This is a genomic window from Daejeonella oryzae DSM 19973 (genome assembly GCF_000422945.1).
Taxonomy (GTDB): domain Bacteria; phylum Bacteroidota; class Bacteroidia; order Sphingobacteriales; family Sphingobacteriaceae; genus Daejeonella; species Daejeonella oryzae.
Map to the genome: position 1 here is coordinate 115,343 of NZ_AUHA01000006.1, position 115,343 is coordinate 230,685.

The window sequence follows — 115,343 nt, forward strand, 5'->3', positions numbered from 1 at the left end:
TCCAAAACAACTACATCTAACTCTTCACCAACTTTAGTGAATTCGTTTGGATGATTGATTTTTTTAGACCATGATAAATCAGAAATGTGGATTAAACCATCAATTCCTTCTTCGATTTCAACAAATACACCGAAGTTAGTCATGTTCTTAACTACTGCTTTGTGCTTGCTTCCAACAGGATAACGTTCAGCAATGTTTTTCCAAGGATCTGGAGTTAATTGCTTAACACCTAAGCTCATTTTACGCTCGTTGCGATCAAGAGTTAAAACCTGAGCTTCAACTTCGTCACCAACTTTCAGGAATTCCTGTGGGTTACGTAAATTTTGAGACCAAGACATCTCAGAAACGTGAATTAAACCTTCAACACCCGGAGTGATTTCTAAGAAAGCACCATAATCTGCTACGGTAACAATCTTACCTTTTACTTTCGACCCAATTTCTAAGGTTGTATCTAAAGCTTCCCAAGGATGCGGAGTTAACTGTTTTAAACCTAAAGCGATACGTTTTTTCTCGTCATCAAAGTCAAGAACTACTACGTTGATCTTCTGGTCTAAGTTTAACACTTCACGTGGATGCTCTATGCGGCCCCATGAAATATCAGTAATGTGCAATAAACCGTCAACACCACCTAAATCGATGAATACACCAAAATCAGTAATGTTTTTAACCGTTCCTTCTAATACCTGACCTTTTTCAAGTTTAGCAACGATTTCAGTTTTTTGGTTTTCTAAATCGTCTTCAATCAGCACTTTGTGTGATACCACAACGTTTTTAAACTCGTGGTTGATCTTAACAACTTTGAACTCCATAGTCTTACCAACATAAATGTCGTAATCACGGATTGGCTTAATGTCAATCTGAGATCCTGGTAAGAAGGCTTCTACGCCCATAATATCTACAATCAGACCACCTTTAGTACGGCTTTTTACAAAACCTGTAATAATTTTGTCCTGATCTAATGCCTCATTAATAGTTTCCCATGAGCGTTGAGTTTTTGCACGTTTACGAGATAATACCAACTGTCCGTTAGCATCTTCCTGTGATTCTACAAATACGTCAACCGAATCACCAACCTTTAGGTCAGGTGTATCACGGAATTCTGATAAGGATACTAAACCGTCAGACTTAAATCCGATGTTCAATACCACATCTTTGTTGTTGATAGAAACAACAACACCAGAGATGATCTCTCCTTTGTTAATAGAATTGAAAGTTCCGGCATACATTTCTTCGAACTTTTCGCGGTCCGCGTCACTGTAATTTCCAAAACCTTTGTCATCTGCATCCCAGTCAAAATCACCGGAAGGGGTAATCAAAGTTTTAGATTTGATTTCTTCGATAAACGATGAATCAGCTTCTGATTCAATGTTTTCCTTTTGTTTAACCGTAGTGGTTTCTTCGCTTTGAAGTTCTGCTTGTTTAGCGGATAACTCCTTTTCAGCTTCTAGTTTTTTGGCCATTAATTAATTTATCTCCTTTTTCCGATTTAAATCGGACTGCAAAGGTAGAAAAATACCTTTTTAATCAAAAAGAATTTTAACAGTTTATTTGCTGATTATTAAGAAGTTCTAAAAAACCTTAATTATTTCAGGCTGTTGCTTCTATAAATCACTATATCATGTCTGAGCACACAAATAAGAAAACTAATCCTTTACAGAAAGATAAGGAAACCGGCGCTAGCTTAAATACTCCTCAAAGTGATGAGTATCAGGTTGATGCCATAAAAACCGGGAGTAAGAAAAAGAGAAGTACACAAGATCAGCCGGCAGACGAGCAGATGTACAATTCATTTGATGAACTTCGTGAACAGGGGACAGGCGATAAAAAGGAAGATTAATTAGTACGATCTTCAATTTTATTGCGGAATTTTGGATGGCTTATTTTGCTAAATCCAAAAATGGTTTAACTCTTTCCAGTGCAAATTCAAGCTGCTCTTTTTCGTTAAGAGTTGTATTATCTAATACGATAGCATCTTTTGCCCGTGTAAGCGGACTTTCCTTTCTGGTGGTATCTAAATAATCTCTGTGAGCAAGGTTTTCGAATATCTCTTCAAGAGTAATTTCCTGACCCTTGGCTTTTAATTCTTTATAACGCCTTTCTGCCCTGATTTTTGGATCTGCAGTCATAAAAATTTTTACCTGAGCCAGCGGAAAAACAGTTGTGCAGATATCACGTCCGTCCATAATTATATTTTTCGATTTGCCCATGCGCTGTTGCTGTTTTACCATCTCTTTTCGAACAGCTTTTACAGCACTGATTTCGCTAACAATTTCAGAAACATGCATTTGCCTAATCTCTTCAGATACTTCCTCGCCATTGAGTGTGATATGGGTCTGGTAATCACGGGAATGAAATTCAAGATGGATATCTTTCAACGCCTGTTCAACGGCAAGAGCATCATTGCGGTCGATATTATTTCGAAGAAAATATAAAGTAACAGCCCTGTACATAGCTCCGCTGTCAATATATATGAAATGCAGCTTTTTAGCTAAAGCTTTGGCAAGGGTGCTTTTCCCGCAAGAAGAATAGCCGTCAATAGCTACCACAATATTTTTGCTCATCGGGAAACAAAGGTAGTATTTGAATGAAAATTTGCAGAGTGAATCAGATAAATTCTTCTTCTTTTGTAAAAAATCAAGTTGCCGGCCAGTTTATTATTTTAGCGATGGAAATATCTAAAACAGATTTACTAAAAGAAGTAAAATTCAGAACTTCCAGAAGCGGTGGGAAAGGAGGGCAAAATGTGAATAAGGCCTCTAGTAAAGTTGAACTTATATGGGATGTTGCGGCTTCAAATTTATTTGATACGGAGCAAAAGCAACAAATTTTAAGAAAGTTACCGAATCGCATCAATGCATTTGGCTTGTTGCAGGTAATAACAGAAGAAGAGCGAAGTCAGTATTTAAATAAGGAGCGGAGTTTAGAGAAACTGATAATTTTAATTCAGAACGCATTACATAATCCTAAAATAAGAAAGGCCAGTAAACCTAAAAGGTCTTCTATAGAAAAACGATTGAAAAGCAAGCAGCTTCAATCCCTGAAAAAAATCAATCGCCGAAGTTCCGGACAGTTTGATTAATTATTAATCCTCACTGTTGAATTTATAATATAAAGCTATAGAACCGTATTGGTGAGCTTTGGCCTCGCTTTTAATTTCCCGGGATTTAAAAATAAGTGAAAAATCTGCTGTAAAGCGATTTTTAGAAAACATGTAACCCAGCTGCTGACTAAAAACCAGAGGTTTAACATCAAAGGTTATCGGTCCCTTGTCATCAGTAAATAAACCTCCTTCTGTAGTGGCATCGTAAGCAACGTATTGTAAAACAGGTTTTGCATAAAAGAATGATTCCTTTTCCTCAGCCACTTTTGAAGCCGAATTGTTTGAAAGTCGACTATTGCTGATTGCAGAATTGTAAAAAGGATTTATAATTCCGGCTCTGAATAGGATACCGGTTCCAATTCCGGAAAAGGTATTTCCGATATTGGCAAATGTATTAACTGAAAAATCAACAGTATTTGATTTTGAGCGATGTAAAAACTTATCAAACTGTATTTTAGCATTTAAACCAAATTCATCCTTCACCTGCGTCTCCCAACCTTCGATTGTATAAAAACCTGCTATATCATGCAATAAAGTTTGAGCATCCTGACCCAATGCTGAAGGGCCAATAGTGCCGGCTTGCAGGCTTACTTTAAGAGCATTTTCTGAATTGTAATGCCAGTTTAAACTACCGCCAGCGTATAGGTAAGCGGCAAAAGGACGGTCAACAAATTTTACATCCGGAATATAACCTGATTGTGGATTATACATTTTTTGACCAGCTTCTGCTTCCCAGATTAATTTATTGACAGTTTTATTCAATTTCCTCTGATCTGTTGCATGCCGGAAAGTGATGAAAAGTCCGTTAGTATAATAACGGTCCTGACCGTAAGCCAGATATGCATCATTATCACTGCGAAATCCAAATTCACTTTTGTATGTTGAGGATTGCCCTATAGCATACTCGGTGAGAAGGCTAAGAACAAATGTTAAGATGACTAATAAGGAGTTTTTCATAAATACAACAAAATTAAAAAACCTTCAGAATATAATTTTGAAGGTTTTTTAATTGGAAAATAAATTTTTAGAAAGTATATCCTAAACTTAAACCGCCGTAATATGGCAAAAAGAAATCACCGTTAAAAATTGGAGTCAGACCTGCTCTGAAAGAAAATCCGCCATCAACAGGCTGAAGTCTGTAAGAAAAACTCATGGTGCCGATTACATTACTATTATTATCGTCGAAAAGAAAAGAATCTTCATCCCCGCCGGTAGCAAGAACTGTGGCTCCTAATCCAATCTCAAAAAAATGCTTGCCTTTACCAAGTAAATAGTTTAATGAAACTGGAATAGTTGTGGCATTATCTCCATCTGCAGAAATATAACCAATACCAACGCGACCACCTAATCCATCACGGCGATTTCCAAATCGGCTGTCATAGTTGGCTGTAAATAATAAACCCTGACCACCAACTTCCACGAAAACATTTTGAGCTCTGCTACCATCTCCGGATGGAAGTTTCATTCGTAAATCGGAGGTGCTTTGTGAAGCAAATTGTTGTGCTGTGGCTAAGCCTGATATGAAGAGGCAGGCAGCAGTTAAAAAAGAAATGTAAATTTTTTTCATATTCATCATTTGATTAAGGGATGAAGATATAAAATACTTGAGTATTTTAAATGAACCATAAAAATTAAGCCTCCCGAAGGAGGCTTAATTTAATTTAAAACTGATTTAATAGGTTCGGTGACAATTATATTCATCGGATTTTTAACTTTATCTTTAGAAAGAGCAATGTCAATTACTTCTTTCATTTCCTTAACATAGTGAAAGTTCAGATCCTTGATATAGCTTTCCTTAATTTCCAGAATATCTTTCTGATTTGATTTACATAAGATGATATCCTTAATATTTGCACGCTTGGCTGCAAGTATTTTTTCCTTAATTCCTCCAACTGGCAAAACTTTCCCTCTTAAAGTGATCTCACCGGTCATGGCCAGATGCGGTTTTACCTGGCGCTGAGTAAAGGCAGAAGTTAAAGCAGTGAGCATGGTAACTCCGGCAGAAGGACCATCTTTAGGAGTAGCGCCGGCAGGAACATGGACATGCACATCCCACTGGTCAAATAGGCGATAATCAATTCCGAACTCCGAAGCATGAGCTCTTAAATAAGCCATGGCAATAGTTGCAGATTCTTTCATGACATCTCCTAAATTTCCTGTTAAAGAGAGTTTTCCTTTCCCCGGACTTAAACTGGCTTCTATAAAAAGAATATCACCACCCACCTGGGTCCAGGCTAATCCGGTAACTACGCCTGCAACTTCGTTTCCTTCATATAAATCTTTATCATAAATAGGAGCGCCCAGAATTTTTTCAACATCATCTTTGGTTATTGCTGGAGAATATTCTTCCTCCATAGCAATTTTGGTGGCTATTCCCCGAACCAGTGAACCCACTTTTTTCTCCAATCCTCTGACGCCAGATTCACGTGTATAATCTTCTATGACTTTTTCAAGAACCGTAGATTTTATAGAGATGTCCTTGTTTGATAAACCATGCTGCTCCCGTTGTTTGGGTAATAAATGCTGCTTGGCAATTTCAATTTTCTCCTCAATGGTATATCCGTTTACTTCAATAATTTCCATACGATCTAACAAAGCAGGCTGTATGGTACTTAAAGAATTTGCAGTTGCTATAAACATTACGTTCGAAAGGTCGTAATCAACTTCCACGTAGTGATCATAAAAGGCATTGTTTTGCTCAGGATCTAAAACCTCCAGCAAAGCTGATGAAGGATCTCCTCGAAAATCATTTCCTACTTTATCTATTTCATCCAGTACAAAAACCGGATTCGAAGTTCCTGATTTTTTGATCGATTGAATAATCCGGCCGGGCATCGCACCTATATAGGTTTTTCGGTGACCACGAATTTCTGCCTCATCACGAATTCCTCCCAAAGCCATCCGTACATATTTTCTGCCCAAAGCTTTTGCTATTGATTTACCCAATGAAGTTTTTCCAACTCCCGGAGGCCCAACAAGGCATAAAATCGGAGCTTTCATATTGTGCTTTAATTTAAGCACAGCCAAATACTCAATAATACGTTTTTTAACTTTATCCAGGCCGTAGTGATCTTTTTCCAGAATTCGCTGGGCCCTTTTCAGGTCAAAATTATCTTTGGTAAAATCGTTCCACGGCAGTTCAAGAAGTAATTCAAGGTAATTTATCTGAACCGAATAATCTGCTGCCGCAGGATTCATTCTTCCGGCTTTATCTAATTCTTTCGTAAAATGTTCACCAACTTCTTTAGCCCATTTTTTCTTTGCAGCACGCCCTTTTAAATTTTCAATTTCAAGATCGGGTGAATTTCCGCCTAACTCTTCCTGGATAGTTTTCAATTGTTGATTAAGAAAATAATCACGCTGTTGCTTATCCAGATCAACCCGAACTTTAGACTGAATTTGGTTTTTCAGCTCCTGCATTTGCAGTTCAACTGTTAAATGCTCCATTACCATATTGGCACGGTCACGCAGGTTGGCTACTTCCAGCATTTGCTGTTTTGCCGGAACATCTGCGTTCATGTTTGAGGAAATGAAATTGATCAGAAATGAAGGGCTTTCTATGTTTTTTATAGCAATTCCGGCTTCGCTTGGAATATTGGGCGATAGCTGGATAATTTGCATGGCCATTTCTTTTATGGAAGCCATGATCGCTTTAAATTCTTTATCAGTTTTTGGTCTTACTTCTTCAAATTTTTGAATAGTTGCTTTTATGTATGGGTCAGACTGAACTTCTTCGTCTAACCGGAAACGTTGTTTTCCCTGGATGATCACGGTTGTGTTTCCATCAGGCATCTGAAGCATTTTGATGATTAATGCGATAGTTCCTACCTGATTTAACTGATCAAAAGAAGGATCTTCCACAGCAACATCACGCTGCGAAACTACTCCGATCATGCGGTCTCCGCGATAAGCATCTTTAATTAATTTAATTGATTTATCTCTTCCCACAGTAATTGGTATAACTACTCCCGGAAATAAAACAGTATTTCGCAAAGGTAATATGGAAAGTATTTCAGGAGTTTCTTCTTTGTTCATTTCCTCCTCATCCTCCTGAGACATCAGGGGAAAGAATTCTGTATCTTCATTAATTAAAGGTAATGCCCGGTTGAAATCAAAAGTGTCGTAATTACTCATGTATTTTGGAAAAACGTCAATATGACAGTGAATTTTAAAAATTGCTATAATTTACAGCAAGATTGAGAAAGTGCAAGCTGTGTGCCAATAAAAGAATTAGATTTAAACCTGACTGATTAACCAGTTTAACCTTTTGAAATAAGCCAAATCTGCTTTATTTTGCTAAAACGATCTCTTTTGAAGCGGAATCATTGGCCTTGAACATTAGTGATGTTTTTGATTTTCCATCTTTAATATTTACAATATTATTCTGATCATCTGATATTTCCATAAGCGATTGTTGTTTCAATCGCATGTTATTCAATCCTTTAGAAGTTTTAACCTCCAGGTATAAACTAAGCATATCCCGCTTTAATTCTATCCCCACATAGTGGTTTTTTAACACTTGATTTTTACTGTCAGTGATCTGGAATTTCTTATCCAAATACTGGTAGCAATACTTGTTAAAATCAGCATCTGTAGATTTAATTTTACGATTAAACTGCCGTGATAAAGCTGTCTCCATGTCATCCGTAAATAAATTGATTATAACTTCTGCCGATTTGTTTTGAGGATTATACTCTATCTGAGTTAATGAGGTATAAAACTTATGAGCCTGAACAATGACCGTTGAGAAAGTTAAAAAAAGAATGAAGAAGAAGGTTCTTTTTATCATGTGGTAAAGTTAATTGGAATTTTTGGAGATTACTTGCAAAATAAAAAGCTCCCTGAGGAGCTTTTTATTAGGTTATAATTTTCCGTCTCTTTGCTGCTGCATCAAATTGGGTTGTTTGGTTTGCTGTTTTTCTTTAAAAAGCTGGAATTTAGATTCCATGGTTTTAGCTGGGAAAAAGTTATTGCTCAGATCTATATCTGCGGTTTCCTGTAAAGGGTCTAATGAAAACTGTTTAACCGGCTTTTTGCTAACAATTAACTTCGAAACCTTTTTATTATCCCGGCGCCAGATCTCAGCAGGAATGCGAACCATTTCCTTTGTTCCATCTTCGTATTCCATTTCTAAGACAATCGGCATTACCAGTCCGCCTACGTTTTCAAAATCAAGGATGTAATAATTGATTCCTGATTTTATAGCATCCTTTTGCTTTTGATCCAGAGCCTCATAATATTCTTTGTATTGTTTACGGTCGTAATCTGTAATTTCTAAAGCATCGTATTTTGTATAAAAATCCGAGAGTTCAGGAAAAGTCTCGATACGGTATTTTGGAATCGACGTTTTATTTCTTTGCTCAGAAATAGAAAGTGCTTCTTTTTCACGTTTGCTTTTTAAACGGGTTTTCTCAATTTCCGGATTTTTAGAATCAATACTGTACCAGCTTACATTATTTAAAGCGATGTCAACCGGCTTAATTCCATAAAACCAGCCTCTCCAAAACCAGTCAAGGTCTACTGCAGATGCATCTTCCATGCTTCTGAAAAAATCTGCAGGTTCCGGATGCTTAAAAGCCCATCTTTCTGCATACTGTTTAAAGGCGAAATCGAAAAGTTGACGACCCATTACCGTTTCCCTTAAAATATTTAAAGCGGTGGCAGGTTTTGCGTATGCATTAGGTCCTAACTGAATTACTGATTCAGAATTACTCATGATCGGATCAAGCAATGATTTATCAGAAGACATATAATTTACAATGTCTCGTGGCTCGCCACGGCGTGAAGGATATTTTTCTTCCCATTCCTGCTCTGTTAAATATTGGCAAAAGGTATTCAAACCTTCGTCCATCCAGGTCCACTGACGTTCATCAGAATTAATGATCATGGGAAAAAAGTTGTGGCCAACTTCATGAATAACAACTCCTACTAAACCATATTTAGTTTGTGCAGTGTAGGTTCCGTCAGTTTCCGGTCTTGGGCCGTTAAAACAGATCATTGGGTATTCCATTCCACCAACAGGGCCGTTAATTGACCATGCAACAGGGTACGGATAGTTAACCGTGTATCTTGAATAAACTTCTAATGTATGAGCAATAGCTTGAGTAGAAAATTTTTCCCATAATGGATTACCTTCTTTGGGATAAAGAGACATTGCCAGAACATCCTTGTTTCCAACTTTCACATTCATGGCATCCCATATGAATTTACGGGAAGAAGCCCATGCAAAATCACGAACATTTTCTGCTTCGTAAACCCACGTTTTAGTTGATTTGGACTTGCTTTTCTCATTGGCAATAGCTTCATCCTGGGTTATAATTATGGTAGGGCTGGCGCTGTTTTTTACTTTGCTTAATCTATCTAACCAGGTTTTTTTCATAACCTGATTTGGATTTTGCAGGGTTCCGGTTGCCGCCACCACGTGATCTGAAGGAACAGTAATACTTACCTTGTAGTCTCCAAACTCCAGAGCAAACTCTCCGGAACCCAGAAATTGCTTATTCTGCCATCCTGCCGCATCGTTATAAACCGCTAGTCTCGGAAAGAACTGCGCCATTTCATACAGGTAATTTTTATCGGCTTCAAAATATTCGTAGCCGCTTCTGCCACCGTGAGTTTTACAGTTATTAATATTGTAAGACCAGTCTACAGAGAAAACAAATTTTTCTTTAGATTTTAAGGGGCGGGGGAGGTCAACACGCATCATCGTTTTATTGATGCTGTATTTTAAACCATTTCCACTTGCATCTTTAATGCTCTTAATTTTATAGCCACCCTGAAACTGTTCTCGGTTAAAAACTTCCAGAGCTTTAAAATCCATAGCTGCACCAATAGTTCTGTTATTGGCAGTTTCTGTTAAATAGGTGTCAGATCCGGGACTAAATAAATTTTGATCAACCTGCAGCCAGAGGTAGGGTAAGGCATCAGGCGAATTATTGATATAAGTTATTGTTTCAGAACCTGATAAACTTTGGTTCTCATCATCAAGAACAACACTAATATTGTAGTTTACTTTTTGCTGCCAATACTCATGGCCCGGCGCCCCTGACGCGGTACGGTAGTTGTTAGGTGTAGGAAGTACTTCTCCTAATTGCTGAAATTGATTCTGACCGTAATCGGTTTGAGCCAATGCCGCAGTTGAGAAAAATACTGCTGAGGTAATTAATAGTATTCTTTTCATGTATTGAGTTTAGTTGAATGGCTAAAAGTACTACATTCAGAAATAATACTAACTTCACGCCGTTTATAAATACGATATTAATTTTGTTACACCTTTTTTCAAATGAAAATTATTTTTAGTTTTTTCTGCCTGTTAACCTTAACCGGAATCGCCAGTGCCCAAAGTTCTTATCAAAAAGTAGGACAAAAAGCATTAATTGACGGTGATTTCAAAATGGCTGTCGCTAACCTTGAAAAGGCTATTGCAACAGATTCTAATGATGTAAATACACTTTACATGTTGGGATATTCCTATTATCATTCATCAAATTATCCAAAAGCCGTAAGTACGTTTAACAGATTAATTTCATTGCGTCCGAATGAAAATAGTGCATACTATTACAGAGGGAAGGCCAGAAATATAATGGCTAAAGAATCAAAGAATATTTCTAATTCTGATCGTGAGAAATTGTTGCTTGGCTCTATAAGAGATTTTTCAAAGGCAATTCAGTTAGACGAAAATGATATTAAGCTTTACCAGAATCGTGCACTTGCTTATCGCGATTACGGAGTGCTTAAAGCGCAGAAAATTCCCGGCTTTTATGATAAGGGCAAAGCTATGCAGGCATTTAAAAGCTGTATAGTTGATTTCCAAAAAGTTTTAGATATAAACCCCGGCAGAAAAGATATCAGCTCTCAGCTGGAAGATGCCCGGAGTTATCTTGAAAATATCAAATAAAAAAAACCGGATTAATAATCCGGTTTTTTTGTTAATTCTAATGCTATTTTAAATTTCCCTGTATAAAATAGCGGTTATTTCCAATAATCAGCACATTTTGTGTTTTATGTATCTGATACAAAGAATCTGGAAAATAAATTAGTTTTTCGGTTGACTGGTATAATCTGTTGATCGTTTTATTTTGAATTTCGACCTGTTTTATAAATCCATCTTTATCTTTCCTGATCCGTAATTCACGCGTACGTAAGCTGGTGTCAGTTGCTGTATACAAAGTATTCAACCCATCAACTCTTATTTTATAGCTGTCATTCCAGGCAGGCTTATTAATATCTGACTCAATAAAAAGGCTTAATTCATTTTCCCAGTTTATGTCACGTATATCTTTGGTCTGACTGACGTTGTTTCTTGAAACGATTTTTGTTACTACCGGATTTGATTTCTGTAATCGTTTCACTTCTTTTTCAAAAAACTCTTTTACCTCAAAGTAAGAACCGGTTTTTTTGGTAGTCTGTTTATTTTGTGAACAGGAGAAAAGAGATGCGGCGCATAAGAAAACAATAAAATATCTCATTACGAAACTAAAACGTTACCGGTCATGGTTACAGGTACAGGAATATTCATCAGTGTAAGAATAGTAGGAGCAACATCTCCCAGCTTTCCATCTTTTATATGATGATAATCTTTGTCTATTAGGATGCAGGGAACCAGATTCGTGGTATGAGCTGTGTTTGGAGATCCATCGCTGTTAATCATATAATCTGCATTGCCATGATCGGCAAGAATAATGAATGAATACCCATTAGCTATTCCACATTCTACAACTGATCTCAAGCATCCGTCAACGGTTTCAACTGCTTTTACAACTGCTTCGAAAACACCGGTATGTCCAACCATATCAGGATTAGCAAAATTCAGACATACAAAATCAGGCCATCCATTTATCAGTTCGGGGCAGATGGCATCTCTGATTCCTTCGGCGCTCATCTCAGGCTTTAGATCATAAGTGGCTACTTTGGGAGAGGGAATCATGATTCGCCTCTCCTGAATAAATTCTTTCTCCCGTCCTCCGGAAAAGAAAAATGTTACATGCGGGTATTTTTCAGTTTCTGCAATGCGAATTTGGTTTTTATGATTCTGTTCCAGGATTTCGCCAAGAGTATTGTTCAGATCGTCCTTATCAAAAATTACATGAACATTTTTAAATGTATCATCATAATTGCTCATGGTAATGTACTCCAGAGCTAAAGGCTTCATATTATATTCCGGAAATTCTTTCTGAGATAATGCAGTCGTAATTTCGCGGCCCCGATCTGTTCTGAAATTAAATGAGATCACCACATCGCCTTCTTCAATTTTAGCTACAGGCTCGCCGTTTAAATCAGTTTTAACTATCGGCAGGATAAATTCATCTGTTACATCCTCATCATAAGATTTTTGAATGGAGGTAGCAATGTCAAACGTTTTCTCACCCTGACCATTTACTAATAAGTCATACGCTTTTTTGATACGTTCCCATCGGTTATCCCTATCCATGGCATAATATCGGCCAATGGCGGAAGCTAATATTCCGGCAGAATGATTAAGATGGGATTGCAGTTCATTGATAAAAGTTAATCCCGAATTCGGATCCGTATCACGCCCGTCTAAAAAAGCATGGATAAAAACATTTTCTGCGTGGTTTGCCTGTGCGGCATCACAAAGTCCTTTTAAATGATTGATATGGGAATGAACTCCGCCATCAGAAACCAGACCGATAAAATGAATTTTTTTATTATTCTTTTTAGCGTAAGAAAATGCCTGAGTTAATACGGGATGAGTATAAAATTCTTTATCAATAACCGCCTTGTTAATGCGCCCAAGTTCCTGGTAAACAATTCGACCAGCACCCAGGTTCATATGTCCTACTTCAGAATTTCCCATTTGGCCTGCAGGTAATCCAACCGCTTCACCGGATGCCTGGAGAGTGGAATTTGGGTAATTTGCGATTAAATAATCGAAGAATGGTGTATTTGCAACCGAGATTGCATCAGATCGGTCGTGTTTACCGTAACCCCAACCATCTAAAATAAGTAATATTGCTTTTTTGTCCATTAAATGCAAATATACACTGCATGTTTCATATTGTTTATTTTTTCAGATAACATGGCATAATTTTCGCTTTCTTTTATAAGTTATGAAATTAAAATTTTTTTACCTTCTTTTATTTAGTTTCTGCTTAATATCTACAGTTAAAGCACAGGATGCTGATGTAACGGTTAAAGAAGTAACAGGTTATTTAAAGTCATCCAATACCGCTGAACTTGCTAAGAATTTCGCTTCTACCATAGAGCTGATCATCTTATCAGAAGAGGATGTATATTCTAAAATACAGGCAGAAATTATCTTAAAAGATTTTTTTTCCAAACACCAGCCTATATCCGCCAAAGTTATCCATTTGCTGGATTCCAATCCCAATTACCGCTTTGCGGTTGTTTCCCTCAAAACTGAAAATGGAAATTTTCGCATCAGCTATTCTTTAAAAGATACAGGTGGTCAGTATTTAATTACCGATATGCGTATTGAATTAGAGAAAGAATAAATGATGTTTCAGAAGTATTATTACTTTTGAAATCGAAGCATATTATGGATTTAAACACCTTTTCAATTCAATCATTTGTCAGTCAGGCCTTAAAGGAAGATGTGGGAAATGGTGATCATACCTCTCTTTCAACCATTCCTGCCGGAAAGCAGGGAAAAGCGAAACTCCTTATAAAAGAAGACGGAATTATAGCGGGAGTTGACGTAGCTCTGGAAATTTTCAAAATAGTTGATTCTGCTTTAGTAGTCGATGTTTTAATTGCTGATGGTTCTGCAGTTAAAAATACTGATATTGCTTTTTACGTAACCGGCAGTGTACATTCTATTTTAATTGCCGAGCGATTGGTTTTAAATACCATGCAGCGTATGAGCGGTATCGCCACTGTAACCCATCAAATTGTTGATAAATTAAAAGATACCGATACTAAAGTTTTAGATACACGTAAAACCACCCCTAACTTACGTTTCCTCGAAAAATTAGCTGTAAAAATTGGCGGTGGAGTAAATCATCGTTTTGGTTTATATGATATGATCCTGATTAAGGACAATCATGTAGATTATGCCGGAGGAATCAGGAAAGCTATTGAGGCATCACGTAAATATCTTGAACAAAATAATTTAAATATTCCCGTAGAAATTGAGGTGCGAAATCTGACCGAACTGAATGAAGTTTTAGAGACAGGGCAGGTTGATCGGATTATGCTTGATAATTTTTCTTTTTCAAATCTGAAAGAGGCCGTTAAAATAATTAATAATAGATTTAAGACTGAGGCTTCCGGAGGAATTACTGCAGATAATGTACTGGAATATGCATTGTGCGGAGTAGACTTTGTATCCATGGGTGCATTAACTCATTCTGTTAAGAGTCTGGACATGAGCTTAAAAGCCGTGAAAGAATAATTATAAATAATTCTAGTCTGTTCGGCTCGTGGTTTTTAGTAATATTGTACCCCGATGATTTCAATATACTCGATTTCAGCATTAATAGCAGCATACCTTTTCGGCTCCATTCCAACAGCCGTTTGGATTGGCCAGGCTTTTTATGGAATTGATGTAAGAGAATACGGAAGCGGGAATGCCGGCGCAACCAATACTTTTAGGGTTTTGGGTAAAAAGTCGGGAATGGCTGTAATGATTCTGGATATCTTAAAAGGATATACAGCTACTAATCTGGCTTATTTGATTGGACTTTCGGTCACTGGTCCCCACAATTCTATACAGTTTGCAAATTATCAGCTTGCATTAGGCATTACCGCTGTTATGGGGCATCTGTTCCCCATATTTGCTGGTTTTAGGGGTGGTAAAGGGATAGCCACATTATTTGGAATGATATTGGCAGTACACTTTCCGGCAGCGATGCTTTGTGTTCTTGTATTTATTTTAGTGTTTTTGACTTCCAAATATGTATCCTTAAGTTCAATCCTTGCCGGATTCACTTTCCCCTTAAGTATCATATTTGTTTTTCAATCTCCAATTCGTTCTGTGGTATTATATGGTATGTGTATATGCGTTCTAATACTTGTAACTCATCAAAAAAATATTGAGCGATTAATTAAAGGCAAAGAATCCAAAGTAGATCTGTTCAAAAAGAAAGTAGGTTAATCAAAACTTAGTCAAAACAGATTTATGAAAGCATTTAAATTTTTAGCAGTATTTGCAGTTTCGGCAGTACTAGTATCATGTTCCCAGGTTCCTCTAACAGGCAGAAGTCAATTAAGTCTGGTAAATGATGAAGCATTACAACAGGAAGCTGTTTCTGCTTATCGCGATTTTTTAAGAGATCCAAAAACTAAGGTAATAACTAATTCCGCAGATGCCCAGCGGGTTAAGAATGTTGGTTCCAAAATAGCCAGTGCCATTAACCGCTACATGCAGTCTAATGGATATGGCGACAAATACAATTATAAGTACGAATTCAATTTAATTGAAAGCAAAGATATCAACGCATGGTGTATGCCAGGGGGGAAAGTTGCGGTTTATACCGGAATTTTACCTGTAACCCGCGACGATGCCGGACTAGCAACTGTTATGGGCCATGAAATTGCTCATGCAATTGCTCAGCACGCAGCAGAAAGATATTCTCAAATGACTGCAGCACAATTTGGCGGAGGTGTTATAGGTGCCGCAGCAGGCGGTCGTTCTGAAGGAACACAGCAGGTTTTAGGTCAGTTGTACGGAATTGGTGGTCAATTGGCTATTTTAAATTATTCCCGTAAACAGGAAACCGAAGCAGATCGTTTAGGTTTGGTATTTATGGCGATGGCAGGTTACAATCCGGATAATGCGGTATTGTTCTGGCAAAGGATGGCTGCTGCCAAACAAGGTGGTGGTGCTCCTCCGGAGTTTTTAAGTACGCACCCGAGTGATGCAACCCGCATTGCTCAGATTAAAAAAAATCTTCCGGAAGCCCGTCAGTATTATAAGAAATAAGAATAAACTATTATTGAAATTATCCTGAATGAGAATCTTTAACCGGAGAATCGTTCAGGATTTTTTTATGGGTCATTATTTACTATTCAGCTTTTAAAACGCTGAAAATAGCTTCGGCTTTCAACAGACATTCCTGATATTCTTTTCCTGCATCAGAATCAATTGTGATGGCACTCCCGGCCTGAAAAGAGAGATATCCGGATTCCGAATTATATAAAATGGTTCTGATTACAACGTTAAAGTCAAAATCTCCATTCTCGTTAAAGTATCCGGCGGCACCCGAATAAATTCCTCTTTTAGTTTCCTCGTATTTTTCAATCAGCTCCATAGCTCTGATTTTGGGAGCTCCTGTCATTGATCCCATAGGGAATGTATTACGGATGATATGTGCATTTGACAGACCTTCCGCTGCTTCACAAACAACCGTAGAGATCATTTGATGAACCTGCTTAAAACTGTATATCCCAAATAACTCCTCTACTTTAACAGAACCGGATTTTGCACTTTTTGTAAGATCATTTCTAACCAGATCAACAATCATTACATTTTCAGAAAGTTCTTTTTCATTTGACAGCAATTCTTTTATTGCCAGTAAATCATTTTCTGTATTTGAATGACGTTTTGCAGTTCCTTTTATCGGTTGAGATATCAATTTATTTTTCTTTCTGCTAAGAAAGCGTTCAGGAGTAGCAGAAATTATGTACTGTTCACCAATTTTAAAGAAGCTGGAAAATGGAGTAGGAGATATGCTGTTTAATTTAATGAAACTGTTAACAGGATTTAAAGTCTTGCTTTCAGCGTAAAATTCCTGGCAAAAATTGAGCTCATAAATATCTCCTTTTTGAATATGGCCCTTAATCATTTCCACCTTATTCAGATACTTCTCCTTGCTGATCCGGTATTTGACCTGACTGTTAAAGTTTGTTTTAAGGGAAGTTGGAATTTCTGTTCTATGAATGTGATCCCAAACTGCTTTGGGGTCTGAAGAAATAATTGTTACTTTGTTTGCTTTAATTAAAATCCTGCATTTTGGTACAAAGAAGTACATTTCCGGAAAATGTAGGAAATCGGGGTTTTCTGATTTTAAATTTTCAATTTCATTTTTCAGATCGTAAGAAAAGAAACCCGGCACAAAACCTTGATTTTCCTGTAGAAATAATTGAAGTTTATCAAAACCGGCACCTTTAGAAATTTTTAATTCTGTTTGAGCTCCCGCTGCGATACAAACATCAAAAGCTGAGTATGGATCTGTAAAATTATTGGAATCGAAATAACAGCAACTGTCAGAATGGGCTGCCCATAACAGGGCCTGTGTTTTAAACTTATCCAGATCAGTTATTTGAAATACTTGCGTATGCAAAATTTAAGATTTTAATTACATGAGGTTTCCCATAATTTTAAATTATGGGAAACCTATGATTTTAGCAGAGTGTCAGGGTTTGAACTCTGTCTGGTCCGACAGATAAATATTTCACCGGAACTTCTAGGTGCTTTTCAAGATAGTTTATATAATCCTGTAATTTTGCTGGAATTTCTTCTATTGTTCTGATGCCGGTCAGATCTTCGGCCCAACCCGGAATTGCTTCTAAAACCGGCTCGGCCTTCATCGCATTAATGTCATAGGGCATATAATCAATTTTGCTCCCGTTGTATTGGTAATGAGTACATGCATAAATGGTTTCGAATCCACTCAGCACGTCTGCTTTTGTCATAACCAGTTCTGTTACTCCGTTTAGCATGATTGCATATTTTAATGCCGGAAGATCAATCCATCCGCATCTGCGGGGACGACCGGTTGTTGCGCCAAATTCATGTCCTATTTTGCGAAGTTCTTCACCGGTTTCATCCTCTAATTCGGTAGGGAATGGTCCGCTTCCAACTCTGGTGCAATAAGCTTTGAAAATTCCGATTACCTGGCCAATATTTTTTGGAGCCACACCTAAACCTGTGCAGGCCCCTGCAGAAGTAGTATTTGAAGAAGTAACAAAAGGATATGATCCGAAATCAATATCCAGCATGGTTCCCTGAGCTCCTTCTGCAAGAACAGTTTTTCCTTCTTTTAAATATTGATTAACAAAATGCTCGCTGTCTACCTGAGGAATGGTTTTTAATAATTCAATAGCCTCGAAAAATGCAGTTTCTTTTTCAGAAAAATCAGGAATTTCACCGTAATGAGATAGAATTGATTTGTGCTTGTTCACCAAACGGTCGTACCGCTCACGGAAATCAGGTAGCATGCTGTCACCAACACGCAAACCATTACGCCCGGTTTTATCCATATACGTTGGTCCGATACCTTTTAAAGTAGATCCAATTTTATCCACTCCCATTTTGGTTTCTGATGCAGCATCCAGCAACTGGTGTGTAGGAAGAATTAAATGAGCCTTGCGTGCAATAGCTAATTTCTTTTTAGCAACCGGATCAAAACCATTTTTTTTAAGATTATCCAGTTCGCGTTTTAACGTAATAGGATCTATGACTACACCATTGCCGATCAGGTTCATGGCTTTATCATTAAAAATCCCGGAAGGAATGGTATTTAAAACATATTTCTGATTATCAAACTCAAGAGTATGACCCGCATTTGGTCCACCCTGAAAGCGGGCAATCAGATCGTATTCCGGACTTAAAACATCCACTATTTTACCTTTTCCTTCATCGCCCCATTGAAGGCCTAATAAAACGTCAACAGCCATTATTATTTATTTAATTTGAAATTTGTTTTAAAACGCAGAGATCTTGTTTTTCTCAGTTCCTGCAAAAGTATCATCCTGCTTATATCTTTCACGATATTATTTTGATTTTGGCCGGATATTTAAATTACTCTTTATAAGAAATGGTAAATGTAATTCCGGACATACTTAAACTTTTTTTATCTGAAAATATAAATTGACAAATAGTTTTAGATTTTACTCACGTAAGAATCACAATGGCCTGCTTTAAGCCGGGTGCAATTGCCATATAAATTCAGCGAGTGATGTTTAATATCAAACTTTAGCAAATCACCCATCATGCTTTGAATTTGCTGAATCCGCGGATCGCAAAACTCGACAACTTTACCGCAATCGATACAAATTATATGATCATGCTGTTTATACCCGTATGATTTTTCGAATTGTGCCATGTTTTTACCAAACTGATGTTTGGTAACCAAATCACAGGATAATAAAAGTTCCAGGGTATTGTAAACCGTTGCACGGCTTACCCTGTATTTTTTATTTTTCATGTGAATGTAAAGCGATTCGACATCAAAATGATCATTACGCGAATAAATCTCTTCCAGAATGGCAAAGCGCTCGGGTGTTTTGCGGAGGTTTTTATTTTCGAGATAGGCTTCGAAAATTTTTTTAACCATAACAATGGTTTCTTCTACAGGCATATTTTGGGTTACTGACGGTCAAATTTATCCAAAAAAATAAGAAATCCCCGGGATTTTATCATGAAGCTTTATCAATTATGTCGGCTTCTGAATCAAAGCGGTTTACAGAGGTAACTCCTTTAACTTCTTTCAGCCTTTTGATAAGGCTGTCTAAATGTTGGGTATCATTCACATAAACCATAATAGAACCATCAAATATACCTTCGTAACTGTCTACAGTAATGGAACGCATATTAACTTTAAAATCACTTGAAATTACTTTTGTGATATTGTTGATCAAGCCAACATCATCAATTCCTTTGATGCGTAACCCGGTTAAAAAAGCAAGTTCTTTTTGCGAATCCCATTTTGCCTTTACAATGCGATAACCATAATTTGATAGTAATTTAGCTGCATTAGGGCAATTGGTACGATGGATTTTAATCCCTTCGGATACGGTAACAAAGCCAAATACATCGTCTCCGGGAATTGGATTGCAGCATGCAGATAGCTTGTAATCTATTTTTTGTAAATCTTCCCCGATGAGTAATATATCGCTGTCTTTCCCTTTATTCTTTTTTAACAAACCATCAAATGGAACAGTTTCAGGTCTTTCGGGACGAGTTTCAATGATTTTTTCTGAGGCTACAAACTCTTTCAGTTGCTTAAGGTCTATTAAGCCTTTTGCAACATTGTAAAATAAGTCCTGGGTAGAAGGCAATTTAAAATAATAGGTAAGCTTGTATAAATTATCGGTATTGTAAGTAATCTTCAATGATTTTAATTTACGTTCCAAAATTTCTTTACCATCTTCAGCAACTTTTCTTTTTTCTTCTTTTAGAGCTGATTTGATTTTAGATTTCGCCTTGGCAGTTACTACAAAACTTAACCAGTCTTCTTTAGGAACCTGCTTGCTTGACGTTATGATCTCTACCTGATCGCCATTTTGAAGCTTATGAGCCAAAGGCACCAATTTGTGGTTGACCTTAGCGCCAATACAACTCGATCCAATATCAGTATGAATTTCAAAAGCGAAATCTAAAGCGGTTGCATTAATCGGAAGTTGAATTAGGGCACCTTTTGGAGTGAAAATGAATATCTCATCAGAGAATAAATTCATCTTAAAATCGTCCAGAAAATCCAAAGCGTTGGCTTCCGGATTGTTTAAAAGTTCTCTGATTTTATGAATCCACTGATCTAATCCACCGTCGGCAGATGATTCTTTATATTTCCAGTGTGCCGCAAATCCCTTTTCGGCAATTTCATTCATACGTTTGGTGCGAATCTGAACTTCGACCCATTGCCCTTTCGGACCCATAACCGTGGTATGCAATGATTCATATCCATTTGCTTTAGGCGATGAAATCCAGTCGCGTAAGCGATCAGGATTTGGTCGGTACAAATCAGTTACTATAGAATAAGCTTTCCAGCAATCCGATTTTTCATTTTCAGGCTTGCTGTTTAAAATAATACGGATGGCAAAAAGATCGTATACTTCTTCGAATGGAATATTTTTCTTACGGATTTTGTTCCAGATAGAATTTATGGATTTTGGGCGGCCATACATTTCGGCTTCTAATCCTTGTTCTTTCAGAATTTCATCAATTGGTTCAATAAAATCTTTAACAAAATTTTCGCGTTCAGTTTTCTTTTCATTCAGTTGGCTCGCTATCAACTTGTAAGTTTCCGGCTCCATGTATTTCATCGCCAGATCCTCCAACTCAGATTTCATGGTATATAATCCAAGCCGGTGTGCCAGAGGAGCATATAAATAGACCGTTTCTGAAGATATTTTCAGTTGTTTATCCCTTGGCATGAAATCCATGGTTCGCATATTATGCAAACGATCGGCAAGTTTTATAAGGATAACTCTCACATCATCTGCCAGAGTTAAAAGCATTTTTCTGAAATTCTCGGCCTGCAACGAGCTGTTATAATCAAATACACCTGAGATTTTTGTCAGGCCGTCGATTATTTTGGCAGTCTTTTTTCCGAACTCACGTTCAATGTCATCTAATGTAATATCCGTATCCTCTACCACATCGTGCAATAGTGCGCACACGATAGATGTGGTTCCTAAACCAATTTCCTGAGCGGCAATTTGAGCTACCGCGATGGGATGATAAATATACGGCTCTCCGGACTTGCGGCGCATATTCTGATGACTTTCAAGAGCCATATCAAAGGCACGCCTGATCATCCGTTTATCACCTTTTTGCATGGTGGGCTTACATGCTCTTAATAATGCCCGATATCTTTTAAGGATCTCTTTTTTCTCAGCTTCCAGATCAATCACTAATTCATTCATATTCAAAACACAATAGCTGGCTTATAAAAAAGCTTTTGAATTATATTGGGTTACAACTAACATTTTCCCGTATATATAGTATAAGATTTTAGCAGTAACTTTACGAAGCATAAATTTATGAAATTTTTCAGGCTTACGTTTATTTTTTGCATGGTTATCATGTCGGCCGGATCATTTGCCCAGATTAAAAACGACCCATACGTTAAAGGCAAAAATGATACCATCCGGGTTGCTATTACCAATATTGACGATGAGCTGATTCCATGGTTTCCTTTACAGGATGTATATATCCTTTCTACCCGAATCTTTAAATCTCCGGCAGAAAGGGCCAAATTTAACAGGTTAAGATATAATGTTCTTAAAGTGCTGCCATACGCTATGTTTGCACGCAACCGCTATGCCCGTTTGCAACAGAATATGGCTTCTAACTTAACCCGAAGAGAAAAGAAAAAACTGGTTAAGGAATTTGAAAAAGAAGTTAAGGACATGTTTAATCGCGAAATTAAAAACCTGACAATTACGCAGGGCGGCATATTAATCAAACTTATAGATCGTGAAACCGGAAATAGTAGTTATGAGTTGCTTAAAGACATGAAAGGTGGTTTTACGGCTTTCTTTTATCAATCTGTGGCACGGATTTTCGGTAATAACCTGAAAAATAAATACGATCCTCAGGAGGATCGGGATATTGAAGCAATCATTCAATCATCGGGTTATTACATGTACAACTAATATGGAGAAAAAATCGGTGCACCAATTCTCAGTTCAAAAACCGAATGGTGAAGAGGTGAGTCTCAAAAATTTTGATAATAAAGTTCTTCTAATAGTAAACACCGCTTCTGATTGTGGCTTTACTTCGCAGCTTAAAGAGCTGGAACAATTACGCAATCAATTTCCTCGTCAGGATTTTGAAATCTTAGCCTTTCCTTCTAATGATTTTGGTGGGCAGGAACCCCTGGAAGGTGCCGAAATTGGCAAATTTTGCGAAATTAATTACGATACACATTTTCCTATTTTTGATAAAATCCGCGTCCGCGGAACCTATGCCCATCCTTTATTCCAGTTTTTAGCTGATAAGAAGCAAAACGGAAGTGTTGGTGCTCCTCCAAGGTGGAATTTTCATAAATATCTGGTTAACCAGAAAGGAGAAGTTATTGATTTCTTTTACCCTTTCACCAAACCAAATTCTACCAAGATAAAAAAGAGAATTAATAAATTATTACAAGTTAAAGAAGTATGAAATTAGATATCCTCGTAATTGCCGTTCATCCGGATGATGCCGAGTTAAGTTGTTCAGGAACCATATTAAAACATTTGCAGGAAGGAAAAAAAGTTGGAATTGTTGATCTCACCAGAGGAGAGTTAGGTACCCGCGGATCTGCAGAAATACGAGATGAAGAAGCGGCAAATTCAGCCAAAATTTTGGGATTATCCGTACGGGAAAATCTAAGAATGCGTGACGGATTTTTTAAAAATGATGAAGAACATCAGCTTGAGATTATTAGAATAATAAGAAAATATACCCCCGAAATAATTCTTTCAAATGCTTTGGAAGATCGTCATCCTGACCACGGAAAAGCCGGCGATCTGGTAAATGATGCTGCATTTTTATCAGGATTATCGAAGATAAAAACTACAGATGAGGGAGATTTGCAGCAAGCATGGCGTCCACGTTTAATACTGCAGTATATTCAGGATAAATATATTAAACCGGATATTTTAATCGATGTTTCAGATTTCTGGGACCAGAAGATGGAAAGTATTGCAGCGTTTAAAACTCAGTTTTTTAATCCGGATGGGGATAGTGACGAAACGTATATTTCATCACCGGGGTTTTTAAAAGTGATTGAGGCCCGCAGTCGTGATTTTGGGAAATATATCAATGCAACACATGCAGAAGGATTTACAAGCCGTAAATTACTTGGAGTAGATAATTTATTTAATTTGAAATAGGTTATCTGGCAAAGGCGTTATCTTTAAAAATGCCTGCAATAACTTTTCCGCTCTGCAAACGGAGAGAACCTTTGCCATTGCATTTGCCGTTTATCCAGTTACCCTCGTAAACGCTGCCATTTTCATAAATCATTTTACCATAACCATTGCGCAGGTCATTTTTGAATTCACCCTCATAAAATGATCTTGCGCTATACTGATAAGTACCCTTGCCGGAGCGCTTCCCATTAAGCCAGGTTCCTGAATACATACTTTTATCAGGGAAAATATAAACCCCGAAGCCATTAAAATTATCATTCAAATAATCTCCTTTGTAAATTGCTCCCGATTTAAAGCGATAGGTACAATTTCCTTTGCGGAGATTATTTTCAAAATCGCCTTCATAAATATTCCCGTTAGGGAAATTCATAATTCCTTTTCCATCAAACAAATCATTTTTAAAGCTGCCTGAGTATTTCAACCCATTAAACTTAAAGAGAGATCCCTGTCCGTTTGCTTTTCCATTTTCATAGTTGCCTTCATAAATATCTTTGTTTTTGAAAAGCATACGACCTTTTCCGCTAGCCTGAAAATTTTCTATCTGGCCAACGTACTTATCTCCATTTTTAAAATAGTAAGAACCTTTTTTAGGATTTCCCCGAAGCCAATTGCCTTCATAAACATCGCCGTTTTTGAAAACCATTTTTCCGAAACCTTCGAAAATTCCATTTTTAAACTGACCTTCATATAAATCATTGCTATCTGTACGATAGCTTCCTTTCCCGTTTTCACAATCGCCGGATAAGCAGTATTTAATTTGCCCCGAAACGGTGGTAGCACACAGAAATATAAAGAAAAGGAAGGCTGTTGATTTGAATGACATATCACTTATACGACGAATGCCCGGCATTAGTGCCGGGCATTCTGGATTTTAACAGAAATAGATTTTATAGTGATGGTAATATTTTTTCCAGAACCTCCATGCCCTGATCAATATGTTTTTCTTCAATAATCAGTGCAGGACGGAAGCGAATCGTATTATTTCCGCATCCGAGGAACATAATATGATGATCCAATCCTTTTTGAATGAACGTATCACGCATTTCTTTTGAAGGGAAATCAAAAGCTGTAAGTAAACCACGGCCGCGAACATTAGACACTTTGCTGTTGCTCAAAGAGATTTTCTTTAATTTTTCCTGAAGATAATTTCCAACCACGGTAGCATTCTGCAACAGATTGTCTTCTTCAAGAATTTCAAGATATTTGGATGACCGAACCATATCTACCAGATTACCGCCCCAGGTAGAATTAATACGAGAGGGAATGTTAAAAACATTGGTTTCTATTTCATCTACTTTTTTTCCAACCAATATACCGCAAACCTGCATTTTTTTACCAAAGGCAAGAATATCGGGGCGGGCATTTTCTCCGAAATGCTCATGACACCAGAATTTACCTGTTAAACCAACGCCTGTTTGCACTTCATCATAAATCAAAAAGCATTCATTTTCATCACATAACTGCCGAAGCTGCTCCAGATATTCTTTGCGTACATGGTTGTCTCCGCCTTCGGATTGGATAGGTTCAATTATAATTGCGCAAATATCATCCTTGTTATCTGCAAATGCCTGTCTGATTTGCGCCAGTGAAAGTTCTTCCCGGCTTTTTAATTCATCATAACCCTCGTCAGAATATGGGAATTTAATAGATGGAAAAGATACTCTCGGCCAGTCGAATTTTGCAAACCATTTAGTTTTATCAGGCAAAGTATTCGTTAAACTTAAGGTATAACCTGAGCGGCCATGAAAGGCTTTTTCAAAGTGGATTACTTTCATCCCGCGTTCGCGGAGATGTCCTTTCTGGAAATTTTTCTGAACTTTCCAGTCCATAGCTACTTTAAGCGCATTTTCAATGGCTAATGAACCGCCTGCAATAAAAAATGCGTGTGGCAAATATTCGGGTATACCTACTCTTGAAAAAGTTTCAACAAACTGGGCATATTGCGTGGTATATATATCTGAATTTGATGGATTGGTAAGAGCTGCAAGCATTAAATTTTTCTTGAATTCTTCATCATTAATCATTTTGGGGTGATTATAACCCAAAGGAACTGATGCAAAACATGTAAAGAAATCTAATAATGTACGATCATATTTAGAATCATAAATATGCACGCCTTTACTTTTTTCCATGTCGAAAGTTAAGTCAAAGCCATCTGCCAAAATGTGTTTGCTTAAGGTTTTTTGAACCTGATCTGCTGATACTGATAATTTGTACATAAGGGGTAAGGTTAGACTCAAAAATATCAAAAACGCCTCAATTGGGCAAATTTTGAGGTTTTTTGAATATTATTATAAAAAACAGGTTTAAACTGTTTAAACCTGTTTTTATAAGTTTTTTATTTTTATTTTAATTGATTCAGATTTTTATTCTTTGACTTAAGGGATAAAATTCTGCTTAAAAACGCTTAAATAAGCTCATTGAATTTTTTAGCCATTCCTAAAATTCCGAACAATCCGCCGGTATGTATGGCCAGTATTTTGCTCCCCTTTTCGAAATGATCCTTGCTGATCAGATCATATAATGCGAAGAATGATTTACCGGTATAAACAGGGTCCAGAAGTATCCCGGTTGATGCCGAGAAGGTGTGAATGAAGTTGATTAATTCAGGGGTGGATTTAGCATATCCTCTGAAATGGTACTCGGTATGCAACGTAAATTCCGAAAGGTTTTCGTTGTACTTTTGAATTTCATCCCTAATAAATTCCCCATTTTTTAATACCGGAACAGCATGGACCTGCATATTCAGGTGATTTTGAGAAATTCCCTGTAAAATACCTGCTGCTGTAGTTCCTGTACCACAGGCGCAAAATAAATGATTATAGGAATTTTCTAATTCGCTAATTAATTCAGTGCATCCTTCTACTGCAAGCAACCCGGCTCCGCCTTCATCAATGAAATAGGAATTGTGATCATCCCGAAAGTGATCATCAAACAATTTCTGTTTATCCTTATAAATGCCGCGTTCTGTAAATATCAGCTTCATTCCAAATAAACGACAAAGCATTAACAGATCATTTTCTACAGTTTCGCCGCGAACAAAGCCCGTACTACTAAATCCAAATTTTGCCGCTGCAGCCGCTGTTGCCAATAAATGGTTAGAATATGCACCACCGAAGGTAACCAGGTGGTTTTTGTTAGTCTCCCTGGCATTACGCAGAGAATATTTTAATTTTCTCCATTTATTACCTGAAATAAAAGGATGAATAAGGTCATCTCGTTTTACGAAGACCTTTACTTCTTTCTGATTAAAAAGCGGGTTTAAAATTTCCTCTTCGGGACTGTAATAATTGAGGTCGATCATAATAGTATCTCTCTGATAAGATCGATTAAATATCTGCTATTTTAAACTTACTTGCCAAGTCCAACTCCTAATCCAAAGTTAAATGCATTGTAATCTCCAACTGTATAGGAAGAGTAAATTCTTAAAACCGCAATATTAAGCTGAAATCCTATATTCCCTCTGAAACCGCTTACATCATTTTGGTTAATATCAACAGGGTTGGTAAAAGTGGTGTAAGTCCTCTGACCAACAAATCCGGTTGCGCCGGTTACGATGGGATAATTGCCTTTTAGTTTTGCATTAGTCTGAGAAGTGTTATAACCCGCACTTATAAAAGGAGTGAAAAATAAAAGCTTTTTAGATAATATAAGCTCTGCGTTAATTCCTGAAAATTTTGCATCAATCATTTGATTGTTGAAGTCCTGATTTTGCTCTGCATCTTTTGGAACCGAACCTTCAGGTGCCCGCACATCTAAAGGTAACTGGTAATTTAATTGTGAAAATCCAACAGCAACTGCAATGTCTACCGGACTAATTTTATCTAGGGTTTTGCCAATAATCAAGGGGAGAATCTCAAGTTTAATGCCTGCACCCAGCATGCTGAGTGATCCGAAATCATTACCCAAACTAACTTTAGGAACTGCTCTTAAGGTAATATCAATGCCATTAGGTAATCCAACTGTACCCTGTAACTGGGGAGCCGGTATGAGGGGAAGATTTTGACCTTGAGGGAGCGTAAATGATTCAATTTTTTGATTGTTATCATCAAACACATCAAGTTGTGGTGCTGAGGTTTTGTTCCCGGCCATGGTGGGCGCCAGGGGGGATGAATTATTAGCAGGCCTGATATGGTTGGATAATCCGATTTTTGTTACATCGAAAAATTTATCCTCTTGTGGTATCAGGGCTCCGGTTAAGCCAAACCGGAATTCAAAGCGGGCTGTATTTTTGGATTCTGCCGTATTATTCCAGCCCGAATTAAGTCCGATTCCTAAGCCTTTAAATAAAGGGTTAAGGTAAGCCTGAGTTAATTTAGTTGCATCCCCGGGTCCAGCTTTAATAAGACCTGATACTTTGCCTTGTGAGAAAACCGAATTGGAAGAGAATAAAAATAAAATGAATATACTGGATCGGAACAATTGTTTTCCCATAAATTATTAAAGAATCAATGCCGAAAATATATTTTTTTAATTAAAAAGGGGAAGAAATTAAATAAGATAATCGCGTTTTTAGTAAAATTTTTCATGTTTTCTAGATGTTAGGTATTCCCTTTAACAAACAAATGACCAAAGTTGTTTAATCCGCAATTAATTAGATTAAACATTTAAATTTGCAGCATGATTGAGGTAAATGACATCCAGGAGGCAGAGGAACAGGATTTTTATGAACATTTAAATGTTGTAGTAGATAAAGGGCAGTCGTTGGTTAGAATAGACAAATTTCTAACACAGCGTATAGAAAATACGTCACGCAACCGTATTCAAAACGCTATAGATGCCGGAAGCGTCCTTGTGAATGGGAATCCTGTTAAGGGAAGCTACAAGGTAAAACCTTTTGATGTGATTTCTATTGTTCTTCCTCATCCGCCACGAGATACGGAAGTGTATCCTGAAGATTTGCCCATTGATATTATCTACGAAGATGATGATGTGATCATGGTTAACAAAGCGGCCGGCATGGTTGTGCATCCTGGATTTAATAATTATAACGGAACTCTTGTAAATGCGCTGGTATATCATTTTCAGCAATTGCCTCAATTGCCTGGTAATGAGGGCCGGCCTGGACTGGTTCATCGTATTGATAAAGATACCTCGGGATTATTACTGATCAGCAAAAATGAAAAGGCAATAACTTACCTCGCAAAGCAGTTTTATGATCATACCATCACCCGCAAATATATTGCACTGGTATGGGGAGATCTGGCAGAAGATGGAACTGTAACGGGATATATTGGCAGAAGTGCAAAAGACAGGAAAGTAATGGCCATTTATGATGAAGAAGATAAGGGAAAATGGTCTGTTACGCACTACAAAGTTTTGGAGAGACTTGGATATGTGACCTTAATTGAATGTGAACTTGAAACCGGGCGAACTCATCAGATCCGAGCTCATATGAAGCATTTGGGCCATCCTTTATTTAATGATTCTTCTTACGGAGGTAACAGAATTATAAAAGGAACCGTATTCAGTAAGTATAAATCTTTTGTTGAAAATTGTTTTGAATTGATTCCAAGGCAGGCGTTACATGCTAAATCATTAGGATTTTTACATCCTTCAACAAAAAAGTTTGTTCATTTCGATTCTGATGTTCCCCATGATTTTCAACAGGTGCTTGAGAAGTGGAGAAATTACGTTAAAGTTGAACATTAAATCATTTCATGAGCAAGCAGTTTATCAATTTTAACGGGGAACTCTTTCCTTCGGATCATCCGGTGATGACAATTTCTAACCGCAGCTTTAAATATGGCGACGGACTTTTTGAATCAATGCGCTATGTAAAGGGTGAACTTAAATTTGTTGAACTTCATGCCGACCGCTTGCGCAAGGGCATGAAAATATTAAAACTGGATGGCTATTCTCAGGTGGATAGCTATTTTATTAATGAAAAAGTTGAGGAGCTTATCCGCAGGAATAAAATTGGTCCCAATGCACGTGTCAGATTTACCGTTTTCAGAAACGCGGATGGTTTTTATAATCCTACCGCGAATAAAATGGGCTACACTTTGGAAGTTAGCAAACTGCCCGAACCGGCCTATGCCGCAAATTCCAAAGGACTAATTATTGACGTTTTCGACGAGGTTCCAAAACCCGTTAATATATTATCCAATCTTAAAACCAATAATTCTTTGGTTTATGTATTGGCAGGGGTTTTTAAAAATCAGCATCAGCTTGATGAAGTACTTATCTTAAATCAGAATGGTTTTCTTTGCGAATCCATGAGCAGTAATGTATTCGTGGTTTACGAGAAACATTTGTACACTCCCTCTTTAAGCGAAGGTTGTATTGCCGGCGTAATGCGTAAAGTAGTTATGCGTCTGGCTAAAGAAAATAATTTGAAAATTACAGAAGCTCAAATAAACCCTGAAATATTAAACCAGGCCGAAGAGGTATTTTTAACGAACGCCAGCTCCGGAATTCAATGGGTGATGGGCTACAACAAGAAAAGATATTTCAATGAAACTTCCAGGTTTTTGCTTAACAAATTAAATGAACTTTAGTAATTGCTATAATTTAGTTGCGGTACTACTTTGAATTGTAAATGCATAGGAAGCCCCTTTAAAATCTAACACCTCTTAAAAAATCCTCTATTTTCATTCTCTTTTTTCCTTCAAGTTGTAAATCCTGCAAAGAAATTAAACCATCCGGACAGGCAAACTTTAAAAATGTTTTTCCGTCAGTTTGAAATGTTCCCGGATTCAGATCGTGTTCTGCAATTTCTAAATCAGCTTTAAAAATTTTCAAAGTTTTGCCCAAAATGTGCGTGTAAGCAGTTGGATAGGGGCTTAATCCGCGAATGCGGTTGTATACATTTAAAGCAGGCAGATTCCAATCTATCAGACAATCTTCTTTAAATAATTTGGGCGCATGCTTTAAATTTTCTTTCGGGAAGTTGTCCTGTGGGATTTCGGTATAGTTAGCGCTTTCTATTGCTTTAACTGTTTTAACCAGAAGTTCGGCGCCTGTATTCATTAGTTTATCATGCAAATCGCCGGCGGTTTCATCTTCAGCTATTGCAACTTTTTCTGAGAAAAGGATATCACCGGTGTCTATTTCATGTTTTAGAAAAAACGTTGTTACTCCTGTATATTTTTCTCCGTTAATTAGAGCCCAGTTAATTGGTGCAGCTCCCCGATATTGCGGAAGCAGCGAAGCATGCAGGTTAATAGTACCTTTTGCAGGCATATTCCAAACAATTTCCGGAAGCATACGAAATGCTACCACCACCTGTAAATCGGCATTTAAAGATTTTAGTTCTGAAATAAACTCCGGATCTTTTAATTTTTGAGGCTGCAGTACTCTGAGTTGATTTTGTACTGCATACTGTTTTACGGCTGATTCGTTTACTTTTTGGCCTCTTCCCGAAGGTTTGTCGGGTGCCGTTATTACAGCAACAATATTAAAGCCCTCTTTTACTAATGCATCTAAAGATGAAACAGCAAAATCGGGAGTACCCATAAAAATGATTCTCATAGAAATGACAAAGATTAAGGAAAATTAAGATAAAAAACTATGAGACACAGTAGCCGGCTGCTGTGTCTCATGGTTACTTCAATTTGTATTCCTTATTGATATAAAAGATAGTTTTTACGCATGATCTTATACTGAGAAAGTCCGGGTTCCCAGCTTTGACGAATTTCTTCTTCAGATTTACCGGCAATAATCTGCTTACGCAGATCTTCAGTTCCTGCAAGTTTATCAAAATTGCCCATTTGGTTACTTTGTTTGTAATCAAAAAACTTTTCCTTGTGAGGATAAGCTTTGTATAGCTCCATTAACCAGCTTAAATTGATTTTGCCTGTGTTCCGTATCTTATTAATATTATATTTTCTCAGATCAATTCCATAGCAATTTTTATCCTGATGAAGCGGGGTTTCACTCATTCCCTTGATGCCTTTTGGGGTGAAAAAGAATTTGTATTTATCCTTCAGATCCGGATTCCCTAAAACTGTAAAAGGGAAATAAGTTCCTCGTCCCTGACTGATAATTGTACCCTCAAACAAACAAAGCGAAGGGTATAACATAATCGATTGCTGCGTATTTAAGTTTGGAGATGGCTTAACCGGTAGTGTATAAGGCAACGAATGGTTGTAGTTAGCAATTTTTACAATATTGAGCTTGCACTTTGCTTTATTTTCCAGCCAGCCTTCGCCATTTAGCATTTGAGCATATTCTGCAACCGTTAAGCCGTGCACAATGGGAATGGGATTAATGCCAATACCCGATTTTAATTTCGGATCCAGAATGGGTCCGTCAACATAAAAACCATTTGGATTCGGCCGGTCTAGAATCATCAGCTCTTTTCCGTTTTCGGCACAGGCTTCCATTACATGCTGAAGCGTATTGATATAAGTGTAAAAACGAACACCCACATCCTGAATGTCAAAGATCATTATATCAATACCTTCCATATCTTTAGCGCTAGGCTTATGATGTTTCCCATAAAGAGAAATTGCGGGTATGCCTGTTTTCTGATCGATGCTGTCATCCACTTTTGCTCCTGCACTGGCATCTCCTCTAAAGCCATGCTCCGGACCAAATATTTTAACAATATTAATTCCTAAACTTTTTAAACTGTCTACAATGGTAGTGTTCCCAATTATGGAAGTGGGATTTACCACCATTGCTACTTTCTTACCTTCTAAATAGGGCAGGTATTTTTCAGTTTGCTCAGCCCCTGTAATAATTTTTCCGCGAGGCTTGCTATCTGTATTAACAGTTATTTGATTTGGGTTTGGAACCGATGAATTAATGGGTTGCATTTGTTGTCCGCACGATGTGCAGGCTGTTAAGAGTACAATGGGAAGGATGGACGGTAAGAAATATTTCATATGTAATTATAAAATTTAAAGTATCTGGTTTAAAAGGCAATTCATCATATAGATGCATGTTATTAAAAAATTGCATCTTTGCTAAGGTACAAAAAAATACATTTCAGGCTTGAATTTACCCTTTTTCATTGCACAACGCATAACGTTTAACTCCAAACGCACTTTCTCTAAACTGATTGTGCGTATTGCGATTCTGGGTATTATGCTTGGATTGGCAGTTATGATTCTCGCTGTTGCCATTGTAAAAGGCTTTAAATCCGAGATTCGCGAAAAGGTAAGAGGTTTTGCCGGAGATATTCAGGTTGTTAAATATGATCTTAATACATCGTATGAGAATTCTCCTTTCAGTATCAACCCTGCTACTTTAAAATCCATTAAAAGTTATCCCGAAATTTCTTACAGCCAGGCTTTTGCTACTAAACCCGGTATTATAAACACCAATGAGGAAGTGGAAGGCGTAGTTTTAAAAGGCGTTGATAAGACCTACAACTGGGATTATTTTAAAAATATCCTTGTTTCGGGAAAGGTTATTGATTTTGCCGACAGCGTAGAATCACAGCGTCAGATACTAATTTCGCAATATACCGCACAGCGTTTAAATCTTAAAGTTGGGGATGATTTTCTGATGTATTTTGTTCAGCAGCCTCTGCGTAAGCGCAAATTTGAAATTGTAGGGATCTATAATTTGGGTGTTGAAGAAGTCGATAAAACGTATGTGATTGGTGATATTGCTTTAATACGCAGGCTCAATAACTGGACAAACGATCAGGTTGGCGGTTATGAATTACGGTTAAAGGATTTTAATCTGCTCGACACTGCCGCAAACAAAGTTTACGAAAATCTGGATATTGATTTGAAATCTTTCACAGTTAAAGAGAGTTATCCCACCATTTTTGAATGGCTTTCTTTATTGGATATTAATACGCAGGTTATTTTAGTGTTAATGCTTGCCGTAGCTGTTATTAATATGATTTCTGCGCTGCTGATTATGATATTGGAGCGTACCAACATGATCGGAATATTGAAGGCTCTGGGTAGTGATAACTGGAGCATTCGTAAAATATTCCTTTATAATGCGGGATACTTAATAGGTTTAGGTCTTTTGCTAGGAAATATACTGGGCATTGGACTCGGGCTTTTTCAATATAACACTCATTTTTTTGAGCTTGATCAGGCTTCATATTTTATAAGCTTTGTGCCAGTAGAGTTAAGCGTTGCAGATATTCTTATGCTTAATGGCGGAACTCTGTTAATATGTATTCTGGTGATGATTATCCCCTCATTACTGGTTACTAAAATTTCTCCCGTTAAGGCAATCACTTTTAAGTAATCAATTCCTGCTGATTGTAAAAACTATCTTTTTCTCTTTTGAACCTTCTTTCTTTGGATACGGAGTTACATCTTTTAACAGGAGTGTATAGTTGTTGCTATTTATTGTGAAGTTAATTTTATCAGTCGTTTTGAAGCTTAAATCGCACTTGCCGATACATAAATCTATTAATTGATCTGCCTGATTCAGAGATGAAGTTTTAAACTGAACCGAGGCGTTTCCTGCCCAAATGCATTGTACATCAGCAGGACAGCGGCTATCGTTAATTTTAATAACTTCAATTACAAACTCCTTATTGACCAGCGATTTTTCATTTAAATCTAACTGAACCACTGTGTTTAATTCGTCATTTCTTACTCCTTCTAAACTACCTTTTTCACATGATGAGCCGCAAAATAGTAAGAATGCAAATGATAAGAATAGTTTTAGAAGTGGAGATAATCTTTTCATCATGGAATGAATGTGTATAGGAAATAATTCTTGCGAAAACTTTTTATGGTTTAATATTTATAATGAATTAGGTTCGAGCCACCTCAATTGCTTTTTTGATTTCTAAAGCAACCTGTTTAATATATTCCGGCAATTGATCCGTATTGGTGTCAATCCTGAAAATTTTGGGTTTCTGCCCTTTACGAATAATTTCTAAATAATATCCTCCCTGGTCGGCACAATCCGGGCAACCGAAAGTTTCTTCATCTTTTGGGTTGTTAATTAATTCTGAAGGAAGCGAAGACGATATGCTCTTCAATCCTTCAAATTTTTCATTACTTAACTTTTCAGTAAATGAATTTTGATTTCCGGTTTTCAGATAGTCTTTAGACTTGTATAGTCCGTCACTTTTTAATAAATAAGTTATAGAACAATCGCCCACGCACATTCCATACGAAGACCCAAAAATGATGTAATCGGTTTCGCCTTTCAAAGAAAATCCTTCTTTTTGACACGATGAATAGGACATCAGCACAATGCTTGCCAAGATCAGGCTGAATTTTTTAATTAGATTCTTCATTTCATTAAGAATAGGTAAAAATAATTTGGTTTAAGCTTTTCGAAAAGTATGAAAATTACTAATAAGGATTTTAAATATTTATCGCTTTGCAAGTTCCGGTTAAAGTCCTTTTGCTTCGTTCCAAAACAAATCCATTTCTGCAAGTGTCATATCTTTCAGGTTTTTGCCTAAACCTTTGGCTTTACTTTCAAGGTATTGAAAACGTTTTATAAATTTTTTATTTGTTTTTTCCAGTGCGTCTTCCGGATTGATGTCTATGAACCGGGCATAATTAATCAAAGAAAACAGCAGGTCTCCAAACTCAGCTTCTGCCTTTTCTTTATCAATAACCGAATTATCGGCGGCATTAAATTCATCACGGAACTCACGCATTTCTTCTTCAACTTTATCCCAAACCTGCGTTTTTTCTTCCCAGTCAAATCCAACTCCACGGGCTTTTTCCTGTATTCGCGATGCTTTGATCAATGCCGGAAGAGAGCCGGGAACACCTTCCAGGACTGAATTGTTCCCTTCTTTGAGTTTCAATTTTTCCCAGTTCTGTTTTACATCAAGTTCATTGTTTACCACAACATCCCCATAAATATGCGGGTGACGATGAATCAGCTTGTCGCAGATTCCGTTTAGAACTTCTACTATTGTAAAATCATTTGTTTCTGAGGCGATACGTGAATAAAAAACAAGGTGAAGCATAAGGTCACCAATTTCTTTCATGATTTCCTTTTTATCTCCCTCCAGAATAGCGTCAGAAAGCTCATAGGTTTCTTCAATGGTGAGATGTCTGAGCGTTTCCATTGTTTGTTTTTTATCCCAGGGACATTGTTCACGTAAAGTATTCATCACCGTTAACAAACGTTCGAAAGCAGAAGAGGGATTCTGACCGTAAAGAGGAGCTATATTGGCAGCCATATAATTGTTTTCTGCAAAAATAGTATTTTAACCGGGATGTATTTGCGCTACCGTACGATCTTATTTCTAATACCATCCCCCGATTTTTTAAGCTTTTACCCTTTAAATCAGGGGTTTTATCATATTAAAATAAAGTTATCATAAAGTTAATTTGATATTAATAATTCAGATATCTTTGCGGCGGTTTTTTGAGCGACTATTATTAATATGAAATATAGAATTAAACAAGGAAGCACATTACTTTTAAACAGGTGGGAAGATGCCTGGAATGAGCCAATGTTTAAACAGAAATTTCTCCTGGGCATGACTACCTTCATTGCTCTGCTTTCTTTCTTTCCAATATTTTACCAGTATATAGAAACCAGGAATGGTCATGTAAATAATGATGTATTTCTTCAGTTGATACCGGCATACGATGTTTCTATTCCGATTTTCATTGTAACCTGGTTTATGGCTATTCTAATAATTATGAAGGCCATTCAAAATCCTGCGGTTTTTATGACCTTTATGTACGGATTTATCATTTTAAATATTGCCCGCATTATTTCCATTTCATTAATTCCTTTTAATCCGCCTACAGATCTGATTCCTATTACAGATCCCATTGCAAATATTTTTTATGGAAATAAGTTTATTACCAAGGACTTGTTTTTTTCGGGACATACAGCTACCCAGTTTTTGTGTTTTTTATGTCTTCAGAAGCGATTTGATCGCATTTTGGGATTAATAGCGACTGTAGTAATGGGATTTTTGGTTTTAATTCAGCACGTACATTTTACTATAGATGTGCTTAGTGCACCTATTTTTGCATATTTCTGCTATGTTCTTTCAACAAAAATTTATGCGTCTGAAATTAGCAGGGAAACTGAAATAAGCAGTTAATGTAATTCGCCTTTGATTAATTTTTTCGGATGCTGTACTTTTAAGGGATCAGTTTTATAGCCCGCAGCATTTCTCTTTTTCCTGCAGCCCCTGGGGCTTTTTCTATTGAGAATCCCAAAGACTTCATATTCCTTTTCAAATCTCCGGTTATAGCATAGGTAACAAAAACTCCGCCTTCTTTTAAGAAGGCACAGGCATGGGATAAGGAGTTTAAAGTCCACATTTCTGGCTGATAGGCGGCGGCAAAAGCATCAAAATAAATAACGTCAAATTGATTTTTGCTGCTGAAATCCATAAGTTTTGAATGACTTATTTCGAGTTTGCAGTTGTTACTAATTTCAACTGACTTTCCTGCTGCATCTTTATAATTTGCAATGAATTGCTGCCATATAGAGGGAGGAACGTACTGATGATAGGAGGTTTGGGAAATTATTTCGGATTCAAGAGGAAAAGCTTCAATACCGGTATAAGAAAGTTTTATACTATTTGATTCACAGTAATCAGCACTTAATAAAAAATTTAAACCGGTCCCAAAACCTACTTCCAGTATACTGATTGTTTTTTTTTGATCTTTTTGGATTATAAAATCCAGTCCGGATTTTACAAAAACATGCTGACTCTCCTGTAAAGCGCCATTTTGAGAATGATAGTGTTCTCCAACTTCACTGTTAAACAAGGTTTTAGATCCATCGGATGTGAAGGAAAAAGAGAGGTGATTCATCTTTAATAAACCTTAGTACCTTTTGTTACCCAGCGACTCCAATCCTCATTAAACGTATGAATTTCTGAAGTCTGAACCCCGCTTGATTTATATACCGGATTGCCCTCGTTTACCCATTCGAAGATACTTCCGTAAAGATTATAGACTTTTTTGAATCCATAACTTAAAAGTTTTTCTCCAATTTTTTCACTTCGATAGCCAACAGAACAATATAAAACTACCGTAGCATCTTTAGGAATATCAAAAATACGACGCATATCGAACCAAAAGTAGCCCACATGTCTGGCCTGCTTCAGGTGACTTACATTAAATTCCTTACTCTCCCGGGTATCTAAAATGTATAAATTCTCCTGATCTAATTTTTTAAATTCCTCTACCGATATCAATGGAACCGTATGCTGATATAAGCTATCAAGCATGTTTTTAAAATCCGGATTTTGGATCTGAGCATAGGAGCTGAAAGAAATAAGGCTCAGTATAAGAAGACAAAAAATGCGCATTTAATCTTAATTATAAGTATTGTATTGTTTGCTTGGAATGGCGTCAATATGTAGAACATCAATTCTGCAGGTTTGTTGTTGATGATAAATAAACCTGAACCTCACACTCACGAAAAAATAAGTTTCCATTAAGTCCGTAAAGATACAAGCGGATCACATTTCAGGTATTATATTCTTTTGAAATTTTTAGTCTGCATATCTGTAAATTAAAAAGCCGGCAATTCGTTCTCAATTTAGAGTACGAATTGCCGGCTGATATATTCCTTTATGCTTTAAGAAATGCCATATTTTACCAGATCTTAATCCGGTCTTCAGGTTTTTTATACAGTTTATCGCCTGGCTTAACATTAAAAGCCTCATACCATGCGTCCATATTAACCGGAGCGCCAATGGTGCGGTATTGTCCCGGAGAATGCGAATCCGTTACAATTAACTGAGCCGCTGTTTCTGCAAGGGTGTTTCCTTTCCAAACCTGGGCCCATGACAGAAAAAAGCGCTGATCAGGAGTAAAGCCATCAATTTTTTCATTTGATTGACCTTGCTTGGTCATTTTAAACGCTTCATAAGCTGCATTTAAACCTCCCAGATCGCCAATGTTTTCGCCCATAGTTAACTGTCCATTTACATGGATGGTATCTAATACGGTGTAATTATCATACTGAATTTTTAACGCCGCGGTTTTCTCTTTAAATTTTGCTTTGTCTTCTTCAGTCCACCAGTTACGTAACGTTCCGTCTTTATCATACTGACTTCCGGAATCATCAAATCCGTGAGAAATTTCATGGCCAATTACTGCGCCAATGCCACCATAATTTACCGCATCATCGGCATTTGGATCAAAGAACGGAAACTGAAGAATTCCGGCAGGAAATACAATTTCGTTCATTACAGGATTGTAATAAGCATTAACAGTAGGCGGTGTCATGCCCCAACGGGTACGATCAACCGGTTTTCCCAACTGATCAATCATTTCATCATACTTCCAGGTTCCGGTATTTTTTAAATTCTGAAAGAAAGAATTACGGTTAATGGCCAGGCCATCGTAGGTTTTCCAGTTATCCGGATAACCTATCTTTGGTTTAAAAGCATATAATTTATCCAGAGCTTTTTGCTTGGTTACAGGACTCATCCAATCCAGATTTTTGATCCTGATTTCATATGCTTTAACCAGATTAGAAACCAGCTCCTGCATACGGGCTTTCGCCTCAGGTTTAAAATGCTTCTTTACATATAATTGTCCTAGCAATTCGCCAATAGAGCCATCAGTTAATGACGACATTCTTTGCCAGCGTGGAGTTTGTACTTTTTGACCGCTTAAAGCTTTTGTAAATTCGAAATTAGCATTCACAAAAGGAGTACTCAGATACGGAGCTGATGTTTTAAGCACATTCCATTTAAGGTACGTTTGCCAGTTTTTTACCGGAACCGAAGAAATCAGTTTATCCAGATCAACAAAAAATTTAGGAGAGGAAACCAGAACAGTATCCTGTCCAATAACTTTCATTGTTGAAAGCAGTGATTTCCAATCCATGTTTGGAGTGGTTTTACTTAAATCTGCTACCGCGAGTTTATTATAGGTTTTATACGGATCCCGCATTTCTACACGACTCATTTGCGCCTCAGCCAAAGATTTCTCAATAGTGAAAATAACCTCTGCATTAGCTTTGGCCTCCGCTTCTGCAACTCCGCTTAACGTAAATAATTTTACAATGTAATTTTTATAAGCATCCTGAATTTTGATACTTCGGGCATCATTCTTAAGATAATAATCTCTGTCCGGCAAAGTAGTTCCGCCTTGAAAAAGCTGAGGAACCATATTTTCTACATTTTTGCGATCCTGACCCACACCAAATCCAAACATCGGAGATCCCATTCCTGCAGTTCTCATCCATGCCGAATGATTAAGCACGCCTTTCACATCTTTAATAGAATTGATTTTTTCCAGATCTGCTTTAATCGGCGTAAATCCTAATTTATCGATTGTGCTACTGTCCATTCCTGCAGCATAAAAATCTCCCACACGTTTCTCTAAAGATCCGGTAGCAGCATTTTTATCTGATGAAGCTTCGATTAATAATGATTTAACCGCATTAATATTAAAATCCCGCAGTTGCTGAAAGCTTCCCCAGCGGGTTTCTTTAGCCGGAACAGGATTTTTTTTGATCCAGGTTCCACTGGCATATTCATAAAAATCATCGCCGGGCTTAACATTTACATTCATGTCAGCCTTATTAATGAATTCTCTTTTTCCTTTTGGTAATTCAGGAGAATCATGTTGTGCACTGGCTTCCAGAGTAATGAAAGCAGCAATTCCGCATAAAATAAATTTTGTGTTCTTTCTATCCATAATTAGGTTTTAAAGTAAATAAATCAATTAGCCGATGTATACTATCAGAAGGGTTTGTAAAATCGAAACGTTTAATAATAGGTGAATTTATTTAGAAGAGCGGAGGATTTCCATAAATAATAGAAATATTACTTGTTAAACCAGTAAATAATCCTTCCGATTTTTAAATGATCGAAGAGAAAAGGTAAAATTTTTAAGTGAAATAAATTTTTCATTCTTTCAAATTTTATAGCCGTATCCATTTTCAGGATCAGGAGGTTCTCATTACGAATTCGTATGTAAATTAAATAACTGATAATCAGTTAAAATATTGCTTTTGCTTATAAGGTTTACTTGGAAAACCTTTGAAATATGCTTGTTAGAGGGGCAAAGTTTCGCAGAAATGCGAAATGTCCCTTATAAAAAGAACAATTTCCTTTTGGAGGCTTCCCGGTTTCCCTCTCAAAAATGTATTTTTGCCCATTAAGTACAGGCCATAAAATGAGTATTTCTAAAACATATAATCCCCGATCAACAGAAGATAAATGGTATTCCTATTGGATGGAAAAGAAATTTTTCCGTTCAGTGCCGGATGAGCGTGAGCCTTATACCATTGTAATTCCACCGCCAAACGTAACCGGGGTTTTGCATATGGGCCATATGTTAAACAATACTATCCAGGATGTATTAATTCGCCGTGCCCGGATGCAGGGGAAAAATGCATGCTGGGTTCCGGGTACAGATCATGCCAGTATTGCAACCGAGGCTAAGGTGGTAGCCATGCTGAAGGAACAGGGAATTGATAAAAAAGATCTTAGCCGGGAGCAGTTTTTAAATTATGCCTATGAGTGGAAAGAGAAATACGGCGGAATTATTCTTAAGCAACTTGAAAAGTTAGGTGCTTCCTGCGATTGGGATCGCACCCGTTTTACCATGGAAAAGGATCTTTCGGAAGCCGTGATAGATACCTTTATTCATCTATATAAAAAAGGCCTTATTTATCGCGGAGTGCGAATGGTAAACTGGGATCCACAAGGGAAAACGGCGGTATCAGATGAGGAAGTAATCCGTAAAGAAGTAAATCAAAAATTATATTATATCCGCTATCACATAGCCGGAACTAAATTTGACCAAACCAGAAAAGAGTCTTTTTTAACTATTGCAACCACACGTCCTGAAACTATAATGGCCGATACAGCTATCTGTATCAACCCAAATGATGAGCGCTTTATTCATCTGAAAGGCAAAAAAGTATTTGTTCCATTAATAAACCGCGAAATACCGGTTATAGAAGATGAATATGTTGATATAGAATTTGGTACCGGTTGTCTTAAAGTGACGCCGGCGCATGATTTAAATGACTACTCACTGGGAGTTAAACATAATCTGCCGGTAATTGATATTTTAAATAATGATGGAGCTTTAAATGAACTGGCGGTTATTCTGGTAGGAGAGGACCGGTTTATTGCCCGTAAAAAAGTTTCTCAAATGCTGGAAGCCGAAGGGCACCTGGAAAAGGTTGAAGATTATAAATCACAGATCGGTTTTTCTGAGCGAACGGATGCAGTAATAGAACCCAAATTATCATTGCAATGGTTTTGTAAAATGGATGAAATGGCCAAGCCTGCGCTCGATTATGTGCTGGATGGTGAAGTTAACCTGATTCCCGAAAAATTTAAAAACACCTACCGTCACTGGATGGAAAATGTGAAGGACTGGTGTATAAGTCGCCAGCTATGGTGGGGACAGCAAATTCCGGCCTGGTATTTTCAGCATGAGGCGCCTGTAATTGCCAAAACCAGGGAGGAAGCTCTTGAAGAACTGATAAACCGTGATCCGGCAAGATGTAAAATGTCTGAGGATGAAAAAGCGGGATTTAGAAAGCAGGCGTCCGAATTTCTGAAGCAGGATGAAGACGTGGTAGATACCTGGTTTTCTTCATGGCTGTGGCCGATTTCTGTGTTCGATGGATTTAAAGATCCGGATAACGAAGATATCAATTACTATTACCCAACCAACGATCTGGTTACGGCTCCCGAAATATTGTTTTTCTGGGTTGCCCGGATGATTATGGCAGGTCATGAGTTCCGTGGAAAAGCACCTTTTAAAAATGTTTACCTCACCGGAATTGTTCGCGATAAATTGGGACGTAAAATGTCCAAATCATTGGGAAATTCTCCCGACCCCATTGACCTTATTGAAAAATACGGCGCAGACGGTGTCAGAGTTGGAATGCTTTTATGTTCTCCGGCAGGCAATGATCTGATGTTTGACGAAAGTTATTGTGAGCAGGGACGCAATTTTGCCAATAAAATATGGAACGCGTTTCGTCTTGTTAATGGCTGGGAAGTTGATGAAAATTTAGATAACCCCAACTTGCAGGCTATCGAATGGTTCGATTCGGCATTTAGTCAGGCATTGATAGAGATCGAAGATAATTACAAGCAATACCGTTTATCTGAGGCTTTAATGGGCATTTATAAATTGGTTTGGGATGATTTCTGTGCGTGGTATCTGGAAATGATAAAACCCGGTTATCAGTTACCGATAGATGCGGCAACCTATAAAGCTACTCTCGATTTCTTTGAAAGAATATTGAAATTAATACATCCCTTTATGCCATTTCTTTCTGAAGAATTATGGCATGAGGATGTTTTCGCTGAACGTTCAGAAATGGATTGCTGTATTGTTGCTCCTTATCCTGTAGCCTCCGTGATAAATTCAAAGCTTTTAAAAGATGTGGAGATTATAAAACAGGTTGTTTCAGAAATTAGAAATGTCAGGAACACGAAGCAAATTTCTCCTAAAGAAGCTTTGCCATTAAATATTAAAGTGAATTCATCAATACATTATGATGAGTATTTGAATATCGTATCCAAGCTTGCCAATATTAGTGATATTGAATTTGTAGATGATCAGGTTGCAGGCGCTGCAAAATTTATGGCCGGGAAAGACGAATTCTTTGTTTCTCTTGCTGATAATATTGATATAGATGCCGAAAAAGAGCGTATAGGAAAAGAATTGGAATACCTGCATGGGTTTTTAAAATCCGTTGACGCAAAGCTTTCTAATGAACGGTTTGTTCAGAATGCAAAGGCGGAAGTGGTGGATAATGAACGCCGGAAGAAAGAGGATGCGGAATCGAAAATTAAAATTTTAGAAGAGAGTCTTCAATCCTTGGAATCGTAAAAGTTCTGCAGGATATTAATCATATGAATCATGAAAACGGGATCAAAATTCAAAAAAAATTAAAATTGCGTTGCTCAGATTCAGTTGATCTAAGGGGTAAATTTATTAAAGCCGCATTTTTAGGAATGTGGTTTTTAAGCTTACCTGTATTAACGGCCTGCAGGCAAAATTCCGGCAAATTTGTAAACCGATCCAATACAAATGATTCGTTGATTATTCAGCCTGATTTAAACAAAAAGGTTAATAATGCATCTGATTCTGGTACTAACCTGATAAACTGCCAGGGAGTTGCTCAGGTAAAATTTTCTGATAATCTGAATGGTCTCATAGATAAGTTCGGTAAGGACAATATTACCATCGACTCGCTGATGCTGGAAGGAACATATGAAGAAACTTTCAGCACCATTCATAAATCTAAAATCGACGAAATTAAAGTCTTTTGGAAAGAGAAACAGCCTCCCTTTGAAACCATGAAGGCAATTGAGATTTCTAATCCTAAATCTCCTTTTCGATTCTCAAATTCCATTGGCATCGGATCAAGTATTCAGGAAATTGAAAAATTAAATGAAGGCGTATTTCAATTTTATGGTTTCGGCTGGGATTATGGCGGCACATTAATAAGTTTTAATAACGGTAAACTGGAAAAAGATTTCCCCTGCTTCAAAGCAGTGTTCCAAATGCAACAACAGAAAAATACACCATCGTCAGATCCGTCAGTAATGGGAGATCATCCTGTTCAATCTGATCATCCTAATCTCAAAAATTACCGGGTTGTTATTAAGAAGATTCGGATTGTCAAAACTTGAATGACAATTTTTTGCTTAAACAATCTGCTATTCCAGCCGCATAATAACTTTTAAATAAGTTTTTATAAAAAACCTAAACATTCCGGTCGGTAATCACCTTTAACTATTAACTAAAAGCTTAACTGAAAAAAAGTGAGGCGGAATGTTTACTTAAAAAAACAGGATCATGTCGGTATTAAAGGTTATTGAAATTTTAGCTAATTCTCCCCAGAGTTGGGAGGATGCTACACAGCAGGGTATTACTGAAGCAAGTAAAAATATTAAAAATATCAGGTCTGCTTATGTGAAAGATCAGAGCGCAAAGGTAACCGACGGAAAAATTACCAATTACCGTGTCAACTTAAAAATTACCTTCGAAATCACTCATTAAATTGAACCCAAATCAAAATCTCATGAAATTAAAATCATTTAAGAACTCAATTGCTGTTATGATGATGATGGGTTTAACACTCTTATATTCCTGTAAACAAAGTGATTCTCAGATTCAGGCAGATAGCCAGGCAAAAGTTGCTGTTGTTGATTCTGATGTAAGTGTGGCGGTTAGCGGGGGTGTTGTTACTCTGACGGGTGAAGTAAAAGATGATCAAACTAAATCTGCGGTTGGCGATGCTGTAAAAGATGTAAAGGGTGTTAAATCAGTTGTCAATAATACCACGGTAAGTTCTCCGGAAATTGTAATTGATTCTGATACTGAACTGAAATCAACTTTGGAAAGAACTTTTACCCAAAAAGGAATTAATGGGGTAAGTTTTTCTGTAAATAATGGCGAAGTAACACTGAACGGTGAAATAGACCGGGCCGATCTGGTTAAAGTTATGCAGGCTGCTAATGAAGCTAACCCTAAAAAAGTAATAAACCAGTTAACAATAAAGAATTAAAATATGGCACTACAGGAAAAATACAGCGAGGTCATCAGCCTTGCGAAATCAAACGGAATAAATGACCTGAAAGTTAACGAGCAGAATAATATTTTATATGTCTCCGGAACTGCAGGATCTGAAGAGGTTAAAAGAAAAATTTGGGATTCCTATCAACGTCTTGATCCGGATATGAGATCAGGCGATATGGTTTTAGATATTGCAGTAATTCCTCAATTTGGTCAGCAAACCTATACGGTTAAATCTGGCGATAGTTTGAGTAAAATAGCTTCAAACTATGACAAACTCTCCTGGCAGGAAATTTTTGAAGCAAATAAGGATACCATCAGCAATCCTGATCTGATTCATCCTGGCCAGGTTTTAAAAATTCCTTCCAAATAACCAGGTATAAAAAAAGGATTGAGCTAATAACTCAATCCTTCATTATGTAAACACGGGTTGTATTAATTTTCTAAAGGAAGTCCGCCATCTGTACGAGCCATCTCTCTGATCATTTCTTTGATTTCCCACCGGGTTTTCTCATTTCTTATCAGACCCAGATTTAATGAATGTACGCTTTCTTCTGTATGTACTTTTAACTCACAAAAGCGGGTGCTTATATGCGTAATATCCTTAGCAGAAACTGAAATCATTTCACCTTCGCGGGGATTAAAGTATTTTAAAGTTCCACCGGCAATTTGCACAAATGGGACTTTAATTCTTTTACTGATCAGCTTGATCATCACGGCAAGAAAAACCAATCCGAGTATAACATTTAACAGACTCAGAGCCGGAAAATTGAAGTAAAAAGCTACTCCCAATGTATTTAAAAACAATAATGACAAAAATATCTTAGCGAACATCCATAAACGTGCATCATTATTTGAAGAGCGATAATGCGAAATGTCAAGTTGATAAGTCATACGGTTATAATTAAGTTTGAGACAAGGTATACGGAGGATTTTATAAAAAGTTATACTCGCTTAATAAAATTAACAATAACGTAATATATTAACTTTCACTGTACGCAGGCAGCTCATTTACAAATTTATAGCTTGCTTCATTAAGATCTATCCGGCAACAAAAATGTTGTAATCCATTGCTTACCATGAGCCATTTTACCTTATGAACTAAATTATACCGGGCAACCTGATCAAAAGTTTCCTGAGTAATTGAAATCTGCGGAGCTTTACATTCCACCAATAGTATTTTTTCGCCTGCCGAATTATAAAATAAAATATCTGTCCGTTTTTGAAGAGTATTCAATCTCAATCCGCCTTCCAGTTTAATAAGAGAACGCGGATATTTTTTTTCGGAGATGAGATACTGAACTACATGCTGTCTCACCCATTCTTCCGGTGTTAATAAGAGGTATTTTTTGCGGATTTCATCAAAAATGAAATAGTTGCCAGATTCCTCTTTGATTCGGAAAGGAAAGGAAGGTAAATTTAAGGGTACAGGTTCAAACATGCTGATTGCAGAAAGGCTGAATTTATGTAAAATCTAAGATTTTTAATCTCACAATTTTTGCTGACCCATTATTTTGTAATTTGCGGCCAGAATATGAATATCCATGACCTTGTAAAAGATCTCAAAAGCCGAAAGTTTAAGCCGGTATATCTTCTCCACGGAGAAGAATCTTATTATATAGATAAGATCAGCGATTATATTGAAGATAACGTGCTTTCAGATGCAGAAAAGGGCTTCAACCAAACCATTCTATACGGCAAAGACACCGATATAATGACGATTCTGAATTCTGCAAAACGTTTTCCAATGATGAGCGAATTTCAGGTTGTACTTGTAAAAGAGGCTCAGGAATTAAAATGGGGAAAAGATAGCGAGGACGACAAAAAAGCTGTTGATCCTTTGTTGAATTATCTGGAACATCCCCTGCAAAGTACTATTCTGGTGTTTTGTTATAAACACGGGAAATTTGATAAGCGAAAAAAAACCTACAAAGCAATTGATAAAAAAGGGCTGGTTTTTGAATCTGCACAGGTTTATGAAAATAAAATTGCATCATGGATAGAGGATTTTGTTCGTGAAAAGAATTATCGGATAAATGCACGTGCGGCGGCACTAATGGCCGAATATCTGGGTAATGATCTTTCTAAAATTGCCAATGAGCTTGAAAAGCTAATGTTAAACTGTGTTCCCGGAACTGAAATTAATGCCGAAGATGTACAGGATAATATTGGCATCAGTAAAGAATATAATGTATTTGAGCTTCAAAATGCATTGGTGAGGAGAGATGTTTTCAAAGTAAATCAAATCATTCAATATTTTGCTTCCAACCCAAAAGCTAATCCAATGCCTTTGGTTTTAGGTGCTTTGAATACGTATTTCAGCAAGGTTTTAAAATTCCATTATGCAAAAGACCGCTCGCAGCAGGGATTAGCCAAAGAGTTGGGAGTAAGCCCCTATTTTGTTAAAGATTATGAAATTGCCGGGAGGAACTTTGATAAGATTAAAACTTTTCAGGTAATAAGTTATTTGCGTGACTGCGATTTGCGTTCTAAAGGAGTTGATGCTACAGGTAATACAAGTGACGGCGAATTGCTGAAAGAACTGGTGTTTAAGATTATCCATTAATCCGGCATATCCCCATTCAGCAAAATTAGATTTGTCTTATAAACAGATTGATTTTATAATATAGGTATTGATGTTAGAGAAACGGGAGAAATGTTTGAAACCATAAAAATCAGAATTCCAACAATTGCAGAAACCCAAATAATAGTAAGCAATGTTTCTTGTTTTCGGCGAGTGTAATTTACAGCATTATCTTTCCAGCTGATAACAGAATCATTTCGGAAATTTACCAGAACGTATTTATTGAACTGCTGAATAGATTAACTTCTATGCGGTATTCTAAATTATAATGATAAAATTTGCCGCCCCTAAGTTGATCACGTAATATGAAAATTGTCATCGCCGAAAAACCTTCTGTCGCCCGTGAATTAGCCAAAGTTTTTGGTGCTACTTCTAAAAAGGATGGGTATATAGAAGGAAAGGGATATTCATTCACCTGGGCTTTTGGCCATTTACTGCAGCTGGCTCCGCCTCAGGATTACGGTTATTACGGATGGAGGGTTCAGCACCTGCCTATGCTTCCCCAAAAGTTCAAGTTAGCTATTCGTAAAATAAAAACTAAGGACGGGGTTGTAGAAGATCCCGGTGTAAGAAAACAGCTGAATACCATTAAAATGCTGTTTGATGAAGCTACCGAAATTATAGTTGCTACTGATGCCGGGAGGGAAGGCGAGCTCATCTTCAGATATATCTATTATTTTTTAAAATGCAAAAAGCCATTTAAACGATTGTGGATTTCATCACAAACAGACGAAGCCATAAAAGAAGGATTTCGCAATTTAAAACCGGGAACAGATTACGACACTTTATTTAATTCAGCTCATTGCAGATCAGAGTCAGATTGGCTGGTTGGGATGAACGCAACTCAGGCTTTAAGTATTTCTGCAGGCAACAGATCTGTGTTGTCTCTCGGTCGGGTGCAAACGCCCACATTAGCTATGATCTGCTCGAGGTTTCTGGAATCAAAAAACTTTGTTCCGCAGATTTTTTACCATGTAAGTATTCAGTTATCTAAAGATGGTGCTTTATTTAAAGCAATCTCATTTGAGAATTTTAAAACCAGAGAGCTGGCGCAGGTGGTTTTTGATAGCGTAAAAAATGTATCAGGCGGTCATGCTGCCGGAGGATTTTTAAAAAATGTAGAATCAAAACCCAGAAAAGAACCGCCTCCGCTTTTGCATGATCTAAGTAGTTTACAGCAGGAAGCCAATAAGAAAAAAGGATATACTGCTGATCAGACATTAACCATTTTGCAAAGTTTGTATGAAGGCAAATTAGTATCCTATCCGCGTACCGGCAGCCGCTATATTGGTGATGATGTTTTTGCCGGTGTTCCTCAACTGATTGATAAATTAACCGCTCATGCTGATTTTGGAAAGCAGGCTTCATTTCTGTTAACTATCCCGTTAAATAAACGGAGTGTGAATGCCAAAAAGGTAACGGATCACCATGCTATTTTGCCTACCGGGATAGCCCCCGGAAATTTAAGTGAAGACCGGCAAGCTGTTTATGATATGGTTGCCGGGCGTATGCTCGAATCTTTCCATAAAGAATGTATCAAAGAAATCACTAAAATCACTATAGAATCGGGGTCTGATTTTATTGCAAATGGAACAGTTATTCAATCAGCTGGCTGGAGATCTGTTTATAACGAGCCCGATGAGGAAAAGAAAGAGGAAGAAAACAATACACTCCCCAAAGTGAAAACAGGTGAATACCTGCCGGTTGAAAATAAAGTAATTCTTGAAAAACAAACTAAACCCAAACCTTTATATAATGAAGCCAGCCTGTTGAAGGCTCTGGAAACATCGGGCAAAGAAATTGACGACGAGGAATTACGATATGCTATGAAAGATAGCGGACTTGGAACTCCTGCTACCCGTGCCTCAATTATAGAAACTTTAATAAAACGGGAATATATAACCCGGGAGAAAAAAAATCTGGTGCCTACGGGCAGAGGACTTGCCGTATATGAAGTTGTTAAGGATAAAAAAATAGCCCAGGCAGAATTAACCGGAACATGGGAAAAACGCCTGGAGGAAATCAGATCCGGCGCATCAGTAACTGAGTTTAAAGAAGAAATAAAAGAATATACCCGTTCTATAACTCAGGAACTTTTACAAGCAGGACCAGGTCTTGCAAAATCTATCAGCCAGGCAGTAGTTCAGTAATTTAACTGAAGCCGGATGAAATCAACAATCTATATTTAAGTCATATTGAGCCGGTAAATTCTCACCAACGTAGTCAGTATAATTCCGTTGCCGGGATAAGTTTTATTATTGCTCATAATAAACCTTTATACGCTTCGATTTTTGTCTTGTTTTGAGCCAATCCTCAATTTTAGATCTTTCACTATTGTTCAAACTATTTTTAAGGGTGAATACCACAATTGACTGCTTTTCAGGAACAGGTAAAGAATCACGAAACACATACGAATCGGAAAATGAGCATTTAATAATCTGCGGATATAAAATCCGGATTTCATTTAAAACCTGCCTGCCCCGAAAACTTCTTGCCTGCAAACTGTCAATATAATTTTCCTTCCCCTGCACTTGCAAATTTAGCCGATTCATTTCTGCCTTTAAATTATCCAGCTCGCTTGTTTTCTTGGTCAATTGATCAAAAGAAAGGCCTTGGAGGAAATCTACCTTCACTTTGTTTAGAGAGTAATCTTTTGCTTTTTCTCTTATTCTCTGTTTTTGAGGATCAGTTAATGTGGCACCGCCGTAAACTAATCTTATTGAATTCCTGTCGGGATTAATTTCATTCTTCAATAAATAGTTACCTTCTATAACGCTGATACTTTTCACATAATCTGTAGCGTTCTTTACAAATTTTTCTTTTTGAACCAGGTTATAGCCAAAATAAATACTCGGGATTAGAACTAGAGAAATTACGATGGTAATCCATCTGTTTACTCTCTTTTTTTGAGCGTCATCAACTATAGTTCTTATCGGGAATTTCAGAATTTGTGAAATAACCACAGACGAAATAGCGATAAAGACAGTGTTAATTGTAAACAAATAGAAAGCTCCGAAAAAATAATCAAATTTGCCGGATGCCAATCCATAACCTGCGGTACACAGCGGAGGCATTAATGCTGTAGCAATTGCCACACCCGGAATAACATTCCCTTTGTGCTTACTGCTTATTGCTACAATGCCTGCCAAGCCGCCAAATAATGCAATCAATACATCATAAATGGTTGGACTTGTTCGGGCTAATAATTCAGAATGTGCAGTAGAGATCGGGCTCATTGCGAAATAGGCGGTTGAAGCCAGCAGACTGGCGCTAACTGCAAAGGCAAAATGTTTTAGAGCTTTTCGAAAGAGCGGGAAATTATAGGTTGCAATACTATAACCCATGCCATTTATGGGGCCCATTAATGGAGATATAAGCATTGCTCCTATAATAACTGCTGTGGAATTCATATTTAATCCAACCGAAGCTATTAGTATTGCAAATACCAGAATCCAAAGATTTGTGCCCTTAAAAATAATATCCTTCAAAATGGATTGATGGATCTTATCATAACTATCCACATCACTTTCCAGATCAATTGAACCTAGAATTTTCCTAATTAACACAAACTGCTTCATTGATGAAATTAATTAACCGCTGTACAAGCCCAAAATATACGAAGTTTAAATTTTTATATTTCAGGTTAGGTCTCCTAATTATTAAAACGAGTCAAATGAGAACTCCAGGTTTCATACTGCTTTTATTGATAGTTTTAATTTTAAAACGAGGATATCCTGCAGAAGAGTCTTTGGTTTTTCCTGAAAATGGGTTTTAAAACCGGCTTTATTTAATCGGAAAATTTTTAAAAATGAGATTGAGCACCTTTCAAAAATGATGAAATTGTAACAAGATTTGATTGTAAGCGTTCAATCTGAAATTAAACCAAAACTAATTATATGAAATTTAGCAGATCAAAACTTAGCATCCTTATTTTAGCATTTTCAACTTCTGCAGTATTATTCGGATCCTGTAAAGCCAAAAAGATTGCTGCAATTCCTCCTGCTGTGCAAGTAACAGAAGAGGTTAAACCAGCTCCAACTCCAGCGCCGGTAGAAAGGGAAGTGGAAACAGCTCCGGCTCCGGCACCAGAAAAAATGCCTGATTTTAATTACAGCAATATTCAGTTCGAATTCAATTCCGCTGTTTTAAAGACATCCTCATATTCTGTTCTGGATCAGATTGCCGCGGAGATGAAAAAATACCCGGCCGTTAAATTTAATATTAAAGGGCATTCTTCTTTAGAAGGCACAGAACAAAGAAATATGACTTTGTCAATTGACCGGGCAAATGCGGTAAAAGCTTTTATTGTAAATGTAGGAGTGGAGGGAAGTAATCTGACCAGCATTGGGTTGGGTGAATCAAAGCCTATTGCTTCCAACGACACAGAGCAAGGACGGGTGCTTAATCGACGTGTAGAGATCGAGAAAATTAATTAAGCTTCTGAAATTGTCTAAGAGTTTTTACAAAGATTCAATGGTAATTTTTCTTTTCAATTTCTCATAAAAAAACCGGTCTGAATTATATTTCAGACCGGTCTTTTTTTTAACATTCTAATTTATTTATCCCACCACATCCGGGTATTTAAATCATCAGCTCCCTGACGGGCAACTGCTTCTTTGTAACTTGCACCATTTATAGATCCCTCATTTGTTGGGTAACCCATTCTGCGGGGTATATTTGGCTGATTTCCATTGGGTGCTGCTGCCAGTACCGGAAAACCTGTTCTTCTCCAATCTGTCCATGACTCATATCCGTTCAAATATAAATGAACCCATTTTTGAGTCATGATTCTTTCTAATCCGTTTGCCGGATTGTAAACTACACTCGCCTGGGCCATATAAGTTGCATATGTGGCTGCATCATATACGCCGTATGTTTCGAATGATGCTTTTATAGCATCTGCATAATGCGTAGCAGCAACGCCGTCGCCTCCGGCAATCCAGCCTTGTTTAGCTGCTTCGGCCATAGTAAATAAGACCTGGGCATAAGAATAAATCAAAGCTGGTGAACCGGCTCCGCGGAATTTATCACCAATACGGCTAAAAGATCCGGGGATATTTGTTGCCGTGTTAGATCCATATGTTAAACCAACAACCTGTCCGGCTAATACTTCTCCATAAACCCGTAAACGCGGATCATTTTTAGGAGCCATATAATCCGTCATCGTTTTGCTGATAGCATAATCATTACGTAAGCTAACTGTGTAGTTATCATACCATGGATTAAAGTTGTTTGGATCATTTGATAAGAAACGGTAGTACATGTTTTCAGCATTGCTGCTGATCACTCCACTTGCCAATGCATCAGCCATTTCGGCCCGGCCTTTGGCATTATCATTTTTCATCAAACGTAATGACATAAACAAACGGGTAGTGTTTGCAAACATTTTCCATTTTGCCATATCGCCGTCGAATAACTGGTCGCCTTTTACACCAGTTTCTGCAGTTTTAATCTGGGCTGCTGCTTCTTTCAATTCTTTAAAAAGATCCGTATAAATACTTTGCTGAGTATCATACTTCGGACTGAAATTGCCATCTCCTTTAAGTGCTTCTGAATATGGAATATCGCCATAACGATCTGTTAACCACCAAAAATAATATGCTTTTAAGATACGGGCAACGGCAATCTGATTGTCTTTTGAACCGTTAACACCTGCTTCTGCAAGTGCGTTTCCCTCTGTAGCATTATCAATAATAGTTTTCAGGTTGTACAATGGTCCGGTGTAATGCAGGGCCCAATCGAAGTTTCGGAATGAATAAAGGGATGCACCCGGATAAGGACCCTCTGAAATATGCTGAACATACATATCTGCAGAATGGCGATTCCCGGCTGTTCCAGGAAAAGCTGTTCCCGGTAATGTTTGTAATGAATTGGTAAGCAGCGCTTTATTTGGAACACTGCTAACCGCCGTCGGATTGATGTTGGTATCTCCGAAATCACTCGGATCACATGCTGATAGCAGCATGACTGATCCTATTAATAAACCTAATATCTTCTTCATTTTATTTATCTCCTTAATTAAAGTCCAACTTTTAAATTCAAACCAAATGTTCTTGTTGAACTTAACTGACCACCTTCTCTTCCAAATTCTTCCAGTTCTGATGGATCAAAACCAAATTCTTTTGCAGGAGCAGCAATTAACCATGCGTTATTAACTATAGCGCTTATTTTTACGTTTTTAAGCGGAACATTTCCAAATACGCTTTTAGGAACATTAAAGCCTAAACTTACTTCACGGAGTTTTAAATATGAAGAGCTTAAAATGTAATTTCTGGTATCACGCTGATTGTTTGTATAGAAATGTCTTCTGGCCGCGATATATGTATCCAGGGGTGCACCTGCTGATGTCACGCCGGTAATGTGAACGCCACCACCCAGAGACGGGAACATACGAACGCTGTTTCCCTTGTCATTTAATCCTACTGTTGCTTCAGTTAAGCCTGTTCCGTCTCCATACATTTTACTCAATGAATAAAATTGACCGCCTTTCTGAAAATCTACTGAAAATGACAGATCTACACCTTTGTACTTAAGGTTGTTAAAAAATCCACCTGTAAAATCAGGCATTACAGATCCGAGGTTGTTATTAATGGTATAATCAACCGTACCGGCCGCACTGGTATAAACTGTATTTCCCTGGGCATCAGTCTTATACATACGACCCACCATTTGTCCCCATGGTTTACCAACCTGGTTTTCTATACGAAAATCGTTTCTTTGGGAATTGTATAAGTACGTATCCAGGCCTTCTGCCAGTTCTTTAACTATTGATTCTGCTTTTGCAAAGTTTAAAGATGTGTTCCAGCTAAAGTTTTTCTTACTTACCGGAGAACCGCTAATGCTTAATTCCCAGCCTTTACGCTGAATATTTCCTGCGTTAATCTGTGCTGTTGTAAATCCTGAAGCCGGAGCAATATCCAGTCCAAGGATCTGATCTGTAATGTTATCTACGTAATAAGCTAAATCAAATCCGATTTTGTTATTGAAAAAACGCATTTCAGTACCAACTTCATAAGACTTTGTTAAAGAAGGTAATACAGCGCCTGTACGAAATTGATTTCCAATTTCTGCTGAAGGATTATTTCCGTAAATAGACCCGTTGTTAATAGCAATATCTACTCTGTACGGATCCAGATCAGATCCAACCTGTGCGAATGCAGCTCTGAATTTACCAAATGATAAAATATCTTTAATGGCAGAATTGCTAATCAATTCGCTGAAAACTAAACTGGTAGAAAGTGAAGGATACAGGTATGAATTATTTTCAACAGGCAAGGCAGATGACCAGTCATTACGTAAAGTAGCATCTACATAGAAAAAGGTTTTGTATCCAAATGATGCTTTACCATAAATACTTCTTACTTCTTTGTTTGAAAATGTGCTGTTAGTAATTGGTCTTGTTACAGATCCTGCTATATCAAAGTAGTTTGGAAATGTAAGTCCTCCAGTAGTTTGATTTCTTAATTGATCAGCTTTATTGGTACGAATATTACCTCCTACAAATCCATCTATAGTAATGTCTCCAAAACCTTTTTTGAAATTCAAATTGGCTTCATAATTCATCTCATTATTTAACAGCTGGTAAGTTGAATAACCCGGCTCCTGTAAACCTCCCGAAGCTACTTTGAAATTCCCTTTTCCATTGTTATAATCCATCCGTACGAATGAGGACACATTGAAAATATCGTTGATTTTGAATTTAAAACCCATATTTCCTACAATTCTGTTGCGGATATCTGTGCCGTAATTTTCCTGAACAACAAAATAAGGGCTATCCCAATATTGTGGTTGTAAATATAAGTCCGGATCACCTGTTGAATTTGGATCACCAATATTCCATGAGTTTAAAGATCCGTCATCATTGCGGTAATTCTTTAAACGATTAACATCTAACTGGCGCTGAAACCACTGATTGAAGTTCATGGCTACGTTTAATCCGTTCAAAAGATATCCTTCCTGCGGCTGACCTTTTGTATTACGGGTCGTGTAAGCAATATCCGTCATTACAGTCAGCTTTTTGCTGATATCAAAAGAAGTATTTAAGCCAATCTGATGCTGGTTGCGTTTTGCGCCCGGCTGCGTTAGTGATCGGCTTAAGTTATTGTAAGATAAGCGGTAAACCATTGCATCTGTTCCGCCTGAAAAAGCGATACTATTGTTCAATGTTCTGCCTGTATCAAAAAAATCTTTTACATTATTAGGCTGTGCGGTTAAAGGTGATAACTGACCAAATTCAGATCCCGGATACCAGGAATAATACGGACGGTAATCCTGACCATTAATCAGCGGACCCCAGCTTTCGTCGGCTCCGTATTCAATAATACGCTGGTTGTCAAATGATGCCCAGCTTGCCGGATGAACCGCAGGTTTGTACTTGAATAAGTAAAAACCTTCATTGTCAAAAGTAGTTCCCGGAGATACTGAGTTTGAAGAATATCCGCCTGCATAAGAGTTCTGATATTTAGGCATAATGTATAAGTTCTCCATAGAGGTGCTTAGATTTACATCAATAGATGGAGTTCCGCTACGGGAGCCTTTTTTAGATGTAATGATGACCACACCTGCCCCGGCTCTGTTTCCATAAAGAGCTGTTGCAGCAGCACCTTTTAAAACCGAAATAGATTCCACATTGTCCATGATCACATTTTCCTGAGCAGTAACTGTACCGTCAACAACATATAATGGATTTGCGTTAGATAAGTCTAATCCGCTGATTCCTCTGATAATGATATTGGCATTATCAAAAGAGGAACTTGGAGATCCCTGTAACTGAACACCGGCTATTTTACCTGCTAAAGAAGAACTCACATCCACGGATTTTGCAACAGTAAGGTTTTCACCTTTAACTTCCTGCACTGAATAACCCAATGATTTCTTTTCACGACTTTCACCCAAAGCTGTAACAATAACCTCAGATAGTTGAGCGGCATCACTTTCTAAAGCAATATTTAAAACGTTTGATGAAGGAATGGATACTTCAGTAGCTTTAAATCCTAAAAAAGAAAAAACTAAAGTTGAGGCATTTGCCGGAACCTTTACATTAAATTTTCCATCTGAGTTTGTAGATGTGGCCAGCTGAGTGCCTTTAATTTTTATAGTTACACCGGGAAGCGGTAAACCATCCTCCCTTGCAGTAACTGTTCCGGTAACGATACGTTCCTGTGCCAATGCCTGAAAGGCAATAAATAGCAGCAAAAACGAACTTTGTAGAAGTTTTTTCATACTGATTCGTTGATTTAGTGAAAGATTAGTGTTTCTTTAAAAATGAGCAACAATTTTGTTACTTCAAAATATAAAATTCTCTTCCAAGTAAATTAATCGTTAATCAGTTGATTATCAACTGATTTAAATTTTACATAAATTTTACAATTACTTTATGGTTTATGAATCTAGAAATCTTTTGAGATTAGGGATATATTGAAATAAATCATTCTTATAAACCAAAAATCAGTTACTTATCCTGTTTTCTTTTAAACCAGAAGTACATTGGAATTCCGGTGAGCATTAGAACTACACCAATTGCTGCTTCACGGGGCCGGGTGTAAAAAGTATTCAGGAACAGAGCCACACAAAACAATATAAAAATTGCCGGAACTATAGGATAGCCCCAAACTTTATAAGGTCTGTCGGCATCAGGCATTTTATATCTCAAAATGAAAACTCCTGCCGCCGTAGCTCCATAATAGACAAAGACTGCAAAAATAACCATATCGGTAAGCTGGTCAAAACTTCCTGAAAGTACCAGTACGCATGCCCAAACACATTGATATGTAAGTGAATTAACCGGCGTTTGCTTGTCATTCAATCGGGCAACGGGAGCAAAAAACATTCCTTCTCTGGCCATAGCATAATATGGACGGGCACCGGTTAAAATAGAAGCGTTGGTACAGCCCAGTGTGGTAATCAAAATAAGAACAGAAATAAAAAGGGCTCCCTGGTTTCCCCAGAAACTTCTTACAGCTTCTACAGCTGCAATTTGGTTTCCCGATTGGTAAATTTCATTTAATGCCGGGATTGATAAGAGTGAGAGATAGGTTGCGTTAACCAAAAGATAGATACCTATCACAATAAATACACCAATCACAACTCCTTTGGGTAATGTTCGTTTTGCATCCTTTATTTCACCTCCAATAAATCCGATGCTATACCAACCCTGATAAGCCCAAAACGCTGCAAGCATTGCCGTAAACAAAGCACTCACAGTTACGGGTGAATTACTCAGCGGATTGAATTGTATGCTTTGTGAAATTTCGGCCGACTTACTGCTCATGCCGAAAAAAATAATCAATGCGATACCGGTAAAAACCATAAGTAAAATAGCATTGCTCAGTCCCGCACCGGTTTTTATTCCTCTTGTATTTACCCAGCTTAAAATAATAATCAGGAGAATGGCTGCAAGTTTTACTGAAAATCCGGCAAAGGGATAAAAAATCCCACCAATACTCATTTCTGCCAGTTCTGGAAAAAGCTGAGGTAAATTAACAATGCTGTCCAAGGATTGCGCAAATACATAGGCAATTGATGAAATAGCTGCTGTTTGAATGACTGTAAATAAAGACCAGCCAAACATAAACGCGAAAAACTTATTGTAGATTTTTTTGTAATAGGCATATTCGCCCCCTGTGTCGGCCAGAAGTCCTGCAATTTCTGCATTGCATAATGCACCCATTAAGGTTATTAAGCCAGCCACCGCCCAGGCAATTAATACCCATGCGGATGAATCCAACTCGGCGGCCATGGGTGCCACCTTTTTATAAACTCCGGAACCTATGATGTTGGCTATGACCACTACAATTACGTAGCGTAAACCTAATGATTGCTTGAGTTTGGAAACTGAATTCATAATCCTGAAATTTTTAACCTAAGCTAAAAAAAATGACAGGATACGAGGCTATATTTAAATGTCAGCACATTTTTAATACACTGTATTATACAAGGTTCCTTCCGGCATTAACAATACCATAAACGGTCCGGATAATAAGCTTATCATAAATATCTGACAGGCCATTTTCCCTGTCTTCCTCATTTAGGTTTTTAAGTTGTTGTAATGCATAATGCTGAATAATTACCAGCGGCATGACAATTTTCTCACGCAATGCGATTGATTTACGTTCTACCGGATATTGCTCCATCAATACTGTAGTATCTGAAACTTCCAGAAGTAATCTGCGGGTAAGTTCAAATTCTTCTTTAATCATTTTCCAGAATTTGCCGAATTTTTGATCCTCCTGCAGATATGCTGTGATACGAAAATCAGATTTAGACATAGACATCATGCAGTTATCTATCATTGTTTTAAACTGTCCGGAATCATTATAAAATTTCTTTATATCCTCAAAGGAGCCTTCATCTTTAGCTTTTTTTAATGCCGTACCTACTCCATAATATCCGGGAATATTTTGTTTTAGCTGACTCCATGCAGTTACAAAGCTGATGGCTCGCAAATCTTCAAGCCTTAACTCTGAATCTGCATTACGTTTTACCGGCCTGCTGCTGATATTAATCTGCGACAATAGTTTGAGGGGACTGAATTCTTCAAGATATTTTAAAAACAGGGGATGTTCCCTCAAAGCCAAAAAAGTTGCATAGCTGCTTCTCGCAAGGTTATCTATTAATTTTGTCTGGTCAGTGGTGAGCGTATCTTTATTATTCTGATCCAGAGAAGAAATTATTCCCGCATTAATCAACTGCTCCATATTATAATGTGCACTATCTACAGAGCCATACTGGCTGCTGATTGTTTGACCTTGAATAGTTAGCTGGATATGATCATTGGCCACATCTTTACCCATGGAAGCATAAAAGCGGTGCGTTTTTCCACCTCCTCTGGCAGGCGGGCCGCCTCTTCCATCGAAAAATGCCAGATCTATACCGTTTTTTCGGGCAACGGCAGTTAATGAAACTTTTGCTTTTAAAATCGACCAATTGGCCATTAAATACCCACCGTCTTTGGAACTGTCTGAGAAGCCGAGCATGATGGTTTGCTTATTCTTCCGGCGTTTCAAATGCTCCTTATAAAATGGATGAGTATACAGCCTTTCCATTATTTTATCTGCCTGCGATAAATCATCAATTGTTTCGAAAAGAGGTACAAAATCTATAAAAAGATGATCTTTCTTCCATCCGCTCCAGAGAAATAATTCCATTAATTGTAAAATATCCGAAGCTTGCTGACAATTGCTGATGATAAAACGGTGGCAGGATTTTTCTCCGCCGGCATTTTGGATCTGCCTGATCAGACGGATTGTGTCCAGGGCATCTTTAATCAGGAAGTCTTCGGTATCTGAGCAGTGTATGTCAGCTTCGTCAAAACGGAGTTGTTGAATTTTTTCCAGCTCTGATAAATCATTAATTATTTCTATTCCTTTTTCATGTAAGCAGCACTGATGCACATTCCGAAGGATCCGGCTGTCCTGCCGGATATCCAGGGAGGCAAAATAGCATCCAAATAATTTTACTTTTCCCAGCAGATCTTCAACTTTATCAACAAATAGTCCGTCATGAAATTCATTCAAAACCTGTATAATAATTTCCAAATTGTTTATGATCTCAGATTGCTGATCGCGGGGATCTGATACCACATTGAAACTATTTTCATAAAACAAATCTTGCAAAGCTGCCATATGATCTTCCAGCCCTCTAAAAGTCAGACGCCTTTTTAACATTCGGAAATCGCGATAATAACAACGGAAGAGTACTTTTCTGAGTAACTCTGATACAGTCTTTGTGCTTTCAACCGTCACATTTGGATTTCCATCCCGATCTCCTCCTGGCCAGAAACCAAGTTCAATGAGCGGTTTTGAATTGGATACAGGAAATTCAAACTCGTTGTTAATTTGTGACTGGATGCTGGCCGTGGCATGGTAAAACACATTTTCAAGGAACCAGGCCAGACTTACAGCCTCATCCACCGGACTCGGTTTGTTTTTATTGAAAAACGGGGTTTTACCCAATTGCTTTAACAGCAGATGGATTGCATTTATATCATTTTGCTTTAACTCTTCAATCAGGTCGGTAATAATTGCCAGCACCGGTCCAGGATAGAATTGTGTAGGATGAGCTGTTAAAACTAATCGTAATGATAAATCCTTAAATTTTTTTTTGATTTTTTTAGAGATTATTGGATTACCGGCAGCCTGCTGAAATAAAGATTGTAATGATCCGGTATCTTCTCCACGACCAGTTTTATTGAATGAAGCATCCTCTACAGCATCAAACAGGACGACCTGTCTTTCTATATACTGGATAAAACGAAACAATAAATCAAAACGGTCGGCAGTCTGAACATACTGCTCATACTGTCCAAAGAAGCTTTCAATAATATCTGAAGGCGCTAACTGGTTTTTTACACCTTCTTCGCAATGCGAAGTGAAAAAGGGCAGCAGGCTTCCGGTGTGCTTGATCTGGTAAAATGGAAGTGTAAGGAACAGACTATTGTAAAGTTCGAACCGGGTTACAACCTCGTTGGTGAATGTGGTTTCTTTCTGACTTAGTTTCATTGGAGGTAAATCTTGCAGGTCTAAAAAAAATACCCGTTAGCTAACAAAATTAAGATGTTTATAATAAGCGACAAGTTTTATAATAAATATGTTAAAGAAATGGTGTTTTATTTTAAAGATTGTAATTGGTTAAAAACCTGTTTGAAGACAGATTAACACTTGTAGCACTTTTTAATTCATCTTCTTTACATTTTTTATAACCTTTTTTATACGATTATGTTATTGCAAAATGGAAAATGAAATATTTTTAGTGGCGAAGGATCCCGAGAATGAATGCCGTGATTTAATCTTCCACCGGGACGGTACTTTACGAATTAAGGTTGTTTGTTTAAACGAAAATCAATATGTTCTTAAACCGGATGAAATTCAGTTTTATGCCCTTAATAATGGAGAGGAATTGCTGTTTGAGACTATAAATTATAATTATGAAGAGCCGGGTTTAATTATCGAAGCTATCAGATGGTACGCCAAATATATTGGTAATCCTGAAATGGAAATAGAATCCGAGTTACATTAAATATGAAAATACTTGTGCCTTCGTCTATAATTCCGCAATATTGCGCCTTAATTGTTTTTAAGCATTATGAATTATTGGCTGGTAAAAAGTGAACCTCATAAATACAGTTGGGATAAGTTTAATGAAGATGGCCGTACCTTTTGGGATGGTGTACGAAATTATCAGGCCAGGAATAATCTTAAATTGATGAAAGAAGGCGATTTACTTCTATTTTATCATAGTAATGAAGGAAAAGAAGTTGTGGGAATTGCTAAAGTAGTTAAAGAGTTTTACCAGGATCCGACTACTGAAGATAAAAATTGGGTGGTAGTAGATCTTATTCCCGTTCAAAAATTGAAAAAACCGGTAACATTAGAACAGGTTAAAGCTGACGAATTTTTAAAAGATATTGGTCTTGTTCGGCAGGGCCGCTTATCTGTTATGTCACTAAAGCCAGAAGAGTTTGACAGGATTATTGAGCTTGGCAGCTAATCGATTTAGATAATTAAGTTGTGAGTTTAAATCGCCTTTTATCTGCAGTCGTTCAGTAGCTTTTTAAAAGTTAAAAGTTGAAATCTTTAAATTCTCAAAAGAAGTAGCCCTTTTGGGCCTTTAAAACTGGCTTCACGTAAAAACCAGCTTTAAAACCTTCTTTGCAATAAAATTCCCGTTAATACGCTGTATTAAAGCATTGCCAAAATTTCAGGATAAAATTCTATTTGTATTACATTGAAAATCCTGCAACTGGATATTCCTGCTAATTAATTATTTAAAGAATAAAGCCTTTAATTCTGTTGCGTCATCCGGATGCATTTTACCGCCTAAAATTAACCGCAACTGCCTGCGGCGAAGAGCTCCGTCAAATAGCACTTGTTCTTCGTCTGTTTCCGGGGATAACTCAGGCACCGGAATGGTGCGACCGCTCTGATCTACCGCCACGAAAGTATAATACGCATCATTAGATTTCACACGAGCTCCGGAAGGAATATTCTCTGCCCAAACGTCCAGCCTTACTTCTAAAGAAGTGTTAAATGCCCTGCTAACCTGCGCTTCTATGGTTACTACGTCTCCAAGTTTAATTGGATGATGAAATGAAACATTATCTACAGAAGCTGTTACTACAATCCGGTTGCAATGTTTTTGAGCAGAAATGCCTGCTGCAATATCCATCCAGTGTAAAAGCCGACCACCCATCAAATTATTCAGAGTATTGGTATCATTGGGGAGAACTAGCTCATTCATAATTGTAAATGAGTCTTTTGGTTTTTTCTTAATTAATGCCATAACGCCGCAAAGGTAAGTTTTGAAAGATGAAACGCGGAATAAAAGAGCAAAGATTAATATGAGCTATCTATCGGCGAACGGAGTTGAGCTGTGTAAATCCAAGCAGTTCTTCCCATCTCGAACCCGGTTTACGGTAATAGAAAAATATTTGATAATTGTTTTCAGTTTCAAAGTGAGAACCGTTAAATACCTGATCATCTCTGGTTTCTGAATTTTCTTCGGCCCATACATACTGATAATCATATACGCCTTGCTTCAAATACTGTTTTCCATAAAACCGTTTTCGGGTATCGTCATACACTAATTTATTGTCTTCAGTTAAGCGATAATTGTTGAACGCCCCCACAACGTAAGCATTTCCCGTATTGGAAGGCCTTTTAGCAGCCAGAGAAAAATGAATCCATGCATAATCGGCATCGGTGCGGCTATCCCTGCCTTCCTGATTTCGAATAAAAAACGCACCGTTCTCATCAAAGAAAAAACTATAGCTGGTCCGGTTCATCTCCCCGTCAGCAAGTAAATAAATGGTGTTTAATGTATCCTTATTAATTTTTGAGATCCGATCAGACTGAAATCTTAAGCTGCGGGTATCAAATCTTCTGAACTCATTGCCTCCATAAAAATCAAAACTCCTTACATCATTATAAACCAGCTGATTTGGACGTACAAACGTAGGTCGTGCAGTAGTTTGTGAATTATCAAACCTTCCGTTTTGAAGAACCAGTACTTTAACATCCAGGTATGGATTTGAAATATTAACCTGAGGATGATTTACTGAAAAATTAATTTTCTGCTTTTCATCCCGCTCAGATACCGTTGCCGACCGAGTTAATTCGGCACCGATGCTTACCTGGGAGTTCACAACAAAAAATCTTCGTGTAATGAGCAATTTTCGCGGATCATTATCCTCATAAACCTTCAGTAAATAATTACCCGAAATTTTAGGTTTGATACTCAGATTAGGAATATTCATTTCATAATGGGTGTATTTTTGAAGCGTATTAAAAGATAAACGGTAGTCATTGATTCGATCTTCTGAAAAGCTTTCCAGATAATCAATAGGAGAGAGGCGGCTGCTTTTCCATTCCGAATCAAAATGCTCAATAGAATAAGATATATTCCGGCTTCCGGCCCGTAAATCGTCAAAGCCTAAAACCAGATCTTCGCTGCTCCCTAAATTGTAAACAGGAATGGATTGTTCTTTAACCCGGTTGTAAAATTCAACAGTCTTGATTTGAGGAATATAAGTATAATCCTCAAAACGGATAATCTGATCAGGGGTGCTATTGACTTCCTGATTTTTGCGGAGTTTTTTCTGCGCTGAACATGAAATAAAGCTAATCACCAATATAAACGACAAAATATTTTTCATACGCAGGCTTAATAAACAGCTCAATTACAAACAGCTAGATAAAATGAAAGCACAATCTACTGATTGTGCTTTAAAATAATTTTAAAAGATAAATTTAACGGTTTCTCCAAGAGATTATTTCTCTTCCAGTTCCATAATTTCTTCCGCCAGTCGTTCCCATTCGGCTTGAGCTTTCAATAAACGCGGACTTAATTGCTGATACCGGCGATTAGCTTCAGAAAGTTTTTCAGCATCGCTGTAAATTTCTTCTTTAGCCAGTTCGGCTTCTGCAGCTTTTACCTCTTTCTCCTGTTCAGCAATTTCCTCTTCAAGTTTTTGAAGTGTTTGATTTAACTTTTTCAGCTCTTTATTTTTATCCTCGGTAACAACTTTTGGTTTTACCTCAGCCTTTTTCTCTTCTTTTTTAGGAGTTTCTTCTATTTTTTTAGGAACATATACCCGTTTAGAGTTCCAAACTTCATATTCAGCATAGGTTCCCGGATATTCTTTAATCTCCTGATCTTCAATAAACCAGATCTTATTTGCCACATTATCCAGCATATACCTATCGTGAGATACAATAATGCATGTTCCTTCATATTGCTGAATAGATTGGATCAGGATGTTTACTGAAGCAATATCCAGGTGATTTGTAGGCTCATCCAGAACCAGGAAGTTGGCATCGGATGTTAATGCTTTTGCCAGGGCAACACGCGACTTTTCTCCTCCGGATAAAACTTTGATCTTTTTAAATACATCATCTCCGGTAAATAAAAAGCAACCTAAAATTGAGCGGAGTTCAGTTTCTGAATGCTTTGGGGCAAAAGCCTGCAATTCACGGATGATTTCGTTATCCATGTGAAGTGCTTCCAGCTGATGCTGGGCAAAGAATGTTTGTGTAACGTTATGACCGGTCTCACACATTCCCTCAAAATTAGTATCAGCACCGGCAATAATTCTCAATAAAGTAGATTTACCGCGACCATTGGCACCAATTAAAGCAATCTTATCGCCTTTTTCTATTGTGGCAGTTGCATTTTTAAGAATAGGAACGCCAGGGTAAAATTTGGTTAGATCTTCAATACGAATCACATGACGGCCGGATGGCTTGCTGAATTTAAAACTGAAGTTTACTTCCGGATTATCATTGTCAACATCCTCCACTCGCTCCATTTTATCTAAAGCCTTAATCCGCGACTGGGCCATTTTAGCTTTACTCGCTTTTGCCCTGAAACGTTCAATTAATTTCTCTTCCTGTTTTATTTTGGCCTGCTGGTTTTTAAACTGTCCGCTTTGGATTTCGCTTCTTAATCCTTTTTCTTCTACATAAAATGTATAGTTACCGGCATATGGTATTAGTTTTCCTTTACGGGATTCTACAATCTTTTTAACTACCCGATCCAGGAAATATCTATCGTGAGAAACAATGATAATGGCACCTTCAAAAGCCTGCAAATAAGTTTCGAGCCATTTAATAGAAGGTAAATCAAGGTGGTTGGTAGGCTCATCCAGCAAAAGAATGTCCGGATTTTGAAGTAAGATACGGGCAAGCATTACACGCATCCGCCATCCTCCCGAAAATTCTGATAAAGTACGGTGGGTATCCGCTTCGCTGAATCCCAGACCTGCCATAATCTCATGCGCCCGGTATTCAATACTATAGCCATCTAAAGCTTCAAATTCATGCTGCTTGTCACTAAGCTTGTTAATTAGTTCGTCAGAATATTCTGTTTCTAATTTTTTAAGGATGGCTTCAATTTCGGTATGCAGCTGATTCTGGCGCTCGAAAGCTTCCATGGCCACATGCAAAATACTTTTATCAGACTGGTACGAAAGCAAATCCTGGTTCAGGTAACCCATTTTAAGGTCCTTAGCCATAGAAATTGTTCCGCGGGTTGGAGCATAATCTCCAACAATAATTTTTAAAAGTGTGGTTTTACCGGTTCCGTTAGCGCCTATAAGGCCAATTTTTTCTCCGGGTTTTATGTGCCAGTTCGCTTCGTCGTATAATGCCCTTGCACCAATCTCGAACGTGAGGTTATTTATCGCAATCATTTGGCCGCAAAAGTACGGATTTTGAATTACGTTTTCTGATTTAAGATTTTCGAATTTTTGCCGCGTTTTTTATAAAGCAGAATCGTATTTAGAATTTTTAATTTTCTAATCTATCAGTTTTATTATCCGCATATGATCAAGCATAGCCTGATTCACTTCCAGATTCATGTTTTCATTTGCGGGTTCAAAATTAAGCCGCAGTGTATGTTTGCCTTTTTTCAGGCGGACTTTAACAGAATTGCTGTATCCCCAATTACTCCATTCCTCATTTCCCCGTTGAGGAAATACAATTGTTCCAAGAAATCTGTCTTTATCTATTAATGTCCTGATGGCACATTTATTATTGGTGTTAATTGGTCCGTTGCCATTGGCATACTGGAAATCGATGGCATATAAGCCCGTCTGGCTGATGGTTATCGGGAAATTTATCGCGGTATTTTTACTCTTACTGATCTCAGTAAAACCTAATCCCGAGAATCCTTTGTAAGGTTTATCAGCTTTTGCTGAAAAACCTTCGGCTTCGTAAATACTGATGAGATTTTTATTGGCTACCAATATAGGTTCGCTTGCAAACGACTGAACACCGTTTTTATCTACCGCGATTATCTGATATTCGGAATGCTCCTTTTCAGAAACTTTAAAAGATGTTTTAGTGGTACTGTCTGTAAATATTCCGTTTTTTAATACCAGATATCTATCAGCGTTTTCAACAGCGTTCCACCAGAATGTTCCGGCAGAATAATTTGATTGAGGAGCAGCAGGGGAAACATAATTTGCTACTTTATTTATTTCTCCTTCCGGAAGTAAATTATTTTCTAAAACTATTTTTATAGAATGCCTCCCTTTCAGGTTTGTGCTGATGAATGCCCGTTCCTGATTTTTTCCGTCCAGTGAAAATGATTTTATTTTGTTTCCTGATCCTTCCATCTCAATATCCAGCACTGCATTACGGTATTTAAAATTTGTTAAACTGCGTTCGCCTTTTAAAAGGTCGGGTACAAAAGGTTTAAATTCCAAACCATCCGGATTAAAATGAATTCCGAAAATGAGTTTATGAATCAGGCCTAAACTTCCCGAAAGGCTCCAAAGCATATTGCTTGAGTTAATCTGCGTGCCTGCAAAATCTCCGTTATCAGCAACAAAATTTTCTTTATTGGTTAAAAATAAGGCTGCAGGACGGTAAACAGCGCTAATTGATTCCATTACACTTTTTTGGTTATTGGCTTTAGCCGACGCCAAAGCCCAATATGATTGCACAAAGGGCCATACTCCGTTATTATGGTAGGGAGGAATATTGGGTATCTGCGGAAAAATGCAGGAAATACCAAAAGCAGTTACTGGAGTTTTTTCAATGATTAAATTCTGTTTAAGCGAATCGGCGATATCAAATAATAAAGTAAGAGCTTCTCCCAATGCTTCTGAACGTGGAGATATGATGGCTGCATGACGGCCATAAAGGAACTGGGCATAATAACCTTTATCACTCATCCATAATTTCTGGTTAATACCCAATTGAATCCGTTCTGCTATTTTGCGATGTTTAATAGATACTTCCTGCTGTTTTAGTATGAAAGCCATTTCTGAAAGTACTTTATTGGCCTGAAAATGCACTGCATTAGTTCCCAGGTTTTCACTTTGAAAAATGTCAGCTGGTTGCATCCATTTGGGATATGTTTGTTCACGCCAGTCTAGAAATGAGGATTCTCCCCGCACCATTCCTGTTTCTGGATTGTATGCATTTAACAGATCATCTTCAATTGAATTTCTGATGATTCTGTATGCGTTTTGAAGCCAGTTCTGATCACCTGTAACTTTGTAGATTTCCCATGCTGCTACTGCCCAGATCATGCGGTCTGTAGAAACAGGATATGCTCCGCCGGTACCTGTATCCTGTATAATCCGCAGATTGCTGTTAACTTTTCGCATGAGGCTTTTCATGGCCACTTTGGGTTGTAAATGCGCCATCGACAGAATAATGCTGTAACTAATATCCCGTGTCCACACTCCAGCCCATTCTTTACCGGTACGGAAGGTGCTATCCGGTTCAATGGCTTTCACCATTTCTTCGAGACTCATATTATAAATGGCGTCAGCCAGTAAAAAGTCTGATTTATATTGAGGAAAGGCAGAAGTATTTAAATGTTTTTTCCATGAATTGCCGGTATGTTTCTGATCTTTCTGCGCATTAAAAGTTAAGGTGATTTCATAAATTCCATCCGCATTGTTATCATTTAATTCCAGCTCATGATGCTGACCCAGATTGTCGAAATCCCAGGTAAGAGGGGCAGTTCCGCCTGCAATAAATACACCTTTAAAATCTTCCTTAAAAATTTTATTTCCGTTTATCGTCGTGTAAAACCCCGTGCTTTTAAAGGAATTATTTACTTCAGACATATCCAGCCTGATTTTTAACTTACTGTCGGGTTTCAGAAAAGCGCTGTTTTCGTTTGATTTTTTAACTTTCAGCTGCTGACCGAATTTAATAACCGGTGTTTGTGTAATGCCCGGTGTGATGATAAATTCATGATCTGTTCCCGAGGCCATTTCATTATCATACCCATTGATGCTGAATTTAAAAGTGATTTTATTGCTTTGAAATTCATTCGCCGGACTTTGATAATTGGAAACAAGTTCAGTTGCAGAAAGTGCTTTTCCAACAAATTTATTTTGTACGATACGGCCTTTAAATACCGAATATTCTGAAGTTTGCCAGATGGGTTTTTCCATTTGCTGTGCTTTGCAAAAATTTACTGAAAATAATCCTGCAAGGATTAAAAGAGATATAGCAAAAGGATATTTCATTTAAAAGGTCTTACAATACGTTAATTTACAATTTTCTGCAACGATTTTGGTGCTGATCAGTTAATGATTTACTATGCGTCCGTCATCCATTTCAATAATACGGTCGGTTCTGGATGCAAAATCATGATCATGAGTAACTATTAAAAGAGATTGACCTGTTTCTTCCGCCAACTGGTGGAATATATCAAAAACGATGTCGGAATTTTTATGATCTAAATTCCCGGTAGGTTCATCTCCCATTATTATTAGGGGATTGTTTATCAGTGCACGGGCGATGGCTACCCGCTGCTTTTCACCACCCGAAATCTGACTTGCCCGTTTGGCAGCCAGATGATCTATTCCAAGGCTTTTTAAACGGTCTATTGCATTTGATTCTACTTCCTGAGCAGAATGCTTTGCCAATTTTAAGCCGGGCATCATCACGTTTTGCAATACACTAAACTCGGGGAGCAGATAATGAAACTGGAATACAAAGCCAATTTTTTCATTTCGTACCCTGGATAATTCCTCATCGGATTTTCCCTGCATAGATACACCATCTAAAATTAGGTCACCCTCATATTCGGTATCCATGGTTGACAGAATATACAAAAGGGTTGATTTGCCACAGCCTGATTTTCCAACAACGGAAACAAATTCACGCTGTTTCATGGAGAAGCTAACCTCCTTTAAAACCTGGTTGGTTACCGGATCATGGAAATACTTATTGATTTTATTGGTTTCGAGTATCAGCTTTTCCATTTATTTCCCTCTTATTATTTCTACCGGATCAACCTGGCTTGCTTTTTTAGCGGGGAAAAACCCTGCTACATAGGTAGTAATGAGGGCAAATACAATCCCAATTAAATAATAAAAGACATTAAAATTTATCGGAAATGTTTTAACCGTTGGTAAAGCCGCCGTTTCGAAGGGAATTTGATTGATAATGGAAGAAAAGATGTATCCGAAAATAAGACCGAATGTGCCTCCGCTTATTCCAATAATGAGTGAAATACTGATGAAGATCCATTTAACATCTTTACCGGAAAAACCAGTTGCTTTTAAAATAGCTATAGAATCCATTTTTTCATAAATCATCATATTCAGAATATTGTAAATGCCAAAACCCGCAACAATAAGCAAGGTGATGCTTACTGCATAGGTAATGATATTTCTGATAGAAGTACCTGTTTCAAACTGTGCATTAAAGGTTTGAAGATCAATGGCATCGGTTCCGTAAAGCTTTTTATATTCCGGAGCCATGGCCGGAGCCAGATCCAGATTTTTAAGTTTAATATGTATATCGGTGATGTAGTTATTCGATTCTCCAAGCAATTTCTGGGTAGTTTGAATGGAAGCATAACTTTGCACATTGTCCACATCAGCAATCCCCAGTTGAAAAATTCCTACTACTTTTAAAGAAAGACGTTCACCCCGGGCTGTTGTAACCTGTATCACATCGCCAATATCAACCAGCATTTTTTCGGCGGCGCCTTTGCCCAGTATAATACTGTTATTTACAGTTTGCAAATCACGCAGATTGCCCTTAGTTACGTAATCACCAAAGTAGAATAACTGATCTTCGACCAGCACATCTATTCCGTTAATAATTCCGTTGAGATCTATTGCGCCAACATTAAAAAATACCTGTGCTGTAATTTTGGGCGCAACACCTAAAACACGGTCATCTTCTTTTAAACTGCGCATAATGGCCTGGCTATTATAAATTTCCAGAGGCCGTTCTTTCGGTTTTACCGAACGGATCATATTGATATGATCTGCGTAATCAAGGGATAAATTGACCGGCTGATTTTCTGAAGGCTTTATTTCATTGTAAAGCCTGATATGAGGAGTACGATTCAGGATCAAGCCATCGAGTAATTTATTTAAACCCGTCATAAAACTAACAAGCGTAATAAACATGGTTATCCCGAAGGTAACGCCTACTGCCGCAATTACAGATTGGCGCAGCCTTGCCAAAAGAAGAGTTTTTGAGATATTAAAAATCAAATGCCACTGCATATTTTAGGGCTTATACACATATTGATTGCTGTCTAATCCGCTTTGTATCTCTACATATTTATAATCCATAAGGCCGGTTTTAACCTTCGACTTTATTTTTTTATCCTCGTCTGTAAATACAAACTGATCGTCTATCAGGTATTCCCGCGGTATAACTAAAGCATTTTGTTTGGTTTGAATAATGATGTTAGCCTCCAAAGTTAAATTTGGATATAATTCTGCCGGCTGATCTGTAAATATGGCCTCTACCGTAAACGTGCGTGAACGCTCATTCATAATCGGGTATATTTTACTGATTTCGGCATTGAAAATTTTGCCTTTATAGCTATCCATTGATACCAGCACTTTTTGTTTGATGCGTGTTTTTACAATATCATATTCATCTACCTGAAGCTCCAGAATAAAATTCTCTGATTTACCTAAAACGGCTATTGGACCTTGCGTGGTAATTAATTCTCCCTGTTCTTTTAATATATCATACACCAGGCCATCCGTTTCACTGCGTATAATATAATTACTCTCAATATCCTTACTGATTTTCAAATTATTTTTAGCCTGCTGATATTCCGTATTTAATTGACTTTTAGCCTGCCGGTATCGGCTTAAAGCCGAAATATAATTTGTTCCGGATGATCTGTATGCTAATTGTCGCTGTTCCAAATCTACTTTGGTTCCAACATTCTGGCTCCATAAAGTTTTTTGCCTGAAATACATAATAGAATCATTTTGTAATTTCTCTTTTGCAAGGCTTACGGCTACTTCCAGTTCTCTAAGGCGGTTTGAATTTGATTTTGCGTTTTGTGCCGATAGTTCAAGTGCAAGACGGGCGTTATCAGTATTTAATGAAGTGCTTTGATTTTCAATTAAAAAAAGAGGATCGCCCTTTTTTACCCGGTCTCCTTCTGTTACATAAATTTCTCTGAGAATACCGTTTACGGTTGCAAAAACATTGTATTGTTTCTGGGCTTTTACTATGCCTGATGCATAAACAGATTCAGTAATTGAACTGATTCTGGCTTTACTTCGTGGCTGATTGTTTTTACATCCCATCCACATAAAGGTTAGGGAAATAATGATTATCCAGTTTTTCATCTAAACAAAAGTAACAAATAAGCCTGTTGCAATTAATGAGGCAGATCACATTTATCCGGAGAGTAGCGGAAGAGATAAATGCATAATCCTGTTAAAATTTAATTTAAATATTTTCTAATCTCAAGGCAGGACTTTATCATTAATACGTAAATCCTATCAGCTAATCGTGTTATATTTGCCGAATGTATCAGCTCATAAAACCCATATTATTTCAGTACGATCCGGAAAATATACATCATTTTGTTACCGGCGGGTTACGGGCAGCAAACCGGATCTGGGGCGTAAAATCCCTGTTGAAAAATACTTTTCAGGTACAAGATTCACGCTTAGAAAGGGAAGTTTTGGGACTGAAATTTAAAAACCCTGTTGGCTTGGCGGCAGGTTTTGATAAAAATGCGGATCTGGTTGAAGAGCTTGCCGAATTTGGCTTTGGCTTTATAGAGATTGGAACCGTTACACCTTTACCTCAGCCCGGTAATGAAAAACCAAGAATGTTTCGCCTTCCGGCGGATGAAGCACTTATTAACCGCATGGGTTTTAATAATCAGGGCGTTGATGTGGTTGCTGACCGTTTAAGCCGACTGAACCGAAAGGGATTGATCATCGGTGGAAACATCGGAAAAAACAAGAATACACCTAACGAGGATGCTGTAAGCGATTATATTAAATGTTTCGACCGCTTGTTTGATGTTGTAGATTATTTTGTAGTAAATGTAAGTTCGCCAAATACGCCGGGCCTTCGGGAGCTTCAGGAAAAAGAACCATTGAAAAATATTCTAAACACGCTTCAGCAGAGAAATAAAAAGAATGATGTTTCACGTCCCATCCTGTTAAAAATTGCACCAGATTTAACGAATTCGCAGCTGGATGATATTGTCGAAATAGTGCAGGAAACGAAAATTGCGGGTGTAATTGCTACCAATACCACCATTTCCAGAGAGAATTTAAAATCTTCTGATTCTTTAAAATCACAAACCGGTGGATTGAGCGGAAAGCCTTTAACACAAAGATCCACGGAGGTGATTCGTTATCTGTCAGAAAAATCTAAAAAGTCTTTTGTTATTATAGGAGTGGGAGGAATTCACTCTCCCAAAGATGCCCTCGAAAAACTCGAAGCCGGAGCATCTTTGATTCAATTATATACAGGTTTTATATACGAAGGACCGGGATTAGTCAAGCGGATTAATCAGCATTTGCTGAAAATAAACAGGTAATTGCCAATTGATATTTGTGAATTGATTTTCCCCTTAAAACAAAAAATCCCGGCCATAAATGGTCGGGATTAATATTTTATAAAAAACCGAATTAGTTTTTAGCAGCTAATTCTAATTTAGCAAGTACAGCATTGTTTAAGCTAACCTGGCTTTTTGGAGACTGTAAAGAACGGCTTCCTGTTTCTACGTTACGGGCTAATTTTAACCACTGAACTTCTAAGCGGGAAGTAGTTTTATTTTTTCTGTCTTTTCTTTTTAATCGTGTAACACCCATGATCTTAATTTCTAAATTTTTTATGAGAGGTCAGGAGCGGATTCGAACCGCTGTAAAAGGTTTTGCAGACCTCTGCCTAGCCACTCGGCCACCCGACCATTTTTTAATGTCTGCAAAAATAGCAAATTATTATTGCCACCCAATTTTATTTTAAGAAATTTCTTTTAATCTCAGAGCAAAATATTGCCGCTGAAATAGCAACGTTCAATGACTCGGCTTTGCCAAATAATGGAATTGTAACAGGCATCTGAATTAAATCTATATTTTCAGTTCGTATGCCTTTGCCTTCATTCCCTAAAACAACAATTCCTTCTGTTCCAAAATTTGTATTGTATATAGATTTTCCATCAAGCAAGGCACCATAAACGGGAACTAAACACTTTTTTAAAATACTGTTTAAATCGCCATATACTACATTTATCCGCGGAAGCGAACCCATGCTTGCCTGTACAACTTTGGGATTATAAATCTCTACAGTGTCAACAGAACAAATAATATTTTTTATTCCAAACCAATCGGCAGTACGAATAATAGTACCCAGATTCCCCGGATCCTGAATTCCGTCTAATGCGAGGGAAAAATTTCCGGCTAATTGCTGTAGATTAAAACTATTGATCTGAGGTATTTTTACCAGCGCTAAAACTTGTTGCGGGGTAGTCAAGGCGCTAATCCTGTCCAAATCTGCAGATGAAATTTGCTGCATCTTAATTTTTTGTGATAAATTGCCCAACTTTGGCATCACAATTTCATTGTAATAAATAGTATCTATAATATAATCAGAATGGAGAAATTCCTGTACGGACTTTAATCCTTCTACAATGAACAGAGAATGCTCTGTTCTGAATTTTTTTTGATGTAATGATTTAACAAAACTTATCTGAGACTTTGAAAGCATACCTGAAAACCCGTCATTTTTCCAATGCAAGTATACTGCTTTTGCTGTTGATTTTGAGTAGCTGTAATGCCAGCCGGTTTCTGCCGGATGATCAGGCATTGGTTAAAAAGGTAAACATTAAAGGAATTGATAAGCAGTTTTCTGAACAGGCTTTTTTATATGTTCAAAAAGAAGCAAGGCCAAATTCGCGTTTAAACCTTGCTCTTTACAATACTTTTAACACAAAAAAAGGAGCATATCGCACAGATCGCATTAGAAAAATAGGTGAGGCCCCCCATATTTTAGACAGTTCGCTTGTGGAAATTTCAAGAACGCAAATAGAGCGCTTTCTGGAAAGCAAGGGCTTTTTTAATGCGGAAGTAAAAAGTGATATTTCTATTAAGAATAAAAAAGCCAGCATCTTATTTACCGCTAATCCGGGACCGGAATTTAAAATCCGTTCGATAGATTATTTGATTTCTGATTCTGCCGTTGCTGCAATTTATGCAGCAAATCGTGAAAAATTTACACATATCCATTCGGGAGCCCGTTACGATTCTGATTCATTAAATTATGAGCGGGAACAGATTTTTTTAATGATGAAACGGAATGGCTATTATGACTACGTTCGTCAGTATGTTCGTTTTGATGTAGATTCTAACCTGTATTCCAGCCAGGCAGATTTAAAATTATTTCTTGCTAACCCTAAAGAAAGAGACTTTCACCCGGTTTACACCATTAATCAAAGTACTGTTTCAATTAAAAACAGCAATGGGGAAATCTCAGCAAAGGCGGATACAGCAATAATAGATTCTCAGTACAGGTTTGTAGATCATTCAGGAAAATTTAACCCCGGCCTGGTTAACCGCTTTCTTTTTATTAAGCAGGGTGATAAATATGATATTTCAAAAGAGGAACTTACTTATGATCGCTTGTACGATCTCAATGTTTTCAAAAATATTAAAATTGAATACAGTAAAACCGGTGATAGTACTTTAAGATTAAACCCCCGGATTGAGATTATTCCTCTTAAAAAAATGAGTAACCGAATTGAAGGAGAATACACTTTCAACTCCGGGAGAAATGGCTTTAATATTGGCGATACCTATACCAACCGCAATTTATTTGGCGGAGCAGAATTGCTGGAAGTTAAGGTGAAATATGGAATTTTATTCGATGCCACAGTTAAGCAGAGTTTAGTGGATAGAATATTCAGCAGGGATTTTCAAATAGGCGCAAATTTTACTGTACCTAAATTATTATCACCAATCCGCGTTCCCCAATTTGGTAAAAATGGTATTCCTCACACCACTATTTCCAGTAGTTTTCAGTTGTTTGACCAGAAAAATGCATTTTCCAACCGGGTTTTTATTAACTCAATAACTTATGACTGGGTAGAAACCAAATATAAATTCCATTCATTAACCCCTATAAATATTGAATTGAGAAAAGGCAGACTTGATCCCGGCTTTCGTGATTCACTGCTTGACCGAGGCTTTCTGCTTTACGTACGCACAAACGACCGTCAATTTTTTAACTTAAGCAGTCAATACGCTTATACGTATAATACACCGCGATTAAATACATATGGAAATTTCCTTTATTTCCGCGGAAATATAGATCTGGGCGGCAATACCATGGGTTTAATTGCCAAGGTTTTAAAGTTTGAAGAAGATCAGGACGGCTACAAAACGATATTTAACTTACCATTTCAGCAATATGTGAAGCTGGAAACAGATGTTCGTATGTATCGCTTTTTTGGAGGAGAGAAGCAATTTGTGGCCAGATTAAATCCGGGAATTGGAATTCCTTACGGGAACAGTTCTGCTCTAACCTTTGAGAAAAACTTTTTTGCCGGCGGTTCCAGCGGAATCAGAGCGTGGCAGGCCAGAACCTTAGGTCCCGGGAATTATAACAGGGCAGTTCTGTCGAGTGATGAGCTCAGAACCAATCTGCGTAACCTCGATCAGTTGGGAGAACTCAAGCTGGAAGGAAATCTGGAATACCGTTTCCGGATTTTAAACAGCTTTTTAGGTTCTAAAGTAAAAGGCGCAACATTTACTGATTTTGGAAATATCTGGCGTTTGCGTGAAACTGTTGAAAATCCGGGAGGGGAATTTAAATTCAATAAATTCTTAAATCAGATTGCAATTGGTACAGGCGCCGGTTTACGTTTCGATCTGAACTATTTTGTTTTAAGGCTAGATGCTGGTTTAAAAGTAAAAGATCCGCAATTTACCGGATCAGATCAGTGGGTTATTAAGTATCTTTTTAACTACAAGGATTTTAAAGACCGGTATGAAAAAATTACCAACACCCCGGATAAATACAGGTTGGTTCAGTACAATTTTGGTATAGGAATGCCTTTTTAATGATTAAAACTTAACCTGCAGGCCTGCATAAAAGTTGCGGCCCGGAGCAGCATTGTAAAACCTTCCTCCAAAAGCATTCAGGTCACTTCCGGGACTGTACCTCTCATTCAGAAGATTATCAGCTCCGGCATAAATTTGCAATTGGGAACCGGATTTAAGATTGATTTTATATCCTGTTTTAATTTGCACCAGATTATATTTTTCAGAATAAAACGTGTTGGCATCATTTAGTGGGATGCGGCCGTTGTAAGTATGCTGGGCAAATACATTAAAATCAGAAGGCATATCTATACTTAATGAGGTATAATGGATGTATCCGGGTACACCCGTTAAGCTGTTTCCCGAATAAGTATCGCTCCCGACGCTGTAATTATAAAGCCGGTATTTATTTAAAGTTATACTGCTTGTTACCTGCAAGCTTCTGATTAATTTGGTTTGGTTATGTTTTATAAGCCAGCCTTGAATTTCTAACTCTAATCCATATTGATTGGTTCCTCCCGCATTAACAAAATAATCATCATCCGAGTCATCAACTCTTCTCACAATTGCATTTTCAAGCCTGTAATAATAAGCCGAGAGATCTAAACGAAAACGATCATCCGTAGATTTCAGGCGCAGACCGCTTTCGTAATTCCACCCGCTTTCTGCCTCCAGATTAGAATTAATCACCTGATTTGAAGATCTGATTTCTGCCAGGGCAGGAGGAGAGAAGCCTTTGCTTAATGAACTTCTGAGCGTTAAATTCGCATTCGCGAGATAGGATATTGCAATTCTGGGCATTAACTGAGGGTCAAACTTTCGGTTCAAAAGATCAGTTGATTGCTGGCCTGCATTAAAATTGTATTTGAAATAGTTTAAACTAAGCGCAGCTTCGAAAATGAATCGGTTTGAAATTTCGGCTGAAAATCTCGAAAAATAAAAATGCTGAAAAGCTTTTAGCCGATCAGCAGATTGGAGTGTATCTTTAATCCCACCCCGGTTACCGTAATTTGCAATGTCAGAATTACTCTGCTGCACTTCCAATCCCAGATGCAATTTGGGTTTAATTAGCCCTGATCTGTTTGAAGCAAGTTCCAAATAAGATCGAAAGCCAAGATTATTTTCATCTCTGATTTCATAATTACTTATAAACGGATTTTTGAAATCTGTAAAGGAACCGAAAACTGCGGCCACATGTCTTAAGCTATTAGAAATTTTAGTTTCGTGAAGCAGGCCTCCAAAAAGTGTTTTATTATGGATTCCGGCTTTCTGATCGGCAGCACCGGGTAAGAATGCAGTTGCCGGCCTTGCCGACCTCGGATTATCCTGATATTGTGTTGCAGTTAATCCGCCAGGCGTTAAATAATTCAGATCTGAATAAAAGATCACTGAGCGAAATTCCATTCCCGGCTGATAAGACCAACGCTGTGATGCCTGAATATATTTTCGATCCAGAGAACTGTGATCACGGTATCCATTGGATTTCTGCCATGCCTCATTAAGTTTCAACTGATATTTTTCTGATTGCTTTAAAACCTCCGCATTTTGGCGAATCAAGCCGAATGATCCACCCTGTAATCCGGCGGAGACCGAGAGACTGTCAGTGCTTTTATTCATCGTTTTTAAAAGAACTACGCCACCCGAATTCGCCCCGAAAAGACTCCCGTCCGGGCCTTTTAAAATTTCAATTTCGGAAACTGAGTTGATATCTATCAGGTTCAGATAGGTATTTCCTCCCGCATCAGTTAAAGGATACTGATCCATGTAAACTTTTAAATTTCTGATTCCGAAAGGAGAGCGCAGCAAGGTTCCGCGGATAGAGAGGCGATAACTTCCGGGTGAACGCTCTTCCATACGTACACCCGGAATAGTGTTAAGTACCGGGATAAATGAATTTCCGGCCTGTTTTTTTATCTGAATCTGGTCAATAACTGCCGCGGCCGAGGGAGTTTTTAACAGGTTTTGATCTGAAAGATAACCCTGTATTAATACTTCAGATAATGGCTTTATACTGTCAGCTGTCTGGGCTCTTAGAGGAAGCTGAAGAAACACCCATCCGGCAAGAATAAATAATAGAGTCCGAATCATATTACTTTTGCGAACTCACCCGCCAGATAATATTACTTGCATCGTCTGCCACAAGCAGTGATCCATCCGGTAAAACCGTAATTCCTACGGGGCGACCATAAACTTCTTCGTTCTGTTTGTCAGAGATAAATCCGGTTAAAAAATCTTCGGGTTTGCCGGTGGGTTTTCCATTGCTAAAGGGAACAAATACAACTTTATAGCCGGAAATTTCTGATCGGTTCCATGATCCATGCTGCCCTATAAAAGCGCCTCCGCGGTATTTTTGGGGGAAAGCATTATTATCATAAAAAGCCAGTCCTAATGAAGCGGTATGAGAACCCAATGCTATATCAGGTACAATTGATTTTTTTACAAGGTCGGGTCTTTTTGGCTCGGGGCGTGGATCAACATACTGACCGAAATAGGAGTATGGCCAGCCATAAAACCCTCCCTTTTTTACACTTGTAAAATAATCAGGAACCAGATCATCTCCCAATTCGTCACGTTCATTAACTGAAGTCCATAGCGTAGAAGTTCCCGGCGCAAAGCCCATACCCACGGGATTACGAATTCCTGCCGCATATATAATTTCGCCGCTTCCGTCTAAATTTATTTCCAGAATGCAGGCTCTTCTAACCTCATTTTCCATTCCATTTTCGCCAACATTACTCCCTGATCCTACAGAAATGTAAATTTTTGAGCTGTCGGCATTGGTAATAATGTTTCGGGTCCAGTGGTTGTTGTATCCGCCGGCAGGCAATGAAAGAATTTTTGTGCCTGGCCGGGTAATTTCTGTCTGGCCATTTTCATAAGGATACTTCCATAATCCGTCTGTATTGGCTACATACAATGACTTATTGATAATCAACATCCCGAAAGGCTGATTTAAACCCGAAAGAAAAATTTTCTTCAGGTCTGCTTTTCCATCGCCATTAGAATCCCGCAAAAGGGTAATGCGGTTAGCGCTTTTATCAAACCGCTGTGATTTTGTAATTCCCAGAATTTTTGCGCCCATTTTTTTAAAGCCGCCAAGTTCTGTGTTGGCTTCGGCTACTAAAACATCACCGTTGGGGCAAACATACATCCAACGCGGACTGATAAAATCCTCGGCATACCGGTTCACCATAAATCCCGAAGGAGCGATTGGAGTTTTACCTAAGGGCCAGCCGATAACTTTACTGAAATTTCTAACTGATTTGGTATGATAGGCTGGAGGGAAATCCAGGGAATCTGAAAGTGATTTTAATACCTGATCATTATTTTGTACCGGCGTTTTTGGAGCGCAGAATTGAATACAAAACGTAATTGAAAGGATAATGGAGTAACTGAATAACTTTTTCATAATTTCTTTATATGGATTTTTTATAAACAGTATTCATCTATCCTCAATTAAAATACCGATTTAAGTCCATCAAAAACAGTCTGGAAAAATGTTGGAATGTTTAATCCATTACTCGTATTGAAAAAATACAGAAGAATTAAAAGTACCACCGCTATTAATATGAATTTGCGGAACATAGTTGCAAGAAAGATGATTATTAACGGTACAAATACCAGTATCAGCCAGTTAATTTTAAAAAGTCGGAGATCACTTTCTTTTTTTAGCACATAATACAATTTGCTGTGTGTACCGGATTCATTTTCATGACGCAGATAAATAAAGGTTGATTTATCTATTTGCTGAGGTGAAATGGCCACACCGTCATTAAATTTCAGAACCTGCTTAAATCCATTGATGCTGAACTGGAAAATTCCGCTGATATTTTCAAGAGGTCTTTCGCTTTCATCACAAGCTATAATTGCGATTTTATCATTTTTCAAAAGATTCTCTTTAACGATAAAATTGTTGATGGCAATAGATCCTGCTTTAACCGGATCACTTTGAGAAAAGGAAGTGAATGAAAAAACGGACAGGAAAAAAACAGTTAAAAAAGGGAAGAATTTCATTCAAATGATCGTTTATTGTATAATAAAAATCCGGTGTGAAACATTAGGCCATAGCGCTTTTGCTCATCATCATAATAGTTAAAACTCAAATTTACCGGTCCGGCAATGCTATGATAAACCAGCCCGGCAGTTGCAGCATAATGGCGGTCAGAAAAATATTTTCCGTATTGAGTGGATTGACCGCTAAGTAACTGAAACTCTTGAAAAGGTAAATATGCATAACCTTCCAGTCTTAAATCCAGATTTTTATAAATAGTTATAATATTTTTTAACCCGGCAGCTGCATAAGAGTTTGCTCTGAAGTTTTGCAGGTACAATGTTTTTGAGTCCTGGAAAGGATTGAAGGCAGGCGTGCTTAATGTATTTGATTTGAATGAACTTAATAATGGTTTATTACTCACTACACCCTCCAGCAGATAACCCATCGTATATTTTCTGCTTTTAAGAAAATATTCTTCGTTTATAAACTTAAAACGGAGCCAGTTTAAATTCTGATTGGTGTTTTTAATATCATTAAAAAAAGGCTCGTTACGGAATATATTGCCCGGGATATATTTTTCATTTCCATTGTAATAACTCAAACCTATTTCCCATAAAGAGCCCATACTCGCATATTGTCTTCGGTTTAATGAATTTTTATCAAAAATTAAGGAAGCCAGAATTCCATTGAATTTCTGGTTGTCTAAAATATCACCAAATGTAAATCTGTTATTTGGACTAAACTGATTGCTGAAATTTATAAAGCCGGCTTCAGCTTTAATTTTTCCATTTTTAAATGCGGGAATTCCGGCTTTAAGTGTGATTCGCCTATCTGCCTGTTCAATGTAATTTGGTTTGGAATTTTCTACAAATATCTGGCTGGTGTTTAAATAATTCCAGTGATTATAGGTGAATTCTGTTTCAAGGAAAATAGGCACATGCGTGGGAATATCCATGCGTGATGTAATTTGTGCGGATTCATAAAAACTGCCTGAATAAAAATTTGCTGTAAACGTATATGAATTTGAATGCAGAAAATTATATTGAAGTCCCATATAAGCATTGCTCAATGGCCTTGTTGAGACTACTCCGCCAAGATCAACATTGAAATTTTTTTGCGGCTGTACCTGTAACTCAAAATCATAAGCATCCTTTTGCGGCTGATAACTTATGCGTGGATATACGGTTTCAAAATTATCATCTGCTACCAATTTATAGTAGCCTTTTTTTACACTTTCGAGGCTAAGGTCTTTTGAATTGCTGTTAAAAACACGTTCTACATAATTTTTTTGTGATGAATTTACGCCCGTGGCTTTTACACTGCTAAAAGTTAAAGGAGGATTGCGGTTCACGAATTTTGAACGCCTGGCTTTTAATTCTGCATCAGAAATTCTTCTCTGCACAGCTTTTAAAATATTGGGCATATCAGCCATGGTTGCATCGTAACCTTCTTTAATTAATTGTTCAACCGGTTTAAAGTTTGTAGAAGTAAAATTTCTCATATCCGGTTGGATATAAGCACCGTTTTTTCCTATTGAAGTAGAATCCGTATTAGACAGAAAAAGATAAATCAGAAATCGGTTCATCAATTTTTCATCACTATCTTTTGGATATTCATTGTAAATTTTTGAGGATACATTGGTCCCGATGATGTAATCCGGTTTAAATTCCTCTTTCATTACATTTACAGGGAAATTGTTATAAAGTCCTCCGTCAAACACGTACTGATTTTCCACTTTTACCGGCCTGTAAATTAAAGGAACTGTAAAAGTTCCGCGAATAGCTTCTACAAGGCTGCCACGCTTTACAGCAATAGATTTCTGAGAAAATACATCGGCCACCATGCACCTGAATGGAACAAACAAACTGTCAAAATCATCACGAGCATTCGCTGATGATTGAGCCAATAATTCGAGCAGCGCAAAATTGAGCGGAATATCATTAATCAGGTTAGAGCGGATACGGGCATTAAAACCAGTGTCTATCTGAAGTTTTGCAGTAATTAATGATGGGTTGTCTGGTTTTTTCTTAAAAAAATAGCCGTAATCACTTTTATAACGTCCGTTAACCCATTCCTGAAAATCTGTACTTAAAGCAACATATTCTATTTCGGATGGGGAATATCCTGCGGCATACATGGCGCCTACAATTCCTCCCATAGAGGTTCCTACAATATAATCAATAGGGATCTGATTTTCTTCTAATGCTTTCAGAACACCAATATGAGCCAATCCTTTTGCTCCGCCCCCGCTAAATACCAGTCCTACTTTTTGAGCGGATACAGAACGAAAGCAAAATATTAAAAAGATGAAAAGTATTGGTTTTCTCATAATTAACTAACTCTCCTAAATTTAATGTTTTTAGAGAAGAAGTTAAGCCCTATTTACCTAATAAAGCTTTAATCTTTACAGGCAGCAGGCTTTAAAATGATAGCTCCAAATTTTAATGAATCGATTTCTTTAAAAACCATTTGTCCATTTTTTTCCTCCACCTCTGTAAATCCTTCCAGCAAATCAGTTCCTTTTTTAAGAAAAGCTACCTGTCTTACAGATTCGGTTCCTTCTGACATAAATGTATAATCGGCAATCAGTGTATCGCCTCTCATTTTACCTTTTATAATTCCGGTATTTTTGTCTTTTTCGTAAATATTATAATTCAAATTTCCGATAACGAAACCGGCAGAATCGTTCATCTGAATATTTATAAGATCTTTTTTATTATCATAAGAATAGCAGATTGAACTTTTGATTGAGTCTGCATTCTCCTCAGCATATTTAACAGTTGTTGAATTGCAAGCATTCAGGGTAACAGTCAAACCAGTCAGGATTAAAAATAATGGCTTCATATTAATTTAGTTAGGATCAGATTTAAATATCTGCAAAAATCGTTCAATTTTCTTACTGACTCAGAATCATGGCAATTCCAAAAGCAAAAATCGATACTACAAGTCCGTACATAAACACATTATACGAAATTCTTAAAAGCTTGTATTTTTTGCCAAGCACAATACCCTGCTGATGCAGATTTTTAATCAGGCTGTTGTATAAAAAATCACGGTCCTCCATTAACAAAGCCATCCCGTCAGAATACTCATTAAGTCCCATTTTATAAAAATTTCCAAAAAACAACAGATTTACATTTTTACTTTTTATTTCTTCTTTGGAGAAAATACCCGATGGGATATTTGGCCGCGTAGCCAATATTGAAAATACAATTGTAATTACATTTACAATTAACAATACGGCTACCGCTATTGTTAAATAATAATCTTTACCTAAGTTTCTAAACAAAACGGAGAGTAATACGGAGATGATAATCGAGTTGACAGTTATCATAATATGAGCTTTACTGTCTGCCATCTGACTCAATGCCTGATGGTTATTCGAACTGATCCGAAACATGGTTTCAATACCACGACCTGGTCTTTTATTGTTTTTCCCTGTGTGAGTTGATCCAGCTGGTTTCTCACCCGGAATACCCGCTGTAGACACGGTTTCTGAATTGATCACATTTTCGTTCATCAGAATTTCCAGGTTTTTTTTCTGTTCATCAGCCAGCAATTGCTGCGCATAATCTGTTTTAAAACGGTGATTTTGTAAAAGTTGCAGATTCTGCTGCTTCCAAATTTCTTTTGAAATTTTCTTTCCGCTCATCAGAGCTAATTCCTTTCGGAGTAATTTACTTTTAACCAAAAAATCTTCTTGTCCCAGATAAAACATTAGTGCATCACAAACTATTCTTTCGTTTAAATTTTTAGGTTGCTGCGGAATCCGGGTTGCCAAAATTGCGCTCTTTATATTTTTTATGCAATCTTCATCAACGGCTATTTCGCTAAGAAATTTACCGGCTAACTGAGCTGCTTTCTTTTCCTGAGGTTCACGGCTATCCAAATGAGCAATAACCTGGAACCAGGCTGCCGCCTCTATTATAAATTTGCTTTTAAGATCAAGTTTATAATGATTTGCTATTTGAAGAGCCGAATCCACAATATTTTCGGCATACTGCAGATTGTGATAAATCCGCTTTGGATTCAGGTGATCTGCAAAATAATTCCTGATAAATTCCTTAACCTGGGTTATTGCTTTTTGATAAATCATACCTGATCAGTAGAATATGTGTTACATGTTTTTACTTGAAATCATTTTCGGGTATCTATAAATATCGAACTTTTAAAATTAAATAATGAAACGATTTAATTGGCTTGTAACCTTGATGTTAACCTCATGAATTTTTATATTTAAACAGAAATAAGAATTCTTTTTAAGGCTTTTACCTTTAAATTATTTTGTCATGAAAATATTAAAAAGGTTAGTAAACAATACTATTTATTGTTTACCAAATACAAAATGGATTTTAATTTTAATTATTTATGCCTGTTTACTGTTTAGCGGTTTTAGTTGCAATGACGATAACAGTTTTGCTCCTGTGCAGGCAAATAATGAAGAGGCGAATCCAAATTTTTCTGATGGAGATGGCCAGCCTAAATCAGAATCCGTTTTAAGAATAATGTACCTCACAAATTTCAATGATCCTGATAAAAACCAGCTGGCGCAGCTTCTATGTAATGAAAATTATAAAAAGCTAGTTTTCCAGTTTTTTAAGAACAGAGAGGAGAAACTTACTTTGGCTGCCTTTGCAGGAAAATTAAACGATAAAGGGTATAACCCGAATTTCCAGATATTAAATGTAGTGGATGATATTATTGTGGAAGACATTCAGGGAAAAGAAGTTTTTCTTGGCGAGCTTGAAATGGAGAATAATTCTGCTTTTAAACTGCTTAAAGAATCTTTAAACAAAGGTGCAAAAAATGATACCACAAAGAATTATATACTGTTTACCCCTACACTCAGACCCTATTCAGCCCGGCGTTATACTGTAGAATTTACCATCAGGTTTACAAATTCACTCCGGGGTCTGGATTCTCAGCTTCTTCCCGGATCTTTTAAATTAAATCCTTCTCCTCCTTACAGCCGAACTCAATAAATTCAATTTGATTTTAATGTAAGCATTAAGCAAATCCCAGGATTTTAAATAAAAAATATTAGCGACAGTGCTGAATCATAAATTGAATTGGCCAAAAGCTTATGTTCTTCACTTCCTAGACCTGTAGGTTGGACTTTATTTGTGCAAAAAAATGTTACTGATACACAGATTATTTCAATAATTTGAAAAAGCAGGGCTTTATATTAAATTTAATAAAGAATGATTTCATAAACATATTAAACAAAAATATATGTTACTCATACTCTCATTTCTTCAGTTGTTTTTTCAATTGAATGCACCCATTGATAAAACGATACCAACTTACTATCTCACCAGAATTGAGCTTATTCAGCTTCTGGGACCTAATTCACCTTCGGGTCAAAGAAGTAAAACAACTGCTTTCAAATTTTACCAGGAAGGTGATTTATTAAAATTGCATGCATTTGCCGGGAGGAATATTAATAATGACTTTACTACCAAAATAGAATTAGGAATTCATCCTGGATTACGACATGAAACCCTTTCCGGCGATTTTTATGTGGGAGATGTTGAGTTTAGTGTGCGTAATAGGGGGAATGGAAACCGGAATGATATGGATGATTTGAGAGCATTATTGAATAATGATAGTAACATCAGGTTTGTTCTTTTGCGCCCCTTAATTAAAACTTTTACAATAAACGGAATCCCCCATCCTACATTAACTTTTGAAATTTATCCGGCAACAGACTTAAGTACTACTTCATATGAAGCTTTAATAGCAGTTCCTCCAAGTATAAGCAGTCCAAATCCATCTCCACCGTATGGCCGGTCCCAATGAGGAATTACTTTATATACATATTTAATTGGTCTGAGGTATGGGCACTGCTCATACCTTTGTTTGTCTTACTAATCCGCAGAAAACAGCCTAAATACTTACAGCCGGTAATATTTTATTTATGGATTGCACTTTTGATTAATCTCACAGCAGATATTATTGGTGATTTTAAAGTCTATTTTCCTTATTGGCTTCAAAGTAACAACGTATTATATAACCTTCATTCTATTATCCGCTTTACCTGTTTTAGCTATTTTTTTATTCTTCTTCCACAGTCGTCATTTACCCGGATTAAGAAAATTCTTCCATCCATATTTATTCTTTTTATAACTGTTAACTTTAGTATAGCAGAATATTTTTTTTATGAGGATCATCTGAGCGGCAACTTACTTGCTGCAGAAGCCTATCTTCTGCTGATTTATTGTATGATTTATTACCTGTCGCAGTTAAGGGAAGATATAGAAATATTAACACGGGGAAAAGATTTTTGGATAGTTACGGGTCTGAGTATTTACGTGGTATCTAATTTTTTTGTATTCCTTTTTTATGTGCCCATGATAACTGAAAACATGAATCTGGCCGCCAATATGTGGAATGTTCATAATGCCTCCTATATCCTGCTTTGTTTATTCATAGCCCGGTCATTCTATGTTTCTGCTTGAACTGAATATCGAAACCAGAGTAATTATTGGCATATCAGCCATGGTATTGCTATTTTTTAGTTTCCTGATTTTGTTTATCAGCAGTCAGCGCAAAAAGCTTCAGTATCATAAAAAGCTTCAGTCAATGCATAATAAACAACAGCAAATTCTTTCAGAACAAAATGTTTTATTGGAAAAAAGGGTAAGAGAAAGAACCATGGAACTTTCCAAGCAAAAAGAGGCTCTTCAAAATACACTTACAGATTTAAAGGCAACCCAATTGCATTTGGTGCAAAGAGAAAAAATGGCTTCACTCGGAGAGTTAACAGCCGGCATTGCTCATGAAATCCAGAATCCATTAAATTTTGTGAACAACTTTGCTGAAGTATCTGCCGAGCTGCTACAGGAATTGCATAATACTATTTTTCTAAAGCTACCAAAAGAAGATCAGCAAGAAGCAAATGAAATTTATGCTCATGTAATTCAAAATCTCGGGAAAATAAGTCACCATGGCAAGCGTGCCGATTCTATTGTTAAAGGAATGCTGCAGCATTCCCGGGTAAGTTCCGGACAGAAAGAGTTTACAGATATAAATGAGCTTGCTGATGAATATTTGCGTCTGAGTTATCACGGTATCAGAGCGAAAGATAAAAGCTTTAATGCTACTATGCATACAGATTTTGCACCTGATATTCCTAAGCTCTCTATTATCCCGCAGGAGATTGGCCGGGTATTGCTCAATTTATATAACAATGCTTTTTATTCGGTAACAGAAAAATTTAAACGGCATCCCCAAATTAATTATGAGCCGGCTATTTTTGTCAGCACAGAAAGTGCTGACCGTCGCGTGATTATTCGAATAAAGGATAACGGTCTGGGAATACCGGAGAATGTATTGCAAAAGATCTTCCAACCGTTTTTTACCACAAAGCCTACCGGTCAGGGAACCGGTCTGGGTTTATCTTTAAGCTACGACATAATTAAAGCCCATGGCGGAGAATTGAAAGTAGATACAATAGATGGCCAGGGAGCAGAATTTATAATTTATCTCCCGGTTTAAATTAGTTTTGTTTATTGAGCTTAGGGGAGGTTAATTAGTTGAAAATCTAATAATTAAGATGTAAATTAATTAAATAAAAGCATGGCGAATTTATACTGAGATATATCCTGAATTATATGTCATTTGAATTGTATTCTGCACCTCTTCTGGTATTTTTACTGATCCGTTATCTGCGGCGGACATTGCGTGCTGATCATTTATTGCCCCAATGGGATCATCTGTTTAAAAAATCACTCTATATAGTGGTTCTCTTGTTTATCCTCGAACTCATTTTCCCAATTAAATTCATAACTGCCTGGGTATGGAGTGCAGCCCTTTTATTTATGATCTGGTTAACGTTTACACGTCAGGAATTTCAATTAACCCGAACGGTGATGGTTGCCGTGCTGCCCCTCATTCTTATTTCTTTTTTCGAAGATTTTGTAAAGATTTTTGGTGAAAAATTCCAGGATCGTGTTTCTAATTATTCCTCATCCTACCTTTATCCTTTTGCAGTTATTTGGCTTATTGCCATGCTTATTGTATCACATAAACAGAAAAAAGCTTTAGATAAAGAACGAAAAAGGAGGGCAGAAGAAGCGGAACGCAGCCGGATGATGGCTCAGAAAAAAGCCGAGCTGGAACAAATGGTTGAAGAAAGAACTGCCGAATTAACCCAGCAGAAAAAAGAACTGCAGCAAACAATTGATGAACTTCATACCACACAGACACAGCTTATCCAATCAGAGAAAATGGCTTCTCTGGGTGAATTAACGGCAGGCATTGCTCATGAAATTCAAAATCCGCTGAATTTTGTAAATAATTTTTCTGAAGTAAGTGTAGAGCTGATTGATGAAATGCAAAAAGATCTTCAGAACGGGCAGGCGGAAGATGCGCAGAGCGTTGCAGAAGATATCAGGCAAAATCTCATTAAAATAAGTCACCATGGCAAACGTGCCGATGCCATTGTTAAAGGGATGCTGCAACATTCCAGAAGTCATTCTGGCCAAAAAGAGCCCACCGATATAAATGCTTTGGCCGATGAATATTTGCGTTTAAGTTACCATGGTTTGCGGGCAAAAGACAAATCATTTAATGCATCAATGGTTACAGATTTTGACCATGAATTAGGTAAGGTGAATGTTATCCCGCAAGACATGGGAAGAGTTATTCTTAATTTATTTACCAATGCTTTTTATTCTGTTAAAATGAAACAAAATCAACAGAAAGAGGGCTATTCACCATTGGTTTCTGTAAGTACGAAAAGGGTAAATGTACCATCTAAAACAGGTTTAAATGGTACCAAGCATCTGGTTGAGATCAGGGTAAAAGATAATGGGGTAGGTATACCAAAAAAGGTTCTGGATAAAATTTATCAGCCATTTTTTACTACCAAACCAACCGGCGAAGGAACGGGTTTGGGGCTGTCATTGAGTTATGAAATAATTAAGGCACACCAGGGAGAATTAAAGGTTAATACTAAAGAAGGAGAATTTGCTGAATTTATTATTCTGCTGCCGGCTTAACCAGGTTATTTAAGGTTTAATCATGAAAAGTACATATGAAAATTTTGGCCGTTGATGACGAAAAAGATATGCAATCCTTGTTTGAACAGCGTTTCAGAAAAGAGATTCGCAGCAAAATGGTTGAGTTTGCATTTGCCTCGTCGGGCGAAGAAGCGCTCGAATATTTGAACGTACATACACATGAGGCTGTATTGATTCTGTCGGACATTAATATGCCGGGCATGAGCGGTTTAGAGCTCTTAAAATTTATAAAACAAAAATATCATACACCACCTCCAATCGTCATGATGATTACAGCCTATGGAGACGCTGATAATTACAATCAGGCTATAGAGCTTGGAGCAGATGATTTTTTAACAAAACCTATTGACTTCGACCTGTTGAAAAAGAAATTAAAACTTGCAAATTATGCCTAAAATATTAGTTGCTGATGACGAAGCCGATCTGGAAGTGCTTATCAAACAGAAATTCCGCCGGCAGATAAGGGATAAAAAATATGAGTTTTATTTTGCTCTTAATGGCATGGAAGCATTAACCATATTGGAAAATAATCCCGATATCACTATTTTATTGAGTGATATAAATATGCCCGAACTGGATGGCCTCAGCCTGCTCAGTAAACTCAGCGAATCCAGCTCGCTTGTAAAAACGGTCATGGTTTCTGCTTACGGCGATATGGAAAATATACGCACCGCTATGAATCGCGGAGCGTTTGATTTTGTGTGCAAGCCCGTTAATTTCGAAGACCTCGAGTTAACCATCGAAAAAACTATTCAGCATGTAAACCAGATTAAAAATACCCTGCAGGCAATTAAAGAAAATAATATTCTGCGCATGTACGTGGATGAAACTGTGCTCAATTTTATGAGTCGTCAGGATGTTGAAACCACCCTGTTAGCAAATGAAACGGTAGAAGCTACCGTAGTTTTTTTGGATATTTGCAGTTTTACTTCATTTGCAGAGAAAGAGCCGGCCGACAAAGTTGTGAAGCTTCTGAACAGGTATTTTGAAGTGATGGTGAAAGAAATAATTGCCCAAAACGGGCATGTTGATAAATTTATGGGCGATGCGATTATGGCTGTATTCCGGGATGATTTTCACCTTGACCGGGCCGTAGAGGCAAGTCTTGCAGTTCGAAAAGAAATAGATGAATTGCCCAGCACTTCAGATGATCAGAATTTTAGCCCGAAAGTAGCTATTGGAATAAAAAGCGGCGAGGTAATTTCCGGAAATATCGGTTCGGCAAGTTTGCGGCGGCTGGATTATACTGTTATTGGAGATGTTGTAAATACAGCTCAAAGACTGCAAACCCGGGCTAAAGCAAGCCAGATTCTGATTGATGATCATGCTTACGAGCAAATACGGCAATCTTTTAACTGTAAAATTGTAGGAGAAGCAGCGCTTAAGAACAAGAAGACACCTATTCTCATCTACGAGGTTTTAAGCTGATAATACTATATTGATCAAAAAATCCACTCCCCAAATTATAGCCCGAAATTTGTATGTTTAAGTTTTTGATACCCTAAAGGGTGATTTAAAACTGTATGAGATTAATTTTTGGATGTTTCCTGTTGCTTTTCCCCCTTTTATTTAGTTCCTGCGACTACTCCGGTCAAAAATATTTAAAACCCAAACCTTCTTTTGAAAAAGTTAAAGGCATTGGTTATACAGAAGTCAGGCGAAGTTTTAATTCTGGCTTAGCTTTCAGTCCTGCCGGATTTTATTTAGAACCATCCTGGAAAATGAAGTTCATTCTAAAAGATTCCGTCAGGCTCTTTAATCCGCTCGACAACCGCAGCTATAATTTCCATGTACATTTTGATCATGATTCGGTTATTTATATGGCCAGGGTATGGATGCGGGTAAAAAAAGTGAGTTCTGATAGCCTGGTATTCCGGATATTAAGCGTAAAAGACAGAAGTATCACAGAAACTGGTCCGAATATGACTTTTTATGCAGATAAATATATCCGCAATAAATTAAAAACCTGGCCGGAGATTTTACAAATGCCGGCTAAAAAAGATTCATTGTTTGTTAAATCGCGAATACGCGATTTAAATCAGCATGCAGATAGTATATTTCTACCTCAAATTCCTGTCAGAATAGAAAGTTTAGATGCCAAAATTCAGGTTAAGAAAAAGGAGAATTCGGTGGGAAGCAAAAAAAATATCTTTGCTTCAGAAGATCCTTATCAGCCTGAATATTCTATTGTGATCAATAAAGCCTACCGCGATTTTAACTATTCATTTCTGGGAATTGTTGATTATAAAGGCAACATTAACTTTAAATCATCAACTGTATATATCATGCCCGAATTTCAGGAAACGCGTCTACGTACCATTAAGGGAATTATTGATGTATATCTGAAACCTTCACTGAAAGTTGAAGCAGCAAGAACACTTGGCATACAGCATAACAGTATGATTTTGATCAATGTAAAAGGAATAAAATAAAATTCATTTTTATGCTTCAGTATTATTACTTATAGATTTGGTAGTTCTCAATGCATAATTTTTAATCTTATCCAGATAGTTTATATGAGGTTTCTTACTTTATTCATTTTTGCCAGCATTTCGGTTTTTACGGCGCAGGCTCAACATATTTTTAAAACTGTAGTAAAAGATTTCAGTTCAGGTAAACCGATTATTGGGGCAAGTGTTACGTTTCCTGATCTTGACAAATCTGCAATGACAGATAAAAACGGCGGGGTTATTTTTCAGGATATCCCGAATGGAAAACATAGAATTGATTTTCGTTATAGCGGATATCAATTCAAATCAGACAGTATTTCGTTTCCGCTATCAGACTCGACTTTCAGTGTAGTGCTGCTCAAAAAAGAAGAAGGCGAAGGCGAGGAGCTGGAAGAAGTCGTGATTTCTTCAACACGCAGCAGTCGTACCATTTCAACAATTGCTACCCGTATAGAAGTGATAGCAGGCGAGGAGTTGGATGAAAAGGGAAACATGAAACCCGGCGATATTCGGATGCTTTTAAATGAAAGTACAGGTATTCAAACTCAGCAAACATCGGCAACCAGTGCCAATGCTTCTATCCGTATACAAGGTCTTGATGGGAGGTATACTCAGATTCTGAAAGATGGCTTTCCTTTATTTGCGGGTGCCGCAAGCGGATTGGGATTATTGCAAACTCCTCCCTTAGATTTGAAACAGGTAGAAGTTATTAAGGGATCGGCCTCTACTTTATATGGAGGCGGAGCGATTGCCGGCCTCGTGAACTTAATCAGTAAAACTCCTGCTGAAGAACGCGATCTTAACTTTCATTTTAATGGAACCTCGGCCAAAGGCCTCGACATGAATGGATATTTCGGACAGCGATTTGATAAGTTCGGCATTACTTTATTTGCTTCGGCAAACAGCAACGGCGCTTATGCTCCGGCCAACCTCCAGCTTACAGCCATCCCTAAATTCGAACGCTACACTTTAAATCCCAGATTATTTCTTTATTTCAATGACAAAACCCGGTTAAACTTTGGTATAAACAGTAGTTTTGAAAACAGGATTGGCGGGGATATCAGGTATATAAATAATGAGGATGCTAATCCCGGCAGTTTTTTCGAACGCAATAAAACCGATCGCCTTTCTACCCAATTTTCTCTGTCCCATCAATCGAGTGAAACCGGCAGCATCACCCTCAAAAATAGTTTGACTTACTTTAACCGTGAAATTACTATTCCGGGATATTCATTTGAAGGCCGTCAGAACGGAACTTTTACTGAGTTAACATACGCCCTTACGCGGCCAAATACCGAGTGGATTGGAGGCTTAAACTTGTGGACGGATCAGTTTAAGGAAAATCAGAAAACAACGTTTTCTTTACGGAATTATACGCAAATCACGCCGGGTGCTTTTATTCAGAATAACATCCGGGCAACAAACTGGCTCGAGCTGGAAAGTGGCTTGCGGGGCGATTATGTTCCCGATTATGGTTTTGCCTTGTTGCCACGAATCTCGGCTCTGTTTAAAATTAGTCCGAAATTTACTTCACGCCTGGGCGGAGGTTTGGGCTACAAAATCCCTAATATTTTTACCGAAGAAAGTGAACGCATTCATTACCGGGGAGTTCTGCCCGTATCTCAGGAAATCAATAAGCTGGAAAGAAGTTACGGAAGCAACCTGGATTTTAATTACCAAACTCCATTGTTCAATAACCAGCTTTCCTTTAGCATCAATCACTTGTTTTTCTACACCTATCTCAATCATCCCATAATCATGTCAGATCAAAATACAGGTGTGTATCGATTTGAGAATCTTCCGGGGTATATAGATACCCGGGGTATGGAAACCAATGTTAAATTTACCTATCAGGATTTTAAACTGTTTGTGGGATATAGTTTAACCGATACTAAAATTCATAATAATGGCCTCTCCAGTCAGAATCCCTTAACAGCAAAACATCGTTTAAATAATGTACTGATGTATGAAGTGGAGGATAAATGGAAATTAGGAGCCGAAGCGTATTATTACAGCAGCCAAAAACTTACAGATGGCCGTACGGGTAAACCTTACTGGATTTTGGGATTTATGGCCGAAAAGTTATGGGAAAACTTTTCGCTCTATATCAATTTTGAAAATTACACCGATACACGCCAAACCCGTTTCGAAACCATTTATAATGGAAGTATTTCAAATCCTGTTTTCAAAGATATTTATGCGCCGCTGGATGGTTTTGTGGTAAATGGTGGAATCAAGTTTAGATTATAAAGCCGATCAGTTTTCAATCGGGTTTATTCGCCTTACTAATCATTACTACTGAAAAAATATTTCACAAAAAATAGAACAATCAAAAAGATATTCGGAATTTTAAGAGAACCTACTATTTGAAATTGCTGAAATAAATGGAAGAACCCGAAAATCTCCCTGCAAGTTTAGTTTTGAAACAGCCTGACTCTAAAACTTCTGTGTGGCAGGAGCTCAAAAATGCCATCCGGGGAACCGAAGCCGATTATACCAAAATCGGAATGAAAAAAGCCATTTTCCTGCTGGCCGTTCCCATGATTTTGGAACTGGTGATGGAATCTACATTTGCCGTAGTTGATATTTATTTTGTCAGTAAATTAGGTCCTTCTGCTGTGGCCACGGTTGGACTTACCGAAACCTATTTATTTCTCCTGTATTCCATTGGCATGGGATTGGCCATGGCCGTTACCGCAATCATTGCCCGCAGAATAGGCGAAAAGAACAGCAAAGATGCTGGAGTTTCAGCTATTCAATCTATATTTCTGGCAATTCTTGCTTCCCTGCCTTTTGCCATTGCCGGAATATTTTTTTCAAAAGAACTGTTAATACTGATGGGTGCCGACACATGGTCGATAGAAAATGGCTACCGTTATACCCAATGGATGCTGGGCGGAAATGTTGTCATCATGCTGCTGTTTGTTATCAATGCCATTTTTCGGGGAGCCGGAGATGCGGCTATTGCCATGCGCATCCTCTGGATTGCCAATGCAATTAATATCATACTTGATCCCATCCTCATTTTTGGCTGGGGACCGTTTCCGGCTTTAGGTATAGAGGGTGCCGCCATTGCCACCACCTTTGGCCGCGGAGTGGGTGTACTGACGCAGCTGTGGATACTCTTTAAGGGAGGTAAACACATCCGGGTAAAACTCTCGCAGCTCGGCTGGGATGCAAAACATATGATCCACATTCTTCGAACTTCGGTAGGAGGTATCGGGCAAATGATAGTGGCCATGACTTCCTGGATTTTTTTGATGCGAATTTTGGCCGAAATCGGTAGCGAGGCGGTTGCCGGCTCCACCATTGCCATCCGGATTATGATGTTTACCATGATGCCAGCCTGGGGCTTGTCAAATGCAGCTGCCACTTTGGTTGGGCAAAATCTGGGTGCAGGCAATCCCGACCGTGCCGAATCGGCCGTATGGAAAACGGGAACCTATAATATGGTTTTCCTGATGATTGTTTCGATAATCTATTTTTTCTTTAATGATTCCCTGATGCGCATTTTTACAGACGATACGAAAGTAATTGCCGTGGGCGCAGAATGGCTCCGCATACTTTCTTATTCCTATTTTGTATATGGCTGGTGGATGGTTTCTACTCAGGCATTTAACGGGGCCGGGGATACGCAAACCCCAACCAAAATCAACCTGGTATTTTTCTGGCTCATTCAGATTCCCTTATCTTATTTCCTGGCAATTACACTTGGCTGGCAGCAATCCGGCGTATTCTGGGCGGTGTTTATTTCAGAAACCTCGGTGGGCTTATTTACGCTCTGGCTGTTTAACAGGGGAGGATGGAAAACGGTGAAAGTGTGATTGTAGGAAATGTTTTGGACGTTGGATTTGATGCCTTCCATTTTTCTGTTTTCTGTAATTATAATCGGGTGTTGAATTATGTTTTACAAGGATGCAGCACCCTGATTATTATGTTTCACGCTCGCATGATGTCATTGCGGGCCCGACCCGCAATCCCATAACTGGCAAGACTCCAACTGTTTCAATTATAATACGCAGGTCCTCTTAAGGGAAAACATGCTGCACCGAACCAAATCGATTTATTTTTAATGTTTTAAAAAGGGCATTACAAATGCCTTTCTCTAGTATACTCGTTACAGGCGAGGACGATGGGAGTGTTAATCCGGTCTTTTATTTATGCTGGTTTTAATTAATAATCCCTCCTCGTTAAATACTTTAAATTCTCCTGTCGGCTTGCTGTTTTTGTATTGACCGCTTTGTTTAAGTTGTCCATTTGGATGATAGATCCTTTCGTAACCCTCAAGCTTACCATTTTTGTAGTTTTGTTCATAATAAATTAATCCATTGTCGAAATACCTAATTGATTTCCCATCTATTTCTCCATTTTTAAAATTAGTAACACTTTTTGGTTTGTCAATTGATGAGTAAGAGTAATGAATAAATTCACCTTCTCTGATGCCTTCCTTGTAATTTTGAATTTCCATAACTCTATTAGTAAATAGTGTTCAGTCAGGAATTAAATCACCAGCTATAAGTTTGTCGTATTTAAGTCTTGTAACAATCCCTTTAGGATCTAAATAGGTTATCCACTTACCATGTTGTTTACCATTTATGTAAAAACCTTCAGATCTAGATGATCCATCGGGATAGAAATATTTCCAGTGTCCCACAGGTTTATTGGCTTCCAATTTACCGGAGGCAATTTTTATCCCTGATTCGTTTTTCCATTCGGTTGATGACGGATTAGACTTAAAGTATTTAAGGGATTTTAAGTCGATGGAAGAAACATGATTTTTTCTTATACTTCGTGTACATAAATTGGTCGATACTGCATTGTTCTGAAGATATTCCCATATAATCCATTCTTCATTTTCTTTGACATTTAGTCCGCAGGATGCGTCTCCAAGTGAAGTGTATATTTTTATCGTTCTTCCAACTAGATTTCCTTTGTATAGCTCCTCAATCTCGAAATCAATTTGCAGCTGTTTGTACGTTGTTTCATTTTGGACTATCGTTACCTTTTTTGCTTTACCTGCTATGATAAACTGATTTTCATTGTATTCTTTTATTGTAAGCGGTTGGCCAAAACTACTACAGGTACAGGCCACAGACCACGTAGGTATTATTAATAAAATCGCAGCAAGTATTATTAATCTAATCATTTATATGGGATGATATTTAATTAGGTTATAAGTGAGTACTTTGAAATTCCACCTGGTATGTATTTACATTCCCCCGGAATACAGAAACACCGGTTCTTTTAATATAATGAACAGTGTATGATTTATAATTTTCCGGGTTTACAAGTGCCTTTTTAACTTGCGATGCAATCTGCCTGGCAGGAAGCTTTTCAATACTATTGAATTTTGGATCTGCTAATTTGCTATTGATCAAACATATAGTCAAAGAAGAATCTGTTGCATCATCATCCTCCCAGTTTTCAAATTCTACACGTTCGCATTTGTAGGTTCCAATGAAATTTTTGATAAACAGGTCTTGTTTAAAATCGGGAGGAGTTGATGTATCATCACTATAACCTGAGATTAAAAATAGAATTGCAATGCCTAATAAAGTTTTGATAGAAGAGTTCATACAGTTATTGGAAATAATATTTTATGCATTTTTTACAGCTACTCAGGAAATTCCTTAACAGCTTGTCCCGCAAAAAAAATGCAATTAAAAACCAAAATACAATTTTGAACCCGATGTGCACTATGTAATTTAGACATCGATACTCTTATTTAACATTTACTTTTACCATCATAGACCGATTCAGCAATTTCTAAATAGAATGAACTTGCTGAAATACAGATATAGCAAAATCGATTCTTAAGAAGCTCATTAACATTGAACAGATTTTTATGAGATGATTTTATCTGCCTGCTTTCGGAAATGTAAGGGTGATTGAAAGCCCGAGTGCGCTTGCCGGATACGCAATTTTATTTTGATCTTTATACGTCATAGATGTGTATGAAAGACCAATGCCGTTATAGGCAACTTCAAAAACCGGCCCGCTGGCTGGACTGAAAGAAATATTTTCTCCTACGCCATCCGCATTAAAATTAATTGCCTGATGGCTAATAAGCCCGGTAGAGAAACGGAATTTGCTAACAGGCATCCAATTGGCTGTTAAACTTAAAGGAACACGGGTTAAGCGGATATTAGCATTATCGGCTTTAGTGGTGACATATTTGTAACCTGCGCTAGCCTGTAATGCGAATTTTTCTGCACCCGGTATACGAAGTTCACCACCCAGTGCTAAAGTACCTCCCTGGCCGGTTTTTACCGATTGCTTACTGCCGTCAGTAAAATACACTTCGGCCACATCCTGTCCGCCCATTTCCAGGGCTCCCTTAACCAAAAAACGAAAGGGCGAAGGTTTTTTCTGAGTTTCCTGAGCCTTTAAAGAAAAAAAAGGGGCAAAAACAATTAAACTAAAAATGGATAATCTTTTAATCTGTGTCATCTGATTTTTTTTTGCCATTAAATTAAAATCTTTAAACCTAAAAGTCAAGCATGTATTTTAAAAAAGATGTGGGTTGAGTTTATATTTTATAAAGAAAAGAAAATGGACCATTATTTTCAAAATAAATAAGTAGAAAGCGGGCCGGAAAATTTTACGTGTAAATAGGAGGATTACAGAATCCTGCGGTGCGCCATCAAACGGTTTTGCCATTTCGGGATTTCTAAAACCTCGATGGCAGAAATTGCCGAGGATCTTTCTATGTCTAAAACGGCTATGTATTATTATTTCCCGGATAAACAAAATATAATCCTGGCAGTAGCTGGTTTAAAGAGTTTTTGATAGGTTAGATTGGTTGAAAATGGGAGCGTATGCTCCCTTTTTTTGGTTAAAATGGAATGTTGATAATGAGTTTAAAAAGTTGATTACGATTGGTTAAAAACTTCCTGCAGCTGTTCGCATAAAAGTGGTTTTTAAAGATAATGAGCCGTTGCATTAAATTATTAAAATTCAGAGAGCGCTGCGTCAATTCTTCAAATTGTGATAATATTTAGTTATTAAAAAAGTTTGCTTGGCTGCCCATTAATTAACATAGTTATCCCAGCGACAGCATAGAGCAAAATTATTATTATCATAAGTATGGCCATAAAACGATAATGTAATTTCAAATACTTTATAGCAAGTGTTAATGATTCTGAATCGTTATTTTCAATTGATTGCTTTGAGAATTTTGAAAATTTCCATAAATAGTAAATAGGAAACACATAGATTACCGCTATTATAAACATTGGAATAACGCTGACCACTGCTAAAGAATTAGAGCTTCCTATCTTAATTGATAATACCACTGTCAACACGAATATGAATCCCATAAACAGAAACCCGATTATAGATAGTATGTTGGTCCAACGACAGGTTTCTTTTAAATGAAATACTCCTTCAATATCTAATTTAAGATTTCCAGAATTAGGCTCAGTTAATACAGTATCATTCATAATTAATAGATTTAAAAACAATTATAATTTATTGTTTTCCAATATATGAATTTCCGTAAAACTTCAAGTGAAGAATTATATTATACAATTATCACCCATTAAATGCTATGTTTCTGCTTTTGCACTGAAGGATTTGATAAAATACGTTTAGAATACCTGTAATTTTACAGGATGATTTGTTTTTGATTGAGTGTCTTTCTCATACATGAATGCGAGGGCATTTTCTATACTTTGCATGTTCAAGGTTAAATATATATTTAGCATAATTATTCAGCGATAAGGCGCAGCTTAAGGAATATTAATTATTACGGAGATTAACTATTAAAATGGCAGATAACCACAAAACATCATTTCAATTTATTAGTGAACCAACAGATGTAAATTTTGGCGGGAAAGTTCATGGTGGCATTGTCATGAAATGGATTGATCAAACGGCTTATACCTGCGCCAGAAATTGGGCCGAAACATATTGCGTTACAGTTTACGTAGGAGGAATCCGATTTTTAAAGCCCATCAGCATCGGAGAAGTTATTAAAATTAATGCGTATGTAATCCATACCGGGAACACCAGTATTCATATTGCGGTTGATGTGTATTCCAGAAATTTCAGTCAGAAAGAGTTCGAGAAAAAAACGCATTGTGTTATTGTATTTGTTTCGGTGGATGAAAACGGGAAGCCTATTCCGGTAAAACCATGGAAGCCAAAAAGCGAGAAAGAAATAAAGCTTGCAGAATATGCCCGAAAACTAACTTCCCTCAGGGAAAAAATTAACAGAGAAATGAAACCGTTTTTTGAGAATGAGTAATTCTTGTCATACTCAACAATAAAGATCAATATCTCAAGCTATGACAGAATAGCTTCTTTTACTTTACAGCATCAATCTGGATTTGCAAAAACTCTTTCAGCAGATTAGTATTAATAAAGTTTTGAAAATCGAATACAATTTCTTTAACCTTCCCGTTCAATAAACGTAATATTGCGCAATTTTAAAAAGAGTAAATCAATCTATTTTATGATATTATCCGGAAAACAAATCATTACTGGCGCATTCGCATTAACTAGTCTTTTATCAGTTTCCTGTACACAAAACGGAACCACTGCGTCTTCTGAAAAAGATTCTTTAGGAAACCAGTCAGCCGATTCTGTAAAAAGTGTTACCACTGTGGCATCTGCGCAAAATTTAAACTATACACCCAACGAATTGGGTAAAGTAATGGTATTGGAATATCACCTGATCGGGTATCCGGAAGACCGATGGAGAAGAACACCTGAAAATTTCCGGAAAGATCTTCAGATGTTATATGATAATGATTTCTACCCCGTATCTGTGCTTGATATCGCCTATGGCAATTTAAATGTACCTGCCGGAAAAACACCTTTTGCCATTACTCTGGATGATTCGAGCGCCGGACAATTTCGATATATAGAGAAGAATGGACAATTAGTTATCGATCCGGAATGTGCGTTGGGAATCATGGAAGATTTTAAAAAGAAATACAAAGATTTCCCTGTTACAGCTACTTTTTATGTACTGCCTGCAATCAAACCCACACTTCGATTATTTGCGCAACCGGAATATAAAAAGCAAAAACTGGAATGGCTTGAAAAAAACGGGTATGAGATTGGAAGTCATAACTGGTATCACTCCATGCTTTCTAAATTAAGCGATGCAGGCGTTCAGGAGCATCTTTCCATGTTCGTGAAAGAAATCAGGGAATTTTTACCAAATTACGAAGTAAAGACGATGGCCCTGCCTTTGGGTATGCATGCCAAAAACCGGGCGCTTGAAGTAAGCGGAGAATTTGAAGGAACGAAATACAATCACCAGGCAGTCATGCTGGTTGGTTCGGTTAGTTCTGTATCTCCGTATTCCAAAGATTTCAATCGCCTGGCGATTCAGCGGGTTCAGGCAGGAGAACATACAGAAAATCCGGAAACGTTTATGAAAAGCCAGATCAAGCATCAAACAAGGTTTGTTTCTGATGGAGATCCTAAGACAATATCCGCCCCGGAAAAATTAAGAGACCAGTTAAAGCCGGGACTGGAAAAAAAATATCAGGTGAAGTGGATTAAGGAAAAGGAAAATACGGTTGCTCAAAACTAATTTCTGCTTATTGCCAAGTAATTTTACTATCCTTTCAGCACTTGCTGAAAGGATAGTATATTTTGCCTCCACAGGTTCTTATTTAATTATAAGAAAGCCCTATTTCAGAAATCGATCAGGGTTCTATAATGACTTTCAGGGATTTCTCCTTAGCCGGATTTCCAAATACTTCATAAGCTTTAATCACCTCATCTAATTTAAAATGGTGTGTAATCAGTTTGTTGGGATCGATTTTTCCTGATAAAACCGTCTTTAATAACATTGGAGTCGTATCTGTATTTACTAATCCCATGGTAATGGTGATGTTTTGGATCCAAAGGTCCTGAATCTGAAGATCAACGCTTTTCCCATGAACACCCACGTTGGCAAGATGTCCGCCGGGACGAATGATACGCTGACAAATATCAAAAGTAGCGGGAACTCCCACTGCTTCAATTGCTACATCAACTCCATCCTTTGTTTCAGCTAATATTCGCTTAATGGCATCGTCTGATGCTGAATTGATGGTATCTGTTGCGCCGAATTGTTTTGCCAGCTGCAAACGATTGTCATCTATATCGATCATGTAGATTCGGGCAGGGGAATAAAATTGCGCTGTAAGTAATGCCGACATGCCAATAGGGCCGGCACCAACGATCGCAATCGTATCTCCGGGTTTAACACAGCCATTCAATACACCAATTTCATGGCCGGTGGGTAATATATCGCTAAGCATAACAAGCGCTTCCTCATCTGCTCCTGCAGGAATAGCGTGAAGACTATTATCAGCGTGCGGAATTCGTACAAATTCTGCCTGGGTGCCATTAATAAGATGACCCAATATCCAGCCACCGTCTTCACAATGCGAATACATTTGCTTTTTGCAGTATTCACAGGAACCGTCAGAAGTTATACAGGAAATAATTACATGATCGCCTTTTTTAAAATTTCTGACCGATGCGCCAACTTCTTCGATAACTCCTACACCTTCATGACCAAGAGTGGTTCCGGGTTTACAACTGGGTGTCTTACCGTGCAGGATACCTAAGTCTGTTCCGCAGATCGTTGTTTTTATAATCTTCACCAGAGCATCTGTTGATTTTTCAATCACCGGAACAGGTATTTCTTTTAATTCAATAATGCCCGGGCCTCCATAAACCAATGCCTTCATCAGATTAGCTGTTCCAGGCTTTTTATTTGTTTCGGTACTCAATGTCAGGTTTTCCATGATCTAATGATTTGAATGACAAATTTATCAATCCGGAATCCTCTTGAGCCTGACCGGCGGCTCTTATTAATATGATATTCGTCATTAAAAGGTTCAAAACGATCCAACTTTGATTTGCAAATGGACGTTCCATCAAAAATGCTTTTTTGATATTTCCTCCAGGTTCAATTATGAGTTTTTTTTTACCGCTTACCAAGGAATTTATGCCGTTCGCCCTTTTTTCTGTTTCATTTTCTTTAGTTATCACTTAATATTTTAGATTTATCAGATGGGATAAAGTATTATTCCCTGAAAAATCTAAACGAATCATCAAATGAATAAACTTATTCTGTTAACCAGTCTGTTTACTTTTACAATCATGAACCTATCTGCTCAATCAAAAACAGATAAGATAAAAGAGCTCTTAAAATTGACGAATTCGGAAAAATCTATGAAATCGACCATGGATAATATGACCAGGATGTTCGAACAGAATCCATCGGCCGCAAAGGCAACTAAAAAGGATAGCCTGTTTAAAAAGTATGTTAAAGAAGAAATGACTGCTTTCGCAAAGAAAATTCAGGAAAAGGACATGGTTGAATTATATGATCAGTATTTCACCCTATCAGACATTCAAAAATTTATCAGTTTTTACAATACAGCCGAGGGTCAAAAATTTCTGGACCTGATGCCGGTTATTCAAAGTACCCTGATGACTAACATGCTGAAAGATGATTTGCCTGCTATGCAAGCAAAGTTTAAAAAGAAATTGGAAGAGCTGGAAAATTAACCTCCGCTGTCCAACCACAGGAATTATTAGTCATAAAAGATTTTTCAGCACATAAAGGATTCCTGTCAATCAGAATTCAGCACATGTTTGTTTGCTTTTCTGTTCTTGTCAAACAATAAAATGTTCATGCTGTAGTGTATATATGGAAAGAATGAAAATATATACCCTGATTTTTTTGCTTTCAGCGGGCATAGCTGCTTGTACTAATTCACCTTCAGATACCGCTAAAGAAAGTTCTGAGATACATGAATCGATGTCAATGCATGGTGATACTGTTTCACAGCAGACTAGCGGCTTTACAACTGCTATGCATCAGATGATGAACGATATGCATCAGATTCCCATGAGCGGCAATGTGGATAAGGATTTTGCAATAATGATGAAAAGCCATCACCAGGGAGCTGTTGAAATGTCTCAATATCAGATTACAAATGGTAAGGATGAGACGCTGAAAAATATGGCTGTGAAAATTGATCAGGAGCAGAAAGCAGAAATCAAGGAATTGGAAAGAATTATTGAGAGTCTTGATAAAGCTCCTAAAAATTACGATCCCAAGAAAAAAGAATCAGGATTTGCTCAGGTGTTGGATGAGAATATGCAGATGATGATGGATATGTCTAAAATGGATACCAGTATGGCAACCGATCACCAATTTGTGGCGATGATGATTCCGCATCATCAGAGTGCAGTACATATGGCCGAAGGATTTGTACAGTACGGAAAAGATGAACGACTATTAAACCTCGCCAAAAAAATAATTGTAAGCCAGAAAAAAGAAATAATTGATTTTAATAACTGGATGAACCGGAATAAAAAATAATATTACATTTCTTCTTATTATTTTGAAAAGTGCCTTAAAAATTAAGGCACTTTTTTTGGCTTCCAGCTTACCCCGCTTTTTTCCTGTGATATTTTTTGGGATTCAAGAAATACACTTAATATCTATGAATACCATCTTCTAACCCTATATAAATTCTATTATCCCCACGCAGTACGCTTTAGTTAGCAAACTTAATTCTATAATTAAATATGCTATCTCCTGGAGCCTATTTCAGGAATTCAGGTCGTAGTGAAATTTTTGCTGTAAATCAAAAAGCTTTTTTCTTCTTTAAATCATACAAATGCATATTTTATTTTAAATAAAAAAATTTATTTCTTATATAACAAAGTTTCTTTTTTGTTGTTGGCTTTTAAACTAATCTATTTACTATGAAGATTTTATCAAAACTTACCGCAGTAGCTCTTTTTGCTGGCTATGGTATATTAATGACAGGCTGTGTTAAAGATCAGGCCAAAATCCCTCTCAATTCTGCTGCAATAGCAGAACAAGGCTGTACACCACAAAATCAAATGTCTGCAGGCGGCACATCAAATTCGGCTAGCAGTCCTTACAATGTTCATATCTCTTATCTCAAAAAAGAGGGTAATAACTATGTATGGATCTGGGAAGTTAAAAATACAAAACCGGGTAATGGTGAAAATGGGACTGTTCCTGATTTACTAAAGTGGGGGATTGATTTGGGGGATTGCATAGGTTTAGAGGATATAGTGCAAGCTTCCTATAGTAAGGACAATAAATCATGGACTGATTTTTCTCCCAGCTTTGAGGCCGATCAATCTGCAAACTGCTCAACCAATAAATACCTGAGCTTTGATTTGGGAACTACCGGTTCACAAACTTCCTATTATAAATTAGTGATTACTAAAAATGTAACACATACTGATACGGAAGCTTTATACACTTCTGCTGCTGGTTGTGGATTATTTATTACTTGTGGATTTGGTTGTGATTCAAGCCCCAAATCTGCTGTAAAACTGAATACAGCCTGCGATTTTTCCATTCTGGCAAAAACCGGAATATCCACAACAGGCACCACCTCCATAACCGGAGATATAGGTGTGAGTCCGATTGCTGCTACTGCCATTACAGGTTTTGGTTTGGTAATGGATCCCAGTAATCAATTTTCTATCACGCCTATCGTGATTGGCAAAGTATACGCAGCTGATTATTCAGATCCTACTCCTGCAAAAATGACCAAAGCCATCAGCGATATGGAAACAGCCTTTACTACTGCAAATGGTCTTACTAGTCCTTCGCCTACGGTAGGTTTGCTTGTCAGCGGAAAGACTCTGCAACCCGGCATCTATAAATATAGTACTGACCTTTCTATATCTGATGCAGGTGTAACTTTAAACGGTGGACCAAATGATCAATGGATCTTTCAGATAGCCGGAGATTTAACTGTAAATAATAATGCGGTGATTAATCTAACCGGTGGCGCACAGGCTAAAAATATCTTTTGGGTGGTTTCCGGACAGGCCGTTCTTGGAACTAACGTGGATTTTAAGGGAACAATTTTAAGTAAGACCTTGATTTCGTTAAATTCGGGGACTAAGGTTACCGGGAAATTGTACGCCCAAACAGCGGTAACTCTAATATCCAATACAGTAACTCCAACGCCTTGTGCTAAATAAATAGTTGGGTTTAAGCAAATAGCTTAACTCTATAAAATAACCGTCCCGGGATTTCTGAGACGGTTATCTTTTTTAGGATAATAATATAACTGGATTATAACAAAAAAGGCTGCTCTTTTAAGAACAGCCTTTTTTTTATTTATGTGTTCCCGACGAGATTCGAACTCATATCGCTGGTACCGGAAACCAGAATTCTATCCGTTGAACTACGGGAACATGCTGCAAAAATATAAAAAGTATTCGTTTTTAAATTTCTTTTTAGGGATTAAGGGCTACACATTAAATCTGAAGTGCATAATATCGCCGTCTTCTACGATATAGGATTTGCCTTCCACACTTAATTTTCCGGCTTCTTTGCAAGCTGCTTCTGAACCTAATGCTACGAAATCCTGATATTTAATTACCTCGGCACGTATGAATCCTTTTTCAAAATCAGTATGAATTACACCTGCTGCCTGCGGAGCTGTAAATCCTTTGGTGATAGTCCATGCCCGAACTTCCTGCACACCTGCGGTAAAGTAAGTTGCCAGATTTAATAGTCTGTAAGCTGCCTGGATCAGTTTATTTACACCCGATTCTTCCAAACCAAGATCCTCTAAAAACATTTGACGCTCTTCGTAACTGTCTAATGATGCAATCTCGGCTTCTATCTGAGCAGATATAACAAGCACCTCAGCATTTTCATCTTTCACCGCTTCTTTAACACGGCTTACATAATCGTTGCCAGTAACTACCGATTTTTCATCTACGTTGCAAACGTATAAAACCGGTTTTTCCGTCAGTAAAGAAAGGTCACCTATAAATTCACGATCTTCTTCAGAAATGGGAGCTGTACGAACAGATTTACCCGATTCTAAATGCGCCTTTACAATGGTACATACTTCAAATGCTTTCTTGGCATCTTTGTCGCCACCGGTTTTTGCCATTTTTTCAACCTTCTGGATCTTTTTATTGACAGTTTCCAGATCCTTTAACTGTAATTCTGTATCAATAATTTCTTTATCGCGAATTGGGTCAACAGAACCATCTACGTGAATGACATTATCATCATTAAAGCAGCGTAATACATGGATGATTGCACTTGTAGCACGAATGTTTCCCAGAAATTGATTTCCCAAACCTTCGCCTTTGCTGGCACCTTTTACCAAACCTGCAATATCAACGATTTCAATGGTGTTGGGCTGAACTTTATGGGGTTTTACCAGTTCTGCAAGTTTTGTTAAACGCGGATCAGGTACAGTAATTACACCAATGTTTGGTTCGATGGTACAGAACGGAAAATTAGCCGCCTGTGCTTTTGCATTTGATAAACAATTGAAAAGAGTTGATTTTCCGACGTTGGGTAAACCAACTATTCCGCACTGTAATGCCATTTTTTTTGAGTTGTAAGTTTTAAGTTATATGTTTTGAGTTGGGAGTTTTTATTCTTTGCTCCTTGCTCTTTGTTCTATTTTACAAAGATGTATCCTATCAAACGGTAAATCAGTTTGGCGAGCGTGTATTCTGAAAGAATACTTCCTTCAATTGGCGCACATTCTACCACATCAAAACCAACTACGTTCCGTTCTTTACAAACCGTACGCAACAGGTCGAGGGTTTCATTCCAGAACAAGCCATTGGGCTCCGCAGTACCCACGGCAGGCATAATTGACGGATCGAAGCCATCAGCATCGATAGTGATGTATACGTTTTCGGACATATTTGCCAGCAATTCTTTAATCCAGTTGGGATTGGTCCGGATCTGGTGTGCGTAAGCAGTATGTATATTATTTGATTTTTTGATCAGGTCTGATTCTTCAATACATTGAGCACGGATACCCGCCTGACAAAGATTGATTCCCATATCATGTACGCGGTGCATTACCGAAGCATGCGAATAAATATTATCGTGATAACTGTAGCGAAGATCAGAATGAGCATCAATCTGGAGTACAGTTAAATTGTTGAATTTTTTAGCAAAGGCTTTAACAAATCCATAAGTTACCGTATGTTCGGCGCCGATAGAAACTACAAATTTACCGTCATTCAGAAGTTTATCTGTTTCCTCCTCAATCAGAGCGATTGCATCGGCGTCAACTTTAGCGGTAAAATCCATTGGAGGAAGGGTTGCAATTCCCGTTTTTAACAGGGTTTCAGTATCAAGTTCTTCGTCATAAAACTCAACATACTGCGAAGCCTGAATGATAGCCTTAGGTCCTTTAGCAGAACCCATTAAATAAGAAGAGGTATATTCATAAGGAGCAGATTGGATTACAACCTTGCTCGACTCGTAATTATATAATGCTTCATCTTCTATTCCTAGAAAATTTTTATCAGCTGGCAGCGATTTCATATTCTGATTTTTGCCGCAAAGATAGAAATTATGTTGTGTTTCTGAAGGTTTTCGGCCAAGTCTTAACAAATTCATTAACTGCAACATTTCATCTATAAAAGCTGCTGGTTTATAAATAACCAATACCTTATAATTACAGAAAACAATTCTTTTTAAAAAAACTTGTAACTATTACAGAACCCTTTGCGTAAAGGTCTGTATCCCTTCCAGGGGATATGTTTTCATAGGTAGATATAAAGATCGGGTTCCCATAGGACCCGATTTTTATTTTATAGAGTTTTTGCCTGATTCCCGATCCGCTGGCTCTTAGGTGTACATCAGGAAATAAATCTTTATAAGAGATTAACCTGATTTTCAACTGCATTGAAAGTTTCCTGGAATTTTTTTGCTGAATTTTTTACGTGTTTAACGGACTGCCAAAGACCTAACCATTTAATTTTACCTAATTTCGTGGTTTTTAATTTAAGCCCTATGGAAATTCAAACCAGATTATTAACCGAAAAAGATTATCTCGATTTAAAAACATCAATGATCGAAGCGTATCAGGGAATTGGCGGTCAGTTCTGGAGTAAAGCTCGAATTGATACTTTGCTTGATAAATTCCCCGAAGGACAGCTTTGTGTAGAGGTAGATGGAAAAGTTGTTGCCTGTGCCTTAGCCATTGTAATAGATTATACCACCGTTGACGATGCCCATACCTATACCGAAATAACCGGAAATTTTACTTTTTCTACTCATGATCCGAATGGAAATGTAATGTATGGAATAGAGATTTTTGTTCATCCTGAATATCGCGGATTGCGCCTGGGCCGCCGCTTATACGATGAACGGAAAGTTGTTTGTGAACGCCTCAATCTGAAAAGCATCCTGGCGGGAGGACGATTGCCAAGCTATCATCAGTATTCTGATCAGCTGAGTCCGAGAGAATATATTGATAAGGTGAAGTTGAAGGAAATCTATGATCCGACTTTAACTTTTCAGCTCGCCAATGATTTCCATGTGAAAAAAGTATTGAAAGGATATTTACCAGGAGATTATGAATCAAAGGAATTTGCCACCTTATTAGAATGGAGTAATATTTATTATCAATCGAAGCACAGATCCGCATCGCCCACTAATCAGAGCATCAGGCTGGGATTGGTGCAATGGCAAATGCGCCTCTTTCCGGATATGAATGCTTTCTATGAGCAAATGGAATTTTTTATAGATGCTCTAAGCGGCTATTCTTCGGATTTTGTGATGTTCCCTGAATTTTTCAGTACTCCTTTAATGCAGGCATTTAATCATTTACCTGAGCCTGTGGCCATGCGAAAACTGGCGGAGCTAACGCCTGAAACGCTCAAAAAAATACAGGAATTTGCCGTTTCTTATAACGTAAATATAATTTCCGGAACTATGCCTTTGGTAGAAGGGGAGCATCTTTACAATGTTTCTTACTTATGCCACCGCAGCGGAAAAACTGATGAATACCGAAAGGTTCACATTACACCAAATGAATTAAAATATTATGGTATGATGGGCGGCGATAAGGTGAAAATCTTTGATACGGATTGCGGAAAAGTAGGAATTTTAATATGTTACGATGTAGAATTTCCCGAACTGAGCCGTATCTATGCCGAACAGGGCATGCAGATTCTGTTTGTACCGTTTTTAACCGATACCCAAAACGGATATACCCGTGTACGTCATTGCGCACAGGCACGGGCTATTGAAAACGAATGCTACGTAGCCATTGCTGGAAGTGTAGGAAATTTACCCAAGGTGAATAATATGGATATCCAGTTTGCTCAGTCGGCTGTATTTACGCCTTCTGATTTTGCGTTTCCACCAGATGCCATTAAAGCCGAAGCAACGCCAAATGCAGAAATGGTACTGGTTGTAGATGTAGACCTGAATGCACTGAAAGAACTTCATCATTACGGAACCGTTAAAACTTTAAAAGACCGCCGGCTGGATTTATATGAAGTGAAGTTGCTTAAGTAAAGTTTTTTTGAATTATAGATTGTGGAAAGATGGAACTCCAAAAGATTTTACCATAACAGCAGGGCTAAACAAGGAATGTGATGAAGCCGCTATAAATGCTCTTAGACATATGCCTAAATGGAAACCTGCCATTTTTTATGGAAGACCGGTCGATGTACCGCAAAGTTTAGCAATTGAATTTTCGATACTGAGAGAATGATTGAAATTAAAAAGCCATCAGATAATTCTGATGGCTTTTTGTTATATTTTATATTAGGATCTTTTAAACATCAAATGAAAAATCATCCTCATTTCTGCTTCTGTCTGAAGGATGATCTGAATATTCATAACGCTTTTCAACAACGTCCTGATTAGCTTTTATATAATCAATGGTTTCTTTCAAACCTTCAGCAAATTTTTCGAAATCTTCTTTATAAAGAAATATTTTATGTTTTATAAAAACACCATCTTCTAAACGTTTCTTACTTTCTGTTACAGTAACATAGTAATCGTTTGATCGTGTTGCTTTTACATCGAAAAAGTAGGTGCGTTTTCCAGCTCTTACCTTTTTTGAAAAAACCTCTTCTCTCTCTTTATTTTCAAAATCTCCCATTATCTGATTTAGTTTGTTAGGGGTAAATATAGTAGATAAAACTAAAGTAACAAATACTCTTAAATTTAATCTTAACTATCAAAAGAAAGCTTTAAAAACGTGTGATTTAACAATGTGATAATTTATTTTCAGATCGAAAAAAATACTCTTAGGAAGGATGCACATTTTTAAACGAGGGGTTTCATTTTAAACTTCCTGCTCTTCAAGCAATTGCTTTTCATATAATTCAAAATACGCACCCTTTCTTTTCATCAAATCATCGTGAGTGCCCTGTTCGGTAATTTTACCGTTATCAATCACCAGAATTCTGTCGGCATTGTTAATGGTGGATACCCGGTGAGCAATCAGAATTGTGGTTTTGTTGCTCATCACCGAACTCATATTGCTTAATATTTCTTCTTCCGTTTTTGTATCTACTGCAGATAAACAGTCATCAAAAATTAAAATCTTTGGTTCTTTTATTATAGCACGGGCAATAGAAACACGTTGTTTTTGTCCGCCTGAAAGGGTGATGCCCCGTTCGCCAATATAGGTTTCAAAGCCCTTTTCAAAGTTCATAATGTTCTGATAAACGGCAGCGCTTTTTGCAGCTTCTTCCACTTTTCCGGGACTTAGAGTATCCAGTCCGAAAGCAATATTATTGCGGATGGTTTCTGAAAAAAGAAAAACTTCCTGAGGTACAAATCCAACCTGACTTCTGTATGAAGACAAGTTAAGGGAATTGAGTTCTTTACCATCTACAGTAATTTCTCCGGAATCTATATCATACATCCTCAACAGTAAATTAGCAATGGTTGATTTGCCTGAACCGGTTCTGCCTATAATAGCTACAAACTCTCCGGGCTGAACTTTAAATGATATATTTTGTATGGCTTTAATTCCCGTATCCGGATACGTAAAGCTTACATTTTTGAATTCTATGCCACCGATAATTTTTTCAGGGTTATCAGATTTTGAAACTACTTCCGGCTGTGTATTCAGAAATTCATTAATTCGTTTTTGAGAGGCCGCTGCCCGCTGAATTAGAGAAGTCACCCATCCAAGTGAGGTGATGGGAAACGTTAGCTGGGTTACATAAATTATAAACTCTGCAATGTTTCCGGAAGTAATAGTTCCGTTTATTACTTCTATACCACCAATATAAACGGTGATAATGGTGCTCAATCCCACAAGTAATAGCATGATTGGAAAAAAAAGTGCCTGCACCTGCACCAGAGCCATTGAATTGGATTTGTAATTTTCGCTTTCAACTGCAAATTTTTTACGCATATCATCTTCCCGCACATAGGCTTTGATTACCCTTATGCCCGAAAATGTTTCCTGTACAAAACTCGATAAGTTGGATAATTGCTGCTGAATTTTCTCGCTTCGCAGGTTAATCATCGTATTCACGTAATAAATAGTTATAGCAAGAATGGGCAGGGGTAAAAGCGAGAATATAGCGAGTTTTAAATTAACACTCACCATTGCCCAGATAATAAGCAGAAAAAGTACAATTGTATTAATGGTATACATAATTGCCGGACCGATGTACATTCTAACCCGACTCACGTCCTCAGTAACCCGGTTCATTAAATCACCTGTATTGTTGCGGCGATAAAACGCCATTGAAAGTTGCTGATAATGGTTGTAAATCTCGTTCTTAAGATCATATTCAATATGCCGCGACATCAGGATGATGGTTTGACGCATAAAAAAAAGAAAGATTCCGCGTAGCAGTGCAAGCATTAATACAGCCCCGCCGAAAAGCAGCAAACTGTAATTAAAAACCTCGTTCAGCATGTCCTGGCGTTCAAAGCCATTGAACAATCGGAAAGTGCTTATATTCTCATTTACCAAATCAAAAGCGATACGGATAACTTTTGCAGGCAGAACGGCAAAGAGGTTAGAAATAATTACAAAAATAATTCCCGGCAATAATCGCCATCGGTATTTGTAGAAGAATTTATTGAGGTAGGCGAGGTTTTTCATTTATATTATGCCAAAAGTAATTAGAATTTGCTAAAAGATTTAAACGGGCGGCTTTCAATTGAGAGATCTTTACAAAAGCTTGAGGAGCCTGAAATTAAATCGCTTATAAATCCGACTCTATTTTTCATCTTCAGGATAAGATTATGAAATTTTGCTACTTTTGTGGCGGTTAGCCGAATCCTCACTTTTTATCAGGTTGAATATGTCATCAATACAGATCGAAGAAAAATCCGTTTTTAATCAGTTAAGTAGCTTTGGACATCAGAAAGTCGTTTTTTGCAGTGATGCAGATACCGGTTTACGAGCTATTATTGCCGTTCACGATACTACTTTAGGCCCGGCTTTGGGCGGTACCCGTATGTGGGCTTACAAAACTGAAGCAGAAGCATTAAATGATGTTTTGAGATTATCTCGCGGCATGACATATAAAGCGGCAATTACCGGTTTAAATCTGGGCGGGGGTAAAGCCGTTATTATTGGAGATAACCGTAAGGATAAATCAGAAGCATTGATGCGCCGGTACGGACGTTTTATAAATAACCTGAATGGTTCATTTATAACCGCCGAAGATGTAGGCACTACTCCAAAGGATATGGAATATATCCGTATGGAAACCAAATATGTAACAGGTGTTCCTGAATCATTAGGCGGCAGCGGGGATCCTTCTCCGGTTACTGCTAAAGGTGTTTTTATGGGAATTAAAGCCTGCGTAAAGGAGCTTTTTGGAACCGATAAGCTGGCAGGTAAATCAGTGGCCGTTCAGGGTATTGGAAATGTTGGAGAGAGTCTGGTTCATTTACTAAGAGAAGAAAATGCCAAAGTTTATATCAGCGATATAAATGAAGAACGCTTATCTTATGTTTCATCCAAATATGGCGCCGAAGTTGTATTAAACACAGATATATATGATCTGGATGTTGATATTTATGCTCCGTGTGCGCTGGGTGCAACACTCAATTCCAATACCATTGATAAATTAAAATGTTCAATTATAGCAGGTGCGGCAAATAATCAGCTGGCCGATGAAACAATTCATGGTAGATTGTTGCTGGAAAAGGGGATTTTATATGCTCCAGATTATTTAATAAACGCAGGCGGATTGATTAATTGCTATTCTGAAATTGCAGGTTTCAGTAAAAAGCGCACCATGCAGCTTGCCGAAAATATTTATGAAGCAACCCGGAGTGTGTTAAAAAAATCAAAATCAGAAAATATCCCAACAAACGAAGCAGCAAATAAAATTGCTGAAAAAAGAATTGAAGATATCAGAAAATTAAAAGCTTCCTATTAGTAGATAATAGGTTTACAATCAATAAAAATAATCGTTCTTATACATGTTAAATAGAAGGCATCTGAGGGTAAAAACGCTGCAGGCGTTATATGCCTACCAACAATCAGAATCAAAGGAAATTAAGCCGTTTGAAAAGGGGCTTGTGCAGAGTGTAGACAAGGTATATGAAATGTATGTATTGCTGCTCTCCCTTTTAGTGGAAGTAGCAGAATACAGCTTAATTGATGCCGAAGACCGGGCTAATAAACATTTGCCCTCTGAGGAAGACTTAAATGCAAGTGTAAAACTCAATCAGAATCTGTTTATCGAATCATTGAAAAAGAATGCAGAGTACGCAGCATCTGTGAAAAAATATTCAATTTCCTGGGATTTTGATCCCGAGATTCGGAAGTCTATTTTCATTACGCTTAAAAATTCTCCCGAATATCACGCCTTTTTGAATATAACTGACCATACGATCAAAACAGATAAAGATATCATCAAACATATTTTTAAGAAACTGATTTTAAAATCACCGGGTGTTGAGCAAATATTTGAAGAGAAATTTATCAATTGGCCTGTTGATAAAGATGTATTGCAGGCATTGGTTTCTAAAACATTTAAAAACTTTACAAGTCTAAATCCCGACGATAATCACCTGGCTCAAATTTGTCCTAACTGGGATGAAGACCGCCCGTTTATTATAGATCTGTTTAATAAAAGTATCGCTTTTGAAAAAGAATACCAGCAGTTAATTGCTCAGAAAACGCAAAACTGGGATGCTGAACGGATTGCTTTAATGGAT

General features: G+C 37.5%; 104 protein-coding genes and 2 tRNA genes (2 of these 106 running past the window's edge). 46 read left to right on the plus strand and 60 right to left on the minus strand.

From position 1 onward, the window contains the following. Nucleotides 1-1,460 carry the 5' portion of a 30S ribosomal protein S1 gene (rpsA, locus tag G521_RS17075; protein WP_036679122.1) on the minus strand. It extends 511 nt beyond the left edge of the window, so the window shows 1,460 of its 1,971 coding nt (coding positions 1-1,460); its start codon is at nucleotides 1,458-1,460; its stop codon lies beyond the left edge, outside the window. Nucleotides 1,461-1,618: 158 nt separating this feature from the next. Here rpsA and G521_RS0111375 point away from each other — a divergent pair, with 158 nt between their 5' ends. Beyond that, the gene (locus G521_RS0111375; protein WP_026898649.1) at nucleotides 1,619-1,837 is read left to right on the plus strand and encodes a hypothetical protein; all 219 of its coding nucleotides are present in this window, start codon (nucleotides 1,619-1,621) and stop codon (nucleotides 1,835-1,837) included. Nucleotides 1,838-1,877: 40 nt separating this feature from the next. Here G521_RS0111375 and cmk read toward each other — a convergent pair whose 3' ends face one another. Beyond that, nucleotides 1,878-2,561 carry a (d)CMP kinase gene (gene cmk, locus G521_RS0111380; protein ID WP_026898650.1) on the minus strand — a complete coding sequence of 228 codons (684 nt, stop codon included), beginning with the start codon at nucleotides 2,559-2,561 and terminating at the stop codon, nucleotides 1,878-1,880. Nucleotides 2,562-2,599: 38 nt separating this feature from the next. Here cmk and arfB point away from each other — a divergent pair, with 38 nt between their 5' ends. Then, nucleotides 2,600-3,079 (plus strand): alternative ribosome rescue aminoacyl-tRNA hydrolase ArfB, encoded by a 480-nt coding sequence (arfB, locus tag G521_RS0111385; RefSeq protein ID WP_245580862.1) that lies wholly within the window; start codon nucleotides 2,600-2,602, stop codon nucleotides 3,077-3,079. Nucleotides 3,080-3,082: 3 nt separating this feature from the next. On the opposite strand, the gene G521_RS0111390 is transcribed toward arfB, so the two are convergent. The 5 genes from G521_RS0111390 to G521_RS0111410 form a co-directional block, all read right to left on the minus strand. Continuing rightward, nucleotides 3,083-4,057, minus strand: coding sequence for a lipid A deacylase LpxR family protein (locus tag G521_RS0111390; protein ID WP_026898652.1), 975 nt, complete (start codon nucleotides 4,055-4,057; stop codon nucleotides 3,083-3,085). A gap of 67 nt (nucleotides 4,058-4,124) precedes the next feature. Beyond that, a complete protein-coding gene (locus tag G521_RS17080) occupies nucleotides 4,125-4,667 on the minus strand; it encodes a hypothetical protein (protein ID WP_155975785.1) in 543 nt (180 codons plus the stop codon). Nucleotides 4,668-4,756: 89 nt separating this feature from the next. Continuing rightward, the gene (gene lon / locus G521_RS0111400) at nucleotides 4,757-7,234 is read right to left on the minus strand and encodes an endopeptidase La (protein ID WP_026898653.1); all 2,478 of its coding nucleotides are present in this window, start codon (nucleotides 7,232-7,234) and stop codon (nucleotides 4,757-4,759) included. Between the two features lie 154 nt (nucleotides 7,235-7,388). Then, nucleotides 7,389-7,889, minus strand: coding sequence for a DUF6702 family protein (locus G521_RS0111405; RefSeq protein WP_026898654.1), 501 nt, complete (start codon nucleotides 7,887-7,889; stop codon nucleotides 7,389-7,391). Between the two features lie 72 nt (nucleotides 7,890-7,961). Continuing rightward, nucleotides 7,962-10,280, minus strand: coding sequence for a M1 family metallopeptidase (locus G521_RS0111410; RefSeq protein ID WP_026898655.1), 2,319 nt, complete (start codon nucleotides 10,278-10,280; stop codon nucleotides 7,962-7,964). 102 nt (nucleotides 10,281-10,382) lie between these two features. On the opposite strand from G521_RS0111410, the gene G521_RS0111415 reads away from it, so the two are divergent. Next, nucleotides 10,383-10,997, plus strand: a complete 615-nt coding sequence (locus G521_RS0111415) for a tetratricopeptide repeat protein (RefSeq protein ID WP_026898656.1) — start codon at nucleotides 10,383-10,385, stop codon at nucleotides 10,995-10,997. A 43-nt stretch (nucleotides 10,998-11,040) separates the two neighbouring features. Here G521_RS0111415 and G521_RS0111420 read toward each other — a convergent pair whose 3' ends face one another. Both G521_RS0111420 and gpmI read right to left on the minus strand, forming a co-directional pair. Continuing rightward, nucleotides 11,041-11,568 (minus strand): hypothetical protein, encoded by a 528-nt coding sequence (locus G521_RS0111420; protein WP_026898657.1) that lies wholly within the window; start codon nucleotides 11,566-11,568, stop codon nucleotides 11,041-11,043. After that, complete coding sequence (gene gpmI, locus G521_RS0111425) at nucleotides 11,568-13,088, minus strand: 2,3-bisphosphoglycerate-independent phosphoglycerate mutase (RefSeq protein ID WP_036679127.1); 1,521 nt, start codon at nucleotides 13,086-13,088, stop codon at nucleotides 11,568-11,570. The genes G521_RS0111420 and gpmI overlap by 1 nt, the downstream gene beginning before the upstream one ends. 82 nt (nucleotides 13,089-13,170) lie before the next feature. Between gpmI and G521_RS0111430 the strand changes: the two genes are divergently transcribed. The 4 genes from G521_RS0111430 to G521_RS0111445 are packed head-to-tail and all read left to right on the plus strand — an operon-like array spanning nucleotide 13,171 to nucleotide 16,004. Continuing rightward, complete coding sequence (locus tag G521_RS0111430; protein ID WP_026898659.1) at nucleotides 13,171-13,575, plus strand: DUF4783 domain-containing protein; 405 nt, start codon at nucleotides 13,171-13,173, stop codon at nucleotides 13,573-13,575. 44 nt (nucleotides 13,576-13,619) lie between these two features. Next, nucleotides 13,620-14,474: a carboxylating nicotinate-nucleotide diphosphorylase gene (gene nadC / locus G521_RS0111435; RefSeq protein WP_026898660.1), complete on the plus strand. Its 855-nt coding sequence runs from the start codon at nucleotides 13,620-13,622 to the stop codon at nucleotides 14,472-14,474. 54 nt (nucleotides 14,475-14,528) lie between these two features. After that, entirely contained in the window at nucleotides 14,529-15,176 is a 648-nt protein-coding gene (gene plsY / locus G521_RS0111440; RefSeq protein WP_026898661.1) for a glycerol-3-phosphate 1-O-acyltransferase PlsY, read from the plus strand. Nucleotides 15,177-15,200: 24 nt separating this feature from the next. Further along, the gene (locus G521_RS0111445) at nucleotides 15,201-16,004 is read left to right on the plus strand and encodes a M48 family metallopeptidase (protein WP_026898662.1); all 804 of its coding nucleotides are present in this window, start codon (nucleotides 15,201-15,203) and stop codon (nucleotides 16,002-16,004) included. An 82-nt stretch (nucleotides 16,005-16,086) separates the two neighbouring features. On the opposite strand, the gene G521_RS0111450 is transcribed toward G521_RS0111445, so the two are convergent. From G521_RS0111450 to G521_RS0111465, 4 genes are all read right to left on the minus strand, one after another. Continuing rightward, nucleotides 16,087-17,364, minus strand: coding sequence for an anthranilate synthase component I family protein (locus G521_RS0111450; RefSeq protein WP_051189713.1), 1,278 nt, complete (start codon nucleotides 17,362-17,364; stop codon nucleotides 16,087-16,089). A 61-nt stretch (nucleotides 17,365-17,425) separates the two neighbouring features. Continuing rightward, nucleotides 17,426-18,700, minus strand: coding sequence for an adenylosuccinate synthase (locus G521_RS0111455; RefSeq protein WP_026898664.1), 1,275 nt, complete (start codon nucleotides 18,698-18,700; stop codon nucleotides 17,426-17,428). A 206-nt stretch (nucleotides 18,701-18,906) separates the two neighbouring features. Next, nucleotides 18,907-19,383, minus strand: a complete 477-nt coding sequence (locus G521_RS0111460; RefSeq protein ID WP_026898665.1) for a Fur family transcriptional regulator — start codon at nucleotides 19,381-19,383, stop codon at nucleotides 18,907-18,909. A 58-nt stretch (nucleotides 19,384-19,441) separates the two neighbouring features. Continuing rightward, complete coding sequence (locus tag G521_RS0111465; RefSeq protein WP_026898666.1) at nucleotides 19,442-21,670, minus strand: RelA/SpoT family protein; 2,229 nt, start codon at nucleotides 21,668-21,670, stop codon at nucleotides 19,442-19,444. Between the two features lie 117 nt (nucleotides 21,671-21,787). On the opposite strand from G521_RS0111465, the gene G521_RS0111470 reads away from it, so the two are divergent. From G521_RS0111470 to bshB1, 3 genes are read left to right on the plus strand one after another with little or no spacing between them, the layout of a single operon-like run. Further along, nucleotides 21,788-22,402, plus strand: a complete 615-nt coding sequence (locus G521_RS0111470; protein ID WP_026898667.1) for a DUF4294 domain-containing protein — start codon at nucleotides 21,788-21,790, stop codon at nucleotides 22,400-22,402. 1 nt (nucleotide 22,403) lies between these two features. After that, entirely contained in the window at nucleotides 22,404-22,910 is a 507-nt protein-coding gene (locus G521_RS0111475) for a glutathione peroxidase (protein ID WP_026898668.1), read from the plus strand. Then, on the plus strand, nucleotides 22,907-23,623 hold the full coding sequence (gene bshB1, locus G521_RS0111480; RefSeq protein ID WP_026898669.1) for a bacillithiol biosynthesis deacetylase BshB1: 717 nt from the start codon (nucleotides 22,907-22,909) through the stop codon (nucleotides 23,621-23,623). The genes G521_RS0111475 and bshB1 overlap by 4 nt, the downstream gene beginning before the upstream one ends. Before the next feature lies 1 nt (nucleotide 23,624). Here the strand turns inward: bshB1 and G521_RS0111485 are convergent, their stop codons facing one another. The 4 genes from G521_RS0111485 to G521_RS0111500 form a co-directional block, all read right to left on the minus strand. Next, complete coding sequence (locus G521_RS0111485; protein WP_162141790.1) at nucleotides 23,625-24,485, minus strand: MORN repeat-containing protein; 861 nt, start codon at nucleotides 24,483-24,485, stop codon at nucleotides 23,625-23,627. A gap of 64 nt (nucleotides 24,486-24,549) precedes the next feature. Beyond that, nucleotides 24,550-25,881, minus strand: coding sequence for an L-lysine 6-transaminase (gene lat, locus G521_RS0111490; protein WP_026898671.1), 1,332 nt, complete (start codon nucleotides 25,879-25,881; stop codon nucleotides 24,550-24,552). Nucleotides 25,882-26,069: 188 nt separating this feature from the next. After that, nucleotides 26,070-26,966 (minus strand): 1-aminocyclopropane-1-carboxylate deaminase/D-cysteine desulfhydrase, encoded by an 897-nt coding sequence (locus G521_RS0111495; RefSeq protein WP_185095049.1) that lies wholly within the window; start codon nucleotides 26,964-26,966, stop codon nucleotides 26,070-26,072. Nucleotides 26,967-27,013: 47 nt separating this feature from the next. After that, nucleotides 27,014-28,096 (minus strand): DUF6588 family protein, encoded by a 1,083-nt coding sequence (locus tag G521_RS0111500; RefSeq protein WP_026898673.1) that lies wholly within the window; start codon nucleotides 28,094-28,096, stop codon nucleotides 27,014-27,016. Nucleotides 28,097-28,282: 186 nt separating this feature from the next. Here G521_RS0111500 and G521_RS0111505 point away from each other — a divergent pair, with 186 nt between their 5' ends. Then, nucleotides 28,283-29,314 (plus strand): RluA family pseudouridine synthase, encoded by a 1,032-nt coding sequence (locus G521_RS0111505; protein WP_026898674.1) that lies wholly within the window; start codon nucleotides 28,283-28,285, stop codon nucleotides 29,312-29,314. 8 nt (nucleotides 29,315-29,322) lie between these two features. Further along, a complete protein-coding gene (locus G521_RS0111510) occupies nucleotides 29,323-30,162 on the plus strand; it encodes an aminotransferase class IV (RefSeq protein WP_026898675.1) in 840 nt (279 codons plus the stop codon). A gap of 58 nt (nucleotides 30,163-30,220) precedes the next feature. Here G521_RS0111510 and fmt read toward each other — a convergent pair whose 3' ends face one another. Both fmt and G521_RS17085 read right to left on the minus strand, forming a co-directional pair. Next, nucleotides 30,221-31,135 (minus strand): methionyl-tRNA formyltransferase, encoded by a 915-nt coding sequence (gene fmt / locus G521_RS0111515; RefSeq protein ID WP_026898676.1) that lies wholly within the window; start codon nucleotides 31,133-31,135, stop codon nucleotides 30,221-30,223. A gap of 92 nt (nucleotides 31,136-31,227) precedes the next feature. Further along, on the minus strand, nucleotides 31,228-32,493 hold the full coding sequence (locus G521_RS17085) for an exo-beta-N-acetylmuramidase NamZ family protein (RefSeq protein ID WP_081675070.1): 1,266 nt from the start codon (nucleotides 32,491-32,493) through the stop codon (nucleotides 31,228-31,230). Nucleotides 32,494-32,602: 109 nt separating this feature from the next. Between G521_RS17085 and G521_RS0111530 the strand changes: the two genes are divergently transcribed. Then, complete coding sequence (locus tag G521_RS0111530; protein ID WP_026898677.1) at nucleotides 32,603-33,823, plus strand: ABC transporter permease; 1,221 nt, start codon at nucleotides 32,603-32,605, stop codon at nucleotides 33,821-33,823. On the opposite strand, the gene G521_RS0111535 is transcribed toward G521_RS0111530, so the two are convergent. The 3 genes from G521_RS0111535 to mazG form a co-directional block, all read right to left on the minus strand. Then, nucleotides 33,824-34,276 carry a hypothetical protein gene (locus G521_RS0111535; RefSeq protein ID WP_026898678.1) on the minus strand — a complete coding sequence of 151 codons (453 nt, stop codon included), beginning with the start codon at nucleotides 34,274-34,276 and terminating at the stop codon, nucleotides 33,824-33,826. A gap of 64 nt (nucleotides 34,277-34,340) precedes the next feature. Next, nucleotides 34,341-34,832, minus strand: a complete 492-nt coding sequence (locus tag G521_RS0111540) for a hypothetical protein (RefSeq protein ID WP_026898679.1) — start codon at nucleotides 34,830-34,832, stop codon at nucleotides 34,341-34,343. Nucleotides 34,833-34,931: 99 nt separating this feature from the next. Continuing rightward, entirely contained in the window at nucleotides 34,932-35,738 is an 807-nt protein-coding gene (gene mazG / locus G521_RS0111545; RefSeq protein WP_026898680.1) for a nucleoside triphosphate pyrophosphohydrolase, read from the minus strand. A gap of 207 nt (nucleotides 35,739-35,945) precedes the next feature. Between mazG and G521_RS0111550 the strand changes: the two genes are divergently transcribed. Then, complete coding sequence (locus tag G521_RS0111550) at nucleotides 35,946-36,620, plus strand: phosphatase PAP2-related protein (RefSeq protein WP_051189714.1); 675 nt, start codon at nucleotides 35,946-35,948, stop codon at nucleotides 36,618-36,620. 40 nt (nucleotides 36,621-36,660) lie between these two features. On the opposite strand, the gene mnmD is transcribed toward G521_RS0111550, so the two are convergent. The 3 genes from mnmD to G521_RS0111565 form a co-directional block, all read right to left on the minus strand. Beyond that, nucleotides 36,661-37,341 carry a tRNA (5-methylaminomethyl-2-thiouridine)(34)-methyltransferase MnmD gene (mnmD, locus tag G521_RS0111555; protein ID WP_026898682.1) on the minus strand — a complete coding sequence of 227 codons (681 nt, stop codon included), beginning with the start codon at nucleotides 37,339-37,341 and terminating at the stop codon, nucleotides 36,661-36,663. Nucleotides 37,342-37,343: 2 nt separating this feature from the next. Further along, nucleotides 37,344-37,841, minus strand: a complete 498-nt coding sequence (locus tag G521_RS0111560; protein ID WP_026898683.1) for a rhodanese-like domain-containing protein — start codon at nucleotides 37,839-37,841, stop codon at nucleotides 37,344-37,346. Between the two features lie 289 nt (nucleotides 37,842-38,130). Further along, complete coding sequence (locus G521_RS0111565) at nucleotides 38,131-40,188, minus strand: M13 family metallopeptidase (RefSeq protein WP_026898684.1); 2,058 nt, start codon at nucleotides 40,186-40,188, stop codon at nucleotides 38,131-38,133. A 480-nt stretch (nucleotides 40,189-40,668) separates the two neighbouring features. On the opposite strand from G521_RS0111565, the gene G521_RS0111570 reads away from it, so the two are divergent. From G521_RS0111570 to G521_RS0111590, 5 genes are all read left to right on the plus strand, one after another. Further along, nucleotides 40,669-43,356 carry a valine--tRNA ligase gene (locus G521_RS0111570; protein ID WP_026898685.1) on the plus strand — a complete coding sequence of 896 codons (2,688 nt, stop codon included), beginning with the start codon at nucleotides 40,669-40,671 and terminating at the stop codon, nucleotides 43,354-43,356. Between the two features lie 125 nt (nucleotides 43,357-43,481). Then, nucleotides 43,482-44,162 carry a hypothetical protein gene (locus G521_RS17840; protein WP_155975786.1) on the plus strand — a complete coding sequence of 227 codons (681 nt, stop codon included), beginning with the start codon at nucleotides 43,482-43,484 and terminating at the stop codon, nucleotides 44,160-44,162. Nucleotides 44,163-44,328: 166 nt separating this feature from the next. Next, a complete protein-coding gene (locus G521_RS0111580; protein WP_026898687.1) occupies nucleotides 44,329-44,532 on the plus strand; it encodes a dodecin family protein in 204 nt (67 codons plus the stop codon). A 22-nt stretch (nucleotides 44,533-44,554) separates the two neighbouring features. Further along, the gene (locus G521_RS0111585) at nucleotides 44,555-45,040 is read left to right on the plus strand and encodes a BON domain-containing protein (protein ID WP_036679135.1); all 486 of its coding nucleotides are present in this window, start codon (nucleotides 44,555-44,557) and stop codon (nucleotides 45,038-45,040) included. A 3-nt stretch (nucleotides 45,041-45,043) separates the two neighbouring features. Beyond that, nucleotides 45,044-45,421: a LysM peptidoglycan-binding domain-containing protein gene (locus G521_RS0111590; protein ID WP_026898689.1), complete on the plus strand. Its 378-nt coding sequence runs from the start codon at nucleotides 45,044-45,046 to the stop codon at nucleotides 45,419-45,421. A 62-nt stretch (nucleotides 45,422-45,483) separates the two neighbouring features. On the opposite strand, the gene G521_RS0111595 is transcribed toward G521_RS0111590, so the two are convergent. Both G521_RS0111595 and G521_RS0111600 read right to left on the minus strand, forming a co-directional pair. Continuing rightward, nucleotides 45,484-45,942 carry a hypothetical protein gene (locus G521_RS0111595; RefSeq protein WP_026898690.1) on the minus strand — a complete coding sequence of 153 codons (459 nt, stop codon included), beginning with the start codon at nucleotides 45,940-45,942 and terminating at the stop codon, nucleotides 45,484-45,486. A gap of 88 nt (nucleotides 45,943-46,030) precedes the next feature. Further along, a complete protein-coding gene (locus G521_RS0111600; RefSeq protein WP_026898691.1) occupies nucleotides 46,031-46,489 on the minus strand; it encodes a type I restriction enzyme HsdR N-terminal domain-containing protein in 459 nt (152 codons plus the stop codon). A gap of 93 nt (nucleotides 46,490-46,582) precedes the next feature. On the opposite strand from G521_RS0111600, the gene holA reads away from it, so the two are divergent. Both holA and topB read left to right on the plus strand, forming a co-directional pair. Continuing rightward, nucleotides 46,583-47,614 carry a DNA polymerase III subunit delta gene (gene holA / locus G521_RS0111605; RefSeq protein WP_026898692.1) on the plus strand — a complete coding sequence of 344 codons (1,032 nt, stop codon included), beginning with the start codon at nucleotides 46,583-46,585 and terminating at the stop codon, nucleotides 47,612-47,614. A gap of 323 nt (nucleotides 47,615-47,937) precedes the next feature. Continuing rightward, entirely contained in the window at nucleotides 47,938-49,782 is a 1,845-nt protein-coding gene (topB, locus tag G521_RS17095) for a DNA topoisomerase III (RefSeq protein WP_036679138.1), read from the plus strand. Between the two features lie 105 nt (nucleotides 49,783-49,887). Here the strand turns inward: topB and G521_RS0111615 are convergent, their stop codons facing one another. Beyond that, the gene (locus G521_RS0111615; protein WP_036679140.1) at nucleotides 49,888-51,210 is read right to left on the minus strand and encodes a DUF389 domain-containing protein; all 1,323 of its coding nucleotides are present in this window, start codon (nucleotides 51,208-51,210) and stop codon (nucleotides 49,888-49,890) included. A gap of 318 nt (nucleotides 51,211-51,528) precedes the next feature. Between G521_RS0111615 and G521_RS0111620 the strand changes: the two genes are divergently transcribed. Further along, nucleotides 51,529-52,068, plus strand: coding sequence for an OmpA family protein (locus tag G521_RS0111620; RefSeq protein WP_026898694.1), 540 nt, complete (start codon nucleotides 51,529-51,531; stop codon nucleotides 52,066-52,068). Nucleotides 52,069-52,187: 119 nt separating this feature from the next. Here G521_RS0111620 and G521_RS0111625 read toward each other — a convergent pair whose 3' ends face one another. From G521_RS0111625 to G521_RS0111640, 4 genes are all read right to left on the minus strand, one after another. Then, entirely contained in the window at nucleotides 52,188-53,633 is a 1,446-nt protein-coding gene (locus G521_RS0111625) for a SusD/RagB family nutrient-binding outer membrane lipoprotein (RefSeq protein ID WP_026898695.1), read from the minus strand. Between the two features lie 17 nt (nucleotides 53,634-53,650). After that, a complete protein-coding gene (locus G521_RS0111630; RefSeq protein ID WP_026898696.1) occupies nucleotides 53,651-56,854 on the minus strand; it encodes a SusC/RagA family TonB-linked outer membrane protein in 3,204 nt (1,067 codons plus the stop codon). A gap of 229 nt (nucleotides 56,855-57,083) precedes the next feature. Then, complete coding sequence (locus G521_RS0111635; RefSeq protein WP_026898697.1) at nucleotides 57,084-58,475, minus strand: APC family permease; 1,392 nt, start codon at nucleotides 58,473-58,475, stop codon at nucleotides 57,084-57,086. 85 nt (nucleotides 58,476-58,560) lie between these two features. Further along, on the minus strand, nucleotides 58,561-61,131 hold the full coding sequence (locus tag G521_RS0111640) for a phosphoenolpyruvate carboxylase (protein WP_026898698.1): 2,571 nt from the start codon (nucleotides 61,129-61,131) through the stop codon (nucleotides 58,561-58,563). Nucleotides 61,132-61,360: 229 nt separating this feature from the next. Here G521_RS0111640 and G521_RS0111645 point away from each other — a divergent pair, with 229 nt between their 5' ends. Together G521_RS0111645 and G521_RS0111650 are read left to right on the plus strand one after the other, a co-directional pair. After that, a complete protein-coding gene (locus G521_RS0111645) occupies nucleotides 61,361-61,648 on the plus strand; it encodes a hypothetical protein (protein WP_026898699.1) in 288 nt (95 codons plus the stop codon). Nucleotides 61,649-61,714: 66 nt separating this feature from the next. Beyond that, entirely contained in the window at nucleotides 61,715-62,119 is a 405-nt protein-coding gene (locus tag G521_RS0111650) for an EVE domain-containing protein (RefSeq protein ID WP_026898700.1), read from the plus strand. A gap of 273 nt (nucleotides 62,120-62,392) precedes the next feature. Here the strand turns inward: G521_RS0111650 and G521_RS0111655 are convergent, their stop codons facing one another. The 7 genes from G521_RS0111655 to G521_RS0111685 all read right to left on the minus strand — a co-directional run bounded on the left by G521_RS0111655 (nucleotide 62,393) and on the right by G521_RS0111685 (nucleotide 72,212). Further along, complete coding sequence (locus tag G521_RS0111655; RefSeq protein ID WP_026898701.1) at nucleotides 62,393-62,911, minus strand: acyl-CoA thioesterase; 519 nt, start codon at nucleotides 62,909-62,911, stop codon at nucleotides 62,393-62,395. A gap of 67 nt (nucleotides 62,912-62,978) precedes the next feature. Continuing rightward, a complete protein-coding gene (locus G521_RS0111660) occupies nucleotides 62,979-64,283 on the minus strand; it encodes a type IX secretion system plug protein (protein ID WP_026898702.1) in 1,305 nt (434 codons plus the stop codon). Nucleotides 64,284-64,397: 114 nt separating this feature from the next. Further along, nucleotides 64,398-66,317: an ABC-F family ATP-binding cassette domain-containing protein gene (locus G521_RS0111665; RefSeq protein WP_026898703.1), complete on the minus strand. Its 1,920-nt coding sequence runs from the start codon at nucleotides 66,315-66,317 to the stop codon at nucleotides 64,398-64,400. Nucleotides 66,318-66,422: 105 nt separating this feature from the next. Continuing rightward, on the minus strand, nucleotides 66,423-69,119 hold the full coding sequence (locus G521_RS0111670) for an alpha-L-rhamnosidase-related protein (protein ID WP_036679145.1): 2,697 nt from the start codon (nucleotides 69,117-69,119) through the stop codon (nucleotides 66,423-66,425). A 60-nt stretch (nucleotides 69,120-69,179) separates the two neighbouring features. After that, nucleotides 69,180-69,860: an ABC transporter ATP-binding protein gene (locus G521_RS0111675; protein WP_026898705.1), complete on the minus strand. Its 681-nt coding sequence runs from the start codon at nucleotides 69,858-69,860 to the stop codon at nucleotides 69,180-69,182. After that, nucleotides 69,861-71,078, minus strand: coding sequence for an ABC transporter permease (locus G521_RS0111680; protein ID WP_245580863.1), 1,218 nt, complete (start codon nucleotides 71,076-71,078; stop codon nucleotides 69,861-69,863). 45 nt (nucleotides 71,079-71,123) lie between these two features. Then, on the minus strand, nucleotides 71,124-72,212 hold the full coding sequence (locus G521_RS0111685) for an efflux RND transporter periplasmic adaptor subunit (RefSeq protein ID WP_026898707.1): 1,089 nt from the start codon (nucleotides 72,210-72,212) through the stop codon (nucleotides 71,124-71,126). A gap of 182 nt (nucleotides 72,213-72,394) precedes the next feature. On the opposite strand from G521_RS0111685, the gene G521_RS0111690 reads away from it, so the two are divergent. After that, on the plus strand, nucleotides 72,395-73,426 hold the full coding sequence (locus G521_RS0111690) for a quinone-dependent dihydroorotate dehydrogenase (RefSeq protein ID WP_026898708.1): 1,032 nt from the start codon (nucleotides 72,395-72,397) through the stop codon (nucleotides 73,424-73,426). A gap of 91 nt (nucleotides 73,427-73,517) precedes the next feature. Here the strand turns inward: G521_RS0111690 and G521_RS0111695 are convergent, their stop codons facing one another. The 3 genes from G521_RS0111695 to G521_RS0111705 all read right to left on the minus strand — a co-directional run bounded on the left by G521_RS0111695 (nucleotide 73,518) and on the right by G521_RS0111705 (nucleotide 74,694). Further along, nucleotides 73,518-73,700, minus strand: coding sequence for a hypothetical protein (locus G521_RS0111695; protein WP_026898709.1), 183 nt, complete (start codon nucleotides 73,698-73,700; stop codon nucleotides 73,518-73,520). 27 nt (nucleotides 73,701-73,727) lie between these two features. Then, nucleotides 73,728-73,798, minus strand: a tRNA-Cys gene (locus G521_RS0111700). 47 nt (nucleotides 73,799-73,845) lie between these two features. Next, on the minus strand, nucleotides 73,846-74,694 hold the full coding sequence (locus G521_RS0111705; protein WP_309425080.1) for a TrmH family RNA methyltransferase: 849 nt from the start codon (nucleotides 74,692-74,694) through the stop codon (nucleotides 73,846-73,848). Between G521_RS0111705 and tamL the strand changes: the two genes are divergently transcribed. Then, nucleotides 74,649-76,946, plus strand: a complete 2,298-nt coding sequence (gene tamL / locus G521_RS0111710; protein ID WP_026898711.1) for a translocation and assembly module lipoprotein TamL — start codon at nucleotides 74,649-74,651, stop codon at nucleotides 76,944-76,946. The two genes, G521_RS0111705 and tamL, sit on opposite strands and share 46 nt — an antisense overlap. Before the next feature lie 3 nt (nucleotides 76,947-76,949). Here tamL and G521_RS0111715 read toward each other — a convergent pair whose 3' ends face one another. The 6 genes from G521_RS0111715 to G521_RS0111740 all read right to left on the minus strand — a co-directional run bounded on the left by G521_RS0111715 (nucleotide 76,950) and on the right by G521_RS0111740 (nucleotide 85,015). Beyond that, the gene (locus G521_RS0111715; protein WP_051189715.1) at nucleotides 76,950-79,013 is read right to left on the minus strand and encodes a TonB-dependent receptor; all 2,064 of its coding nucleotides are present in this window, start codon (nucleotides 79,011-79,013) and stop codon (nucleotides 76,950-76,952) included. A gap of 1 nt (nucleotide 79,014) precedes the next feature. Next, the gene (locus tag G521_RS0111720; RefSeq protein ID WP_026898713.1) at nucleotides 79,015-80,334 is read right to left on the minus strand and encodes a PQQ-dependent sugar dehydrogenase; all 1,320 of its coding nucleotides are present in this window, start codon (nucleotides 80,332-80,334) and stop codon (nucleotides 79,015-79,017) included. A gap of 47 nt (nucleotides 80,335-80,381) precedes the next feature. After that, nucleotides 80,382-80,939, minus strand: a complete 558-nt coding sequence (locus tag G521_RS0111725) for a hypothetical protein (protein WP_026898714.1) — start codon at nucleotides 80,937-80,939, stop codon at nucleotides 80,382-80,384. Then, nucleotides 80,936-83,248: a patatin-like phospholipase family protein gene (locus tag G521_RS0111730; RefSeq protein ID WP_026898715.1), complete on the minus strand. Its 2,313-nt coding sequence runs from the start codon at nucleotides 83,246-83,248 to the stop codon at nucleotides 80,936-80,938. Before G521_RS0111730 ends, G521_RS0111725 begins: the two co-directional genes overlap by 4 nt. Before the next feature lie 68 nt (nucleotides 83,249-83,316). Continuing rightward, the gene (locus tag G521_RS17105; RefSeq protein ID WP_051189716.1) at nucleotides 83,317-83,763 is read right to left on the minus strand and encodes a hypothetical protein; all 447 of its coding nucleotides are present in this window, start codon (nucleotides 83,761-83,763) and stop codon (nucleotides 83,317-83,319) included. A 52-nt stretch (nucleotides 83,764-83,815) separates the two neighbouring features. Continuing rightward, complete coding sequence (locus G521_RS0111740) at nucleotides 83,816-85,015, minus strand: Pycsar system effector family protein (protein WP_026898716.1); 1,200 nt, start codon at nucleotides 85,013-85,015, stop codon at nucleotides 83,816-83,818. A gap of 193 nt (nucleotides 85,016-85,208) precedes the next feature. On the opposite strand from G521_RS0111740, the gene G521_RS0111745 reads away from it, so the two are divergent. The 10 genes from G521_RS0111745 to G521_RS0111790 all read left to right on the plus strand — a co-directional run bounded on the left by G521_RS0111745 (nucleotide 85,209) and on the right by G521_RS0111790 (nucleotide 96,216). Then, nucleotides 85,209-85,901: a hypothetical protein gene (locus G521_RS0111745; RefSeq protein ID WP_026898717.1), complete on the plus strand. Its 693-nt coding sequence runs from the start codon at nucleotides 85,209-85,211 to the stop codon at nucleotides 85,899-85,901. A 250-nt stretch (nucleotides 85,902-86,151) separates the two neighbouring features. Further along, nucleotides 86,152-86,718, plus strand: a complete 567-nt coding sequence (locus G521_RS0111750; RefSeq protein WP_026898718.1) for a hypothetical protein — start codon at nucleotides 86,152-86,154, stop codon at nucleotides 86,716-86,718. A gap of 131 nt (nucleotides 86,719-86,849) precedes the next feature. Further along, nucleotides 86,850-87,377: a hypothetical protein gene (locus G521_RS0111755; protein ID WP_220096069.1), complete on the plus strand. Its 528-nt coding sequence runs from the start codon at nucleotides 86,850-86,852 to the stop codon at nucleotides 87,375-87,377. Further along, on the plus strand, nucleotides 87,364-88,416 hold the full coding sequence (locus G521_RS0111760) for a sensor histidine kinase (RefSeq protein WP_026898720.1): 1,053 nt from the start codon (nucleotides 87,364-87,366) through the stop codon (nucleotides 88,414-88,416). Before G521_RS0111755 ends, G521_RS0111760 begins: the two co-directional genes overlap by 14 nt. A 116-nt stretch (nucleotides 88,417-88,532) precedes the next feature. Continuing rightward, nucleotides 88,533-89,921, plus strand: a complete 1,389-nt coding sequence (locus tag G521_RS0111765) for a sensor histidine kinase (protein WP_026898721.1) — start codon at nucleotides 88,533-88,535, stop codon at nucleotides 89,919-89,921. 35 nt (nucleotides 89,922-89,956) lie between these two features. After that, complete coding sequence (locus G521_RS0111770) at nucleotides 89,957-90,337, plus strand: response regulator (RefSeq protein ID WP_026898722.1); 381 nt, start codon at nucleotides 89,957-89,959, stop codon at nucleotides 90,335-90,337. Then, the gene (locus G521_RS0111775) at nucleotides 90,330-91,370 is read left to right on the plus strand and encodes an adenylate/guanylate cyclase domain-containing protein (protein ID WP_026898723.1); all 1,041 of its coding nucleotides are present in this window, start codon (nucleotides 90,330-90,332) and stop codon (nucleotides 91,368-91,370) included. Before G521_RS0111770 ends, G521_RS0111775 begins: the two co-directional genes overlap by 8 nt. Nucleotides 91,371-91,465: 95 nt before the next feature. After that, the gene (locus G521_RS0111780) at nucleotides 91,466-92,374 is read left to right on the plus strand and encodes a hypothetical protein (RefSeq protein WP_026898724.1); all 909 of its coding nucleotides are present in this window, start codon (nucleotides 91,466-91,468) and stop codon (nucleotides 92,372-92,374) included. Between the two features lie 84 nt (nucleotides 92,375-92,458). Next, nucleotides 92,459-94,642, plus strand: coding sequence for a TonB-dependent receptor (locus tag G521_RS0111785; protein ID WP_026898725.1), 2,184 nt, complete (start codon nucleotides 92,459-92,461; stop codon nucleotides 94,640-94,642). 134 nt (nucleotides 94,643-94,776) lie between these two features. Continuing rightward, nucleotides 94,777-96,216 carry an MATE family efflux transporter gene (locus tag G521_RS0111790; RefSeq protein WP_026898726.1) on the plus strand — a complete coding sequence of 480 codons (1,440 nt, stop codon included), beginning with the start codon at nucleotides 94,777-94,779 and terminating at the stop codon, nucleotides 96,214-96,216. Nucleotides 96,217-96,533: 317 nt separating this feature from the next. On the opposite strand, the gene G521_RS17110 is transcribed toward G521_RS0111790, so the two are convergent. The 4 genes from G521_RS17110 to G521_RS0111810 all read right to left on the minus strand — a co-directional run bounded on the left by G521_RS17110 (nucleotide 96,534) and on the right by G521_RS0111810 (nucleotide 98,860). Continuing rightward, nucleotides 96,534-96,860 carry a toxin-antitoxin system YwqK family antitoxin gene (locus G521_RS17110; protein ID WP_051189717.1) on the minus strand — a complete coding sequence of 109 codons (327 nt, stop codon included), beginning with the start codon at nucleotides 96,858-96,860 and terminating at the stop codon, nucleotides 96,534-96,536. 21 nt (nucleotides 96,861-96,881) lie between these two features. Continuing rightward, nucleotides 96,882-97,538, minus strand: coding sequence for a hypothetical protein (locus G521_RS0111800; protein WP_026898727.1), 657 nt, complete (start codon nucleotides 97,536-97,538; stop codon nucleotides 96,882-96,884). Nucleotides 97,539-97,563: 25 nt separating this feature from the next. Then, nucleotides 97,564-97,968, minus strand: a complete 405-nt coding sequence (locus G521_RS0111805) for a hypothetical protein (RefSeq protein WP_026898728.1) — start codon at nucleotides 97,966-97,968, stop codon at nucleotides 97,564-97,566. Between the two features lie 280 nt (nucleotides 97,969-98,248). Further along, on the minus strand, nucleotides 98,249-98,860 hold the full coding sequence (locus tag G521_RS0111810) for a hypothetical protein (protein WP_220096070.1): 612 nt from the start codon (nucleotides 98,858-98,860) through the stop codon (nucleotides 98,249-98,251). Nucleotides 98,861-99,022: 162 nt separating this feature from the next. Here G521_RS0111810 and G521_RS18040 point away from each other — a divergent pair, with 162 nt between their 5' ends. Continuing rightward, complete coding sequence (locus G521_RS18040; RefSeq protein ID WP_262496286.1) at nucleotides 99,023-99,181, plus strand: TetR/AcrR family transcriptional regulator; 159 nt, start codon at nucleotides 99,023-99,025, stop codon at nucleotides 99,179-99,181. 215 nt (nucleotides 99,182-99,396) lie between these two features. On the opposite strand, the gene G521_RS0111820 is transcribed toward G521_RS18040, so the two are convergent. Then, nucleotides 99,397-99,834 carry a hypothetical protein gene (locus tag G521_RS0111820; RefSeq protein WP_026898730.1) on the minus strand — a complete coding sequence of 146 codons (438 nt, stop codon included), beginning with the start codon at nucleotides 99,832-99,834 and terminating at the stop codon, nucleotides 99,397-99,399. Between the two features lie 326 nt (nucleotides 99,835-100,160). Here G521_RS0111820 and G521_RS0111825 point away from each other — a divergent pair, with 326 nt between their 5' ends. Then, nucleotides 100,161-100,640 (plus strand): acyl-CoA thioesterase, encoded by a 480-nt coding sequence (locus G521_RS0111825; RefSeq protein WP_026898731.1) that lies wholly within the window; start codon nucleotides 100,161-100,163, stop codon nucleotides 100,638-100,640. Between the two features lie 207 nt (nucleotides 100,641-100,847). Then, on the plus strand, nucleotides 100,848-101,939 hold the full coding sequence (locus G521_RS0111835; RefSeq protein ID WP_051189718.1) for a polysaccharide deacetylase family protein: 1,092 nt from the start codon (nucleotides 100,848-100,850) through the stop codon (nucleotides 101,937-101,939). A 115-nt stretch (nucleotides 101,940-102,054) separates the two neighbouring features. On the opposite strand, the gene G521_RS0111840 is transcribed toward G521_RS0111835, so the two are convergent. Continuing rightward, a complete protein-coding gene (locus G521_RS0111840) occupies nucleotides 102,055-103,146 on the minus strand; it encodes a zinc-dependent alcohol dehydrogenase family protein (RefSeq protein WP_245580865.1) in 1,092 nt (363 codons plus the stop codon). Further along, a complete protein-coding gene (locus G521_RS18315; RefSeq protein ID WP_026898734.1) occupies nucleotides 103,112-103,393 on the minus strand; it encodes a hypothetical protein in 282 nt (93 codons plus the stop codon). Before G521_RS18315 ends, G521_RS0111840 begins: the two co-directional genes overlap by 35 nt. 66 nt (nucleotides 103,394-103,459) lie before the next feature. Between G521_RS18315 and G521_RS0111850 the strand changes: the two genes are divergently transcribed. From G521_RS0111850 to G521_RS17845, 3 genes are all read left to right on the plus strand, one after another. Next, the gene (locus G521_RS0111850) at nucleotides 103,460-103,915 is read left to right on the plus strand and encodes a DUF2059 domain-containing protein (RefSeq protein ID WP_026898735.1); all 456 of its coding nucleotides are present in this window, start codon (nucleotides 103,460-103,462) and stop codon (nucleotides 103,913-103,915) included. 151 nt (nucleotides 103,916-104,066) lie between these two features. Next, entirely contained in the window at nucleotides 104,067-104,735 is a 669-nt protein-coding gene (locus G521_RS0111855) for a DUF305 domain-containing protein (RefSeq protein WP_162141791.1), read from the plus strand. 389 nt (nucleotides 104,736-105,124) lie between these two features. Further along, a complete protein-coding gene (locus G521_RS17845; protein WP_051189719.1) occupies nucleotides 105,125-106,390 on the plus strand; it encodes an ice-binding family protein in 1,266 nt (421 codons plus the stop codon). 144 nt (nucleotides 106,391-106,534) lie between these two features. Here G521_RS17845 and G521_RS0111865 read toward each other — a convergent pair. The 3 genes from G521_RS0111865 to speB form a co-directional block, all read right to left on the minus strand. Next, a tRNA-Arg gene (locus G521_RS0111865) sits at nucleotides 106,535-106,606 on the minus strand. Nucleotides 106,607-106,662: 56 nt separating this feature from the next. Next, the gene (gene ychF / locus G521_RS0111870; protein ID WP_026898737.1) at nucleotides 106,663-107,763 is read right to left on the minus strand and encodes a redox-regulated ATPase YchF; all 1,101 of its coding nucleotides are present in this window, start codon (nucleotides 107,761-107,763) and stop codon (nucleotides 106,663-106,665) included. Nucleotides 107,764-107,837: 74 nt separating this feature from the next. Further along, nucleotides 107,838-108,797: an agmatinase gene (speB, locus tag G521_RS0111875; RefSeq protein WP_162141792.1), complete on the minus strand. Its 960-nt coding sequence runs from the start codon at nucleotides 108,795-108,797 to the stop codon at nucleotides 107,838-107,840. 396 nt (nucleotides 108,798-109,193) lie between these two features. On the opposite strand from speB, the gene G521_RS0111880 reads away from it, so the two are divergent. After that, nucleotides 109,194-110,705 carry a carbon-nitrogen hydrolase family protein gene (locus G521_RS0111880; RefSeq protein ID WP_026898739.1) on the plus strand — a complete coding sequence of 504 codons (1,512 nt, stop codon included), beginning with the start codon at nucleotides 109,194-109,196 and terminating at the stop codon, nucleotides 110,703-110,705. A gap of 7 nt (nucleotides 110,706-110,712) precedes the next feature. Next, the gene (locus tag G521_RS0111885; protein ID WP_081675073.1) at nucleotides 110,713-110,904 is read left to right on the plus strand and encodes an energy transducer TonB; all 192 of its coding nucleotides are present in this window, start codon (nucleotides 110,713-110,715) and stop codon (nucleotides 110,902-110,904) included. A gap of 63 nt (nucleotides 110,905-110,967) precedes the next feature. On the opposite strand, the gene G521_RS0111890 is transcribed toward G521_RS0111885, so the two are convergent. Both G521_RS0111890 and G521_RS0111895 read right to left on the minus strand, forming a co-directional pair. Beyond that, the gene (locus G521_RS0111890; RefSeq protein WP_026898741.1) at nucleotides 110,968-111,297 is read right to left on the minus strand and encodes a DUF3276 family protein; all 330 of its coding nucleotides are present in this window, start codon (nucleotides 111,295-111,297) and stop codon (nucleotides 110,968-110,970) included. A gap of 186 nt (nucleotides 111,298-111,483) precedes the next feature. Beyond that, entirely contained in the window at nucleotides 111,484-113,268 is a 1,785-nt protein-coding gene (locus tag G521_RS0111895) for an ABC transporter ATP-binding protein (protein WP_026898742.1), read from the minus strand. Between the two features lie 202 nt (nucleotides 113,269-113,470). Here G521_RS0111895 and G521_RS0111900 point away from each other — a divergent pair, with 202 nt between their 5' ends. Continuing rightward, nucleotides 113,471-114,559 carry a Glu/Leu/Phe/Val family dehydrogenase gene (locus G521_RS0111900; RefSeq protein WP_026898743.1) on the plus strand — a complete coding sequence of 363 codons (1,089 nt, stop codon included), beginning with the start codon at nucleotides 113,471-113,473 and terminating at the stop codon, nucleotides 114,557-114,559. 43 nt (nucleotides 114,560-114,602) lie between these two features. Further along, nucleotides 114,603-115,343, plus strand: the 5' portion of a protein-coding gene (gene nusB, locus G521_RS0111905) for a transcription antitermination factor NusB (RefSeq protein ID WP_026898744.1). 207 nt of this gene lie beyond the right edge of the window; the window shows 741 of its 948 coding nt (coding positions 1-741); it begins with the start codon at nucleotides 114,603-114,605; its stop codon lies beyond the right edge, outside the window.

What these genes read in the sequence shown, in the direction of transcription:
- G521_RS0111375 (WP_026898649.1), top strand. Translation starts at nt 1,619, where the DNA reads ATGTCTGAGCACACAAATAAGAAAACTAATCCTTTACAGAAAGATAAG.
- cmk (WP_026898650.1), bottom strand. Translation starts at nt 2,561, where the DNA reads ATGAGCAAAAATATTGTGGTAGCTATTGACGGCTATTCTTCTTGCGGG.
- G521_RS0111390 (WP_026898652.1), bottom strand. Translation starts at nt 4,057, where the DNA reads ATGAAAAACTCCTTATTAGTCATCTTAACATTTGTTCTTAGCCTTCTC.
- G521_RS17080 (WP_155975785.1), bottom strand. Translation starts at nt 4,667, where the DNA reads ATGAAAAAAATTTACATTTCTTTTTTAACTGCTGCCTGCCTCTTCATA.
- lon (WP_026898653.1), bottom strand. Translation starts at nt 7,234, where the DNA reads ATGAGTAATTACGACACTTTTGATTTCAACCGGGCATTACCTTTAATT.
- G521_RS0111405 (WP_026898654.1), bottom strand. Translation starts at nt 7,889, where the DNA reads ATGATAAAAAGAACCTTCTTCTTCATTCTTTTTTTAACTTTCTCAACG.
- G521_RS0111410 (WP_026898655.1), bottom strand. Translation starts at nt 10,280, where the DNA reads ATGAAAAGAATACTATTAATTACCTCAGCAGTATTTTTCTCAACTGCG.
- G521_RS0111415 (WP_026898656.1), top strand. Translation starts at nt 10,383, where the DNA reads ATGAAAATTATTTTTAGTTTTTTCTGCCTGTTAACCTTAACCGGAATC.
- G521_RS0111420 (WP_026898657.1), bottom strand. Translation starts at nt 11,568, where the DNA reads ATGAGATATTTTATTGTTTTCTTATGCGCCGCATCTCTTTTCTCCTGT.
- gpmI (WP_036679127.1), bottom strand. Translation starts at nt 13,088, where the DNA reads ATGGACAAAAAAGCAATATTACTTATTTTAGATGGTTGGGGTTACGGT.
- G521_RS0111430 (WP_026898659.1), top strand. Translation starts at nt 13,171, where the DNA reads ATGAAATTAAAATTTTTTTACCTTCTTTTATTTAGTTTCTGCTTAATA.
- nadC (WP_026898660.1), top strand. Translation starts at nt 13,620, where the DNA reads ATGGATTTAAACACCTTTTCAATTCAATCATTTGTCAGTCAGGCCTTA.
- plsY (WP_026898661.1), top strand. Translation starts at nt 14,529, where the DNA reads ATGATTTCAATATACTCGATTTCAGCATTAATAGCAGCATACCTTTTC.
- G521_RS0111445 (WP_026898662.1), top strand. Translation starts at nt 15,201, where the DNA reads ATGAAAGCATTTAAATTTTTAGCAGTATTTGCAGTTTCGGCAGTACTA.
- G521_RS0111455 (WP_026898664.1), bottom strand. Translation starts at nt 18,700, where the DNA reads ATGGCTGTTGACGTTTTATTAGGCCTTCAATGGGGCGATGAAGGAAAA.
- G521_RS0111460 (WP_026898665.1), bottom strand. Translation starts at nt 19,383, where the DNA reads ATGCCTGTAGAAGAAACCATTGTTATGGTTAAAAAAATTTTCGAAGCC.
- G521_RS0111465 (WP_026898666.1), bottom strand. Translation starts at nt 21,670, where the DNA reads ATGAATGAATTAGTGATTGATCTGGAAGCTGAGAAAAAAGAGATCCTT.
- G521_RS0111470 (WP_026898667.1), top strand. Translation starts at nt 21,788, where the DNA reads ATGAAATTTTTCAGGCTTACGTTTATTTTTTGCATGGTTATCATGTCG.
- G521_RS0111475 (WP_026898668.1), top strand. Translation starts at nt 22,404, where the DNA reads ATGGAGAAAAAATCGGTGCACCAATTCTCAGTTCAAAAACCGAATGGT.
- bshB1 (WP_026898669.1), top strand. Translation starts at nt 22,907, where the DNA reads ATGAAATTAGATATCCTCGTAATTGCCGTTCATCCGGATGATGCCGAG.
- G521_RS0111485 (WP_162141790.1), bottom strand. Translation starts at nt 24,485, where the DNA reads ATGTCATTCAAATCAACAGCCTTCCTTTTCTTTATATTTCTGTGTGCT.
- lat (WP_026898671.1), bottom strand. Translation starts at nt 25,881, where the DNA reads ATGTACAAATTATCAGTATCAGCAGATCAGGTTCAAAAAACCTTAAGC.
- G521_RS0111495 (WP_185095049.1), bottom strand. Translation starts at nt 26,966, where the DNA reads ATGATCGACCTCAATTATTACAGTCCCGAAGAGGAAATTTTAAACCCG.
- G521_RS0111500 (WP_026898673.1), bottom strand. Translation starts at nt 28,096, where the DNA reads ATGGGAAAACAATTGTTCCGATCCAGTATATTCATTTTATTTTTATTC.
- G521_RS0111505 (WP_026898674.1), top strand. Translation starts at nt 28,283, where the DNA reads ATGATTGAGGTAAATGACATCCAGGAGGCAGAGGAACAGGATTTTTAT.
- G521_RS0111510 (WP_026898675.1), top strand. Translation starts at nt 29,323, where the DNA reads ATGAGCAAGCAGTTTATCAATTTTAACGGGGAACTCTTTCCTTCGGAT.
- fmt (WP_026898676.1), bottom strand. Translation starts at nt 31,135, where the DNA reads ATGAGAATCATTTTTATGGGTACTCCCGATTTTGCTGTTTCATCTTTA.
- G521_RS17085 (WP_081675070.1), bottom strand. Translation starts at nt 32,493, where the DNA reads ATGAAATATTTCTTACCGTCCATCCTTCCCATTGTACTCTTAACAGCC.
- G521_RS0111535 (WP_026898678.1), bottom strand. Translation starts at nt 34,276, where the DNA reads ATGATGAAAAGATTATCTCCACTTCTAAAACTATTCTTATCATTTGCA.
- G521_RS0111540 (WP_026898679.1), bottom strand. Translation starts at nt 34,832, where the DNA reads ATGAAGAATCTAATTAAAAAATTCAGCCTGATCTTGGCAAGCATTGTG.
- mazG (WP_026898680.1), bottom strand. Translation starts at nt 35,738, where the DNA reads ATGGCTGCCAATATAGCTCCTCTTTACGGTCAGAATCCCTCTTCTGCT.
- G521_RS0111550 (WP_051189714.1), top strand. Translation starts at nt 35,946, where the DNA reads ATGAAATATAGAATTAAACAAGGAAGCACATTACTTTTAAACAGGTGG.
- mnmD (WP_026898682.1), bottom strand. Translation starts at nt 37,341, where the DNA reads ATGAATCACCTCTCTTTTTCCTTCACATCCGATGGATCTAAAACCTTG.
- G521_RS0111560 (WP_026898683.1), bottom strand. Translation starts at nt 37,841, where the DNA reads ATGCGCATTTTTTGTCTTCTTATACTGAGCCTTATTTCTTTCAGCTCC.
- G521_RS0111565 (WP_026898684.1), bottom strand. Translation starts at nt 40,188, where the DNA reads ATGGATAGAAAGAACACAAAATTTATTTTATGCGGAATTGCTGCTTTC.
- G521_RS0111570 (WP_026898685.1), top strand. Translation starts at nt 40,669, where the DNA reads ATGAGTATTTCTAAAACATATAATCCCCGATCAACAGAAGATAAATGG.
- G521_RS17840 (WP_155975786.1), top strand. Translation starts at nt 43,482, where the DNA reads ATGTGGTTTTTAAGCTTACCTGTATTAACGGCCTGCAGGCAAAATTCC.
- G521_RS0111580 (WP_026898687.1), top strand. Translation starts at nt 44,329, where the DNA reads ATGTCGGTATTAAAGGTTATTGAAATTTTAGCTAATTCTCCCCAGAGT.
- G521_RS0111585 (WP_036679135.1), top strand. Translation starts at nt 44,555, where the DNA reads ATGAAATTAAAATCATTTAAGAACTCAATTGCTGTTATGATGATGATG.
- G521_RS0111590 (WP_026898689.1), top strand. Translation starts at nt 45,044, where the DNA reads ATGGCACTACAGGAAAAATACAGCGAGGTCATCAGCCTTGCGAAATCA.
- G521_RS0111595 (WP_026898690.1), bottom strand. Translation starts at nt 45,942, where the DNA reads ATGACTTATCAACTTGACATTTCGCATTATCGCTCTTCAAATAATGAT.
- G521_RS0111600 (WP_026898691.1), bottom strand. Translation starts at nt 46,489, where the DNA reads ATGTTTGAACCTGTACCCTTAAATTTACCTTCCTTTCCTTTCCGAATC.
- holA (WP_026898692.1), top strand. Translation starts at nt 46,583, where the DNA reads ATGAATATCCATGACCTTGTAAAAGATCTCAAAAGCCGAAAGTTTAAG.
- topB (WP_036679138.1), top strand. Translation starts at nt 47,938, where the DNA reads ATGAAAATTGTCATCGCCGAAAAACCTTCTGTCGCCCGTGAATTAGCC.
- G521_RS0111615 (WP_036679140.1), bottom strand. Translation starts at nt 51,210, where the DNA reads ATGAAGCAGTTTGTGTTAATTAGGAAAATTCTAGGTTCAATTGATCTG.
- G521_RS0111620 (WP_026898694.1), top strand. Translation starts at nt 51,529, where the DNA reads ATGAAATTTAGCAGATCAAAACTTAGCATCCTTATTTTAGCATTTTCA.
- G521_RS0111625 (WP_026898695.1), bottom strand. Translation starts at nt 53,633, where the DNA reads ATGAAGAAGATATTAGGTTTATTAATAGGATCAGTCATGCTGCTATCA.
- G521_RS0111630 (WP_026898696.1), bottom strand. Translation starts at nt 56,854, where the DNA reads ATGAAAAAACTTCTACAAAGTTCGTTTTTGCTGCTATTTATTGCCTTT.
- G521_RS0111635 (WP_026898697.1), bottom strand. Translation starts at nt 58,475, where the DNA reads ATGAATTCAGTTTCCAAACTCAAGCAATCATTAGGTTTACGCTACGTA.
- G521_RS0111640 (WP_026898698.1), bottom strand. Translation starts at nt 61,131, where the DNA reads ATGAAACTAAGTCAGAAAGAAACCACATTCACCAACGAGGTTGTAACC.
- G521_RS0111645 (WP_026898699.1), top strand. Translation starts at nt 61,361, where the DNA reads ATGGAAAATGAAATATTTTTAGTGGCGAAGGATCCCGAGAATGAATGC.
- G521_RS0111650 (WP_026898700.1), top strand. Translation starts at nt 61,715, where the DNA reads ATGAATTATTGGCTGGTAAAAAGTGAACCTCATAAATACAGTTGGGAT.
- G521_RS0111655 (WP_026898701.1), bottom strand. Translation starts at nt 62,911, where the DNA reads ATGGCATTAATTAAGAAAAAACCAAAAGACTCATTTACAATTATGAAT.
- G521_RS0111660 (WP_026898702.1), bottom strand. Translation starts at nt 64,283, where the DNA reads ATGAAAAATATTTTGTCGTTTATATTGGTGATTAGCTTTATTTCATGT.
- G521_RS0111665 (WP_026898703.1), bottom strand. Translation starts at nt 66,317, where the DNA reads ATGATTGCGATAAATAACCTCACGTTCGAGATTGGTGCAAGGGCATTA.
- G521_RS0111670 (WP_036679145.1), bottom strand. Translation starts at nt 69,119, where the DNA reads ATGAAATATCCTTTTGCTATATCTCTTTTAATCCTTGCAGGATTATTT.
- G521_RS0111675 (WP_026898705.1), bottom strand. Translation starts at nt 69,860, where the DNA reads ATGGAAAAGCTGATACTCGAAACCAATAAAATCAATAAGTATTTCCAT.
- G521_RS0111685 (WP_026898707.1), bottom strand. Translation starts at nt 72,212, where the DNA reads ATGAAAAACTGGATAATCATTATTTCCCTAACCTTTATGTGGATGGGA.
- G521_RS0111690 (WP_026898708.1), top strand. Translation starts at nt 72,395, where the DNA reads ATGTATCAGCTCATAAAACCCATATTATTTCAGTACGATCCGGAAAAT.
- G521_RS0111695 (WP_026898709.1), bottom strand. Translation starts at nt 73,700, where the DNA reads ATGGGTGTTACACGATTAAAAAGAAAAGACAGAAAAAATAAAACTACT.
- G521_RS0111705 (WP_309425080.1), bottom strand. Translation starts at nt 74,694, where the DNA reads ATGCCTGATCATCCGGCAGAAACCGGCTGGCATTACAGCTACTCAAAA.
- G521_RS0111715 (WP_051189715.1), bottom strand. Translation starts at nt 79,013, where the DNA reads ATGATTCGGACTCTATTATTTATTCTTGCCGGATGGGTGTTTCTTCAG.
- G521_RS0111720 (WP_026898713.1), bottom strand. Translation starts at nt 80,334, where the DNA reads ATGAAAAAGTTATTCAGTTACTCCATTATCCTTTCAATTACGTTTTGT.
- G521_RS0111725 (WP_026898714.1), bottom strand. Translation starts at nt 80,939, where the DNA reads ATGAAATTCTTCCCTTTTTTAACTGTTTTTTTCCTGTCCGTTTTTTCA.
- G521_RS0111730 (WP_026898715.1), bottom strand. Translation starts at nt 83,248, where the DNA reads ATGAGAAAACCAATACTTTTCATCTTTTTAATATTTTGCTTTCGTTCT.
- G521_RS17105 (WP_051189716.1), bottom strand. Translation starts at nt 83,763, where the DNA reads ATGAAGCCATTATTTTTAATCCTGACTGGTTTGACTGTTACCCTGAAT.
- G521_RS0111740 (WP_026898716.1), bottom strand. Translation starts at nt 85,015, where the DNA reads ATGATTTATCAAAAAGCAATAACCCAGGTTAAGGAATTTATCAGGAAT.
- G521_RS0111745 (WP_026898717.1), top strand. Translation starts at nt 85,209, where the DNA reads ATGAAAATATTAAAAAGGTTAGTAAACAATACTATTTATTGTTTACCA.
- G521_RS0111750 (WP_026898718.1), top strand. Translation starts at nt 86,152, where the DNA reads ATGTTACTCATACTCTCATTTCTTCAGTTGTTTTTTCAATTGAATGCA.
- G521_RS0111760 (WP_026898720.1), top strand. Translation starts at nt 87,364, where the DNA reads ATGTTTCTGCTTGAACTGAATATCGAAACCAGAGTAATTATTGGCATA.
- G521_RS0111765 (WP_026898721.1), top strand. Translation starts at nt 88,533, where the DNA reads ATGTCATTTGAATTGTATTCTGCACCTCTTCTGGTATTTTTACTGATC.
- G521_RS0111770 (WP_026898722.1), top strand. Translation starts at nt 89,957, where the DNA reads ATGAAAATTTTGGCCGTTGATGACGAAAAAGATATGCAATCCTTGTTT.
- G521_RS0111775 (WP_026898723.1), top strand. Translation starts at nt 90,330, where the DNA reads ATGCCTAAAATATTAGTTGCTGATGACGAAGCCGATCTGGAAGTGCTT.
- G521_RS0111780 (WP_026898724.1), top strand. Translation starts at nt 91,466, where the DNA reads ATGAGATTAATTTTTGGATGTTTCCTGTTGCTTTTCCCCCTTTTATTT.
- G521_RS0111785 (WP_026898725.1), top strand. Translation starts at nt 92,459, where the DNA reads ATGAGGTTTCTTACTTTATTCATTTTTGCCAGCATTTCGGTTTTTACG.
- G521_RS0111790 (WP_026898726.1), top strand. Translation starts at nt 94,777, where the DNA reads ATGGAAGAACCCGAAAATCTCCCTGCAAGTTTAGTTTTGAAACAGCCT.
- G521_RS17110 (WP_051189717.1), bottom strand. Translation starts at nt 96,860, where the DNA reads ATGGAAATTCAAAATTACAAGGAAGGCATCAGAGAAGGTGAATTTATT.
- G521_RS0111800 (WP_026898727.1), bottom strand. Translation starts at nt 97,538, where the DNA reads ATGATTAGATTAATAATACTTGCTGCGATTTTATTAATAATACCTACG.
- G521_RS0111805 (WP_026898728.1), bottom strand. Translation starts at nt 97,968, where the DNA reads ATGAACTCTTCTATCAAAACTTTATTAGGCATTGCAATTCTATTTTTA.
- G521_RS0111810 (WP_220096070.1), bottom strand. Translation starts at nt 98,860, where the DNA reads ATGGCAAAAAAAAATCAGATGACACAGATTAAAAGATTATCCATTTTT.
- G521_RS0111820 (WP_026898730.1), bottom strand. Translation starts at nt 99,834, where the DNA reads ATGAATGATACTGTATTAACTGAGCCTAATTCTGGAAATCTTAAATTA.
- G521_RS0111825 (WP_026898731.1), top strand. Translation starts at nt 100,161, where the DNA reads ATGGCAGATAACCACAAAACATCATTTCAATTTATTAGTGAACCAACA.
- G521_RS0111835 (WP_051189718.1), top strand. Translation starts at nt 100,848, where the DNA reads ATGATATTATCCGGAAAACAAATCATTACTGGCGCATTCGCATTAACT.
- G521_RS0111840 (WP_245580865.1), bottom strand. Translation starts at nt 103,146, where the DNA reads ATGGAAAACCTGACATTGAGTACCGAAACAAATAAAAAGCCTGGAACA.
- G521_RS0111850 (WP_026898735.1), top strand. Translation starts at nt 103,460, where the DNA reads ATGAATAAACTTATTCTGTTAACCAGTCTGTTTACTTTTACAATCATG.
- G521_RS0111855 (WP_162141791.1), top strand. Translation starts at nt 104,067, where the DNA reads ATGAAAATATATACCCTGATTTTTTTGCTTTCAGCGGGCATAGCTGCT.
- G521_RS17845 (WP_051189719.1), top strand. Translation starts at nt 105,125, where the DNA reads ATGAAGATTTTATCAAAACTTACCGCAGTAGCTCTTTTTGCTGGCTAT.
- ychF (WP_026898737.1), bottom strand. Translation starts at nt 107,763, where the DNA reads ATGGCATTACAGTGCGGAATAGTTGGTTTACCCAACGTCGGAAAATCA.
- speB (WP_162141792.1), bottom strand. Translation starts at nt 108,797, where the DNA reads ATGAATTTGTTAAGACTTGGCCGAAAACCTTCAGAAACACAACATAAT.
- G521_RS0111880 (WP_026898739.1), top strand. Translation starts at nt 109,194, where the DNA reads ATGGAAATTCAAACCAGATTATTAACCGAAAAAGATTATCTCGATTTA.
- G521_RS0111890 (WP_026898741.1), bottom strand. Translation starts at nt 111,297, where the DNA reads ATGGGAGATTTTGAAAATAAAGAGAGAGAAGAGGTTTTTTCAAAAAAG.
- G521_RS0111895 (WP_026898742.1), bottom strand. Translation starts at nt 113,268, where the DNA reads ATGAAAAACCTCGCCTACCTCAATAAATTCTTCTACAAATACCGATGG.
- G521_RS0111900 (WP_026898743.1), top strand. Translation starts at nt 113,471, where the DNA reads ATGTCATCAATACAGATCGAAGAAAAATCCGTTTTTAATCAGTTAAGT.